This is a genomic window from Streptococcus sanguinis SK1 = NCTC 7863 (assembly GCF_000194945.1).
Classification (GTDB): Bacteria; Bacillota; Bacilli; order Lactobacillales; family Streptococcaceae; genus Streptococcus; species Streptococcus sanguinis.
Genome location: NZ_GL878508.1, coordinates 1 through 115,146 on the forward strand (window position 1 = coordinate 1; position 115,146 = coordinate 115,146).

At 41.5% G+C, this 115,146-nt stretch carries 109 protein-coding genes, 5 tRNA genes and 1 pseudogene; 76 read left to right on the forward strand and 39 right to left on the reverse strand.

Going from position 1 to position 115,146, the window contains the following annotated elements:
* Positions 1–86: 86 nt before the first annotated feature.
* From HMPREF9378_RS04520 to ychF, 13 genes are all read right to left on the reverse strand, one after another.
* Positions 87–572, reverse strand: coding sequence for a transcriptional regulator (locus HMPREF9378_RS04520; RefSeq protein ID WP_002899502.1), 486 nt, complete (start codon positions 570–572; stop codon positions 87–89).
* 210 nt (positions 573–782) lie between these two features.
* Positions 783–856: transfer RNA gene (locus HMPREF9378_RS04515), tRNA-Asn, on the reverse strand.
* A 5-nt stretch (positions 857–861) separates the two neighbouring features.
* Positions 862–933: transfer RNA gene (locus HMPREF9378_RS04510), tRNA-Glu, on the reverse strand.
* Between the two features lie 105 nt (positions 934–1,038).
* Positions 1,039–3,018, reverse strand: a complete 1,980-nt coding sequence (gene ftsH, locus HMPREF9378_RS04505; RefSeq protein WP_002894312.1) for an ATP-dependent zinc metalloprotease FtsH — start codon at positions 3,016–3,018, stop codon at positions 1,039–1,041.
* 17 nt (positions 3,019–3,035) lie between these two features.
* Entirely contained in the window at positions 3,036–3,578 is a 543-nt protein-coding gene (gene hpt, locus HMPREF9378_RS04500) for a hypoxanthine phosphoribosyltransferase (protein WP_032909165.1), read from the reverse strand.
* A 4-nt stretch (positions 3,579–3,582) separates the two neighbouring features.
* On the reverse strand, positions 3,583–4,860 hold the full coding sequence (tilS, locus tag HMPREF9378_RS04495) for a tRNA lysidine(34) synthetase TilS (protein WP_002899506.1): 1,278 nt from the start codon (positions 4,858–4,860) through the stop codon (positions 3,583–3,585).
* Entirely contained in the window at positions 4,857–6,140 is a 1,284-nt protein-coding gene (locus tag HMPREF9378_RS04490; protein WP_002899508.1) for a serine hydrolase, read from the reverse strand. Before HMPREF9378_RS04490 ends, tilS begins: the two co-directional genes overlap by 4 nt.
* Entirely contained in the window at positions 6,133–6,261 is a 129-nt protein-coding gene (locus tag HMPREF9378_RS11815; protein WP_002899509.1) for an SP_0009 family protein, read from the reverse strand. The genes HMPREF9378_RS04490 and HMPREF9378_RS11815 overlap by 8 nt, the downstream gene beginning before the upstream one ends.
* Positions 6,262–6,263: 2 nt before the next feature.
* Positions 6,264–6,632: a septum formation initiator family protein gene (locus HMPREF9378_RS04485; protein ID WP_002899511.1), complete on the reverse strand. Its 369-nt coding sequence runs from the start codon at positions 6,630–6,632 to the stop codon at positions 6,264–6,266.
* On the reverse strand, positions 6,625–6,891 hold the full coding sequence (locus tag HMPREF9378_RS04480) for an RNA-binding S4 domain-containing protein (RefSeq protein WP_002894302.1): 267 nt from the start codon (positions 6,889–6,891) through the stop codon (positions 6,625–6,627). The genes HMPREF9378_RS04485 and HMPREF9378_RS04480 overlap by 8 nt, the downstream gene beginning before the upstream one ends.
* Positions 6,892–6,981: 90 nt before the next feature.
* A complete protein-coding gene (mfd, locus tag HMPREF9378_RS04475) occupies positions 6,982–10,485 on the reverse strand; it encodes a transcription-repair coupling factor (RefSeq protein WP_002899513.1) in 3,504 nt (1,167 codons plus the stop codon).
* The gene (pth, locus tag HMPREF9378_RS04470; protein WP_002899515.1) at positions 10,478–11,047 is read right to left on the reverse strand and encodes an aminoacyl-tRNA hydrolase; all 570 of its coding nucleotides are present in this window, start codon (positions 11,045–11,047) and stop codon (positions 10,478–10,480) included. The genes mfd and pth overlap by 8 nt, the downstream gene beginning before the upstream one ends.
* Positions 11,048–11,120: 73 nt before the next feature.
* The gene (ychF, locus tag HMPREF9378_RS04465) at positions 11,121–12,236 is read right to left on the reverse strand and encodes a redox-regulated ATPase YchF (protein WP_032909460.1); all 1,116 of its coding nucleotides are present in this window, start codon (positions 12,234–12,236) and stop codon (positions 11,121–11,123) included.
* Between the two features lie 166 nt (positions 12,237–12,402).
* Here ychF and HMPREF9378_RS04460 point away from each other — a divergent pair, with 166 nt between their 5' ends.
* On the forward strand, positions 12,403–12,894 hold the full coding sequence (locus HMPREF9378_RS04460; protein WP_002894297.1) for a DUF1307 domain-containing protein: 492 nt from the start codon (positions 12,403–12,405) through the stop codon (positions 12,892–12,894).
* Between the two features lie 126 nt (positions 12,895–13,020).
* Here the strand turns inward: HMPREF9378_RS04460 and HMPREF9378_RS04455 are convergent, their stop codons facing one another.
* The 5 genes from HMPREF9378_RS04455 to HMPREF9378_RS04435 form a co-directional block, all read right to left on the reverse strand.
* On the reverse strand, positions 13,021–13,215 hold the full coding sequence (locus HMPREF9378_RS04455; protein WP_002894296.1) for a DUF951 domain-containing protein: 195 nt from the start codon (positions 13,213–13,215) through the stop codon (positions 13,021–13,023).
* Positions 13,216–13,342: 127 nt separating this feature from the next.
* The gene (gene dnaN / locus HMPREF9378_RS04450; RefSeq protein WP_002899519.1) at positions 13,343–14,479 is read right to left on the reverse strand and encodes a DNA polymerase III subunit beta; all 1,137 of its coding nucleotides are present in this window, start codon (positions 14,477–14,479) and stop codon (positions 13,343–13,345) included.
* A gap of 158 nt (positions 14,480–14,637) precedes the next feature.
* Positions 14,638–15,990, reverse strand: a complete 1,353-nt coding sequence (gene dnaA, locus HMPREF9378_RS04445; RefSeq protein ID WP_002899521.1) for a chromosomal replication initiator protein DnaA — start codon at positions 15,988–15,990, stop codon at positions 14,638–14,640.
* A gap of 213 nt (positions 15,991–16,203) precedes the next feature.
* Complete coding sequence (locus HMPREF9378_RS04440) at positions 16,204–16,965, reverse strand: ParB/RepB/Spo0J family partition protein (protein WP_002899523.1); 762 nt, start codon at positions 16,963–16,965, stop codon at positions 16,204–16,206.
* Between the two features lie 63 nt (positions 16,966–17,028).
* Entirely contained in the window at positions 17,029–18,201 is a 1,173-nt protein-coding gene (locus HMPREF9378_RS04435) for a S1C family serine protease (RefSeq protein ID WP_002899524.1), read from the reverse strand.
* 203 nt (positions 18,202–18,404) lie between these two features.
* Between HMPREF9378_RS04435 and rlmH the strand changes: the two genes are divergently transcribed.
* From rlmH to HMPREF9378_RS04405, 7 genes are all read left to right on the forward strand, one after another.
* Complete coding sequence (gene rlmH / locus HMPREF9378_RS04430) at positions 18,405–18,884, forward strand: 23S rRNA (pseudouridine(1915)-N(3))-methyltransferase RlmH (RefSeq protein ID WP_002899526.1); 480 nt, start codon at positions 18,405–18,407, stop codon at positions 18,882–18,884.
* A 42-nt stretch (positions 18,885–18,926) separates the two neighbouring features.
* Positions 18,927–19,000, forward strand: a tRNA-Arg gene (locus tag HMPREF9378_RS04425).
* Positions 19,001–19,180: 180 nt separating this feature from the next.
* Positions 19,181–19,288, forward strand: a complete 108-nt coding sequence (locus HMPREF9378_RS0110945) for a hypothetical protein (RefSeq protein WP_002894290.1) — start codon at positions 19,181–19,183, stop codon at positions 19,286–19,288.
* A 27-nt stretch (positions 19,289–19,315) separates the two neighbouring features.
* Positions 19,316–20,650 carry a competence system sensor histidine kinase ComD gene (gene comD, locus HMPREF9378_RS04420; RefSeq protein WP_002899527.1) on the forward strand — a complete coding sequence of 445 codons (1,335 nt, stop codon included), beginning with the start codon at positions 19,316–19,318 and terminating at the stop codon, positions 20,648–20,650.
* A 5-nt stretch (positions 20,651–20,655) separates the two neighbouring features.
* Positions 20,656–21,420, forward strand: coding sequence for a competence system response regulator transcription factor ComE (comE, locus tag HMPREF9378_RS04415; protein WP_002899529.1), 765 nt, complete (start codon positions 20,656–20,658; stop codon positions 21,418–21,420).
* Between the two features lie 45 nt (positions 21,421–21,465).
* A tRNA-Glu gene (locus HMPREF9378_RS04410) sits at positions 21,466–21,537 on the forward strand.
* A gap of 5 nt (positions 21,538–21,542) precedes the next feature.
* Positions 21,543–21,616: transfer RNA gene (locus HMPREF9378_RS04405), tRNA-Asn, on the forward strand.
* Positions 21,617–21,728: 112 nt separating this feature from the next.
* On the opposite strand, the gene HMPREF9378_RS04400 is transcribed toward HMPREF9378_RS04405, so the two are convergent.
* Together HMPREF9378_RS04400 and HMPREF9378_RS04395 are read right to left on the reverse strand one after the other, a co-directional pair.
* A complete protein-coding gene (locus tag HMPREF9378_RS04400) occupies positions 21,729–24,314 on the reverse strand; it encodes a YfhO family protein (RefSeq protein ID WP_002899530.1) in 2,586 nt (861 codons plus the stop codon).
* 75 nt (positions 24,315–24,389) lie between these two features.
* Positions 24,390–26,012 (reverse strand): ATP-binding cassette domain-containing protein, encoded by a 1,623-nt coding sequence (locus tag HMPREF9378_RS04395; protein ID WP_002899531.1) that lies wholly within the window; start codon positions 26,010–26,012, stop codon positions 24,390–24,392.
* 289 nt (positions 26,013–26,301) lie between these two features.
* On the opposite strand from HMPREF9378_RS04395, the gene trpS reads away from it, so the two are divergent.
* Together trpS and guaB are read left to right on the forward strand one after the other, a co-directional pair.
* Positions 26,302–27,327, forward strand: a complete 1,026-nt coding sequence (gene trpS / locus HMPREF9378_RS04390; protein ID WP_002899532.1) for a tryptophan--tRNA ligase — start codon at positions 26,302–26,304, stop codon at positions 27,325–27,327.
* Between the two features lie 205 nt (positions 27,328–27,532).
* The gene (guaB, locus tag HMPREF9378_RS04385) at positions 27,533–29,014 is read left to right on the forward strand and encodes an IMP dehydrogenase (protein WP_002910933.1); all 1,482 of its coding nucleotides are present in this window, start codon (positions 27,533–27,535) and stop codon (positions 29,012–29,014) included.
* 180 nt (positions 29,015–29,194) lie between these two features.
* Here the strand turns inward: guaB and recF are convergent, their stop codons facing one another.
* Positions 29,195–30,289: a DNA replication/repair protein RecF gene (gene recF, locus HMPREF9378_RS04380; RefSeq protein WP_002899534.1), complete on the reverse strand. Its 1,095-nt coding sequence runs from the start codon at positions 30,287–30,289 to the stop codon at positions 29,195–29,197.
* Between the two features lie 2 nt (positions 30,290–30,291).
* The gene (gene yaaA / locus HMPREF9378_RS04375; protein ID WP_002894275.1) at positions 30,292–30,690 is read right to left on the reverse strand and encodes a S4 domain-containing protein YaaA; all 399 of its coding nucleotides are present in this window, start codon (positions 30,688–30,690) and stop codon (positions 30,292–30,294) included.
* 187 nt (positions 30,691–30,877) lie between these two features.
* On the opposite strand from yaaA, the gene yfmF reads away from it, so the two are divergent.
* From yfmF to HMPREF9378_RS04335, 8 genes are all read left to right on the forward strand, one after another.
* Positions 30,878–32,125, forward strand: coding sequence for an EF-P 5-aminopentanol modification-associated protein YfmF (gene yfmF / locus HMPREF9378_RS04370; RefSeq protein ID WP_023917148.1), 1,248 nt, complete (start codon positions 30,878–30,880; stop codon positions 32,123–32,125).
* Positions 32,125–33,420, forward strand: coding sequence for an EF-P 5-aminopentanol modification-associated protein YfmH (gene yfmH, locus HMPREF9378_RS04365; protein ID WP_002899536.1), 1,296 nt, complete (start codon positions 32,125–32,127; stop codon positions 33,418–33,420). Before yfmF ends, yfmH begins: the two co-directional genes overlap by 1 nt.
* A gap of 33 nt (positions 33,421–33,453) precedes the next feature.
* Positions 33,454–34,308: a cytoskeleton protein RodZ gene (gene rodZ, locus HMPREF9378_RS04360; protein WP_002899537.1), complete on the forward strand. Its 855-nt coding sequence runs from the start codon at positions 33,454–33,456 to the stop codon at positions 34,306–34,308.
* Between the two features lie 16 nt (positions 34,309–34,324).
* Positions 34,325–34,864, forward strand: a complete 540-nt coding sequence (gene pgsA / locus HMPREF9378_RS04355) for a CDP-diacylglycerol--glycerol-3-phosphate 3-phosphatidyltransferase (RefSeq protein WP_002899412.1) — start codon at positions 34,325–34,327, stop codon at positions 34,862–34,864.
* Position 34,865: 1 nt separating this feature from the next.
* Positions 34,866–35,702 carry an energy-coupling factor ABC transporter ATP-binding protein gene (locus tag HMPREF9378_RS04350; RefSeq protein ID WP_002913897.1) on the forward strand — a complete coding sequence of 279 codons (837 nt, stop codon included), beginning with the start codon at positions 34,866–34,868 and terminating at the stop codon, positions 35,700–35,702.
* On the forward strand, positions 35,678–36,517 hold the full coding sequence (locus HMPREF9378_RS04345) for an energy-coupling factor ABC transporter ATP-binding protein (RefSeq protein ID WP_002899539.1): 840 nt from the start codon (positions 35,678–35,680) through the stop codon (positions 36,515–36,517). The genes HMPREF9378_RS04350 and HMPREF9378_RS04345 overlap by 25 nt, the downstream gene beginning before the upstream one ends.
* Positions 36,510–37,304, forward strand: coding sequence for an energy-coupling factor transporter transmembrane component T family protein (locus HMPREF9378_RS04340; RefSeq protein ID WP_002899540.1), 795 nt, complete (start codon positions 36,510–36,512; stop codon positions 37,302–37,304). Before HMPREF9378_RS04345 ends, HMPREF9378_RS04340 begins: the two co-directional genes overlap by 8 nt.
* A gap of 210 nt (positions 37,305–37,514) precedes the next feature.
* Entirely contained in the window at positions 37,515–38,105 is a 591-nt protein-coding gene (locus HMPREF9378_RS04335) for a LysM peptidoglycan-binding domain-containing protein (protein WP_002894257.1), read from the forward strand.
* Between the two features lie 133 nt (positions 38,106–38,238).
* Here HMPREF9378_RS04335 and HMPREF9378_RS04330 read toward each other — a convergent pair whose 3' ends face one another.
* From HMPREF9378_RS04330 to sdaAB, 3 genes are read right to left on the reverse strand one after another with little or no spacing between them, the layout of a single operon-like run.
* On the reverse strand, positions 38,239–38,886 hold the full coding sequence (locus HMPREF9378_RS04330; protein ID WP_002899541.1) for an HAD family hydrolase: 648 nt from the start codon (positions 38,884–38,886) through the stop codon (positions 38,239–38,241).
* Between the two features lie 51 nt (positions 38,887–38,937).
* Entirely contained in the window at positions 38,938–39,810 is an 873-nt protein-coding gene (sdaAA, locus tag HMPREF9378_RS04325; protein WP_002899542.1) for an L-serine ammonia-lyase, iron-sulfur-dependent, subunit alpha, read from the reverse strand.
* A gap of 8 nt (positions 39,811–39,818) precedes the next feature.
* Positions 39,819–40,490, reverse strand: coding sequence for an L-serine ammonia-lyase, iron-sulfur-dependent subunit beta (gene sdaAB / locus HMPREF9378_RS04320; RefSeq protein WP_002899544.1), 672 nt, complete (start codon positions 40,488–40,490; stop codon positions 39,819–39,821).
* Between the two features lie 274 nt (positions 40,491–40,764).
* On the opposite strand from sdaAB, the gene mnmA reads away from it, so the two are divergent.
* The 15 genes and pseudogenes from mnmA to HMPREF9378_RS04250 all read left to right on the forward strand — a co-directional run bounded on the left by mnmA (position 40,765) and on the right by HMPREF9378_RS04250 (position 56,961).
* The gene (gene mnmA / locus HMPREF9378_RS04315; protein WP_223330917.1) at positions 40,765–41,910 is read left to right on the forward strand and encodes a tRNA 2-thiouridine(34) synthase MnmA; all 1,146 of its coding nucleotides are present in this window, start codon (positions 40,765–40,767) and stop codon (positions 41,908–41,910) included.
* Between the two features lie 137 nt (positions 41,911–42,047).
* Positions 42,048–43,955, forward strand: a complete 1,908-nt coding sequence (gene mnmG / locus HMPREF9378_RS04310; RefSeq protein WP_032909609.1) for a tRNA uridine-5-carboxymethylaminomethyl(34) synthesis enzyme MnmG — start codon at positions 42,048–42,050, stop codon at positions 43,953–43,955.
* 187 nt (positions 43,956–44,142) lie between these two features.
* Positions 44,143–46,134 (forward strand): DHH family phosphoesterase, encoded by a 1,992-nt coding sequence (locus HMPREF9378_RS04305; RefSeq protein WP_023917142.1) that lies wholly within the window; start codon positions 44,143–44,145, stop codon positions 46,132–46,134.
* Positions 46,131–46,583: a 50S ribosomal protein L9 gene (rplI, locus tag HMPREF9378_RS04300; protein WP_002899550.1), complete on the forward strand. Its 453-nt coding sequence runs from the start codon at positions 46,131–46,133 to the stop codon at positions 46,581–46,583. Before HMPREF9378_RS04305 ends, rplI begins: the two co-directional genes overlap by 4 nt.
* 26 nt (positions 46,584–46,609) lie before the next feature.
* A complete protein-coding gene (gene dnaB, locus HMPREF9378_RS04295; RefSeq protein ID WP_002894241.1) occupies positions 46,610–47,965 on the forward strand; it encodes a replicative DNA helicase in 1,356 nt (451 codons plus the stop codon).
* Between the two features lie 2 nt (positions 47,966–47,967).
* Entirely contained in the window at positions 47,968–48,243 is a 276-nt protein-coding gene (locus HMPREF9378_RS04290; protein WP_002894239.1) for a Veg family protein, read from the forward strand.
* Between the two features lie 96 nt (positions 48,244–48,339).
* Positions 48,340–48,969 (forward strand): annotated as a pseudogene (locus HMPREF9378_RS0110950) (HAD family hydrolase).
* A 268-nt stretch (positions 48,970–49,237) separates the two neighbouring features.
* Positions 49,238–50,017, forward strand: coding sequence for an ABC transporter permease (locus tag HMPREF9378_RS04285; RefSeq protein WP_169449403.1), 780 nt, complete (start codon positions 49,238–49,240; stop codon positions 50,015–50,017).
* Between the two features lie 44 nt (positions 50,018–50,061).
* Positions 50,062–51,060, forward strand: coding sequence for an ABC transporter substrate-binding protein (locus HMPREF9378_RS04280; protein ID WP_032909456.1), 999 nt, complete (start codon positions 50,062–50,064; stop codon positions 51,058–51,060).
* Positions 51,060–51,782 (forward strand): ABC transporter ATP-binding protein, encoded by a 723-nt coding sequence (locus HMPREF9378_RS04275; RefSeq protein WP_002899560.1) that lies wholly within the window; start codon positions 51,060–51,062, stop codon positions 51,780–51,782. Before HMPREF9378_RS04280 ends, HMPREF9378_RS04275 begins: the two co-directional genes overlap by 1 nt.
* A 261-nt stretch (positions 51,783–52,043) precedes the next feature.
* A complete protein-coding gene (gene rpsD / locus HMPREF9378_RS04270; protein ID WP_002899562.1) occupies positions 52,044–52,655 on the forward strand; it encodes a 30S ribosomal protein S4 in 612 nt (203 codons plus the stop codon).
* Positions 52,656–52,854: 199 nt separating this feature from the next.
* The gene (locus tag HMPREF9378_RS04265) at positions 52,855–53,886 is read left to right on the forward strand and encodes an NAD-dependent epimerase/dehydratase family protein (RefSeq protein WP_002899564.1); all 1,032 of its coding nucleotides are present in this window, start codon (positions 52,855–52,857) and stop codon (positions 53,884–53,886) included.
* On the forward strand, positions 53,861–54,688 hold the full coding sequence (locus HMPREF9378_RS04260; protein ID WP_002899565.1) for an MBL fold metallo-hydrolase: 828 nt from the start codon (positions 53,861–53,863) through the stop codon (positions 54,686–54,688). Before HMPREF9378_RS04265 ends, HMPREF9378_RS04260 begins: the two co-directional genes overlap by 26 nt.
* Positions 54,657–55,916, forward strand: coding sequence for a F390 synthetase-related protein (locus tag HMPREF9378_RS04255; protein WP_002899567.1), 1,260 nt, complete (start codon positions 54,657–54,659; stop codon positions 55,914–55,916). The genes HMPREF9378_RS04260 and HMPREF9378_RS04255 overlap by 32 nt, the downstream gene beginning before the upstream one ends.
* A gap of 100 nt (positions 55,917–56,016) precedes the next feature.
* Positions 56,017–56,961 carry a 3-oxoacyl-[acyl-carrier-protein] synthase III C-terminal domain-containing protein gene (locus HMPREF9378_RS04250; RefSeq protein ID WP_002899569.1) on the forward strand — a complete coding sequence of 315 codons (945 nt, stop codon included), beginning with the start codon at positions 56,017–56,019 and terminating at the stop codon, positions 56,959–56,961.
* Positions 56,962–57,064: 103 nt separating this feature from the next.
* On the opposite strand, the gene HMPREF9378_RS04245 is transcribed toward HMPREF9378_RS04250, so the two are convergent.
* Together HMPREF9378_RS04245 and HMPREF9378_RS04240 are read right to left on the reverse strand one after the other, a co-directional pair.
* Positions 57,065–57,595, reverse strand: coding sequence for a TetR/AcrR family transcriptional regulator (locus tag HMPREF9378_RS04245; protein ID WP_002899570.1), 531 nt, complete (start codon positions 57,593–57,595; stop codon positions 57,065–57,067).
* Positions 57,596–57,809: 214 nt separating this feature from the next.
* The gene (locus tag HMPREF9378_RS04240) at positions 57,810–58,136 is read right to left on the reverse strand and encodes a DUF4947 domain-containing protein (RefSeq protein ID WP_080555343.1); all 327 of its coding nucleotides are present in this window, start codon (positions 58,134–58,136) and stop codon (positions 57,810–57,812) included.
* A gap of 307 nt (positions 58,137–58,443) precedes the next feature.
* On the opposite strand from HMPREF9378_RS04240, the gene HMPREF9378_RS04235 reads away from it, so the two are divergent.
* The 3 genes from HMPREF9378_RS04235 to HMPREF9378_RS04225 all read left to right on the forward strand — a co-directional run bounded on the left by HMPREF9378_RS04235 (position 58,444) and on the right by HMPREF9378_RS04225 (position 63,049).
* Positions 58,444–60,867: a YhgE/Pip domain-containing protein gene (locus HMPREF9378_RS04235; RefSeq protein WP_002913900.1), complete on the forward strand. Its 2,424-nt coding sequence runs from the start codon at positions 58,444–58,446 to the stop codon at positions 60,865–60,867.
* A gap of 189 nt (positions 60,868–61,056) precedes the next feature.
* Positions 61,057–61,770, forward strand: coding sequence for a polyphosphate polymerase domain-containing protein (locus HMPREF9378_RS04230; protein ID WP_002913901.1), 714 nt, complete (start codon positions 61,057–61,059; stop codon positions 61,768–61,770).
* A gap of 19 nt (positions 61,771–61,789) precedes the next feature.
* Positions 61,790–63,049, forward strand: a complete 1,260-nt coding sequence (locus tag HMPREF9378_RS04225; protein ID WP_002913902.1) for a carbohydrate-binding domain-containing protein — start codon at positions 61,790–61,792, stop codon at positions 63,047–63,049.
* 79 nt (positions 63,050–63,128) lie between these two features.
* On the opposite strand, the gene HMPREF9378_RS04220 is transcribed toward HMPREF9378_RS04225, so the two are convergent.
* The 4 genes from HMPREF9378_RS04220 to HMPREF9378_RS04205 form a co-directional block, all read right to left on the reverse strand.
* On the reverse strand, positions 63,129–64,082 hold the full coding sequence (locus HMPREF9378_RS04220) for a S66 family peptidase (RefSeq protein ID WP_002913903.1): 954 nt from the start codon (positions 64,080–64,082) through the stop codon (positions 63,129–63,131).
* A 145-nt stretch (positions 64,083–64,227) separates the two neighbouring features.
* Positions 64,228–65,268, reverse strand: coding sequence for a DUF4097 family beta strand repeat-containing protein (locus HMPREF9378_RS04215; RefSeq protein WP_002913904.1), 1,041 nt, complete (start codon positions 65,266–65,268; stop codon positions 64,228–64,230).
* Positions 65,261–65,860 (reverse strand): DUF1700 domain-containing protein, encoded by a 600-nt coding sequence (locus tag HMPREF9378_RS04210; protein ID WP_002913905.1) that lies wholly within the window; start codon positions 65,858–65,860, stop codon positions 65,261–65,263. Before HMPREF9378_RS04210 ends, HMPREF9378_RS04215 begins: the two co-directional genes overlap by 8 nt.
* The gene (locus HMPREF9378_RS04205) at positions 65,835–66,173 is read right to left on the reverse strand and encodes a PadR family transcriptional regulator (protein ID WP_002913906.1); all 339 of its coding nucleotides are present in this window, start codon (positions 66,171–66,173) and stop codon (positions 65,835–65,837) included. The genes HMPREF9378_RS04210 and HMPREF9378_RS04205 overlap by 26 nt, the downstream gene beginning before the upstream one ends.
* A gap of 258 nt (positions 66,174–66,431) precedes the next feature.
* On the opposite strand from HMPREF9378_RS04205, the gene HMPREF9378_RS04200 reads away from it, so the two are divergent.
* From HMPREF9378_RS04200 to HMPREF9378_RS04175, 6 genes are read left to right on the forward strand one after another with little or no spacing between them, the layout of a single operon-like run.
* Positions 66,432–66,563, forward strand: a complete 132-nt coding sequence (locus HMPREF9378_RS04200; RefSeq protein WP_002894209.1) for a teichoic acid D-Ala incorporation-associated protein DltX — start codon at positions 66,432–66,434, stop codon at positions 66,561–66,563.
* Between the two features lie 19 nt (positions 66,564–66,582).
* A complete protein-coding gene (gene dltA / locus HMPREF9378_RS04195; RefSeq protein ID WP_002913907.1) occupies positions 66,583–68,133 on the forward strand; it encodes a D-alanine--poly(phosphoribitol) ligase subunit DltA in 1,551 nt (516 codons plus the stop codon).
* Positions 68,130–69,374 (forward strand): D-alanyl-lipoteichoic acid biosynthesis protein DltB, encoded by a 1,245-nt coding sequence (gene dltB / locus HMPREF9378_RS04190; RefSeq protein WP_002899375.1) that lies wholly within the window; start codon positions 68,130–68,132, stop codon positions 69,372–69,374. Before dltA ends, dltB begins: the two co-directional genes overlap by 4 nt.
* A 19-nt stretch (positions 69,375–69,393) precedes the next feature.
* Complete coding sequence (gene dltC / locus HMPREF9378_RS04185) at positions 69,394–69,633, forward strand: D-alanine--poly(phosphoribitol) ligase subunit DltC (RefSeq protein ID WP_002894204.1); 240 nt, start codon at positions 69,394–69,396, stop codon at positions 69,631–69,633.
* Positions 69,626–70,894, forward strand: coding sequence for a D-alanyl-lipoteichoic acid biosynthesis protein DltD (gene dltD, locus HMPREF9378_RS04180; RefSeq protein WP_002899582.1), 1,269 nt, complete (start codon positions 69,626–69,628; stop codon positions 70,892–70,894). Before dltC ends, dltD begins: the two co-directional genes overlap by 8 nt.
* A 40-nt stretch (positions 70,895–70,934) precedes the next feature.
* Positions 70,935–71,420 carry a GNAT family N-acetyltransferase gene (locus HMPREF9378_RS04175; protein WP_002899583.1) on the forward strand — a complete coding sequence of 162 codons (486 nt, stop codon included), beginning with the start codon at positions 70,935–70,937 and terminating at the stop codon, positions 71,418–71,420.
* 30 nt (positions 71,421–71,450) lie between these two features.
* On the opposite strand, the gene HMPREF9378_RS04170 is transcribed toward HMPREF9378_RS04175, so the two are convergent.
* The 3 genes from HMPREF9378_RS04170 to HMPREF9378_RS04160 form a co-directional block, all read right to left on the reverse strand.
* Positions 71,451–72,278, reverse strand: coding sequence for a Cof-type HAD-IIB family hydrolase (locus tag HMPREF9378_RS04170; protein ID WP_002899584.1), 828 nt, complete (start codon positions 72,276–72,278; stop codon positions 71,451–71,453).
* A 32-nt stretch (positions 72,279–72,310) separates the two neighbouring features.
* Positions 72,311–73,057: a DeoR/GlpR family DNA-binding transcription regulator gene (locus HMPREF9378_RS04165; RefSeq protein WP_002899585.1), complete on the reverse strand. Its 747-nt coding sequence runs from the start codon at positions 73,055–73,057 to the stop codon at positions 72,311–72,313.
* Positions 73,058–73,219: 162 nt separating this feature from the next.
* Positions 73,220–73,615, reverse strand: a complete 396-nt coding sequence (locus tag HMPREF9378_RS04160) for a hypothetical protein (RefSeq protein ID WP_002913908.1) — start codon at positions 73,613–73,615, stop codon at positions 73,220–73,222.
* Between the two features lie 280 nt (positions 73,616–73,895).
* Here HMPREF9378_RS04160 and HMPREF9378_RS04155 point away from each other — a divergent pair, with 280 nt between their 5' ends.
* Together HMPREF9378_RS04155 and HMPREF9378_RS04150 are read left to right on the forward strand one after the other, a co-directional pair.
* Positions 73,896–74,477, forward strand: coding sequence for a DNA-3-methyladenine glycosylase (locus HMPREF9378_RS04155; protein ID WP_032911273.1), 582 nt, complete (start codon positions 73,896–73,898; stop codon positions 74,475–74,477).
* A gap of 3 nt (positions 74,478–74,480) precedes the next feature.
* Positions 74,481–75,743 (forward strand): S41 family peptidase, encoded by a 1,263-nt coding sequence (locus tag HMPREF9378_RS04150; protein WP_002913910.1) that lies wholly within the window; start codon positions 74,481–74,483, stop codon positions 75,741–75,743.
* Between the two features lie 26 nt (positions 75,744–75,769).
* Here the strand turns inward: HMPREF9378_RS04150 and HMPREF9378_RS04145 are convergent, their stop codons facing one another.
* Both HMPREF9378_RS04145 and HMPREF9378_RS04140 read right to left on the reverse strand, forming a co-directional pair.
* Positions 75,770–76,936 (reverse strand): CynX/NimT family MFS transporter, encoded by a 1,167-nt coding sequence (locus HMPREF9378_RS04145; RefSeq protein WP_002913911.1) that lies wholly within the window; start codon positions 76,934–76,936, stop codon positions 75,770–75,772.
* 38 nt (positions 76,937–76,974) lie between these two features.
* Positions 76,975–77,496, reverse strand: a complete 522-nt coding sequence (locus tag HMPREF9378_RS04140; protein ID WP_002910979.1) for a TetR/AcrR family transcriptional regulator — start codon at positions 77,494–77,496, stop codon at positions 76,975–76,977.
* Positions 77,497–77,665: 169 nt separating this feature from the next.
* Between HMPREF9378_RS04140 and HMPREF9378_RS04135 the strand changes: the two genes are divergently transcribed.
* From HMPREF9378_RS04135 to HMPREF9378_RS04030, 23 genes are all read left to right on the forward strand, one after another.
* Positions 77,666–78,553 (forward strand): cation diffusion facilitator family transporter, encoded by an 888-nt coding sequence (locus HMPREF9378_RS04135; protein WP_002913912.1) that lies wholly within the window; start codon positions 77,666–77,668, stop codon positions 78,551–78,553.
* 1,123 nt (positions 78,554–79,676) lie between these two features.
* Complete coding sequence (locus HMPREF9378_RS04130; protein ID WP_002901897.1) at positions 79,677–81,359, forward strand: GspE/PulE family protein; 1,683 nt, start codon at positions 79,677–79,679, stop codon at positions 81,357–81,359.
* 1 nt (position 81,360) lies between these two features.
* The gene (locus HMPREF9378_RS04125) at positions 81,361–82,425 is read left to right on the forward strand and encodes a type IV pilus twitching motility protein PilT (RefSeq protein ID WP_002899359.1); all 1,065 of its coding nucleotides are present in this window, start codon (positions 81,361–81,363) and stop codon (positions 82,423–82,425) included.
* Between the two features lie 3 nt (positions 82,426–82,428).
* Positions 82,429–83,655 (forward strand): type II secretion system F family protein, encoded by a 1,227-nt coding sequence (locus tag HMPREF9378_RS04120; protein WP_002913914.1) that lies wholly within the window; start codon positions 82,429–82,431, stop codon positions 83,653–83,655.
* 121 nt (positions 83,656–83,776) lie between these two features.
* Entirely contained in the window at positions 83,777–84,283 is a 507-nt protein-coding gene (locus tag HMPREF9378_RS04115; protein ID WP_002913916.1) for a prepilin-type N-terminal cleavage/methylation domain-containing protein, read from the forward strand.
* Positions 84,284–84,424: 141 nt separating this feature from the next.
* Positions 84,425–84,883 carry a type II secretion system protein gene (locus HMPREF9378_RS04110; protein WP_002913917.1) on the forward strand — a complete coding sequence of 153 codons (459 nt, stop codon included), beginning with the start codon at positions 84,425–84,427 and terminating at the stop codon, positions 84,881–84,883.
* Between the two features lie 72 nt (positions 84,884–84,955).
* Positions 84,956–85,411, forward strand: coding sequence for a prepilin-type N-terminal cleavage/methylation domain-containing protein (locus tag HMPREF9378_RS04105; RefSeq protein WP_002913918.1), 456 nt, complete (start codon positions 84,956–84,958; stop codon positions 85,409–85,411).
* A 113-nt stretch (positions 85,412–85,524) separates the two neighbouring features.
* Entirely contained in the window at positions 85,525–86,019 is a 495-nt protein-coding gene (locus tag HMPREF9378_RS04100) for a hypothetical protein (protein ID WP_002913919.1), read from the forward strand.
* A gap of 17 nt (positions 86,020–86,036) precedes the next feature.
* Positions 86,037–87,428 carry a VWA domain-containing protein gene (locus HMPREF9378_RS04095; protein WP_002913920.1) on the forward strand — a complete coding sequence of 464 codons (1,392 nt, stop codon included), beginning with the start codon at positions 86,037–86,039 and terminating at the stop codon, positions 87,426–87,428.
* 12 nt (positions 87,429–87,440) lie between these two features.
* Positions 87,441–88,904: a type II secretion system protein gene (locus HMPREF9378_RS04090; RefSeq protein ID WP_002913922.1), complete on the forward strand. Its 1,464-nt coding sequence runs from the start codon at positions 87,441–87,443 to the stop codon at positions 88,902–88,904.
* 40 nt (positions 88,905–88,944) lie between these two features.
* A complete protein-coding gene (pilM, locus tag HMPREF9378_RS04085) occupies positions 88,945–90,357 on the forward strand; it encodes a pilus assembly protein PilM (RefSeq protein WP_002913923.1) in 1,413 nt (470 codons plus the stop codon).
* Positions 90,357–90,938 carry a PilN domain-containing protein gene (locus HMPREF9378_RS04080; protein WP_002913924.1) on the forward strand — a complete coding sequence of 194 codons (582 nt, stop codon included), beginning with the start codon at positions 90,357–90,359 and terminating at the stop codon, positions 90,936–90,938. The genes pilM and HMPREF9378_RS04080 overlap by 1 nt, the downstream gene beginning before the upstream one ends.
* Positions 90,922–92,508 (forward strand): hypothetical protein, encoded by a 1,587-nt coding sequence (locus tag HMPREF9378_RS04075; RefSeq protein ID WP_002899351.1) that lies wholly within the window; start codon positions 90,922–90,924, stop codon positions 92,506–92,508. Before HMPREF9378_RS04080 ends, HMPREF9378_RS04075 begins: the two co-directional genes overlap by 17 nt.
* Positions 92,509–92,797: 289 nt before the next feature.
* Positions 92,798–94,504, forward strand: a complete 1,707-nt coding sequence (locus tag HMPREF9378_RS04070; protein ID WP_263281107.1) for an SSA_2305 family type IV pilus system protein — start codon at positions 92,798–92,800, stop codon at positions 94,502–94,504.
* Between the two features lie 55 nt (positions 94,505–94,559).
* The gene (locus HMPREF9378_RS0110955) at positions 94,560–95,648 is read left to right on the forward strand and encodes a PRC-barrel domain-containing protein (protein WP_032911275.1); all 1,089 of its coding nucleotides are present in this window, start codon (positions 94,560–94,562) and stop codon (positions 95,646–95,648) included.
* Positions 95,649–95,655: 7 nt separating this feature from the next.
* Entirely contained in the window at positions 95,656–96,720 is a 1,065-nt protein-coding gene (locus HMPREF9378_RS04065; protein ID WP_032911276.1) for a VanW family protein, read from the forward strand.
* Positions 96,717–97,529, forward strand: a complete 813-nt coding sequence (locus HMPREF9378_RS04060) for a prepilin peptidase (RefSeq protein WP_002913927.1) — start codon at positions 96,717–96,719, stop codon at positions 97,527–97,529. The genes HMPREF9378_RS04065 and HMPREF9378_RS04060 overlap by 4 nt, the downstream gene beginning before the upstream one ends.
* Before the next feature lie 35 nt (positions 97,530–97,564).
* On the forward strand, positions 97,565–98,164 hold the full coding sequence (locus tag HMPREF9378_RS04055; protein ID WP_002894168.1) for a glucosaminidase domain-containing protein: 600 nt from the start codon (positions 97,565–97,567) through the stop codon (positions 98,162–98,164).
* A 190-nt stretch (positions 98,165–98,354) separates the two neighbouring features.
* Positions 98,355–99,239, forward strand: coding sequence for a hypothetical protein (locus tag HMPREF9378_RS04050; RefSeq protein WP_032911277.1), 885 nt, complete (start codon positions 98,355–98,357; stop codon positions 99,237–99,239).
* Positions 99,240–99,288: 49 nt separating this feature from the next.
* Complete coding sequence (locus HMPREF9378_RS04045) at positions 99,289–100,179, forward strand: hypothetical protein (RefSeq protein ID WP_002913929.1); 891 nt, start codon at positions 99,289–99,291, stop codon at positions 100,177–100,179.
* Between the two features lie 51 nt (positions 100,180–100,230).
* Positions 100,231–101,265, forward strand: coding sequence for a SepM family pheromone-processing serine protease (locus HMPREF9378_RS04040; protein WP_002894161.1), 1,035 nt, complete (start codon positions 100,231–100,233; stop codon positions 101,263–101,265).
* Positions 101,266–101,461: 196 nt separating this feature from the next.
* Positions 101,462–102,058 carry a hypothetical protein gene (locus tag HMPREF9378_RS04035; protein WP_002901874.1) on the forward strand — a complete coding sequence of 199 codons (597 nt, stop codon included), beginning with the start codon at positions 101,462–101,464 and terminating at the stop codon, positions 102,056–102,058.
* Positions 102,059–102,060: 2 nt separating this feature from the next.
* Complete coding sequence (locus HMPREF9378_RS04030; protein ID WP_002901873.1) at positions 102,061–102,285, forward strand: helix-turn-helix transcriptional regulator; 225 nt, start codon at positions 102,061–102,063, stop codon at positions 102,283–102,285.
* 103 nt (positions 102,286–102,388) lie between these two features.
* Here the strand turns inward: HMPREF9378_RS04030 and rpmG are convergent, their stop codons facing one another.
* Together rpmG and rpmF are read right to left on the reverse strand one after the other, a co-directional pair.
* Positions 102,389–102,538 (reverse strand): 50S ribosomal protein L33, encoded by a 150-nt coding sequence (gene rpmG / locus HMPREF9378_RS11265; protein WP_001265622.1) that lies wholly within the window; start codon positions 102,536–102,538, stop codon positions 102,389–102,391.
* 15 nt (positions 102,539–102,553) lie between these two features.
* The gene (gene rpmF, locus HMPREF9378_RS04025; protein ID WP_002894148.1) at positions 102,554–102,736 is read right to left on the reverse strand and encodes a 50S ribosomal protein L32; all 183 of its coding nucleotides are present in this window, start codon (positions 102,734–102,736) and stop codon (positions 102,554–102,556) included.
* Between the two features lie 186 nt (positions 102,737–102,922).
* Here rpmF and HMPREF9378_RS04020 point away from each other — a divergent pair, with 186 nt between their 5' ends.
* Together HMPREF9378_RS04020 and ilvD are read left to right on the forward strand one after the other, a co-directional pair.
* The gene (locus HMPREF9378_RS04020; protein ID WP_002899615.1) at positions 102,923–103,789 is read left to right on the forward strand and encodes a hypothetical protein; all 867 of its coding nucleotides are present in this window, start codon (positions 102,923–102,925) and stop codon (positions 103,787–103,789) included.
* Positions 103,790–103,977: 188 nt separating this feature from the next.
* Positions 103,978–105,681, forward strand: coding sequence for a dihydroxy-acid dehydratase (ilvD, locus tag HMPREF9378_RS04015; RefSeq protein WP_023917059.1), 1,704 nt, complete (start codon positions 103,978–103,980; stop codon positions 105,679–105,681).
* Between the two features lie 82 nt (positions 105,682–105,763).
* Here ilvD and HMPREF9378_RS04010 read toward each other — a convergent pair whose 3' ends face one another.
* Entirely contained in the window at positions 105,764–106,105 is a 342-nt protein-coding gene (locus HMPREF9378_RS04010; RefSeq protein WP_002899327.1) for a metal-sulfur cluster assembly factor, read from the reverse strand.
* Between the two features lie 180 nt (positions 106,106–106,285).
* On the opposite strand from HMPREF9378_RS04010, the gene hisS reads away from it, so the two are divergent.
* The 7 genes from hisS to HMPREF9378_RS03975 form a co-directional block, all read left to right on the forward strand.
* The gene (gene hisS, locus HMPREF9378_RS04005) at positions 106,286–107,566 is read left to right on the forward strand and encodes a histidine--tRNA ligase (RefSeq protein WP_002913930.1); all 1,281 of its coding nucleotides are present in this window, start codon (positions 106,286–106,288) and stop codon (positions 107,564–107,566) included.
* 128 nt (positions 107,567–107,694) lie between these two features.
* Positions 107,695–108,021, forward strand: a complete 327-nt coding sequence (locus tag HMPREF9378_RS04000) for a WXG100 family type VII secretion target (RefSeq protein WP_002913931.1) — start codon at positions 107,695–107,697, stop codon at positions 108,019–108,021.
* 233 nt (positions 108,022–108,254) lie between these two features.
* Entirely contained in the window at positions 108,255–111,155 is a 2,901-nt protein-coding gene (esaA, locus tag HMPREF9378_RS03995; RefSeq protein ID WP_002911011.1) for a type VII secretion protein EsaA, read from the forward strand.
* A gap of 6 nt (positions 111,156–111,161) precedes the next feature.
* Positions 111,162–111,620 carry a type VII secretion protein EssA gene (gene essA, locus HMPREF9378_RS03990; RefSeq protein WP_002911012.1) on the forward strand — a complete coding sequence of 153 codons (459 nt, stop codon included), beginning with the start codon at positions 111,162–111,164 and terminating at the stop codon, positions 111,618–111,620.
* 1 nt (position 111,621) lies between these two features.
* Entirely contained in the window at positions 111,622–111,861 is a 240-nt protein-coding gene (locus tag HMPREF9378_RS03985) for an EsaB/YukD family protein (protein ID WP_002894139.1), read from the forward strand.
* A gap of 1 nt (position 111,862) precedes the next feature.
* On the forward strand, positions 111,863–113,122 hold the full coding sequence (gene essB / locus HMPREF9378_RS03980; RefSeq protein ID WP_080557356.1) for a type VII secretion protein EssB: 1,260 nt from the start codon (positions 111,863–111,865) through the stop codon (positions 113,120–113,122).
* Positions 113,123–113,124: 2 nt separating this feature from the next.
* A partial coding sequence (locus HMPREF9378_RS03975; protein WP_002913933.1) for an FtsK/SpoIIIE domain-containing protein occupies positions 113,125–115,146 on the forward strand: 2,022 nt, incomplete at its 3' end.

Here is a 115,146-nt window from a genome sequence, read left to right on the forward strand (position 1 = left end):
CCAATTTTTTTATTTTTTCTTGATAAAAAAACTTGATAGTCGAACCCATTCTATTAAAACAGATAGCGACTCATCAAGCTTGATTATTATAAAATCGTATTATCTTGAAAATCTTTTAAGTGATTTTTTAAATCTTTAAGCATGGCTCTTCTTCCTTTAAAGCGCTCGTTGCTCATCAACCTCTGATAATTATCCAATCCAACATCATCAAGAGTTCTTTTATAATTGTCAATCGCTTCTCTGAAGGCAACTAACTCATCTAGAAACAACTCTTTTGACTTCAAACGATGACCAATCTCACTCACTTCTTCATAAGGCTGGCGGTCCAATTTGCGCTTTTGGCTTTCTTGTTTACGAATTTTATCATGTATATGATTTCTGAATTTTGTTTTGAAATAACGATAGAGTTTTTCCTCATCGTTTTCAATTCCTTTTTCTTTAAGTAGAAGTTCGTATAAAACTAACATTCCTTCTTGATCCCAATCACTATGTTCCCACAAGTGTATATAGTAATCTTTCTTACACTTCCAAACTATCCATTTCACCTTCTCATAAGTAGTTCTAAAATCCATAGTTCCTCCTTAAAATTTACTTGACTTAATTCTACTGTAAATAGAAAGCAAGGTGGACTCTTTCTTCTAAAAAGCATCTTTCAGGAGCTCTTCTGACTCGAATAACTATTTTTAAGTCATTTCAGGCACATATTTAGTCATTTGGGAGGATTGTGCGAAGTCTGAAAGCAAAAAAATCAAATGCTTACACATTTGATTTTTTAAACCTAGCTCCGCCAGTAGGACTCGAACCTACGACATCATGATTAACAGTCATGCGCTACTACCAACTGAGCTATGGCGGATTATATAGTCCGTACGGGATTCGAACCCGTGTTACCGCCGTGAAAAGGCGGTGTCTTAACCCCTTGACCAACGGACCATTTCTTGTCCTTATGCAGAACATATTCCATTATATCAGCTTTTCTTCCTTTGTCAATAATTATTTCAGAAAAAGAGAAAAAAGTTGGAATTTCTCCAACTTCTTCTACTCGGAACTTTTTTCTTCCATTTTCGTTTTAATTTCATCATAAGAAAGCGCATGAGCTTCTTTGTCTAATTCAAGTTCAGACTCTTCTGGCATTTTGCCAGTTTCATACAATGATTTAATCTGATTGCTATCCAAAGTTTCATATTTAAGAAGCGCTTCAGCAATCAATTTATGAGTTTCGCGATGGGACTGGATAATCTCTGCAGCTTTGTTACGAGCTTCATTAAGAAGTTCTCTTACTTCTTCGTCAATCTCATATGCAGTCTGTTCTGATATTGATTTTTGAGGACTGGCTGCACCAAACATAGCATGATTGCCTTCGTATTGAACCGGACCAAGTTTTTCGCTCATTCCATATTCTGTTACCATACTGCGGGCCATCTGAGTTGCCTGTTCAAAGTCATTAGAAGCACCCGTTGTTTGAACATTAAAGATAATCTCTTCAGCTACACGGCCACCCATAAGACCAGCTAATTGCTCTTTCATATCTTCTTTAGATAGAAGCATTTGGTCTTCTTTAGGCAAGGCAATCATATATCCGCCAGCGCGTCCACGAGGGACGATGGTTACTTTATGTACGACACGCGCATTTGATAATACCAAACCAACAATAGTATGTCCAGCTTCATGATAAGCAACCATTTGACGATCGCGTTCAGACACCATCTTATCTTTCTTAGAAGGTCCTGCGATTACCCGGTCTTCTGCTTCATCAATATCATCTGCATCAATGACTTTCTTGTTACGACGAGCAGCAACCAAAGCAGCTTCATTCAAAACATTTTCCAAATCAGCACCAACAAAACCTGGTGTCTGCTGAGCAACTAGTTTCAAATCAACATTTTTAGCCAGCGGCTTATTCTTAGCATGAACACGAAGAATGGCTTCCCGACCTTTAACATCAGGACGACCGACCAACACTTTTCTGTCAAAACGGCCAGCACGCAGCAAGGCTGGATCCAATACATCCGAACGGTTAGTAGCCGCAATGATAATGATTCCTTCATTGCCTTCAAAACCATCCATTTCAATCAAGAGCTGATTAAGGGTTTGCTCCCGCTCATCGTTACCACCGCCAAGGCCAACACCACGCTGACGACCGACTGCATCGATTTCATCGATGAAGATAATGGCAGGAGCTGCTTTTTTCGCATCTTCGAACAAAGAACGAACCCGGCTTGCTCCGACCCCAACAAACATTTCTACAAAGTCGGAACCTGAGATACTGAAGAAAGGAACACCTGCTTCTCCAGCAACTGCCTTAGCAAGCAAGGTTTTACCAGTTCCTGGAGGGCCTTCTAGAAGAACACCAGCAGGAATACGAGCACCTAATTTGGTGTAACGTTTCCGATCTTTCAAAAACTCAACAACTTCTACTAGCTCTTGCTTTTCTTCCTCAGCACCAGCTACATCCGAGAAACGAACCTTGATATCTTCTTTGTTAGCAGCACGCGCCTTATTGCGCCCGAAATTCATGGCACCGCGAGCACCGCCGCCACCACCTTGATTCATCATGGACATAAAGAAGAAGATGACAATCACAAAAGGAACGATGGAAGTGAGGATTGTAATCCACATTCCGCTTGAACTTTCGCGCTTTATGCTGATTTCAGTGTTATGCTCAGAGGCTAATTTTTGTAAATCAGAAATTGTAATATCTGACGGTAAAATAATACTTGTGAATTTTTCTACTTTAGAAATGTTTGGAGTGAAAAATAAAATCCCTGTATCTTCTTTCGATTCCTGAGGTGTTTTGTAAGTACCTGAAATCTCGACGACACTGCCATTTGGCTGGTAGCTCATCTCTGTGACATTATTTTCCTTAATTTCCTTCACTAATTCTGTGTAATTGATTTGCTGACTGCGACCGCCAGTATCTCCTGAGAAGAAATACTGAAACCCTGTCACTAGGACAACAATAATCAGAATATAGAGAAATGGATTTTTTATAAAACCATTGTTTTGCTTATTTTTCATCTATTAATAGTAAACCTTTATTTTGTATAAACTTCTTCTTTCAAAATACCAATATATGGAATATTACGATAGTTCTCATTGTAATCTAATCCATATCCAACAACAAATTCATTTGGAATTGTGAAACATGTATAATCAGCATCGATTTCAACAATACGCCCTTCTGGCTTATCCAAAAGTGTAGCAATTTTTACTGATGCAGCATTTCTTTCCTTAAACAAATTGCACAGATTTTTTAAAGTCTGACCAGTATCAATAATATCCTCAACAAATAAAATATCACGTCCTGTGATATCTTGATCAATGTCTTTAATAACATTAATGACACCTGAGCTAGCAGTACCACCATGGTAGCTGGAGACCAACATAAAATCAAGCTCAATATGTGTATCAATATGCTTGATTAGCTCAGCCATAAAAGGCACGGAACCTTTTAAAATTCCAACAAAAATTGGATTTTTACCTTGGTAGTCTTTGGTTAATTGCTGACCAAGCTTTTTTGCAGCATCCACGATTTCATCATGGGAAATCAATATTTTTTTGATATCTTGTTCTAGCATAATTTTACCCATCTATTTTCTGAATATAAAGTACAGTACTCATTATATCACTTTTTAATGCCTTACTCAAATCACTGACAGCAATATTTAAGATTGCTAAAATTTGATGATTTTGTTCCACTATTACAGATGAATTCCGTTCTTCAAAGGAAACCTTCTTATCAATAAAAAGACGACGAAGCTTTTTGTGATGACCATTCAGCAAAATACTGTCTCCTTCTTTTCGGAAACGGAGTGTCAGCGAAGTTTCACGCGAAACAAAAATTTTCTGGATATTTTCACCGCTCAAAGGAATCCCAAATGAAAATCGATAATGCCCAAACTCAATCAGATTCTCAAATTCTAACAAAATTGAATCCATTTTTAAATCGGGCTTACGACTGATTTTTTTAATTTCAAAACGCTGGTAATCCTTAACAAGCTCATAGTCTTTTTTCAAAGTGTGCTGATAATTGGCCTTAGTCCGCAGGATGTTCAAAACCTCCTCAAACTGCTGCTTGCTCAGATTCAGCCCAGGAAAATTTTCGAGATAGTTCTGCAATAGAAAACGTTGAACCTGGGGGATTTGCTGATGAAAGACTTGGACATTTTCTATATCTAAATCTCTGGTCAAGTGAGACAAAGCGGTCTGCCAATCTTCAATTTCCTTTCCCAGATACCGCAAAGAATCCTTAAATTGTGGGTTTTCTTTTTCTAGATCCGGCAGATAAAGATTGCGAATTCGATTTCTGAGATAATCATTTTGAAAATTACTGCTATCTTCAAAATACTGAATATCCGGAAAGTCTGACTTATGAAAAGTAAGCAAAGGACGAATCAGCTCCCCACAAGCAAAAGGCTGGACAGCTTTCATGCCGGACAGATGACGAAGTCTAGCTCCACGCAGCAGCCGCATAAAAACAGTCTCAGCTTGATCATCTGCGTGGTGGGCAGTTACCAGAGCTGTATAGTGCCCCTCCTGCATCACTTTCCCGAAAAAATCATAACGAAACTGCCGAGCAGCATTTTCTGAAAAATTACCAGAAAAACTTGATGTAAAAATCTTTACACCAAGCTGTTCCGCAATCTTTACCAATGCCTTTTCTTCTTGATCTGACTCTGGCCGCTGTTTGTGATTGACATGAGCAATCGCAAGCTCGATAGCCAGTTCTTTTTGAGAAACAATCAACAGCTGCAGCAGTGTCATAGAATCCAGTCCACCTGATACAGCAATCAAAACTTTTCGATGGTCTTGGAAATACTTTTTCTCCTGCATTTTTTTAAGAAATTCTTGCTTAATCATTTCAGGACTCCATAGACATCGTCTGCTATCTGAGAAATATTATCGTAGGTTGCATTATTAGTAAAAATGACAATGATAAAAGGAGAATCTGTATAGACAATCGCAGCATCATGCTTGAAATCATAGGCATCACCAATTTTATGAGCCACTTTAACATCTATATTTTTAGAAATCCGCTGATTATCATAATTTGTCTGAGACAAGGCATCGATAATCATGCCATTTTGCTCATAGATAGCTTCCAAAACATTCCCAGCCATACGTGAAGATGCTTGTCTTTCTTCCACATCCCATTTCTTTCCAGCTATTTTGTTGATCGTCTGCTGAAAATTTTTATCAGATTGATTGGTCGCATAATAGCCTAAAATATTGTGGGCGACATTATCTGATTCTTTGGCCACTCGATTAATCAAATCCTGAACTGAATATTCCTTGTCATCAGCTGACTTAGCAATGCTGCCACTTCCTTCTGGTTCGTAAGCACCTGCAAAATCATTGACTGCTCCAATATACTTGAACTTCTGATCTAACGAAAGTTTTTTCTGATCCAGCTGTTCCTGCACATAGTAAAGATAAGGCAGTTTGGTCACACTGGCCGAATACATCTCTTGATCTTGATTGATACCTGCTTCTTTGCCTGTGTCCAGCTGTTTCACATAGATAGAATAGTCCGCCTTGTTGTACTTACTGCTCAAAATTTCTTGAACTTTGTCCATTCGATTATCAGTCTCATCCAGAAATTCCATAGAAACCCAGCCCTGTCCTTCAATCTGGGCATAAGTTCCTTTGACTGTCTGGACAATTTGAACAATGTTTACTTTTGTATATGGAGCTACTGTTGCATTGATTTTTTTAACTCCGTTGATATTGGCTTTATCATAAAGAGTAAAACCGGGTTTCAGCCACATTTCTTGATGGATATCTTCGATTGACTGGACAGTATCTTCGTAAATTGTATTTTTATCCGCTATCACAAACTGCCCATTTTTCAGTTTGAAAATCGGGACTTCTTCTTCATTTACATAAAATCCAGTTATCTGGATAGGCTGGTCTGGAACTAGCTTTCCAGCAGTCTTACTCAGAGTAGAATCTGTAAATGTAGGAGTTTCTTCATAAACATTAGGATTTGTCGGGATGCTTTCATAATAGCGTCCATACGCAGTGCTTGTAAAATGATATTTTTCTTCCTCGTCTAATACGAAATCTTTTTCGGTACTAATAACTGTGATACTGCTAAATAAAGCTGGCAGCAAAAATATCAGTAACAAAAACTTACGCATGTTTTCCCCTTTCCTCTTGATTTTTTTGAAGTTTCAAAGCTTGATTTTTTTCAGACAGTTCTTCCAATTTCTCATCTGAAAATTCCAAGAACTGCTCAATTGTTTTTAGTAAATCTTCCATAACTACTGTGGTAATAAATCTGGGATAGTATAAATGTACTCACCCTCTTTTGAAAAAGAGTATTTAGCGCGTGCATACTTAGCAGCATAGCTGTCATCTTTTAACTTTGTTGCTATATCAGATTGATAGACCTTTTCTTCGCTGAGCGTCTGATATTTCTCCTGCAGTTTAGAATACTGTTCACGACGCTGCAGCAAGGTTTGATAACTCTGGTACAAATTATAGGTAGGTAGAATAAATAAGAGAATCACCAAAATCAGAACCCAGCCCATAAAACGGTTACGTTTCCGCCGTTCCTGATCCACATATCTGCGGCGTTGATTTTCATCTTGAATAAAACGATTATTGAGTTGGACGATATTTTTAGGCATCTTCTTCTATCCTTGTTTCACTGACGATTTCGTACATTTTAGCTGCATCTTCTTTTTTGGTACTGTCTTTCATCTCCAGAACCTTTACAGTCAAGAGTTTATTACCAAAGCGTACTTCAACCAAGTCATCCACTTTCAAATCTGTTGAGCTCTTGGCCAAGATACCGTTCACTTTTATCCGACCCTTGTCAGCTACTTCTTTAGCCACTGGACGTCGCTTGATAATCCGTGACACTTTCAAATATTTATCTAATCTCATCCTATTACCTCATTTTCTCTTAATTTATTATTCTACCATTTTTTGAGAAAAATAGAGCTTAAAAAGCCAAACTTCACTGAATTGTAACCTTTATTCTGCCTTGCGCTGTTTAATTTCCAGCATCTTTTCTCCAAAATTAACCAGACCTTCTAAAATCTCATAATCTTTTTTGTTCCTCACATCAAAAATTACTTCAATCAAGCCATTTTTTTCACCAATTCGAGCCTTTAAATTCGTCATCGAAAGTGCTTCAAAATAGTCCTGCGTCAGATAAAGCTGCTGCGAAATCTTCTCAAAATGAATACTTACTGCATTCTGCTGGCGTTCCACTGACTTTACAAAAGCCTGATCTAAATAAGACTTAGCAAGTCCAATCTCCAATAAATAGGCTACAACATCAGGATATTCCCCAAAGCGATCAATCAATTCATCTTGTAGATTCTCATAGTTTACACGACTGTCAATCTCACGAATTCTTTTGTAAATTTCAATTTTCTGTCTTTCATCAGAAATATAGTCACTAGGCAGATAAGCATCAATCTGTAGATTAATCTCTGCATTGCTTTTTTGACGCTTGTTTTCTCTACCTTGCTTTTTAGCAATAGCTTCTTCTAGAAGCTGTGAGTACATCTCAAAACCAACAGAATCAATAAAGCCAGATTGCATACTTCCTAGGATATTTCCAGCCCCCCGAATAGACAAATCTCGCATGGCTATCTTAAATCCAGAACCTAACTCTGTAAATCCCTTGATAGCCTCTAGACGCTTTTCAGAAACTTCTGTTAAGATCTTATCTGGTCTGTACATCAGATAAGCGTAGGCAATCCGATTACTGCGTCCAACCCGTCCACGAAGTTGATACAAGGTTGACAGCCCCATGTGGTCAGCATTTTCTACAAACAAAGTATTGGCATTTGGGATATCAACTCCAGTTTCAATAATGGTTGTGGTCACCAAAATATCGTATTCTCCATTGATGAAATCCAGTAAAGTATTTTCTAAACGAATCTCACTCATTTGACCATGAACATAGCCTATAGAAACTTCTGGGATTAACTCTCTTAATTCCGAAACTTTCTGTTCAATTGTGTCAACCTTGTTGTAAAGGTAGTAAACCTGTCCACCTCGGTCTATTTCACGTAATACAGCCTCTCGAATCACTGTAGGATTGCTTTCTAAAACATAAGTCTGAACAGGATAGCGATTGGTTGGCGGGGTCTCAATGACTGACAAATCGCGAATCCCCAGCATAGACATATGAAGAGTTCGAGGAATAGGAGTTGCTGTCAAGGTTAGGACATCAACTTTCTTTTTCAATTCCTTTAATGTTTCCTTATGCTTAACTCCAAAACGCTGCTCCTCATCAATGATGATCAAACCTAAATCCGCAAATTCTACATCTTTGGATAAGAGTCGATGGGTTCCAATGATAATATCAACTTGTCCCTTCTGCAGCTTCTCCAGAGTCTGTTTTTGTTCTGCCTTACTCCTGAAACGGCTGAGTACCTCAACATTGACCGCAAAATCATTAAAGCGTTCTTTAAAGTTAGTATAGTGCTGCTGGGCTAAAACCGTTGTTGGTACTAATACAGCCACCTGTTTATGATCGTTGACAGCCTTAAAAGCAGCCCGCATGGCTACTTCTGTTTTTCCAAAGCCTACATCACCAACTAAGAGCCGGTCCATTGGACGACTGCTTTCCATATCCTTCTTCACTTCCTGAATACTTCTTAGCTGGTCCTCTGTTTCAACATAAGGAAAATCATTATCAAATTCCTCTTGATTAGAATCATCCGCTGAGAAAGCAAAACCTTTTAGCTGGCTGCGTTCAGCATATAGTTTAATCAAATCATCTGCAATATCCTGAACCTGATGCTGAACTTTTTGCTTACTCTTCTGGAAACGACCGTCATTTAGCTTATTTACCTTAGGTGTTTTTCCATCGCTGGCAACAAACTTTGATAGGAGATCAATCTGGTCAACTGGAATCGAAATACGATCAGAATTTTGATATTGAATCGTTAGATAATCACGGTGGACACCAGAGATTTCAATCGTTTCTATTCCCAGATAACGTCCTATCCCATGAATATTATGGACAACATAATCCCCTTTTTCTAGCTCATTATAATCTTTCAGTCGTTCAGCATTGGAGATATTCTGACGCCGAATTTTTCGTTTTATTTTCTTATGAATAATTTCGTACTCTGTAATAAGAACAATTTTCTCATCTACAAAATTAAAGCCCTGAACAAGATTTCCTTCTATAAGCTGAACTGCATTTTTGTGAATCTCAGCCTCTTTTATATAGTCTAAATGAATATCATATTCCTGTAAATTTTTATGTAAACTTTGTAAACTTGTTGAAGAATTTGCTTGTAAGATGATTGTATAACCAGATTTTCTATAGCGATTAATTTCTTCCTTGAGCAAGGGAAACTGACTGAAAAATTCTTGCATTGGGTACTGATTGAATTGATACAAAGTATCAAATTTCAGATTTCTCAAACCTTTTTGAAAGCTTGAAAAGAAGGTTGCTGGTTTATATTGACGATAATCTTGGTACTTATCTGCAAAATATTTTTGACTTGACAAAGCTTTACACTTTTGTAAATCATCTGTCAATAAGCCAGCTGTTTCCAATTCAAATTGAGCATGCCGATCCACAATTTTTTGAAAATCATCAAAAAATACAGGACTATGAACAGGCAAATAGTCTAAAATAGTCCATTCTTTCTGATAAAAATAAGAAAGGAATTTACGAATATCTGCATGATAGAACTCCTCTTTGGCACTTATTAGTAGCTCTTCTAAGTAAGATTTCAAAGCAGGATCAACAGCTTTTTCTAAAATAGCTTCCAGATTTTCCCGTCCTCGAGCATAATCTTTCTCAGAAAGCAGGATATCAGAAGCAGGTTTAATCAAAATACTTTCTATGTTATCAATTGAAGTTTGATTTTCTGGATTGAAAATCCGAATACCATCAATTTCATCGCCAAAAAACTCCAGGCGATAAGGTGCCTCTGCTGAGCGCTCAAAAATGTCTAAGATGTCTCCTCTTAGACTATATTCTCCCTGACTTAAAACTTGAGACACCTTCTTGTATCCTGATCTTGACAACATCTTTACAAGATTATTTAGGTCATATTCTTGTCCAACTGTCAAATTTATATTGGTATTTTTAAAATCAATAGAATCAGGCAAGAGTAATTTGCTGGCTGCGACATTAGTAACTAGAATTCCAGACTTTTGATGGTCTATTAAAAAGTTTAGAGCATCTAATCTAGAAAATATTTTTTCCTGTGAAGCAAAAACAAATTCTGCTATAGGAGTATCATCTGCTAAGAAAGTATAGACCTTGTCTTCTCCCAACAAAGAAATCAAATCACTAGCCAAACGATCTGCTTCATTTTGACTAGAAGTCAGCACAAGGATTTTCTCTGATTCTTCTAATCCAGCTGCTATAGTAATTGCTTTTGTTGATGCAGACAATCCCATTATCAACTGTCTGCTGTTTTTATGGAGATTTTTCTTCCAATCTGAAATTTGCTGGTTTTGACAAAATAAGTCAATCAGGTTCATTTTATTATCCATTGTATTTCTGCATTGTTTGTTCAAAATTGCCTGACTGTAAATAATAATTTACAGCATTGTCAACCTTATCAAGAGTATTCAGAATCATTATATAATCATCTTTATCAAATTTTCCTAGAACATGGTGAACCACTGTCGTGCCTTCTTTTGGACGGCCAATACCTATCTTTATCCGTTTAAACTCTTGACTTCCAATGTGTTTGATAATAGATTTAATACCGTTATGGCCACCAGCTGAACCCTTGCTGCGCAAACGAATCTTACCAACTTCCATATCCAAATCATCATAGATGACCAATAAATCCTCTATATCTAAACCATAATATGCTAGTAAAGCTTGAACGGCCTTTCCGCTCTCATTCATAAATGTAGTTGGTTTGACAAAATAAACTTTTTCACCATTTAGAAAAGTAGAGGCGATATCTGCTTGAAAGATTTTATCAGCTGTAAACTTTAAATCAAGATCTTTACAAATCTTGTCAACTAACATAAAACCAACATTATGTTTAGTTTCAATGTATTTTTCTCCTGGATTTCCCAGACCGACTATTAACTTTACCATTTTTCTCCTTTATAAAAGCCAAAAGGGCTGGAAAAAATTTTCCAACCTAGAATTTTTAAACTTTACAAATACTTTACACATTAAATCTAAATTCCATGATATCGCCATCCTGAACGATATATTCTTTTCCTTCTTCGCGCAAACGTCCAGCTTCTTTAACTGCTTTTTCACTGCCATAGTGCACTAAGTCATCATAAGACATAGTCACTGCTCGAATAAAGCCTTTTTCAAAGTCTGAGTGAATAATACCAGCCGCTTGCGGAGCTTTCATTCCACGCTTAAAGGTCCAAGCACGCACTTCCTTTTCACCAGCTGTAAAGTAGGTTCCAAGTCCCAACAGATGATAAGCTGCTCTGGTCAGTTTATCCACACCTGATTCTGTCAAGCCGATAGCTTCCAGAAATTCTGACTTATCTTCATCATCCAATTCAGAAATCTCTTCCTCTGCACGCGCTGAAATGACAACAACTTCAGCATTTTCTGTAGCTGCAAATTCACGAATCTGCTTCACATAGTCAATATTATCTGGATCAGCTACCTCATCTTCACTGACATTGGCCACATAGAGAACTGGCTTAGTCGTTAAGAGAAAGAGCCCTTTGACGATTTTTTGCTCTTCTTCTGTGAATTCAATTGTGCGAGCTGACAGACCATCTTCCAGGACAGGCTTAATTTTCTGTAAAACATTAAATTCTGCCACTGAATCCTTATCTTTTTGAGTACGAGCCATCTTCTCTACGCGCGCATAACGTTTATTGATACTTTCTAGGTCTGCTAAAATCAATTCTAGATTAATGGTCTCAATATCAGCCATTGGATCTACAAATTCAGACTCACGGCCCTGTTCCCGCATGACATTTTCATCATCAAAGGCACGTACTACGTGGACGATAGCATCTACTTCACGGATATTGGCCAAGAATTTATTTCCTAGTCCTTCTCCTTTTGAAGCACCTTTCACAATTCCAGCAATGTCAGTAAATTCGAAGGTTGTTGGAACTTTCTTCTGTGGTTTGATGAGTTCTGTTAATTTATCCAAACGAACATCCGGAACTTCTACCCGCCCGACATTTGGATCAATTGTCGCAAAAGGGTAATTAGCTGCTTCTGCACCTGCTTTTGTAATTGCATTAAATAAAGTTGACTTACCGACATTGGGTAAACCAACGATTCCTGCTGTCAAAGCCATTCTTATCTTCTCCATTCATCTTTTCAATCCAAACCATTATACCATAAATCCTTATCCTAAACAGCGGATTTAAGTTATTTTTTCTAGCTTTCTTTACAAAAATGTAAAATAAATTGAAGAAAAAAATGGTATAATATAGCTAATATTCTTATTAAAGGAGTCCCTAATGAAAAAGAATACTTTCAAAACACTTTTTCTTTCCTTCCTTGCGGTTTCCGCTTTGTTTGTTTTAGCTGCCTGCAGCAGTCCTAAAAAAGCTTATTTCCAGCTGATTGACCAAAATACTAAGCAAGATAGCCGCATCACTGTTGAATATAAAGGTGATGAGCTTCTTATAAACGAAACAAACAACACCTTCTACTATAAACCAGTTGGCTTGACAAAAGACACTGCTAAAGAGCAGACAGAAGCCTATGCTAAATCTATTGAGGGTATCAAAGGATTAACTCATAAAATCGAGTACAAAGATGATTATTTAACTGAAAAACTGACAATTGATTTCAGTAAAGCTGATATTGAAGAACTACAAAGTAAACAGCTTCTTCAAACATCTGGTAATCAAAAAGCGGATTATATCAGTTACAAAGAAACTGCTAAATTACTTGAAAAAGCAGGTTATAAAGAAGTTAAAGACGGTAAATTTGAAGATCTTAAATAAAAGCAAAATGGATAGGACTTTTTAAGTCCTATCCATTTTTGATTGAAAAATCAGAAAAAAATCTAAATCTAATCTTCAGCAATGCAAATTAGTTTTCTACAATAGCATTTACGATGATTTTTTAGTTCAATCTATTATTTTCTTCATTTTTCTTTCAAAATCGTGACGACTCATCATTACAAGATGTTCACAATTGGTGCAACGGATTTTGATATCTGCACCAACCCTTGTGATTTCCCAACGATTCGCCTTTTTCCCAGTCGCTTTAATGGTGCAGGCATGTGGCTTTTTCATTTCTACAAAATGACCAATTTCATACATTTTCTTTCTCCTTTCAAGGAACTATCATAGTCCAGGAAGAAATATTAAGCATCTATCATACTTTGTAAATGAAAAGACCTTAGGACCAAGAAGTAAAAATCTTTAACTTGGCCCACTGCTTTTCATCTTAATTAGTTCTGACAGGTGTAATTAGCTGAATAAAGTTTTCTGTGTCTTCACTCGGTACCAAGGTGAAAGGACGAACGGATGAGATAAAACTAATCGTTACTTTTTCACTGTCAATGGCCTTCAAAGCATCGATCAGATAAGTTGGATTAAAGCTAATGGTCAAATCTTCGCCAGTTACACTTTCTGTATCAATTTCTTCGTTAACACGGCCGACCTCTGGTGAATTTACATGGGCACTGACAACACCGCCTGCAATCTCCAGTTTAACTGTTCCATTCTGTGTGGCATTAGACAAGAGACGAGCGCGTTCCATAGCTGCACGTAAATCAGAAGTATTGAAAGTAAGGACACTTGTAAATTCAGTCGGAATCAAACGATCTGTATCTGGATAATTTCCTTCCAAGAGGCGGGTGTAGAAGCTGATATTTTCGCTTCTGAAAAGAATTTGATTGTTAGCAAAGAAAACCTCTACCGTTTCAATTTCATCGGTAAAAACAGCCGTAAATTCACGTAAAGAGCGACTTGGAATGACTACGTCAAAATTATCTCCGTTTTTCTCCAGAGTAATTTTCTTTTGACTCATTCTGTGGGAGTCTGTCGCAACTGTCTTCAAAGAACGGTTATCTGTCAAAACAAAGTGAACCCCTGTTAAAATTGGACGGCTTTCCTGAACACTGGCTGCAAAAGCTGTTTCGTTAATGACATCTTTGAGAATTTTTGTTTCAAGAACCAAGGGATTGCTGGCAGAAATTTCCTGGATTCGTGGATACTGGTCAGCGTCTTTTCCTTTCAGGGTAATCTCTGATTTGCCGCTAGTCAAGACGATTTGTTTTTGTTCAATTTCTTTAAAATCCAAAATAATATCTGGCAAGCTAGAAACAACATTAATAAAGAAAGTCGCTTCTAATAAAATTGAACCTGTTGAGTTGACAAGCAAGCCTGCATTTTCATTTTGAGTAGAAATAAAGTTTTCAATCGACACTTGGCCATTTGAGCCGATTAAGGTGATTCCTTCTTTGGTAACATCGATTTTTACATTAGAAAGAATAGGAATTGCATTTTTATGGCTGATAGCCCTTTTAGTAGTATTTAAAGCTTGCAAGAAGAGATTTTTATTAATAGAAAAATGAATCATGGGATCTCCTTTTTATTTATTTATGATTATAAGATTAATAGTAATAGTAGTTTGTGTGAATTATGTGGAAAAATAGCTTCGTTCTTATTCTAACAAGTTTTGAGACTTGTTCACAAAGTGTGGATAAGTTTTGAAAAAAATCTGTAGTTTTCCACACGCTATTTAATTTTATTCTTGATGCTTTCAATTTCTAAACGTAAATTGTCGTCTGATTCAATCATGGTTTTGATTTTTCCGTGTGCATGGATAACAGTCGTATGATCTTTCCCGCCAAACTCACGACCAATTTTAGGTAGACTGTTGTCAGTCAGCTCACGAGTCAGATACATAGCTACCTGTCTAGCTAAAACGATATTTTGCACTCGACGGCTGCCTTTCATCTCTTTGACACTAACACCATAGAATTTCCCAACTTCAGACTGAATCTTATCAATCGGGATAACTGTTACCTGGCTTGAATCCTGCTTGCGTGCTCGAATGGCTTCCGCAGCGATATCAATAGTAATTTCCTTCAGATGACGAACTCTAGCGATGAGGCTGATGTCATTCAAAGCACCTTCCAAGTCGCGGACATTGGAGTCGAACTGTCCTGCAAGATATTCCAAAGTATCATTCGGGAAAATATAATCCAAATCTTCAATTTTGTTTCGCAGAATTGCAATTCGTGTTTCAAAATCTGGCGGTGTAATATTCTGAGTTAATCCCCATTTGAAACGTGTTACCAAGCGTTCTTCCAAATTATCCAGATGATCAGGACTGCGGTCGCTGGTTAAAACAATCTGTTTATTTTCACCATGAAGAGCATTGAAAGTGTTGAAAAATTCTTCCTGAGTTGAAACCTTTTTTCCTCCCAAAGATTGAATGTCATCAATTAGCAGAAGATCCAGACTACGATAGATTTTTTTAAAGCTATCCATCTCTCCCAATCTTAAATGTTCAAGGAAGTCGTTAATAAAGGTTTCAGCCGGTATATACTTGACACGCGCATCTGGAATATTTTCTAAAATTTGATTGCCAATAGCATTTAATAAATGAGTTTTGCCCAGGCCAGGTCCTCCGTAGATAAAAAGAGGATTATAGGTTGTGGCCAGATTCTCAGATACCGCTAAGGCAGCAGCTTTAGCCCAGATATTTCCGTCTCCCTGAACAAAATTATCAAAGGTATATTTTGACTTTAAGCCAGTATCAATAGGTGGCAAGCTTGGCTGAACAGTGCTGATTTGAGGACTGGTTACTACAGATTTCGGAGTTTCAGTGTTAGTTTCTTCTTCAAAAATATATTTTCCAGCAATCTGATCATTAAAAATCTCAAATCCTGCAGTAAGAATAACTCCTACTAAGTTTTGCTCCCAAAATAGTTGTTTTACTGGACTATCCAGGAAAATAACAGCTTGTTTTTCTTCAACTTTGACAAGCTTGGCTTCAGCAACAAAGAAATCATAAGTTGTCTGTTTTAGCTGAGCATGAGCCAATTCTAAAATACGATTCCAAAAGTCCTGTTCTTTGGTCATAACTTCCCTCCTTTTCTATAATTTTCTGATTCATACGCATCTTATTTTATCATAAAGGTTCAAAGTTTTCCACAAGAACTGGAAAAGAATTCACATTGTTAGCTAAAGTTATCCACAGAATGTGAATAAAGCTAAAATTTCTTATTCTAATAGGCTTCCTAATTGATTTAACAGTGGATAATTTTGTTATTTTAAAAAAAGAAAATAACAGTTTTATTTAAAACTGTTTATAATTCTTTGATATTCTTCTTCGCTTTCAAAAGGAATAATCAGCTTTCCTTTACTCTGGCTTTTTAACTGAATAGAAACTTCCAGACCGAGAATTTTTTTAATTTTTTCCTCTTCAGATTTAGCAAACAGTTCTTTATTAGATTTCTTTTTGATGCTCTTTTTTTTCTGGAGAAGCTTTTCAACTGCTCGAACCGATAAATCTTCTCGACAGATCTTTTCCAGCCATAGTAACTGTTCCTCTTCTTTCAAGGGAACCAGCAGGCGAGCATGTCCTTGAGAAATCTCTTCTTCCTTGATAGCTTGGCGAACTTCTTTAGACAGCTGTAAAAGTCTGACAATATTGCTGATATAGGGTCTAGATTTTCCCATGATTTTAGCAATTTCATCATGTGTCAAGCCTTTGTCAATCAAACTTTGATAAGACTCAGCTTCTTCTATAGGATTCAAGTCTTCTCTTTGAAGATTTTCGATAATAGCCTGTTTCAGCATTTCATCATCAGATAATTCTTTGACGACAGCTGGGATCGTTTCTAAGCCAAGAAAAGAGGCAGCTCTAAATCTCCGTTCTCCTGCTAAAATTTCATAGCCAAAAAGTGAAGATTTCCGAAGAATGATTGGTTGAATGAGACCATTTTCTTTGATTGATGCCGCTAATTCTTCAATCTTTTTTTGTGAGAACTCTTTACGAGGCTGATAAGGATTGGTTCGAATATCTTTAAGTGCAATATATTGAAAGTTTTCCATTTGTATATAGAATAACACACCTTTACGATTGTGTAAAGGTGTGTTGACAATCTTGTAAATAGGTTAATTTGAGCTTAACTCTTTTGTTGATTTAGTGAGTTTGATTTTGACTGTTTGAGATTTACCATCTCGATAATAAGTAATTTCTACTTCATCTCCAATACTATGCTTGTAGAGAGCAGATTGTAAATCACTAGTGGATTCCACATCTGTGTTATCTACTTTTGTAATGACATCATTTTTTTGAAGCTTGCCATCAGCAGGCATTCCTTGCTGAACAGAGCGAACAAGAATACCTGATTTCACTGAAGAAGGAAGATTTAATTTAGAAAAATCAGAAGTTGTCAGATTAGATAAATCCATCATTTGAATTCCTAAAGCAGGACGTGTGACTGTTCCGTTTTTCTCAAGTTGATTGATAATATTTACGACATCATTAGACGGAATCGCAAATCCCATCCCTTCAACAGAGGTTTGCCCATTTGTTGAAATCTTACTTGAAGTAATCCCAATAACTTGTCCTTGGATGTTAATCAATGGGCCGCCAGAGTTACCAGGATTAATTGCAGCATCTGTTTGCAGTGCAGTTGTTGAAATATTTTCACCATTTTCAGATTGTAACGTAACGTTTCTACCTAAACTAGAAATAATTCCTTGTGTGACAGAGTTAGCATATTCTGTTCCAAGAGGACTTCCGATAGCGATAGCTGTCTCACCAACTGTCAGAGAACCAGAATCTCCAAATTCAGCGACATCAGTTACTTTTTCAGAACTAATTTTAACGACAGAAATATCTGAATAAACATCTGATCCAACTACTTCACCTGGAACCTTGTTTCCGTCAGCTAGCAAGATATCTACATTGGTTGATCCGTTAAGAACGTGGGTGTTGGTTACCAGATAGGCTGACTTTCCGTCTTTTTTATAAATTACACCAGAACCTTCACTGGAAATTTGTGATTCATCGTTGGAAGATTCATCATTAATAACGCTACTAGAAGATTCAGCATAAGTAATTACTGAAACAACCGCATTTTGAACCTTTTTCACAGCTTCCGAAATGTCTGTAGAGTTTTTATATGAAGTAGCTACACTAGTTGTTGAATTTCCATTCATTTTTACACGTGAAGTTACTAATGTAGTAACATAATTCCCTAAACTTCCGCCGATAAAACCTACAATTAACACTGCAAAAAGCAATAAAGCCTTTTTGATGGCATTTGAAGAGTTTTTCATGTTTTCCTCCTTGAATTACAATTGATGAAATTATAGTTAGCTAAACTTAATTATAACTTAAATCTTCTAAGTTTTCCACACCTTGTGGAAAACTTAGAAAAACTGTTGATAGGCATTAGAAAATACACAGATTAGCCGATTCCCAGATAAATTTTACTTGTTAATAAAGTGTGAAGTATAGATGAATATGATAGAATAAACTTATGAAAATAAAACTTGTAACAGTTGGAAAACTGAAAGAAAAATATTTAAAGGATGGAATTGCTGAATACATGAAGCGTCTCAATCGATTCTGCAAGGTGGAAATGATTGAGCTAGCGGATGAAAAAACACCTGATAAAGCTAGTGATTTAGAAAATCAGCAGATTCTTAAAAAAGAAGGAAATAAAATTCTGGCTAAAATCAATGAGCGTGAATTTGTTATTGCTTTGGCAATTGAAGGAAAGCAATTTCCGTCAGAAAAGTTTAGTCAGATCATGATGGATACTACAGTGCGTGGCTTTTCTGATATCACTTTTGTTATCGGCGGAAGTTTAGGTTTATCTCCTGCAGTAAAAAAACGGGCAAATCTTCTAATGAGTTTTGGCAAATTAACGCTACCTCATCAACTGATGCGTCTTGTTTTAATAGAGCAAATCTATCGAGCTTTTATGATTCAGCAGGGGAGTCCTTATCATAAGTAATCTTGACGGCAATCCTATTTTCTGATAGAATGAGATAGTATTGGTCTCATAGCTCAGCTGGATAGAGCATTCGCCTTCTAAGCGAACGGTCGCAGGTTCGAATCCTGCTGAGATCAGAAATGTAAAAAATGCGAAATATTTTACAATATTTCGTGTTTTTTTCTTCTATTTTTTTGGTATAATGTCATTTTGGGGATAAAAAATGACATTTCAGGGAAAATTGTCACTAACTCTTTCTATTTTTCTATAATGATAAATGTAAGGTGACTTACAAGATAAAAAGATAGGAGATAGTTATGAAAATCTATTCTTTTCAAATTGCTGCAAATAGCAATTCACTTGTTCAAACCTTTTGGGATTTAAGAGGTGTTCCAAATCCATGGGGTTGGATTTTTGGAAGATAAGAATTTTAAAGTTTAGGGGAGAAATTTATGTCACTTGAAATAATTGGATTAATTATTCATCCTTTTATTAATGTAGCTGCATTTTTAGTGATTTTATCAAAAATCACTAAAATTAAGCATACTCGCTTTTTTGTAGCTGTTTGCTTTGGTCTTGAGATTATAGTTCCGTTTATAATTGCTTTTTTAGGACACATATTTTCATTTTCTAGCACAATTCCATCATATACACTGTCATTTTTTCTCCCTCTATTTTTAGTTTGGTATTTTTGTAGAGTTGAAAAAATTAAAAAATATCAATCTTTCTTACTTTCCTTCTTTTTATGTCTGTCAATTGATAGTTCTACTACTTTCTTTTCTGTTATTATTTCATCTGTTTTAGGAGATGATTTTGTAGCTCAGTACATGGGCTTGTTTCTGACATGTATCAACTTAATATCCTTGTTCTTTATGGTAAAGGTTATTGATATTTTTGATTTCAGAATAGATTATCTTAAAAGAAGTTTCTTTAAATCTCAGATTCTGATGATTAGTAGTTTATATGCAATGAATTGGCTGATTTTAAATCTCTCTCACTGGATTAGTAATATAAAGCATTTCAACAGTTTTAGCAGTATGATTGCTACTATTTGTTTCTTGGCCTTTCTTTCTACCTTGGTGACATTCAAGGACAGCCGTGAGAAATACGAGAAAGAAGAGCGTTTGCGTCAAAAAGAATCTGAACAGCTTCGACTTCAGGAATATACTGATGAAATTGTGAGATTGTACTATGAAATCAAAGGATTTCGTCATGATTATGCTAGCATGTTGACGAGTATGCAAGTGGCTATTCAAACTGGAGATATCAAGGAAATTGAGCACATTTATCAAGAGGTCTTGGCTGATGCAAATTTGAACCTGCGTTCAGATAAATATACAGTTTTTGATTTGAATAATGTAGGAGATTCAGCTTTAAGGAGTGTCATGACTGAGACAATCTTTCAAGCGCGTGAACATCAGATTCAGCTGACTTTTGAAGTTAAGGATAAAGTGGAACGCCTTCCAATCAAGTTGTTAGATCTGGTCAGAATTGCTAGTATTTTATTAAATAATGCTATTGAGAGTGCCATTGACAGCCTGGAAAAAATTGTCCATGTTTCTCTGGTTCAACTGGATGATAGAACCATTTTTGTTGTTCAAAATTCTCGTAAAGAAGGAAAATTGGATTTGGAAGAACTATATCAGCCAGAGTTTTCAACTAAAGGAGAAAATAGAGGCTACGGATTGAATAACATCAAGGAAATTTTAGATAGATATGAATTTATCACTCTTGATACACAAATTGAGCCAAGCAATTTTACACAGATTTTAACAATTAGGAGATAGAATTTATGAAAGTGTTAGTTTTAGAGGATACCGTATCTCATCAAGTCAGGATGGAAACGACATTAGCAGAAATTGCTGAGGAACTTGGAATTGACATCCAGGTTCAGGTTACAGGAAAAATCAAAGAATTCAAAAAATATATTGAAAATGGAGACGTTAACCAGCTTTATTTTTTGGATATTGACATTAAGGGGGAGGAAACAAAAGGGCTGGAAGTAGCTCAATTTATCCGTCATCATAATCCTTATGCCATTATAGTTTTTGTAACCTCAAAATCTGAATTTGCTACTATGACTTTTAAATATAAAGTATCAGCACTTGATTTTATCGATAAAGATATCAACAATGATGCTTTTAAAAATAGAATCAAAGACAGTATTCTTTACACTAAGAGTACACTAATTGAAAATACCAATATGGTAGATTATTTTGAATATAGTTATCGTGGCAATGATGTTCGAATGCCTTATAACGATATTTTGTATATCGAAACGACAGGGAGCTCTCATAAACTTCGGATTGTCGGTAAAAATTTTCTCAAGGAGTTTTATGGAACGATAACAGATATTCAAGAAAAAGATCAGCAATCTAAACGATTTTTTTCACCCCATAAATCTTATTTGGTTAATATTGGCAACATTGTTGATTATGACAAGAAAAATCGAGAAATTATTTTTTACGAAAATCATCGCTGTCCGGTCACTCGTTTAAGAGTGAAATATCTGAAAGATATTTTCGAAAATAGAGGGAAAAGAGTTGACAAAGCTTAAAAACCTGATATAATGGAATATGTTCTGAAAGAGAGCATACCATATGGTCCGTTGGTCAAGGGGTTAAGACACCGCCTTTTCACGGCGGTAACACGGGTTCGAATCCCGTACGGACTATATTATCCGGCATAGCTCAGTTGGTAGTAGCGCATGACTGTTAATCATGATGTCGTAGGTTCGAGTCCTACTGCCGGAGCTAGAGACACTCCTAGTGGGTGTTTTTTTATTGTTCAAGAAAAGGCCTTCACTAGCATTTTAATGAAGAGCCTTATTTTTTTATATTGGTAAGGATCTGTTTTTTGATATATTTATATTCTCTGTCGTTTCCTACGTAGAAAATTATAGCAAACAAATAAGATTATGCCAGATATGAAGGCAATGCCACCTTCTTTCAGTCCATTAGGAATGAAAGTGAGGACAACATTTCCTTCTCCTTTTTTCACATCTAATTTCATAAAGCCATTTTGAGCTCGTTTTAGCGTGACAGGCTTCCCGTTCAGAGTGGCTGACCATCCCTTATCATAAGGAATGGTAAAGAATAATGAAGTATCCTTTTCCGCTCTATAGTTTGTTTTTACTGTGTTTAAATCAGTAATTGTGGAAACGGGCTGCTCTTTTAATTTTTGAATGACATTTTGATATTGCTCAGTATTAACGGCAAAAAATTCTGGCGTATCAAAAGAAACTGTCGAATTGTCTGGGAATGTAAAGCGAATAGATACTGTTTGACTTTGACTGAAATAGCCAGCATTAAAGAAAGGAAAAACATTATTAGTTGTATAACGTTCTGTAAAGTTGTTGACAGTAATGTCAATATCTGTCTGTTCATCATTACTAAAATCAATCCCAGCAACATTAACATATAGTTGACTGTTAGCAGGTACATTGACAGTATAGATTACACTAGCAAAGCTTGTATTGTTTTCTCTGTCAACATCCACAGTCACTCTGTTACCAATTTGCTTGACATTTTCATTAGTAGTTATAGCATCTACTTTATCATAATATTTAAAATCAAAGCCAGTTAATTGATTCAAAAATTCTGTTTGATTATCTAGGGTCAAATTTGTAAACTTGACATCCTGATAAACATCATTGGTCAGAAAAGCTAAACCAAGTGCAGCATCATTTTGGTAGAGAGACATTTCTTTTTCAGTTTTCTCAGGAAGAAAACCAAATTTTTGAGGATCTGTTTCAGATAGATTGTAGCGAACACCAAAAATACTGTCCATTAAAATACTGTTGTTTTGATAACGGAGATTCAGATTTGTTCCTGCTGATTTAAAACCAAGTTTATCTAAAGTAGAACTTGCCTGAGTATTTCGAACAGATGAGAATTGGGAAATTCCATTGTAGTTGAATTTCATACTGTCATTTCCCGTTTGTGGATTCAATCTTTCAGTTCTAAAAAAGTCAATATTTTCCTTTTTGGAATAATTGACAAGCTTGTCAATCTCGTCAAGGTGACTGGCATATGAAGAACGAGTGGCAAATACCCATTCTTTAGCAATTCCTCCAACTTGATAATAGGAATTAAGCGACAATTCAAAAGTAACAAAGAAAAGCAAGACAGGGAGAATGATTTTTGTTTGAATCGAAGATTTTGCTAAGACAAAGCTAATCAAGAGATAAGCCAGCAGAAATTCTAATGTTAGAATATAATTCTCAGGACCCAAAAAGTCATACTGTTTTCTCTGAATAAACGTCATAATGAATCCGAGGCTGAGCAAAGTGAAACTAATGGCAACATTCATTACTTTCACATCTTTCCAACGATTTAAAGTTTCAGCAGCCATATAGATAACTACCAGAGAAAATAACCAAGAATAACGGTGAAGAAACATGTTCGGAGCATGCATTCCCTGCCAAAGTAAGTCTAAATATTGAAGATAAAAACTAGCTATGAAAACTGCAATGAGTAAAAAGTAGAAAAGTTTCACGTGAAACTTAACAGATTTTAAGGTGAAAAATAAGATAGCCAGAATCAATGGGAAGGTGCCGACATAAATCATAGGGATAGAACCATACTTGGTTGTATCAAAACTGCCAATAAAATTTTTAGCAAACACATCTAAGAACCAACTTTTTTCTGTCAGCAAAGAAGAAACTTTTGTCAAGGTTTCACCATGAGTACTTATGTCTAGGTAAGTTGGCAGAATCATGATTAGGCTAGTCAGACCTGCTAAAGCAGATACGATTGTAAAGTCAAGTAAACTTTTAATTCTATTTTTGAAATCCCAAGATAATTGAAGAAGGTACCAAAAGACCAAAAAGATTGCCATCATATATCCAAAATAATAATTTTGGATGAAGAGAATTGACAGTGTTGTAAAGTATAGTACGCTTCCTTTTCCAGTTATCAACCTATGTAAACCTAGAATAATTAAAGGTGCAAGGATAAATACATCCAGCCAGGTTTTAATTTCCAATTGACTGACTGAAAAACTCATTAAAGAAAATGAGGTCGAAAGAGTGATGATGAGTAAAGCTGGAATCTTTTTAAATATTCCTTTGACACTGATAAAGGCAGAGAGTCCAATTAATCCAAACTTGATTAAGGTAAATAGATAGACGGCATCTGGCATTGATTTCAAATCAAAGAAATAAACCAAGGGAGATAAGAAGCTACCTAAATAATAACTGGATAAAGCATAGAAATTCTGCCCAAGTCCACTGGAGAAAGTATAGAAAATACTATCTGTGCCATGAAGGATATTTCTTAGGTTGGTGTCAAAAATGACATACTGATGAAAACCATCACCAAGCAAGGGAGACGTTTCGCTATTCCAGTAAATTCCGTACATCAAGTAGACAAAGAACATGATGAAAAATGGAAGAAAGAAGGCACAAAAATAAGGCCAATTTTTTTTAAAATATTCTTTAATGTGATTCATATTTCTTATATAGAAAGAGGCAGAAACGTTGTTTCATGCCTCTGTAAAGCTTTGTAAATATAAATTGACAAGGAATTAATCTTTCCAAAGTTCCTTGACTTTTGCCTGAACTTCCTGATTTTCCAAGAATTCATCATAGGTTTCGTCAATGCGGTCAATCACACCATTTTTAGACAGGACAATGATATGGTTGGCTAAGGTTTGAATAAATTCATGGTCGTGACTGGCAAAAATAATGGATCCTTTGAAGTTTTTTAAGCCATCATTTAAGCTGGAGATTGATTCCAAATCTAAGTGATTGGTTGGATCGTCCAAGACTAAAACGTTGGATTTAAGCAACATCAACTTAGATAGCATAACCCGAACTTTTTCTCCTCCTGACAAGACATTGACAGACTTGTTAACCTCATCTCCAGAGAAAAGCATGCGTCCAAGGAAACCTCGAAGGAAGGTGTTGTCATCCTCTTCTTTGCTAGCAAATTGACGCAGCCAGTCAAGGATTGATTCACCACTAGCGAAGTCCCGAGAATTATCTTTTGGCAGGTAAGATTGACTGGTTGTGACACCCCACTTGACAGTTCCTTCATACTCAATATCACCCATCAAAGCACGAATCAAAGCTGTTGTTTGGATATCGTTTTGGCCAATCAAAGCTGTTTTATCGCCAGGACGTAAAATGAAGTTGATATTATCAAGAATAGTTTCTCCATCTATCTTGACAGAAAGGTTTTCCACCGTCAAGAGATCATTACCTATCTCACGTTCTGCTTTGAAGCTAATAAATGGGTATTTACGGCTAGATGGAACAATTTCTTCTAACTCAATCTTGTCAAGCATCTTTTTACGGGAAGTTGCTTGTTTTGATTTTGAAGCATTGGCAGAAAAGCGAGCAACAAACTCTTGAAGTTGCTTGATTTTTTCTTCTGCTTTGGCATTTCGGTCAGCTAGAAGCTTAGCCGCTAGTTCACTTGATTCTTTCCAGAAATCATAGTTTCCGACATAGAGCTTGATTTTTCCAAAGTCAAGGTCGGCCATATGAGTACAGACTTTATTCAAAAAGTGACGGTCGTGAGATACAACAATAACTGTATTGTCAAAATCGATAAGAAAGTCTTCCAACCAAGTAATAGACTGGATATCCAAACCGTTAGTTGGCTCGTCCAGAAGTAAGACATCAGGTTTACCAAAAAGGGCTTTAGCTAAGAGTACTTTAACCTTGTCTCCGTTAGAGAGCTCGCTCATATTTTGGTAGTGAAGATCTTCAGGGATATTGAGATTTTGCAATAATTGTGAGGCTTCACTTTCAGCTTCCCAGCCACCTAGTTCAGCAAACTCTCCCTCAAGTTCAGCCGCACGTACACCATCTTCATCAGAAAAATCAGGCTTCATATAAATAGCATCTTTTTCTTTCATGATGTTGTAGAGATGTTCATTTCCCATAATTACGACATCAATAGCCCGTTCTTCTTCATAGTCAAAGTGGTTCTGGCGAAGGACTGAAAGACGTTCATTTGGTCCTAGAGAAATGTGGCCTGTTGTTGGCTCGATATCGCCAGCTAAAATTTTTAAAAAGGTTGATTTTCCAGCACCGTTAGCTCCAATCAATCCATAAGTATTTCCTTCTGTAAATTTGATGTTGACTTCATCAAACAATTTTCGGTCACTGAAACGCAGTGATACGTCTGATACTGTAAGCAATGTCTTTCTCCTATATATATAATCTTCTTCATTTTACTAGAAAACAGAACTTTTTTCAAATAATTCTGAGATAAAAACTAAAAACCTGAGCAAAAAGAAAAAAGAGAATAGAATGAACTAAGATTTTTAGGTTTTACAGCCAGAATAGTTTGTCAATTAAGTTTACAAATATTGTAAAGGGATGTCAATTAAGCTATAAAAACTGGAATTTTCGCTTTTTTCTAGAAACTTCTTTCTCATTTTCATTGAAAATGATATAATGAACTCATTATAAATTGAGGAGTAATAAATGACTAAACCAATTATTTTAACAGGAGATCGTCCGACAGGAAAATTGCATATTGGTCATTATGTAGGAAGTTTACGGAACCGCGTGCTTTTGCAGGATCAGGGTAAATATGAGATGTTCGTATTTTTGGCTGATCAGCAAGCTTTGACAGATCATGCAAAGGATCCTCAGAAAATTGTTGAGTCTATTGGTAATGTAGCTTTAGATTATCTAGCAGCTGGATTGGATCCTAAAAAAGTAACTATTTTTATTCAAAGTCAGATTCCTGAGTTGGCAGAGTTGTCAATGTATTATATGAATTTGGTGTCATTGGCTCGTCTTGAACGCAATCCTACTGTCAAGACAGAAATTGCGCAAAAAGGATTTGGGGAAAGTTTACCGACTGGATTTTTAGTTTATCCAATTTCTCAAGCAGCGGATATTACTGCTTTTAAAGCTAATTTTGTACCAGTAGGACATGATCAAAAGCCTATGATTGAGCAGACTCGGGAGATTGTTCGATCCTTTAACAATGCTTATCAGACAGATGTTTTGGTAGAACCGGAAGGGATTTATCCTGAAAATGAAGCAGCTGGACGTTTGCCTGGTTTGGATGGCAATGCTAAGATGTCTAAGTCTCTCAATAACGGTATTTATCTGGCAGATGATATGGATATTCTGCAAAAGAAAGTTATGAGCATGTATACAGATCCTAATCATATCAGAGTGGAAGATCCTGGAAAAGTTGAGGGAAATATGGTCTTTCACTATCTGGATGTTTTTGGCCGCCCAGAAGATGCTGCTGATATTGCTGCAATGAAAGAGCATTATCAAAGAGGTGGTCTGGGAGATGTCAAAACCAAACGCTATCTGTTAGAAATTTTAGAGCGAGAGTTAGGTCCGATTCGTGAGCGTCGTGTGGAGTTTGCTAAAGATATGGGACAGGTCTATCAGATGCTGCAAGAAGGATGTGATAAGGCTCGTCAAACTGCCTCTCAGACTCTTTCAGAAGTGAAGTCTGCGATGGGGATTAATTACTTTAAATAACGAACATTATTGATTATAAATTACAAAAACTATCGTTTTTAGTTTTAAAAATGATGGTTTTTATTTTTTGTATAATAATGATTGACAATTTCCTATAGAATGGTATGATATTAACAACAAAAAAACCAGCTCTTATTCAAAGAAAACTGAACTTCAATTTTCTTTGGGTATTAGTTCAAATAAGAAGGAAAAGAGGAAACTGTGGATGTCTAACTGGGACACTAAATTTTTGAAAAAAGGTTTTACCTTTGATGATGTGCTTCTGATTCCAGCTGAAAGCCATGTACTTCCCAATGATGCTGATTTGAGTACCAAGCTTGCTGAGAATTTGACCTTGAATATCCCAATCATTACTGCCGCTATGGACACTGTTACAGAGAGTCAGATGGCTATCGCTATTGCCCGTGCCGGCGGTCTTGGAGTTATCCACAAAAATATGTCTATTGAGCAACAGGCTGATGAAGTTCGAAAGGTTAAACGTTCTGAGAATGGCGTTATTATTGATCCTTTTTTCCTAACGCCAGAGCATACGATTGCTGAAGCAGATGAGTTGATGGGACGTTACCGTATCAGTGGTGTTCCTGTTGTAGAAACTCTTGAAAATCGTAAGTTAGTAGGGATTCTAACTAATCGTGATTTGCGTTTTATTTCTGACTATGATCAACCTATTTCTCGTCATATGACCAGTGAGAATCTTGTAACGGCGCCTGTTGGAACAGATTTGGGAACTGCAGAGCGTATTTTGCAAGAACACCGGATCGAAAAGTTGCCTTTGGTTGATGATAAGGGCTGTCTTTCGGGTTTGATTACCATTAAAGATATTGAAAAGGTTATTGAGTTTCCAAATGCTGCTAAAGATGAGTTTGGTCGTCTTTTGGTAGCTGGTGCTGTTGGTGTTACTTCAGATACTTTCGAACGTGCGGAAGCTCTCTTTGAAGCGGGTGCAGATGCGATTGTTATTGATACTGCTCATGGCCACTCAGCTGGAGTTTTGCGTAAGATTGCAGAGATTCGTGCTCATTTCCCTGATCGCACCTTGATTGCTGGAAATATTGCAACTGCTGAAGGTGCACGCGCTCTTTATGAAGCAGGCGTGGATGTTGTTAAGGTCGGAATTGGTCCTGGTTCTATCTGTACAACCCGTGTCATTGCTGGTGTTGGCGTTCCTCAAGTAACTGCTATTTATGATGCAGCAGCTGTGGCGCGTGAATACGGAAAAACCATCATTGCTGATGGTGGAATTAAGTATTCTGGAGATATTGTTAAGGCCTTGGCTGCAGGTGGAAATGCTGTTATGCTGGGTTCAATGTTTGCTGGTACAGACGAAGCGCCAGGCGAGACGGAAATCTTCCAAGGTCGGAAATTTAAGACTTACCGTGGTATGGGATCTATCGCAGCTATGAAGAAGGGCTCTAGTGACCGTTACTTCCAAGGTTCTGTCAATGAAGCGAATAAGCTAGTTCCAGAAGGAATTGAAGGCCGTGTGGCATACAAGGGAGCAGCTGCAGACATTGTTTTCCAGATGCTGGGTGGTATCCGCTCTGGAATGGGCTATGTTGGTGCTGCAAATCTGCAAGAACTTCACGATAATGCTCAGTTTATTGAGATGAGTGGCGCTGGATTAAAGGAAAGCCACCCTCATGATGTACAAATCACAAATGAAGCCCCTAACTATTCAGTTCAATAAAAAATAAAACGAGGTCGGGAATTTTTCCTAACCTCGTTTTAAATTTACGATTTAAATTGACATATGTTTACAATTTAAAAGACTATAAAAGCTGTTCTAATAACAATTCGATATAATTCGTTTACACTATAAGCAATATTTTGTAAATGAAATTTACAAAAACGTAAATCTCATGTAATGCTAGGATTGAGACATAATTTGTCCTTGCTGGATAGTGAAAATTTTAATATCTTGTGGAAGATTTTTTAAATGTTCTAAAGTTGTTGTAGTAATGAAAGTTTGAATATCCTGAGAGATAGTTTCTAATAATTTTAGTTGACGGTTATTGTCAAGTTCGCTCATTACATCGTCAAGCAACAAAATAGGTGTTTCCTTTGTAATGCTTTCTATTAACTTGATTTCGGCTAGTTTCAGTGATAAAACAAGACTGCGATGCTGACCTTGGCTACCAAAGTTGGCATCCATCTGGTTGATAAAAAAAGCAATATCGTCACGATGAGGACCAACACCTGTATTTTTTTTGAATAGATCACGTTTACGGCTGCTTATTAAGGAAGAGCGGTAAGTTTCTTCTAAATTGTCAATTTTTTGTAAAGGAATAGATGACAGATACTTGATAGTCAACTTTTCCAGATTCTGAGAAATGTCCCAGTGCTTGTCCTGAGCAAAGCTTTCTAATTTTTGCAAAAAATCTAACCGATGCCTGATTACACGACAGCCGTAGTCAACCAGTTGCTCATCAAGGACAGTCAAGAAGGTTTCATCAACTTTATCATTAGCTTTCAGATAGGCATTGCGTTGTTTGAGGACATGGTTGTAATTGGATAAATCTGATAGATAGACTGGCTTGATTTGTCCGAGTTCAATGTCTATAAATTTACGGCGTAGACTGGGAGAACCTTTAATCAGCTGTAAATCTTCAGGAGCAAACAGGACAACATTCATAGTTCCAATGTAGTCTGATAATTTACTTTGTTTCAAGTGGTTGACTTTTGTGATGCGACCTTTTGGTGTCAAGTTAATGTCAAGGGGAACTTTACCAGTCTTTTTTTCTAAGATACCAGAAACAAGGAGGTCATTTTCTGTAAAATGAATCAGATCCTTATCTGAGCGTGTACGGTGGCTTCTTGTCAAGGCTAGGAAATAAATAGCTTCTAAAATATTGGTTTTACCTTGTGCGTTCTGGCCTAGAAAGACATTTAAGCCAGGATGGAAGTCAATATCAGCTTCCTGATAATTTCGGAAATGCTTGATTTTTAATGATTGCAGCCACATGATTAGATACCAGGGAAGCGAACAGGGCTTTTAGTAGTTTTCTGCTTTTTAGGTATCCCTGTATTCTTACGCTTTTCTTTTTTAGAAGTCTGAGATTTTTTTAAATCCTTATTCATGGCTTTGACAAGTTCAGCAACTCGTTTTTTTTCTGCGATTTCTTTCTGGTGTTGCAGAATTTCTTCTTGACTAGGAGCTGTCAGATTAATTTCAATTCCTTGCTCAGGAAGGGAAATCCTATCATTGACACGGAGTTTTTTCCCCCGGCGGTTTTCTGGCTCACCGTTAAAAAGGACTGGATACTCACTTAGAAATGTTTTAATTGCTCCGCCGCTTTGGATAATTCCTGTTTCTTTTAAAAGGGCTTGTAGCGTGATGTAGTCATCAAATAATTTATATTCCATATTTCACCTCAACCCTGTCATTATACCATATTTGTTAGTAAAAAGTGCTGAGGTGCTTTGGATAAAAGTGGAAATTTTCTCCTGTTATCAGAAAACGTTTTAATCAGCAAAAAGCTTGGTAGAACAAACAAATCAGAGGCATTTCATGATATAATAGTAGTCTATATTATTCAGTATGAGGGGCGTCATGGAAATCACTAAAGGAGTTCGTCTCCATTTTATTCAATCAGAAAAATTTAAAACAAACAAAATTAAGGTTCGTTTTTCAGCGCCTATGTCCAAAGAAACAGTAGCTGGTCGGGTTTTAACAGCCAGTATGCTGGAGACTGTCAATGCTGTTTATCCTACTTCGCAGGCCTTCAGAGAACGTTTGGCCAATTTGTATGGTGCTGATTATTCAACGAGTCTTTCAAGGAGAGGATTGGTCCATTATTTAGATATCAATCTTTCTTTTGTGCGGGATAAATTTTTGAGTCGCAAGAATGTCCTGACAGATGCCATGCTTGATTTTTTGAAAGCCAGCTTGTTTTCTCCATTGGTAAGTCAGGACGCTTTTGATGAATCTGCTTTTGAAATTGAGAAGAAAAATATCTTGAATGATTTGGAAGCAGAAATTGAGAATCATTTTTATCATGTTCATCGAGAATTAGACAAACTCTTTTATGAAGAAGAGGAAATGCAGATGCCTCGTGTTGGGACGATTGAATTAATCCAGAAAGAGACCGCTGTAAGCAGTTTTGCTGCTTTTCAGCAGATGCTTCAGGAAAATCAGATTGACTTTTTCTTTATTGGGGACTTTAATGAAGTGGCTGTTCGGGAGAAAATTCAATCTTTCAATTTTGCACCTCGTCAGCAAGAACTTCAGTTAGTTTATCAGCAAGAATATTCCAATGTTTTGCGAGAAGGATTGGAGCAGAAGGATGTGCATCAGTCAATTATTGAGTTGGCTTATCACTTCCCTATTCAGTACGGAGAGGGTGAGCACCTGCCTTTGGTCGTTTTAAATGCTTTGCTAGGTGGTTTTGCCCATTCGAAATTATTTGTCAATCTTCGTGAAAGGGAAGGGCTGGCTTATACAATTTCTAGCAATTTTGATATTTTTTCAGGAATGATGCGGATTTACGCTGGTATTGACCGCAGCAATCGGACCAGAACAGTTGCTTTAATCAACCGACAGATTCTTGATTTGAAGCGTGGGAATTTTAGTCAGGAAGAACTGAATCAAACCAAGAAAATGCTGAGAAATTCGGTATTGTTAGCTCAGGATCGACAGAATACAATCTTAGAGAGAGCTTATATGGCTTCTGTTTTAGGGAACAAATTCTTATCTCTTGAAGCTTGGCTGAAAGCTTTGGAACAGGTTCGTAAGGATGATATTATCAAGGCAGCTGGTCTCTTAAAATTACAAGCTATTTACTTTATGGAAGGAAAATAATGCAGGGAGAAGTGCTAGAAAAAATCAATTATTCAGCAGTAGGAGAAACTGTCTATCAGACAGTATTAGCAAACGGTTTGCGTGTTTTTCTTCTGCCTAAAAATGATTTTAATGAAACTTATGGGATTATCTCAACTAATTTTGGTTCAGTGGATACAGGGATTGTTTCACGTGAAACCAAGCAGGTCACTCAATATCCGGCTGGAATAGCTCATTTTTTGGAACATAAGCTTTTTGAAGGCCCGCAGGGAAAGGATCTGCTGCTGGAATTTACTAAGTTAGGGGCTGAGAGCAATGCCTTTACAAGCTTTACTCGGACCAGCTATCTGTTTTCTGCAACAGATAACATTTCAGAAAATCTACAGCTTTTGCAAGAACTGGTGCATCGGGCTGATTTCACAAAAGAATCCATTTTGCGGGAACAGGATATTATCGGCCAAGAAATCGAAATGTACCAAGATAATCCAGATTATCGTCTCTTTTTTGGAGCCTTGGCTAATCTCTATCCTCAAACATCTCTGGCAGAAGACATTGCAGGAACGAAAGAGTCCATCTCTGAGATTACCGTCGAAAATTTGAAGGAAAATTTCAAGAACTTTTATCATCCTTCTAATATGACTTTGTTTGTGATTGGTAATTTCGATTTGGAACAGATGGCTGCAGAGATTGCTGAACAGCAGGAAAAACTAGTTTTTGCTGGGAGTTTGGAACCTATTGAAAAAATTCCTGTTAGCCTTCACCCAGTGGTATCAACGGATACCTACCGAATGGAGGTGGCTAGTCCAAAACTGGCAGTTGGGATTCGAGGTACAGACTTTGTTGATGAATCGGAGTTGTATCGCTATAAAATCACTTTGAAACTCTTATTTGCCATGATGTTTGGCTGGACTTCCAAGCGTTTCCAGTCCCTCTATGAAAGTGGGAAAATGGATAATTCTTTAACGCTGGAAGTGGAAGTAGAAAAAGATTTTCACTTTGTCATGTTGACGATGGACACTCAGGAACCGGTGGGACTTTCTCATCAGTTTCGCTCAGCCATCAAGAATTTTGACAAGGATCCGGATGTGACAGAAGAGCACTTGGATACGATTAAAAGTGAGATGTTTGGTGATTTTCTGCACGGTTTAAACTCGCTTGAGTATATTGCAACCCAATATGAACCGCATTTGACGGGTGAGAATCTGTTTGATTTGCCAAAAATTTTACAGGACATCAGCCTGAATGATGTGATAAAACTAGGTCATCGTTTTATCGGTCAGTGTGATATGACAGATTTTACTATTTTTCCAAAATAATTCCAGAATCGTTTTTAAAATTTTGTTAAAATAGTGAAGAATAGAAAAAAGGGAAAAGTAAGTATGAGAAAAAAAACGATAGGAGAAGTGTTGAAGCTTGCCCGGACCAATCAAGGGCTGAGCTTAGAGGAATTGTCAAAAAAGACAGATATCCAGCAGGATTTGCTGGAAGCGCTGGAACGAAATGACTATGATTTGCTTCCTAGTCCTTTCTATGCCCGTAGCTTCTTGCGGAAATATGCTTGGGCTGTAGATTTGGATGAATCTATTATTCTGGAGGCTTACGAAGCTGGTGAGATGATAGTCTTTGATGAAGTGGCACTGGCAGCAGATGAGGAATTCAGGAGCAGAAAAAATAAAAATAAAAGCTCTTTTCTGCCCTTGTTCTATTTTCTCTTATTGGCTTTAGCTATTGCAGCTTTCGTGGCATACTATATCTGGAGCTATGCTCATACTAATTCGGTAAGTTTCAAAGCATCTGACAACAACTATAGCCTGGTTTCCTCTACAAGCACTAACAGTCAAAAGAGTTCCTTTTCTTCGGCTGAATCTAAGTCAGTTTCTTCCTCAGCTGGTAAATTGACAGTTAGTGGAAGCGGAGATAATTTGACTGCTGAGTACAGCGGAGCAAGTCAGCCTGTCAAAGTGACCGTTTCTGTGGAGCAAACAACCAATTTGGTAAGCATAAGCGATTCAGAACTAGCCGAAGGTATCACCTTATCTCCTGAAAAATCAAGCCAGACGGTTGCTCTTGAGCCAGGCAATAAGTATCTTATTACGTTAGCACCTGTTAAAGGAGCAACTGTGACGATAGAGGGACAAAAACTAGATACTTCGGCTTTGACTAGCGATAGTGGAACCATTAGTTTGAACATTACGAAAGGATAAAAACGAAGGGAATCCCATGAAAAAAGAAAATATTCCAAACGCCTTAACTCTTGTCAGGATTGCTTTAATCCCTGTATTTGTTGTGATTTTAACATTCGGTCATTCTTACACCATGCATATCTTGGCAGCTTTTATCTTTGCTTTTGCCAGTATAACTGATTATCTGGATGGTTATTTGGCTCGAAAGTGGGAAGTTGTAACAAATTTTGGTAAATTTGCTGATCCCATGGCTGATAAGCTTTTAGTGATGTCTGCTTTTATCATGTTGATCGAGATGAAAATGGCTCCTGCCTGGGTTGTGGCTATTATTATTTGCCGGGAATTGGCAGTAACAGGTCTACGCTTGCTTTTAGTGGAAACAGGCGGTACAGTCTTAGCGGCTGCTATGCCTGGTAAAATCAAGACCTTCACGCAGATGTTTGCTATTATTTTTCTACTGATTCATTGGACTCTCTTAGGGCAAATCCTTCTGTACATCGCTTTAATCTTTACGATTTATTCTGGATATGACTACTTCAAGGGAAGTGCCTATCTCTTTAAAGATACCTTTAAATAATATGGAAAATATCATCGAAGTAAGAAATCTTAAGTACAAATACGATAGTGAGTCTGAGAATTACACTTTAAACGATGTCTCCTTTCAGGTAAAAAAAGGGGAATGGCTGTCTATTGTCGGTCATAATGGCAGTGGAAAATCAACCACAGTTCGTTTGATTGACGGTCTTTTAGAAGCGGAAAGCGGAGATATTATTATCTCAGGCGATAAGCTGACAGCTGAAAACGTCTGGGAAAAGCGTCGACAGATTGGCATGGTATTCCAAAATCCAGATAATCAGTTTGTCGGTGCAACTGTAGAAGACGATGTAGCCTTTGGTTTGGAAAATCAAGGGCTGGACTATGATCTGATGGTAGAGCGAGTCCAGCAGGCATTAGAGTTTGTCGGCATGCAGGATTTTAAGGAGCGTGAACCAGCTCGTCTTTCTGGAGGCCAGAAACAGCGGGTAGCTGTTGCAGGTGTCGTAGCTCTAAGACCGGATATTATTATTTTGGATGAAGCAACTAGCATGTTGGATCCAGAGGGGCGTTTGGATCTTATCCAGACCGTGAAAAAAATTAAAGATGGTAATCAGCTGACCGTCATTTCTATCACTCATGACCTGGATGAAATAGCCTTAAGCGACCGTGTTTTGGTCATGAAAGAGGGTCAGGTTGAATCTACTGCTACCCCGAGAGAACTTTTTTCTCGAGAAGATTTGGAAGAGCTAGGATTGGATCAGCCATTTGTTAATCAGGTAAAGGCGGCTTTGCGTCAGTCAGGGCTTCCTCTGCCAGACTCTTACTTAACAGAAAAAGAATTGCAGGATCAACTATGGGTATTACTCTCAAAAATGTAAGTTATACTTATCAAGCTGGTACTCCTTTTGAGGGACCAGCGCTTTTTGGAGTGGATTTGGAGATAAAATCCGGCAGCTATACCGCTCTTATCGGTCATACAGGCAGTGGTAAGTCAACCATTCTCCAGCTTTTAAATGGCTTGCTGGTTCCCAATCAGGGCAGTGTTGAAGTAGGCAGTACAGTCATCACAGCTGATTCTGTCAATAAAGACATTAAACAGGTGCGCAAGAAGGTCGGTCTAGTCTTTCAATTTCCGGAAAGTCAAGTTTTTGATGAAACAGTTTTGAAAGATGTGGCTTTTGGTCCTCAGAATTTTGGTGTTTCTAAGGAAGAAGCGGAAGCTTTGGCGCGTAAAAAGCTACACTTGGTCGGGATTTCTGAGGATTTGTTCAATCGCAGTCCTTTCGAACTTTCTGGTGGCCAGATGCGTAGGGTAGCCATCGCTGGTATACTAGCCATGGAGCCCGATATCTTGGTTTTGGACGAGCCGACAGCAGGACTTGATCCATTTGGTCGAAAAGAACTGATGAGGCTCTTTGAAGAGCTGCATCGTGCCGGTATGACCATTGTTTTGGTAACACACCTAATGGATGATGTAGCCAACTTTGCTGATACAGTCTATGTTTTAGATAAGGGCAGAGTAGTCAAGAGCGGTCAGCCTGCTCAGGTCTTTCAAGATCTTGATTTTATGGAGAGTATTCAATTGGGTGTTCCTAAGATTACAAAATTTGCTCACGAATTGGCGGAGAAAGGGATGAATTTCTCGCATTATCCTATTACAATTGAAGAATTCAAGGAGATCTTGCATGGATAAGTTGATTTTAGGTCGCTATATTCCCGGAAATTCAATCATCCATCGTTTGGATCCGCGGAGCAAGTTGCTGGCGATGTTTCTTTTTATTCTATTAATTTTCTGGGCTAATAATCTTGTGACCAATCTGCTGTTGTTTGTTTTCGTTTTTAGTCTGGTCTTGCTGTCTAAGGTTCCTTTGAAGTTCTTTTTAAAGGGTATCCAGTCTATGGTGTTTATCATAGCTTTTACCACCTTGTTCCAGCTGTTTTTGACCTCGGGAGGGGCCACAATCTTCCGATTCGCTTTTATCAGAATTACAGAACTAGGACTGTCACAGGCTGGCATTATTTTTAGCCGCTTTATTCTGATTATTTTCTTTTCTACTCTTCTGACTCTGACAACGACACCCTTAAGCTTGTCTGATGCCGTGGAGTCTTTGCTGAAACCTCTAAAGGTTTTCAAGGTGCCAGCACATGAGATTGGCCTGATGCTTTCTATGAGCCTGCGCTTCGTTCCAACTTTGATGGATGATACTACTCGGATTATGAACGCCCAGAGGGCGCGTGGTGTTGACTTTGGCGAGGGAAAACTTGTTCAAAAGGTTAAATCTATTATTCCCATTCTAATCCCTTTATTTGCTTCCAGTTTTAAAAGGGCGGATGCTCTAGCTATTGCCATGGAAGCGCGCGGCTATAATGGAGGTGAAGGTCGGACACGTTTTCGCCGTTTGGCATGGAAAAGAAATGACAGCCTGGCTATTATTAGCTTACTTATATTTGGTATTCTACTTTATATATTGAAAAACTGACCTGCTGTTTAAAGTGTTTTTAGAGAATAGTATAAGTTAAACTTGTCTATTTTTTACTTGGTCAAAGAAAATATTTGGCAAAAAAGCTCTAAAAGTCTGTTTTTAACGTCTAAACTAAATGTTCTTGTAACGTTTGACTTGGTAATGTAACTTTTTGGTAATATTTTATGTGTAAGATAGTATTATCACCGAAAGGAGAATTACTTTTTAATGAACAAAAAAACAGCAAAATGGACTTTAACAGGTGCAGTCGCTGCAGCGGCTTTCTTGGTTTCAGGTATTGCAAATGCTGAGACCTATACAGTTGAAGCCGGTGATACTTTATCAGCTATTGCTAACGAAAAAAATACAACTCTTGAGAAATTAGTAGAGTTAAACAAAATTGCAGATCCAAATCACATCCGTGTTGGTCAAATCTTGGAACTTGGAAATAGTGCCAAAACGTCTGAAACAAGCGTAGCAGCAACTGCAACTCCCGTAAATAATTATGCAGCACCTGCAGCAACAGCTAATTCAGCAGCAACTTCAGGAGGCCTTGTACTTAGCAATGGTAATACCGCTGGTGCAACTGGTTCTTATGCAGCATCACGTATGGCAGAAATGACTGGTGTTCCTGCATCAACTTGGGAAGCTATTATTGCCCGTGAATCAAATGGTCAAGTAGATGCTTACAACCCTTCAGGTGCTAGTGGTCTTTTCCAAACGATGCCAGGTTGGGGATCAACAGCTACTGTTGATGATCAAATTCAATCAGCATATAGTGCCTACAGTGCTCAAGGACTTTCAGCTTGGGGCTATTAAGATAGAAATAAAAAAACCACAGAAATCTGTGGTTTTTTAGTTTACATAAAATTGACAATTTATAAGCAGAAAATGATAGTGTAGATAAAGATTTAAAGGTAACAATCTTATCTATATTGACAGCTGTGTAAAGTTATGAAAAGTGTTCTTTCAATATTTTTAAAATGTAGTTAGGAGAATTAGCTAGCAAATCTGCTCCATTTTCTAGCAACTCTTTTTGGCTGCCAAAGCCCCAAAGGACTCCTAAAGTTGAGATTCCTACTTCTTTACCGCCAATCATATCAAACTTTGTATCACCTATGATTATGGTTTCTTCTGGATTTGCATCCAGTGTTCGCAGAGCTCGGCGCAGAACATCTGCTTTGTGGAACGAATCAGGAAGTGAGCCAAAAATATCATCAAATTGGTCAGAGATAGCTAGATTTGCTAATAAATCTTGTGCTGTGGGTTGATTTTTACTCGTTGTTACATAAATCTGATAGCCGGCTTCTTTTAACTGTGTCAGCAATTCTGGTATCCCTTCATAGAGGCGAACGCCCCAGATGCCTTTTTCCTTATAGAAGCTGCGATAATAGTTAATTGCTTCTGGGACTTGGCTTTCTTCAAGAACAGAAGCGAAGCTTACTTCCAGAGGCGGCCCCATAAAACTTTTGATAATACTTTCTTCAGGGCACTCTTTTCCAAGTTGTTTAAAACTGTATTCAAAGGATTTTTGGATGCCCTTTGAACTGTCAACTAAAGTTCCATCCAAATCAAAGAAGATATATTTCAAATGGCTCATTTTGTCTCCTTGTTTACTATCTAGTAAATCTACTTGACAAATTTGTCAAGGTTATTCTCCAAAGATTTCTTTTGAAAGTCTGCGGCCTGTAGGTGTTGTAGCTAGACCGCCTTCAGCTGTTTCTCTGAAAGCAGTAGGCAGACTTGACCCAACTTGATACATGGCGTCAATGACTTCGTCAACAGGAATTTTAGACTCGATTCCTGCAAGGGCCATATCGGCTGCAATAAAGGCATAACTGGCTCCCATAGCATTTCGCTTGACACAAGGTACTTCCACCAGTCCAGCTACTGGATCGCAAATTAAACCCAACATGTTTTTGATGACAAAACAAATAGCTTGACTAGCTTGAAAAGGTGAGCCTCCAGCAGCCAGAACTAAAGCAGCTGCACTCATAGCTGAAGCGGAGCCGACCTCAGCTTGACAGCCACCTTCAGCACCCGAAATTGAGGCGTTATTGGCAATGACTAGGCCAAAAGCGCCTGCAGCTAATAGAAAGTTTAGCTGTTCTTCTTCTGAGAGTCCTAATTTTTCGATAGCTGATGTAAGGACAGCAGGCAGACAGCCAGCGCTACCGGCTGTTGGTGTAGCACAAACCAAGCCCATTTTAGCATTGTGCTCATTGACAGCAATAGCATTTTTTGCAGCAGTCAGCACAGTGTGGTCTGATAAAGCCTTTCCTGACTGGATATAATGGTCAAGTTTAGCTGCGTCTCCACCAGTCAATCCGCTGCGAGACTTGCTCTCATCGAGTCCAAGAAGGACAGAGGCTTTCATGACTTCCAGATTGCGATGCATTAGCCGCAGGACTTCATCTCTTTCACGACCAGTCAATTCATACTCGGTAGCAATCATCAATTCAGCAACATTTCCTTGGTAATCCAAGTCAGCTTGCTCTACCAATTCTTTGATGGAATAAAACATATTTTCTCCTATTTAAAGAAATTCACATTATGCAGATGAGGAATATTGCGAATTTCATCAATAGCTTCCTCACAGCTTCGGCTGTCAACTTCAATAATCATAATCGCTTTTTCCCCAGCCTTCTCACGGGTGACATTCATCTGAGCTATATTGATATTGTAGCGTGACAGAGCTTCGGTGACATGGGCAATCATACCTGGGACATCCTGGTGGACAATAATAATGGTCGGAGTATTCATACTCAGAGATACTGAAAAGCCATTCAACTCTGTTACTTGAATGTTGCCGCCACCGATAGAGACTCCAGTCACACTGATTGTTTTATGGTCATTTTTGATTGTAATCTTTGTCGTATTGGGGTGGGGAGCATTGCTATCCTTTTGAATGGTCCAGACAATCTTGATATCGCGTTTATGGGCGATTTCAAGACTGTTAGGAATCTCTGGATCATCTGTATCCATACCTAAAATCCCTGCTACAAGAGCCAAGTCAGTTCCGTGACCTCGGTAAGTTTTGGCAAAAGAGTTAAAGAGCTGGAATTCTACTTCTGTAGGCTCATCGTTAAAAATAGAGGAGACAATTTTTCCGATACGGACGGCACCTGCTGTATGACTGCTTGATGGGCCTATCATAACGGGTCCGATAATATCAAAAACAGATTGAAATCTTAGTGAAGTCATGATTTCTCCTTGCGGCTAATTTATTATTTTCATTATAACAAAGTTAAGGGCTTTCTGCTGATTTTTTAAATTAATTAAAAGTGGATATTATAAAATTTCGTTAGATAGGAAAGTAAACGAGAAAATCAATAACTTTACAACGTTGTAAATATTCTTTACAGATAATAAATTTAGTTGAATTTCTGATTTGTTTTCCTAGTCCTTTCGTGCTATAATAGGCCTTGCTCAAGCGACCTTCAATCGTTGAAAGCACAGCACGACCTTCAATCGTGAAATAACGAAAAGATGGGAGAACACAATGAGTGATAACTCTAAGACTCGTGTCGTTGTTGGTATGAGCGGAGGCGTCGATTCATCAGTAACTGCTTTGCTCTTGAAAGAGCAAGGTTACGATGTGATTGGCATCTTCATGAAAAACTGGGACGACACAGATGAATTTGGTGTCTGCACAGCCACAGAAGACTACAAGGATGTAGCAGCTGTTGCAGACCAGATTGGCATTCCTTACTACTCTGTCAACTTTGAGAAAGAGTACTGGGATCGCGTTTTTGAATACTTCTTGGCGGAATACCGAGCTGGTAGGACTCCAAATCCAGATGTCATGTGTAACAAGGAAATCAAGTTTAAAGCCTTCCTTGACTATGCCTTGACACTGGGTGCAGATTACGTTGCAACAGGTCACTATGCTCAGGTGAAGAGAGACAAAGATGGTCTTGTTCATATGTTGCGTGGCAAGGACAATAATAAGGATCAGACTTACTTCCTAAGCCAATTATCACAGGAACAACTGCAAAAGACTATGTTTCCTCTGGGTCATTTAGAAAAACCAGAAGTTCGAGCAATTGCTGAAAGAGCTGGTTTGGCTACAGCTAAGAAAAAAGACTCGACAGGTATTTGCTTCATTGGTGAGAAGAATTTTAAAGAATTTCTGAGTCAATATTTACCAGCCCAGCCTGGTCGCATGATGACTATGGAAGGCAGAGATATGGGCCAGCATGCTGGCTTGATGTATTATACCATTGGACAGCGAGGTGGTCTTGGAATTGGTGGTCAGCATGGTGGAGATAATGAGCCTTGGTTTGTGGTTGGAAAAGATCTCAGCCAAAATATTCTTTACGTAGGTCAGGGCTTTTATCATGACAATTTGATGTCAACCAGCCTTGACGCTAGTCAGGTTCATTTCACAAAAGAAATGCCAGAAGAATTTACTATGGAATGTACAGCTAAGTTCCGTTATCGTCAGCCAGATTCTAAGGTGACAGTTACTGTAAAGGGTGACAAGGCTGTTGTCAACTTCGATCAACCGCAAAGGGCTGTTACTCCAGGTCAAGCAGTTGTCTTCTATGATGGCGATGAGTGCCTGGGTGGAGGCTTGATTGACAGAGCTTATAAGAATGGTCAAGTCTTGCAGTACATTTAGATTGACAATTCAGCTCAATCTGCTAAAATAAGATAAGCAATACCTATGATGGTCAAAGCTCATGGATGTTGCAGGCTTTTTTGTCCTGCACTTCTAGAGACTTGGCCTTTTTTGGTGAAAAAATGAAGGAAAAAGAAATGTCACACAATTTTACTGAAAGTTATGATATTATCGTGATTGGAGCAGGACATGCTGGGGTTGAGGCATCGCTGGCTGCTAGTCGAATGGGTTGTAAGGTTCTTTTGGCAACCATCAATATTGAGATGCTGGCTTTTATGCCCTGCAATCCCTCTATAGGAGGCTCTGCGAAAGGCATTGTCGTCCGTGAAGTAGATGCTTTGGGCGGAGAGATGGCCAAGAATATTGACAAGAGCTATATCCAGATGAAGATGCTCAATACAGGCAAAGGACCTGCAGTTCGGGCTCTTAGGGCCCAGGCGGATAAGGAAGTCTACTCCAAAGAAATGCGGAAGACTGTCGAAAATCAAGAAAATCTGACCTTGCGGCAAACTATGATTAATGAAATCTTGGTAGAAGACGGTAAAGTAATTGGAGTTAAGACAGCGACCCATCAGGAGTATGCAGCTAAAGCCGTCATTGTTACGACTGGAACAGCCTTGCGGGGAGAAATTATCATTGGTGATCTCAAGTATTCATCTGGTCCTAACCATAGTCTAGCAGCCATTCCTTTAGCAGATAATCTGAGGGATCTAGGTTTTGAAATTGGTCGTTTTAAAACCGGAACGCCTCCGCGTGTCAAGGCGTCATCTATCAATTATGATGTGACCGAGATTCAGCCAGGTGATGAAAAGGCCAATCATTTCTCTTACACGTCTCGTGATGAGGACTATGTGAAAGATCAAGTGCCTTGCTGGTTGACTTATACCAATGCAGAAAGTCACGAAATTATCCAAAACAACTTGCATCGGGCTCCTATGTTTTCAGGTATCGTTAAGGGTGTGGGCCCTCGCTATTGCCCGTCAATCGAGGATAAGATTGTCCGTTTTGCGGATAAGGAACGCCACCAGCTTTTCTTAGAACCTGAGGGTCGTGATACAGAAGAAGTTTATGTGCAGGGGCTGTCAACTAGTCTGCCAGAAGATGTACAAAAGGACTTGGTTCACTCTATCAAAGGTTTAGAAAATGCTGAGATGATGCGGACAGGCTATGCCATTGAGTACGATATGATTATGCCTCATCAGTTACGGGCAACCTTGGAAACTAAGAAAATTTCAGGGCTCTTTACAGCAGGTCAGACCAATGGGACTTCTGGTTACGAAGAAGCTGCTGGTCAAGGAATTATCGCTGGGATTAATGCGGCATTGAAAATCCAAGGTAAGCCAGAGTTGATTTTGAAGCGTAGTGATGGTTATATTGGAGTCATGATTGATGATTTGGTGACTAAGGGGACGGTAGAACCTTACCGACTCTTGACCAGTCGAGCTGAGTACCGTCTGATTCTCCGTCATGACAATGCAGATATGCGTTTGACAGAGATGGGACGGGAAATTGGTCTGGTAGATGATGAGCGCTGGGCTCGTTTCGAGATTAAAAAGAATCAATTTGACAATGAAATGAAGCGTTTGGAATCGATCAAACTAAAGCCTGTTAAGGAAACAAACGCTAAGGTAGAAGCGCTTGGCTTTAAGCCTCTGACGGATGCAGTGACTGCCAAAGAATTTATGAGACGTCCAGAAGTGTATTATCAAGATGTGGTTCAGTTCATTGGTCCGGCTGCAGAGGAGCTTGATGAAAAGATTATTGAGCTAATTGAGACAGAGATTAAGTATGAAGGCTATATTTCCAAAGCTCTTGATCAGGTTGAAAAGATGAAGCGCATGGAAGAGAAGCGCATTCCAGCTAATATTGACTGGGATGATATTGACTCGATTGCGACAGAAGCACGACAGAAGTTCAAGAAAATCAATCCAGAAACAATTGGTCAGGCTAGTCGTATTTCTGGTGTCAATCCAGCAGATATTTCTATTTTGATGGTTTACCTAGAAGGCAAGTCCAGAAGCATTTCTAAAAATCAAGCGAAGTAACTCTTGTAAAAGGCTTAGTTTCCTTTGGGAAGCAGCCTTTTTGTGTAAGTTTACAAGGGGTTGACAAGATTGTAAACTTTGAAAGACTATTTTTCGCTTCCTTTACCATTGTTAAATGCTTTGATTATTGGGAGAAATTCGCTTTTTTCTAGGATTTATGGTAAAATGGCGGAATAAGAGGTCTATGATGAAAAAATTTCGTTTTGCCCCAATTCACTTGGCGATGGCGGGTCTAATTTCCTTTATAATCTTAGCCATCTGTCTGAGGCTTTTTGGTGATAGTTTGGCCATGCTAGCTGCTCTCATGCTTGTGCTGGCTCTTTTGATTGTGCTTTTTATCCAGCAACAGAGAGTATCCGAGCTAGATGAGATTGAGCAGATTCATTATGTCAATCATCAAGCAGAAGGAAGCCTCGCTTCCTTGCTGGATAAGATGCCAGTTGGTGTCATTAAAATCAGTGAAGATAATGGTGATGTAGAGTGGTTTAATCCCTATGCTGAACTGATTTTTACAACCGAAGATGGTGATTTTGATGCAGATATGCTCAAGAATATCATGAAGGCTGCTTATTCAGACTCTGGTCATTATGCTACGGTTGGAGACAAGAAATATTCAGTTTACTTGGACCGTGCATCCAGTGTGTTTTATTTTTTTGATGCATCCAATGAATACGAAGCCACTGTTGGTCTGGTAACAACGCGCCCTGTGATCGGAATTATCTCGGTGGATAATTATGATGATTTGGAAGATGTCGTTTCAGACACGGATATCAGTCATATCAATAGCTTTGTGGCTAACTTCGTAGCAGAATTTTCTGAGCAGTTTCATATGTTTTACCGTCGGGTTGGCATGGATCGGTTCTATCTTTTTACGGATTACACAGTGCTGGAACAGCTGATGGAAAATAAATTTTCTATCATTGATCAATTCCGGACGGAAGCTAAAAATCGAGAGCTGTCACTGACACTCAGTATGGGCTTTTCTTATGGTGATGGTAATCATGATGAAATCGGTCGGGTTGCCCTGCTTAACCTCAACTTGGCTGAAGTTCGGGGTGGGGATCAAGCTGTCGTCAAAGAAAATAATGACAACATGAACCCAATCTTCTTTGGTGGAGGAACGGCGTCAGCTGTTAAGCGCACGCGTACCCGTACTCGGGCTATGATGACTGCAATCTCTGATAAGATTAAGAGTGTGGATCAGGTCTTTATAGTCGGACATAAAAATCTGGATATGGATGCCTTGGGTTCTTCTCTTGGTATGCAGCTTTTTGCCAGTAATATCATTGAGAAAGCTTATGTGGTTTATGATTCGTCCCAAATGGCTTCTGACATTGAGCGCTCCATTACAAAGCTCCAGCAGGAAGGGGCTGACTATCTGGTGCCGCTTTCTGAAGCAGTAAATATGGTGACCAATCGTTCGCTCTTGATTATGGTTGATCACTCCAAGATTTCTCTGACGCTGTCTAAGGATTTCTTTGATCAATTCAGTCAGATTATCGTAGTGGACCACCATCGCCGTGATGAAGACTTTCCGGAAAATGCTGTGATTGCCTATATCGAAAGTGGGGCTAGCAGTGCCAGTGAGTTGGTAACGGAGCTGATTCAGTTCCAGAATTCTAAAAAGAACCGTCTCAGTAAGATGCAAGCCAGCATTCTCATGGCGGGGATTATGCTTGATACCAAAGGATTTTCATCTCGAGTCACCAGTCGGACCTTTGATGTGGCCAGCTATCTACGAACTCGGGGCAGTGACAGTGTTGTGATCCAGGACATTTCAGCTACGAATTTTGAGGAATATCGTGCGATTAATGAGCTGATTTTAAATGGCAAGAAGATATTGCCTAATGTCATTGTAGCAGCTGGTCCAGAGGAGAACACTTATGATACGGTTGTCATCAGTAAGGCAGCTGATACCATGCTCTCCATGTCAGGAATTGAAGCTACTTTTGTCGTGAGCAAGAATACCAAAGGCTATGTGTCTATTTCGGCTCGCAGTCGTAGCAAGATCAATGTTCAGCGAATTATGGAAAAGCTGGGCGGTGGCGGCCATTTCAATCTGGCTGCAGCTCAAATTGAAGGTAAAACAGTTTCTGAGGTCCTTCAGTCGCTGAATCAAGAAATTATGGACCAAGTCATTAAAGAGGAAGTAATAATAGACGAGGAGAAAAAAGGATGAAAGTAATTTTTTTAGCAGATGTAAAAGGCAAGGGCAAAAAAGGCGAAATCAAGGAAATGCCGACTGGCTATGCTCAAAATTTTCTGATTAAGAAAAATTTAGCCAAGGAAGCAACAGCGCAGGCTATCGGTGAACTGCGCGGCAAGCAAAAGTCCGAAGAAAAAGCCCACGCGGAACTAGTGGCAGAAGCTCAAACTATTAAAGCTAAGTTAGCAGAAGAAGCTACTCTTGTTGAATTTACTGAAAAAGTTGGTCCGGACGGCCGCACCTTTGGCTCTATTACCAGTAAGAAAATAGCAGAAGAGCTGCAGAAGCAGTTTGGCATCAAAATTGACAAACGTCACATTAAGGTGGACTCACCGATTCGTTCCATTGGTCTGATAGATGTTCCAGTGAAAATTTATCAGGATATAACTGGGGTGATTCGTTTGCGGGTTAAAGAAGGATAATAGTGATTTGAAGGAAGGATTTACCGATGGCAGAGATTGATGAACTCCGAGCTCAGCCTCAGGATATTTTAGCGGAGCAGTCCGTCTTAGGAGCCATTTTCATTGATGAGAGCAAACTGGTCTTTGTTCGTGAGTATATCGAGCCTGCTGACTTCTTTAAGTATGCCAATCGCTTGATTTTCAAGGCTATGATTGACTTGGCTGACCGCGGGGATGCCATTGATGCAACGACGGTTCGTAACATTTTAGACAGTCAGGGTGATTTGCAGAATATCGGCGGTCTCAGCTACTTGGTGGAAGTGGTCAATTCTGTTCCAACCTCTGCCAATGCTGAATACTATGCTAAAATCGTTGCAGAGAAGGCCATTCTAAGGCGGCTGATTTCGCGTCTGACAGAGTCTATCAATCAAGCCTACGATGGCGACCGGCTGTCAGAGGAAATTATCGCCGGAGCTGAAAAAGCCCTGATTGATGTCAGTGAGACGGCCAATCGCAGTGGCTTTAAAAATATCCGTGATGTGCTGAATCTTAACTTTGGCAATCTGGAGGCTCGGTCTCTGCAGACATCAGATATCACTGGAATTGCGACTGGCTACCGTGAGCTGGACAAGATGACGACTGGTCTGCATGAGGAAGAATTAATCATTTTGGCGGCCCGGCCAGCGGTCGGAAAGACGGCCTTTGCCCTTAATATCGCTCAGAATATCGGAACCAAGCTAGATAAGACTGTAGCTATTTTCTCTCTGGAAATGGGGGCGGAGAGCTTGGTGGACCGGATGCTGGCTTCAGAAGGGGTGATTAATTCTCATTCCATTCGTACGGGGCAACTGACAGATGAAGAGTGGCAAAAATATACCATTGCGACAGCTAATCTGGCTAACGCTAGTATCTATATTGATGATACACCAGGGATTCGGATTACAGAGATTCGCTCGCGGGCTCGAAAACTGGCTCAGGAAACGGGCAATCTAGGGTTGGTCTTGATTGACTATCTGCAGCTGATTACAGGAACTGGCCGCGAAAACCGTCAACAAGAAGTTTCGGAAATTTCCCGGCAGTTGAAAATCTTGGCGAAGGAGCTCAAGGTGCCGGTCATTGCGTTGAGTCAGCTCTCGCGTGGCGTGGAGCAGCGGCAGGATAAGCGACCGGTGCTGTCTGATATTCGGGAATCAGGTTCCATTGAGCAGGATGCGGATATCGTTGCTTTCCTTTACCGAGATGATTATTATGATCGAGCCGGTGAGGAGGAAGAAGGCATTCCCAACAACAAGGTTGAAGTCATTATTGAGAAAAACCGGAGTGGAGCGCGTGGTACAGTAGAGTTAATTTTCCAGAAAGAGTATAATAAATTCTCAAGTATTTCCAAAAGAGAGGACGAATAAAGATGAGTGATGCATTTACAGATGTGGCAAAAATGAAAAAAATCAAAGAAGATATCAAGGCGCATGAAGGACAAATCGTTGAGATGACGCTGGAAAACGGTCGTAAGCGCCAAAAAAGCAAGCAAGGCCGTCTGATTGAAGTCTATCCGTCTTTGTTTATCGTGGAATATTCCAATGAAGGCGGTCAGCCAGGGGAAATCTCCAATACCTATGTGGAGTCTTATACTTATTCTGACATTTTGACAGAAAAGAACCTCATCCGTTATTTTGATGAATAGAAAGGTCCAGTGGGCCTTTTTACTTATATTTGAAGCAATTCCTCAGTCAAATCGACTTATATAGAGGATGATAAGCAAAGAAAACAGGTGGTCATCATGATTAAAAATTTGGTTTTTGATTTGGGCAATGTTCTGATTGAATGGAATTCTGAGAAAATCTTGACATATTTTGAACCTGAGAAAGAGCGGCGGCAGGTTCTTAGACAGGCCATTTTTGAGTCAGGTGTCTGGCATCAGACGGACAAGGGAGAGCTGAGTTTGAAAGAAGCTTGTGAGGGAGTCCAGACTCAGTTAGATGCTTCCTATCATTCTGCCGTTAAGAATATCTTTTATCATTGGTATGAGGTTGTGCATGTTTACAGTGGTTTACAGGAAAGGATTCGGCTATGGTCTGATCAAGGTTATTGAATCTATATCTTGTCAACCACTTGTGAGATTTTTTATCATATTGAAAAAGCTGGTTTGTTGCCCATTTACCCACTGCTGTCGGGCTATATCCTTTCCTCAGAGGTTGGGGTCGTCAAGCCAGAAGCAGAGATTTACCAAAAGCTGTTGAAAAAATATAATCTGAATCCAGTGGAATCCGTCTTCATTGATGATATTCAGGCTAACTTAGATACGGCAGCTGAATTGGGTTTTGAAACCATCTTATCCACAAGCGAGACAGAGAATATCAGTGCTATGGAGGATTTGCTGGCTGTGAAAGGGAATTTGACTGAGCCATGATTATTTGCTTCACTTATCGTTGAAAAGTAGTGAGTCTGAGCTCCAACCTTGACATTTGCTGATGATTGCGCTATCATAGTCCTATATATGGGAGTCTGTGTACAGTCTGAGAGGAAGTGTAAGCTTCGACCGCACCTGATCTGGGTAATGCCAGCGTAGGAATCATACCGAAAATAGTGGTATTTGTGCGCCTTTTCCATATATGGAAAAGGCCTTTTCTTTTATCATCTTTATCGATGGTAATATCTTGAAGAATTGCAGCACCAAAATGCAGGAAGGGAGGAAAATAGTTCTAATGAAAGCACTACAAAGGCTGATGCGACAGCAAATCGGTCTCTTAGGTATGCTGGGTGTACTTGTCATCTGGCAGGTCATGGGCTGGCTCAAGCTCTTGCCCAAGTTTATCCTGCCGACACCTCTGGAAATCGGTCAGGCCTTTATCAGAGATGCTGGCTTTCTAGCAAGTCATAGCTGGGCGACCTTAAGAGTAGCCTTACTGGGTTTAGTCTTGGGTGTCATCTTGGCCTGTATACTAGCTATACTCATGGACAGCATGAGCTGGCTCAATGATCTGATTTATCCCATGATGGTCGTGGTGCAGACGATTCCGACCATTGCTTTGGCGCCAATCCTGGTTCTTTGGCTGGGTTATGGGATTTTGCCCAAGATTGTGCTGATTATTCTGACGACGACCTTTCCAATTATCGTCAGTATTCTGGATGGTTTTCGGCATTGTGATCGGGATACTCTAACTCTCTTTGAGCTAATGCAGGCCAATCGCTGGCAGATTCTCTGGCATTTTAAGATTCCAGCTAGTCTGCCCTATTTCTATGCGGGCTTGCGCGTCAGTGTTTCCTATGCCTTTATCACGACTGTGGTTTCCGAATGGCTGGGCGGTTTCGAAGGCTTGGGTGTCTATATGATCCAGTCTAAGAAACTTTTCCAGTACGACACCATGTTTGCCATTATTATATTGGTTTCGGTCATCAGTCTTCTGGGGATGAAGCTGGTGGCTGTCAGTGAAAAATATGTCATCAAGTGGAAATAGGAGCTCATCTCTGCTATTTCCCAAAGAAAGAAAAGAGGATAATGATGAAAAAAAGTTATAAAGTGTTGCTGGCAGGCTTGGCTGCCGTGTCAATCATCGGCCTAGCGGCCTGCGGTCAGTCGAAATCTACGTCTGAAAGCAAGGATAAAAAGATTGATTTTATCCTAGACTGGTCACCTAACACCAACCATACCGGCCTCTATGTAGCTCAGGAAAAGGGCTACTTCAAGGAAGCAGGCGTGGATGTGGATATCAAGTTGCCGCCGGAAGATAGCAGTTCGGATCTGATTATCAATGGCAAGGCACCTTTTGGTATTTATTTCCAAGATTCTATGGCTAAAAAACTGGATAAGGGCGCAGAAATCACAGCTGTCGCGGCTATTGTAGAGCATAATACTTCGGGCATTATTTCCAAGAAGTCTGCAGGGATTACAAGTCCTAAGGATCTGGCTGGGAAGAAATATGGTACCTGGAATGATCCAGTGGAGCTAGGCATGCTCAAAACTTTGGTTGAAAGCCAAGGCGGCCAGTTTGATGAGGTAGAAAAGGTTCCCAACAACGATTCCAACTCCATTACGCCGATTGAAAATGGCTTGTTTGATGCTGCGTGGATTTATCATGGCTGGGACGGTATCATGGCTCAAACTCAGGGCATGGACACTAATTTCTTTTACATGAAGGACTATGTCAAGGAGTTTGACTATTATTCTCCAGTCATCATTGCCAATAATGACTATCTGAAGAAGAATCCGGACGAGGCGAAAAAGGTCTTGCAGGCCATCAAAAAGGGCTATCAATATGCCATGGAGCACCCTGAAGAAGCAGCGGATATTTTAATCAAGCATGCGCCAGAGCTGAAAAATAAGCGTAACTTTGTCTTGGCTTCTCAAAAATATTTGTCCGAGCAATATGCATCGGATAAGGACAAGTGGGGTCAGTTTGAGGCTAGCCGCTGGAATGCCTTTTATAAATGGGCCAAGGATAAGGGTATCGTGGACAATGATTTGAGTGACAAGGGATTTAGCAACGATTATATAAAATAATGACAGAAATTAAACTTGAAAATGTAAGCTATGCTTATGATGAGCAGCAGATTTTGAAAGATATCAGCCTACAAGTAGAAGCAGGCCAGGTCGTAGCGATTTTGGGATCAAGCGGAGTCGGGAAAACGACCCTCTTTAACCTCATTGCTGGGATTTTGGAGGTCCAGTCGGGCAGGATTATCCTAGATGGCCAGGAAAATCCCAAGGGCCGGGTGAGTTATATGCTGCAGAAAGACTTGCTGCTGGAGCACAAGACGGTGCTGGGCAATGTCATCTTGCCCCTGCTAATCCGAAAGGTATCCAAAAAGGAAGCAACGGAGCAGGCAACCCAGATTTTGAAGGAGTTCGGGCTCTTTGATGTGGCAGAAAAGTATCCACATGAGCTGAGCGGGGGGATGCGGCAGCGCGTGGCACTGCTACGGACCTATATGTTCGGCCACAAGCTATTTCTTCTAGACGAGGCCTTTAGTGCTTTGGATGAGCTGACCAAGATGGAGCTGCACGCTTGGTATCTGGATATTCACCGTAGGCTAGGTCTGACGACTCTTCTCATTACTCATAGCATCGAGGAAGCTCTGGCTCTCAGTGACCGTATTTATATTCTGAAAAATCGGCCTGGGCAAATTGTTGCAGATCTCCAACTGACTTGGTCAGACAGCGAGGATAAGGAACTGCAGAAGCTGCGATATAAGCAGGAGATTTTAAAGATTTTGGGAGTGTGAAGTAACTGCCTGAATTCCTTTGCTTTCAAGAAACAACTTCAATCAAGCCTTTTGGCTTGATTTTTTGTATGAGCCCCTTTACTTTTGACTTTATTCATGGTACAATAGCCTTTGTGTGAAATAGCAGCAGGAAAGCATGGAGCTCGTCAACAGAACATCAGCTATAAAAGTAGCCTTAGCTGTTTGGGCGAAAATGTTCTGCACGAATCAGGGCTTTCTAAGTGACTATTTCCTCAAAAAATTTTACAGGAGGACATTTTTATGTCACGTTATACAGGACCATCTTGGAAACAAGCTCGTCGTTTGGGTCTTTCTCTTACTGGTACAGGTAAAGAATTGGCTCGCCGTAACTATGTACCTGGTCAACATGGACCAAACAACCGTAGCAAATTGTCAGAATACGGTTTACAATTGGCTGAAAAACAAAAACTTCGTTTCACTTACGGTGTAGGTGAAAAACAATTCCGTAACTTGTTTGTTCAAGCTTCAAAAATCAAAGAAGGAATCCTTGGTTTCAACTTCATGCTTCTCTTGGAGCGTCGCTTGGATAACGTTGTTTACCGTCTTGGTCTTGCGACTACTCGTCGTCAAGCTCGTCAATTCGTAAACCATGGTCACATCCTTGTTGACGGAAAACGCGTTGATATCCCATCATACCGCGTAACTCCAGGTCAAGTGATCTCAGTTCGTGAGAAATCATTGAAAGTGCCTGCAATCCTTGAAGCTGTTGAAGCAACTCTTGGACGTCCAGCATTCGTATCATTCGATGCTGAAAAATTAGAAGGTTCATTGACTCGCCTTCCAGAGCGCGATGAAATCAACCCAGAAATCAACGAAGCACTTATCGTTGAATTCTACAACAAAATGCTTTAATTTGTATTTGTTCAGAGGTCGGTTTCCCGGCTTCTTTTTTATATTCTCAATGAACTAATAGAGCTATTTCCAAGTAAAAAATGTCAGTGGATTGAGACAGCTGTTTTGGGATATTATTTGATTTCTTTCTGCTCCTATCCAATCAGGTGAGACACTCTGTAAAGATTTTTTCCAGCTTTTTTACGGAAGATTTGCTGAAATGGTGTATAATGGGGACAAGACAGAAACAGAAAATTGTATGAAAGGAGTAGCGATGAAGGTTCTAGTGACAGGAGCGACTGGCTTTCTAGGAAAGTATGTTGTTGAAGAGCTGGCTGAACAAGGCTATCAGGTGCGGGCTTTTGGTCGTAATCTGAAGGCTGGTCGGCAGTTAGAAGGTCCTTTAGTAGAGTTTTTTGCTGGGGATTTTACCAGAGAAGAAGAAATTTTTGCAGCCTGCGAAGGAGTGGATGCAGTGGTGCACGCTGGTGCTCTCTCAACGATTTGGGGACCCTGGGAGCAGTTTTATCAGACTAATGTAGTAGGAACCAAGCTGGTTATGGAAGCTTGCCGACATTTTGGAGTGCAAAGACTGGTCTATATTTCCTCCCCAAGTGTTTATGCTGCGGCGCGTGATCAACTCGCTATCAAAGAAGAGGCTACTCCTCAGGAGAATGAGCTGAATTTCTATATCAAAAGCAAGCTCATGGCTGAGCGGATTGTCGGAAGTTATCCTCAAGTTCCATCGGTTATCTTGCGTCCTAGAGGGCTTTTTGGTATTGGAGATACCAGTATCTTTCCTAGGATTCTGCGCTTGAGCCAAAAATTGGCGATTCCACTCATCAGAAATGGCCAGCAAATGATGGATATGACCTGTGTGGAAAATGTGGCCTTTGCTGTTCGACTGGCTTTGGAAATTCCAGAAGCGCAAGGACAAGTTTACAATATTACCAACGGAGAATCCCGTAGTTTCAAGGATATGCTGGATGAAGCTTTAGATGGTTTACAGGTTCGTAAACGTTATGTTAAGTTGCCTGCTGCTTTTCTAGGTATTCTGGCACAGGGATTTGAAAGCTTTTATCGCTTCTTTCATATTGAAAAAGAGCCACCGCTGACTCTTTACACCTATTACTTAATGCGTTATAGTCAAACGCTGGATATATCAGCAGCAGTAAGGGATTTGGGCTATCAACCCAAGTTGACAATCAGTGAAGGGATTGCAAAATATGTCCAACATTACCGAGAAAATTGAGTATCTTCAGCCTGGACGCTGCAGCAGTCACTTGCAGCAAATGTTTAAGGGAGTTGCTAAGAAAAAAATGATTTTTCCAGCTGGTGTTTTCCTCTTGAAGCATCGTGAGAAAGGCTATATTCTCTACGACACTGGCTATTCTCCAGCTATTCTGAAGCCCAATTTTAAATACTGGCTTTATGGTCTGGGAACGCCTGTTGATATGTCAGAAGAGGAGCGTGTAGATCGTCTGCTTGAGCAAAAAGGAATTGCGCCAGAAGATATTTCTTATGTCATCTTGTCGCACTTGCATCCAGATCACATCGGCGGAGCCGCTTTCTTTCCCAAGGCTCGCTTCATTCTGACCAAGACCGTCTTCAAAACGTATCAACATGCCAAGCTTAAGGATTTGATTTTCAAGGAATTTCTTCCGCAGGATTTTGAGAGTCGGTTGGAAGTGGTGGAACCTCAGCAGGTCCAAGCAGCATTCCTCTATCGCAAGACAGTCGACTTGTTTGGGGATGGCAGTATATATCTGGCCTCAGTTGATGGCCATGCCGCTGGTCAAGCTTGTCTCTTTTTGCCAGATTATCATCTGTTTATCGGAGCTGATTTGTGCTGGGGCGTGGATCTGTTGCCGTACACGGAGCAGATGCGTTTCTTGCCGTCACTGATCCAAGATAGCAAGGAAGAATACATAGCCGGTGTGGCACTGCTTCGGCAGTTACTTGCTGTTGGCTATCAGGTGCTAGTCAGTCATGATCCGGCTGAGAGAGCGGAGCAGATTTTGTATGAAACTAGGAACATTTCTAAAAACCTTTAGCGTCATGCGCTGGGGGCATCGATTTAAAGATCGACAGGCATTGGAACGCTATCAAGTCAAGGCTTTAGCAGCTTATCGGGAATTTTTACAGCAGGAATCGCCTTATTTTAAATCAGGCATTCCAGCAGATTTTAAGATGAGTAAGGCCTTTATGATGGAGCATTTCAATGAGCTCAATACTCAGGGACTGGATCGAGATGAGTTGCTAGCCTTGGCACTGGAGAGCGAGAGGACACGTGATTTCAGTCCCATGATAGGAGAAATTGCTGTCGGCTTGTCTTCGGGGACATCCGGTCACCGAGGCTTGTTTTTCACCACTGAAAAGGAGCGCAGTATGTGGGCGGCAGCCATCTTGGGCAAGATGCTGCCTAAAGGCAAACTCTTTGGGCACAAAATTGCCTTCTTTCTTCGGGCAGATAACCAACTCTATCAGACTGTCAATTCAGGCTTGATTTCTCTGGAGTATTTTGATACTTTTCAGGGAGCCGAAGAGCATGTAGAGCGCTTGAATGCTTACCAGCCAACAATTTTGGTAGCGCCAGCGTCAATGCTCTTGGAGTTGGCTAAACAAGTTCAGGCTGGAAATTTACAGATTGCCCCTAGCAAAGTCGTATCAGTGGCAGAAATTTTGGAAGAGCCGGATCGGCAGAGGATTCAAGCAGGATTTGGTCTGAAAAAGGTGGACCAGGTCTACCAAGCGACCGAGGGCTTTCTAGCTTGCACTTGTGTCCATGGGAATCTTCATCTAAACGAAGATATTGTCCATGTAAATAAGTGCTACTTGGACGATAGACGCTTTTATCCAATAATTACGGATTTCAAGCGGACTTCTCAGCCAATTTTTCAATATGAGCTGAATGATATCTTGGTGGAAAATCCTGAACCTTGCCCCTGCGGTTCGGTCTTTACACGGATTGATAGGATTGAGGGGCGCTCGGATGATATTTTCATTTTTGAAAATGCCGCAGGTCAGTCGGTAGAGGTCTTTCCAGACTTTATCCGCCGTTGTCTGCTCTTAGTTGATGGGATTGGAGAATATCAAGTCGCTCAGAAAAAGGACTATTCGCTGACCATTGCTATTGAACATCGCAGTCAGCAGCGAGAAGACGAGATTGTCCAGCAGTTTCAGAACTTAGCGAATGCTAAAGACTTTCTTATGCCGGCTGTTTCTTTTGAAAATTATCAGCGGGACAGAAGCCGTAAGTTGAAACGTATCTATCGGGCTTAAGAATGCTCCAAGTGGAAAAACATATGAATCAGAGGCTGAAGCGCTTTGGCAGTTTACCTAGCTATTGAGCGGCCCCAAGTCTGACAAGAAGGAGTTTAATATGACAGCAGTAAAGAATCATATAAAGATTGTTGGTTATGGTACGCATCTACCTAGAAATACTGTGACTTTTAAGGATCAGACCCGTTATCGAGTGGTGGAAAATGAAGAAACCCAGCTTTCCATGGCTGTTAAGGCGATTGAAAAAGCCCTAGAGCAAGCCGGTTTGACAATCAAAGACATCGATTGTATCGTGTCAGCCAGTGCGGTGGGCGTTCAGCCTATTCCCTGCACTGCGGCCCTGATTCATGAGTTGGTAGCCAAGGGCTTGTCCATTCCAGCCATGGATATCAATACGACTTGCACCAGCTTTATCTCGGCTTTGAGTCTCATGTCTCATTTGTTGGAGGCTGGTGAGTATCATAGGATCCTCATCGTATCTAGTGAGGTTGGAAGTTTAGGGCTTAATCCTAATCAGAAGGAAAGTTTTGAGTTGTTCAGTGACGGTGCGGCTGCTTTGATTTTTGAATCAACAGAGGAAGAGAGAGGGGTCATCTCCAGCCTGCAGCGGACCTGGTCCGAGGGAGCTCATGATACAGAGATTCGCGGTGGTTTGACATCGTTTCAGCCTAAGGAGTATTCGGATGCTACCAAGACTCACTACATGTTTGACATGAATGGCAAGAAGATTCTCTTGCTCTCTGCCAGAAAAATTCCAGAAATGTTTAAAGAATTTAAAGAAAAGAGTGGTCTCAGCCTGTCTGACTTGGATTATATCATTCCGCATCAGGCTAGTCGTGCCCTGCCAATGGTCATGCGCAGCTTGGGTATTCCTGATGATAAATACCTTAATATTGTGCAAGACTATGGGAATATGGTGTCAGTGGCAGTGCCTTTTTCTCTCTGCTATGCTCTGGAGCGCAATCTAGTCAAGGAAGGGGACACCATCGCTCTGATGGGAACAGCAGCTGGAATGACAGTCAATATGCTGGCTATGAAATTATAATATAATAAAAACAGGGTGTACAGAACCAAAAGAGGTTTTGTACATCCTGTTTAATTTTTCAAAATATCAGAAGAGCCAGGACCCATTGGGTTCCAACAGCTTCTTACAGCATTTTCAAAAGAAATTCTGCTATTTGTTCAGGACTTTCTTTTTTTCCTCTGGCAATCCACATTTGGCAGACACCAAAGAAGGCGTTGGCGAGAAAAACCCTGCTGTATTCTTTTTCAAAATGATTGTAAACACGTCTACTAAAACGGTCCTGCAGACTATCCGCCAGCATCACCTGCAGCTTATGGCGCAGGAAATTTTGGATCTCTTTCGTGCCGTTTTCTGTCAAAAGAGCAGCCAAGAGTGGCTCTAGCTGAAGGAACTGAAAGACCTCTGTAATCGCAGTTTGAATATCTTCTTGATTATTCTCAAAAATATATCCTAACTGATGAAAGAGGTTTTGCTGATAACGTTCAATCATATCGTACTTGTCCTTGTAGTGAGTATAAAAACTACTACGGCTGATGCCAGCAGCTTGAGCTAGCTGGACAGTAGTGATATGGTCGAAGGACTGCTTATGCAGTAGTGAAACCATGGCTCTTTCAATAATAGCCTTGGTTTTTCGGCGTTTATTGCTTTCTAACATAAAATCTCCCTTTGAGGCTAAGCCTCAGTCTGCTCTTCAAGCTAATAACTATCATAGCAAACTACTTTTTCTTTTTCTCCGTGTACTATTATATCAAATGTTTTTCCAGTGGAAAAGAGTTAAATTCCGGAATTAAGCATAGATAGTCAAAATTTTATCTGATTAGGCTTAGTCGACTGGTAAAATAATAAAGCCGAGGCTTTTGTTATGAACATTATTTGAAGTAGAGGTAGTCAGGGTCAGGAGTGACATAAAGTAGCTCGCCTTCCTGTGAGAAGATAATAGAAATCTGTTCATTTTTATAAGAGTATAGAATGTATTTGTTTTGTAGCCTAGATGCTTGAGAAATATCAACTGCACCTGCTAAAAAGGCACGCGCTTGTTCGGTGCTTATTTTTTGCTCCTGAACCAGCCTTTTAAGATTTTCCAATTCTTTTTCTTCAAGTGCTTTGCTTTCAGATGCGAGATCAGTGCTTACTTTCTCTGGTTCTCCCAAAATACTTTTGACTTTTTCTTGGGTATATCCTTTAAATTCAGGAATTTGAGCTTCAAAACCGCCAGATTCCTAGGATTAGTAATAAACCTTGGCATTGCTAGTCGCATAAATCTTATCATTCTAATATAATGCTGATTTTCTGTGTACCTACCTATGGGAAAATACCTTTTGTTTACAGATTATTCAGGGATTAAAGACATTAGGACTAACTTATTCCGCTTCCTTGCAATCTTTTTAAACAAAATTAGACACGGTGTCCAATTTTTAAAGAATAAACTTGTAATAATTTTCGATTGGTGTATAATCAATTTTATCGAAATTTGGACACTGTGTATAATTTTAGGAGGTAGATATGTTAAAAGAGTGGAAAGCTATTTTAAAAAAGCCGACTTTTATCATTGTGATGTTAGGAGTCTCTATGATTCCAGCCTTGTATAACGTTATTTTCTTGAGCTCCATGTGGGATCCGTATGGAAAGGTATCGGACTTGCCAGTGGCGGTCGTCAATCAGGATAAAGCTGTAACGGCTAGTGGTAAGACCTTGTCTATAGGCGAGGATGTTGTTTCCAGCCTCAAGGAAAATAAAAATCTGGATTTTCACTTCGTCAGTAAAGAAGATGCTCAAAATGGTCTGGTAAAGGGTGATTACTACATGGTTGTGACGCTTCCAAGTGATTTATCTGAACGTGCAGCCAGTATTTTGAGCGATAATCCTCAGCAAATGAAGATTGACTATCAAACGTCTAGCGGCCACAGTTTTATTGCTGGTAAGATGAGTGATTCAGCCATGGCTTCTTTGAAGCAGACGGTGGCGCAAAATGTGACGGATACTTATACAAGCGCCTTATTTAAGAATATGGGAGACCTAAAAACTGGCTTGGTGAAGGCATCCGATGGTGCTCAGCAATTAGCATCTGGCAGCCAACAACTAGGCTCAGGCGGTCAGACAATTGCAGATAATTTAAGAACTCTGAATCAAGCTACGAGCAAATTATCGTCCGGTGCAGCTCAATTTAACACAGGACTACAGACTTATACTGGGAGTGTTGCACAAGTATCGTCTGGGCTGGGTAGTTTGTCAAATGGGATAAACACTTATGCAAATGGTGTAAGTACTGTGGCCACAGGTGCAAATCAGCTGTCGGGTCGATCAGCAGATTTATTGGGAGGAGTCCAACAGCTCACCCAGTCAGGAGATGGAGTTCAGGCCTTATCGACAGGTGTGACAAATCTGAATACTGGCTTGGCCACATTAAAGTCCTCGGTAGATACCACCTTAGCTAACAACCAGCAAAACGTCAATGATTTAGCAAACGGTTTGACACAGTTGAATGCTAGTATTCAAGCTGCAGCAAGTGACTCAGCAGTGTCGACAGACAGCATTGAAGCTTCACTGACTAGCATAGCAGCATCCGCTCAGGCCATTATCAATAATAATCAAGACGCCAAGGCCGCAGCTTTGGCAAGTGTCCAAGGGACCAGTGCTTATCAAGGCATTTCTAGTGAAGCTAAGGCTGAGATTGACGCAGCAGTCAGTGCTAGTCAAGCAGGAAGTGATCAATCTGCTCAGACGATTTTATCAGAAATCGATACGATGAGGGCTTCTCTTGAAACGATAAAAGGCGCTAGTCAAACAAAACTTAGTCAGTTAGAAGGTGCATCAAATCAAGTTCTTCCACAGGCAGCTAGCATGATCAATGGCCTTTATAATGGCTTATCAACGGTGAGTACAGGCCTCGGTTCAGCAAGCGGAGGAGCCAATCAACTAGTCGCAGGTGTAGATACCCTAAATGAAAAATTAACGACTGGCGCAACACAATTGGAACAAGGAGTGACAAGCTATACCAATGCAGTCGGTCAGCTATCTGAGGGGACATCAGCTTTAGCAAGTAAGAATCCTGCTTTGCTAGCAAATACCACAAAATTAGCAAACGGGGCAGCCCAATTAACAGATAAATCGCCAGAATTGACCTCTAATTTCGGGAAATTAGCGGATGGGACCAATCAATTAGCGAGCGGAACAGGGAAGCTAGCTGATGGCAGCAGTGCTTTAACAGATAATCTCTCCAAACTTACTGAGGGAACAAGTGATTTGTCCAATGGCCTCGCGGATGTAGGTGATAAATTGTCAACTGTTTCTACTAAGGAAGACAATGCAAAAACTCTAGCAGATCCTCTGACACTGAGCAAGACAGATGAGAATAAGGTAGAGAAAAACGGCATTGGGATGGCGCCTTATATGATTTCAGTAGCTTTATTTGTGGCGGCTATTTCAACCAATATCATCTTTAGCACACTTCCATCAGGGGAAGAACCTAAGACGAAACGAGATTGGCTGAAGGCCCGTATAGAGGTAAATGGAGTCATTTCTGTCGTGGCGGGTGTTTTGGTCTATGGTGCTGTGCACTTGATAGGCTTATCTGCTAACCATGAGTGGGCAACCCTTGGTTTGATTGTCCTGGCCAGCATGACCTTTATGGCTCTTGTAACGGCTTTGGTTACTTGGGATAGCAAGCTCGGTGCCTTTGCTTCTCTGATTCTCTTGCTTTTACAGCTAGCTTCTAGTGCAGGAACCTATCCGCTGGAGCTGACTAGTAAGATTTTCCAAGTTATCAACCCTTGGCTGCCAATGAGCTATTCTGTATCGGGCTTACGCCAAACGATTTCTATGAACGGCCAAATTGGTAGTCAGGTACTCTTCCTTGCTTTTGTTTTAGTTCTTTTCATGACACTTGGTACTCTGGTCTATCGAACAGATAAAAAACAGCTAGCTTAGGGTTCTTAATCTTATGAATCTGTAAAAATGTAGATGAAAAGTCTATCTGTAATTCTTTTACTTTTTATCTAATCAACATCTCCTGAAAAGGGAGATGTTTTGTTTTCTTTAAGTTTTCTTTATCTTTCTTTTAAGTTTTCATCTTTAAAATTGCATTACATTCAAGAAAGATAGAGAGGTGAGAAGCCCATGGCAGAAAAATTTTTTCAACATCATTTTCAGCGCTTTGAAACCAAATACATCATTTCCAAGGAAACCTTGCTGGATCTATTGCTAGAGTTTGAAGGTTATTTGGTGGAGGATGAGCGAGCTTATTCGACCATTAACAATCTCTACTACGATACGCCATCTTATCAGCTTATTCGTGAGTCCTTGGAAAATCCTTGCTTTGATGAGAAGGTGCGTTTGCGGACTTATCAAGAGCATCCGATCAAGGATAGTCAAGTCTTTTTGGAAATCAAGAAAAAGACTGAGAATCTGGTCACCAAACGTCGGATTGCAGCAGATTTGCTGACAGCGGAAACCTATCTGGACGGTGATTACAGTCAGCTGACTGACCTTCAGATAGATAAGGAAATGGCCTGGTTGACCCAGCATTTTGGCAATATTCAGCCTATGATGTATATCGGCTACAATCGTTATTCGATGAAAGGGATTGAGGATGAGCGGATTCGGATTACCTTTGATCACGACCTGACCTACCGTCCTTATGATCTGAGTCTCTTAGCCGGTCGCCATGGAGATCATCTCCTGCCAGCCAATCATGTCATTATGGAAGTTAAGATTCCAGAAACCTGCCCGCTATGGCTGAGCGAGATCATGGATCGCTACCAACTGTCTCCAAGCTCTTTCTCCAAATATGGCTTTGCCTATAAAAGGGCAAACTGTATCAGCAGTAAATAAGATAGATAGGAAAAGAAAAATGAAACAATCAAAATCAACCCTTAAAAAAATTAAATTGATGATTCCACTGGTCTTGATGACAGCAGTACTGGGAGCATGCAGCTCAAATGCCAGCAGCTCTACAGCTTCAAGCAGCACTCAGACTGCTAATGCTACCAACACCAGTCAGACCAAGACCAATACTTCTGATTACTTTGCCTCAGAGGACTCAGACGCTTCTTATGATGAGTCTAAGGCGACAACCATCAGCCTGAGTGGCTCTAGTGCTAAGGCCTCTGGTGACGGGGCTAGTGTCTCCGGCTCGACTGTGACAATCTCAAAGGCTGGAACTTATGTCGTTTCCGGAACGAGTGAAAATGTGCAGATTGTTGTCAAAGCAGGTGATAGCGACAAGGTTCAAATTGTCCTAAATGGCGTAACCATGAGCGGGACAGACGCAGCTATTCTGGTAGAAAATGCGGGTAAAACAAGCCTGACTTTGGCTGACGGCAGCCAAAACACCATCTCAGACTCATCTAATCACAGTAATACGGATGCAGATGCAGCTATCTATAGTAACTCTGACCTGACTCTCAATGGCTCTGGAAGTCTGACAGTTGACGGCAAGTATGAAACAGCGATTAAGTCTGAGCAGACCTTGCGGGTGACAGGTGGCACTTATACGCTCAAGGCAGCTAAGAATGGTCTGTCTGCAGCTTCAGCCATTAATATCAAGGACGCTACTATCGATATCACAGCGACAGAAGATGCCATCCATGCAGACAATGATGAAGACACTTCTCTGGGGAATCTCTATATCCAATCAGGCACCATCACGATTAATGCTGGTGATGATGGTCTACACGCTAGCAATATTGCTTTGATTGATGGTGGGACGATTACAGTTTCCAAGAGTGTAGAAGCTCTGGAGGGAACGAATGTCACCATTAACGGCGGTAAGCTGGACCTTTATGCGACAGATGATGGTATCAATGCCGCTAGTGACGTAACTGGCGCTGATATCTTTATCAAGATTACCGGTGGCGATATCAAGGTCGAGGTCGGTGAAGGCGATACCGATGCTATCGATTCCAACGGCGATGTCATTATGTCAGGAGGAAACTTAGATATTACTTCTACGGTATCTGCCTTTGACTTTGATGGAACGGCTACCTACACTGGCGGCACCATCACGGTCAATGGTGAGAGCCGAACAGAAATTACAGCAGACGGACCTGGCGCTGGTGGACCCGGTGGCGGCGGTGCCCCGGGCGGCCAAGGCGGTTTTGGTGGACGATAAGAAAGCCAGCAAGATAACAATGAAATAGTGCCTAATGAAAAAGAAGAATCCTCATTCCAGCTGGAATGAGGATTTCTTGCTATTCATCAATTCTGATAGATAATTTTTCCGTATCCACGGTCACTTGAGCACCGATGGTAATGGTAAAGAGTGGCTGAGTATGAGCAAAGTCCAAGTCATAGAGGACAGGAATTGTCTTTAGAATAGGATGTTTGTCCAAGATATAGAGGAGCAGCTCCTCTGTCATCTGACATTCTTTTGGAAAGCGGCCGATGAGAAGGGCCTGCGGGTTGGGATAGGCCTGAAGCAGGGCAGCTAGATTGCGGTCAAACTCCACATAATCATCTTCCTCCGCCTCTTCAACAAAGAGGACATAGTTTTCATCTGTCGGGGCATAGGGTGTTCCACGCAGAAGCGAGAAGGTGGAAAGATTGCCGCCGATAGCAGTGGCTTGGGTTTGCCCGTGGTGATAAACTTTCCACTCCGTCTCATGGAAGGTCAGTGGGGCATCAGGCAGATACCAAGCATTGTCGCCCCATTTTTCACTAGGAGTCAATTCATAAGAAGTCTGGCTGACGGCCTTGAGCCAGCTCTCGGTCTGATAGTCCTGCAGGGCATCCATTTTAAAGCTGGAGTAGGACGGTCCCATGTAGGTTTTCATGCCGGTCTTGCTATAGATAGCGTTGAGCAAGGCTGTTGTGTCTGAGTAGCCGCAGAAAATCTTAGGATTTCTAGCAATCAATTCAAAGTCCAGATAGGGCAGGAGCTCATTGCAGTTGAAACCGCCGATGGTGGCCAGAATAGCATCAACGGAGTCATCCGAAAAGGCAGCATGAATGTCTGCCACCCTGCTTTCGATGGAGGCAGAGTCTAGAATATCATTTTCCAGATAATGCTCCGAAAAAGACACGATAAAACCCAGCTTTTCCAAGCGCTCCTTGGCGGCTAGATTGGCCTCAAAGCCACCGATGTGTTCGATTGATGCCGAAGGGCTGACGACCCGAATGTGCATACCAGGTGCGAGTTTTTTCATAGGAACCTCCTTGGGATAAATTTTTATAGAATATCATAGCACAAAGGCCAAGACCTGTAAAGCAAACTTAGGTCAGTGCGGGAATTTTTATCAAAAAAAGGGAGCCGCTGAAGACTCCCTGATTGTATATATTCTTTTCTATGATTTATTCGCTGAGCTTAATGCTACCGCTTTCGACGCTGGCAGTAAGTGTAGTTGTCGGATTTTCGACTTTACGGATGGCAGAGCCGCCAAGTTCATGGCCTTTGGAGTGCTCTACACTTATACTACTAGGGATGTCAATTTCACCTAGATCCGTTTTCAGATCAAAGGATAGCTGCGACAAACTGCCAGAAACCAGATGCAGATTAATATCGCCCAGTTGGTTAGTGATAGAGATTGTACCAGCTAATTCCAACTGTTCAGAGTTCAGTGAGCCGCTTGAGATTTTCAGAGTGCTGTCGGAGATTTTGCTCGAGTTTAGATTGACCTCTCCCAGAGAGTTTGATATTTCGCCAGATGCGAACTGGCTGTTGCTCAGAGTGATGGTACCCGAAGAATCAATGATTTTTCCAGAGCTAATCTGACTGTTATTGATGGTAATCTCTCCCAGAGAGTTCTTAAATTTACCAGATGCGAATTGGCCATCATTCACAGTCAACGAGCCCTGAGATAGAGAGAAGTCAGCATTTTTGGCTGATAGATTGGACAGCGTAACATCTCCTAATGACGAACTGCCGCTGAATGTCTCAAGCTTGGTCCCCTTGGGCAGGGAAAGCTCCACAGTACGCTTCTCCTGAGATTCTTGGTCAAATAAGCTGAGTAAGGAGCGGATGCCAGTGCTTATGTGGAAGGAGTCTGCACCATCTTCCTTGATGTTTAAGTTTCCATTTTCAGAACTTGTTGTTATTTTTCCAAGCATGCTGCCGCCAATCTGATAGTTGCCGTCTCTTTGGTAATAGGTCAAGTGAGCCTTGTCATCAGGAGATTCGCTGATGACGAGGTTTCTAGCTGCTAAGTTGATATTTAGGGAAGAAAGATCAGAGAAACTTTCTTCTTTTTTCGTTAGTTTTACCTTGCTTTTGGTAGAATTGACCAAGTCATTGACACCGCCTGTAATGGAGCCGATAGTTGTCAGGGCTCCACCAAAGAGGCAGGCTAAAATAGCTGCAGATAAAAGAGGTTTTTTCAATTTGATGTTAGCCATGACGTGTTCCTTTCTTTGCGAAAAGTTGAGCTAGTTTGACAAAGCCAGCCTTGCCAAACTGAGTAACAGGAGAAATGCCTGCGTAGAAGATGCCGGACAGTCCCAGAACTAGAACACTGAGCCCCAGAGTGAACAGGAAGGCCGGGATCGATGTCGTCAGTCCCACTGTCAAAGTGTCCCAGATCAGGCTGATACCAAAGATAAAGAAGGCAAAGGCACCTATAGCCATGACGAGAGCAAAGATAAAGACTAAGAGGAAGAAAACAAAAGTCAAAAGGGCTGCTACTATAAAGAGCGGAATAGCCAAGGGTGCTGCCAAAATGGATAGGATAGCAATCTGGACGATGTTCTTAGTGTTTTTTGATGAACTGCTGTCTTGATTATCTTCCTCGACTTTTTTGTCCAAAAGATTCAACATAATCTCGTGGGCCGCTTCCTTAGGGCTGCCCAAATCAGCAATAGCGGCTGCCTCGCCCTCTGGGCCTACCTCGTCGAAGTACTCAGTGAAGTAATCCATAGTTTCTTCATAGTCCTTGCGTGGCAGTTTTTTTAGATATTTTTCTAGCTCAGCTAGATACTCGGTTCTTGTCATGACGGATGCTCCCTTCTATGATACCGCTGATGGTCGTGGTATAAGTTTGCCACTCTTCTTTGAGAGTGAGTAGATGTTCATGCCCGTAGGCAGTGAGTGAATAGTATTTTCGTTTTCGTCCTTGGTACTCTTGCGAATAAGTCGTGAGGCAGTCATTTTGCTCCAGCTTCTTCAGAATAGGGTAAAGTGTTGATTCTTTGATATTGGCAATCAGCTTAATCGTCTGGCTGATTTCATAACCGTAGGAATCGTCTTTTTCAAGGATGGCTAAGATGAGAAACTCAATCAAAGCCGATGATGTGGGGAAAGACATAGGACCACCTCCTTGTGTAAAATATTTATATATAATCTTTCTATATATAGTCTACAACCTCTTAGTGAAAAAGTCAAGCAAAATATATAAAATTTTTATATATTTTTTGAAAAAGTCTTTTAATGGCTGTTTATAAGGCACATCAAAGTACCTTTCTTCCTTACAAGAACTTTACATCTTCCTTAGCTTTTGTGTTGAAAACATCTTCCATAAAATGGTAAAATGGTGTAAGTCTAACTAAAAATATAAGAGAGATCAATGAAAAAACATCAAACCCTATATAAGTTTTTGGGCCAAACCCTACTATATTTTGTTATCTTTCTGGCCTTGCTTTATTTCTTTAGCTATCTGGGTCAGGGTCAGGGCGGCTTTATCTATAATGAATTTTAATGTGAGAGAGTAGGAAACAATGTCAAATAAAGTGATACAAGATATGATTGAAGCGATTGAGCATTTTGCTCAGGTGCAGCCGGATTTTCCGGTCTATGATATTTTAGGTCAAGTTCATACTTATGGCGATTTAAAGAAGGATTCCGATTCGTTGGCGGCTCATATTGACCGTTTGGAACTTCCTGACAAGTCTCCGGTTGTGGTCTTTGGCGGTCAGGAATACGAAATGCTGGCTACTTTTGTGGCCTTGACCAAGTCTGGTCATGCCTACATTCCTATCGACAGCCACTCAGCCTTGGAGCGCGTGGCAGCGATTGTAGAAGTTGCTGAGCCAAGCTTGATTATTGCCATCAATGATTTTCCGCTGGCAGATGTAGCTGCTCCTATTTTCAGTGCGGAGCAAGTTCAGACAGCCTTCAGAGAGGGAGCGTCCTATGAGCTTAGCCATCCGGTGCAGGGAGATGACAACTATTACATCATTTTCACATCGGGAACGACTGGCAAACCTAAGGGAGTGCAGATTTCCCACAATAATTTGCTCAGCTTTACGAATTGGATGATTACGGATAAGGAGTTTGAGACTCCGGAGCGTCCTCAAATGTTGGCTCAGCCTCCATATTCTTTTGACTTGTCAGTCATGTATTGGGCGCCGACTTTGGCCTTGGGAGGGACTCTTTTTGCCCTGCCTTCGGCTGTGACTCAGGATTTCAAGCAGCTGTTTGAGACGATTCTTAGTCTGCCTATTGCTATCTGGACTTCGACGCCTTCCTTCGCGGATATGGCCTTGCTGTCGGATGACTTTAACAGCCAGAAGCTGCCTCAGCTGACGCATTTCTACTTTGACGGCGAGGAGTTGACGGTCAAGACAGCTCAGAAGCTTCGCGATCGCTTCCCTCAAGCTCGCATTATCAATGCTTACGGTCCGACTGAGGCAACAGTGGCCCTGTCTGCGGTAGCAGTGACAGACGAGATGCTGCAAAATTGCAAGCGCCTGCCGATTGGCTATACCAAGGCGGACTCTCCGACCTTTGTCATTGACGAAGAAGGACAGAAAGTACCGAATGGCCAGCAAGGAGAAATCATCGTCTGCGGTCCAGCCGTATCCAAGGGCTATCTGAATAATCCTGAGAAGACAGCGGAGGCCTTCTTTGAATTTGAAGGTCTGCCAGCCTATCATACAGGAGATGTCGGCTCAATGACAGATGAAGGCCTGCTGCTTTACGGCGGCCGGATGGATTTCCAGATCAAGTTTAATGGTTTCCGTATTGAGCTGGAGGATGTGTCTCAGAATCTGAACAAATCGAAATACATTGATTCTGCAGTGGCTGTGCCCCGCTACAATAAGGACCACAAGGTCCAAAATCTGCTAGCCTATGTCATTCTCAAAGACGGTGTGGCTGAGCAGTTTGAGCGGGAAATCGATATTACCAAGGCAATCAAGGAAGATCTGCAGGATATTATGATGTCCTATATGATGCCGTCCAAGTTCCTCTATCGAGAGACCCTGCCTCTGACTCCAAATGGCAAGATTGACATCAAGGGGCTGATTAGCGAGGTCAATAAACGATGATGGATTTCTTGAAACAGCTGCCTCACTTGGAACCCTACGGCAATCCAGTTTACTTTGTCTATATCGTTCTGGCAGTTCTGCCAATCTTTGTCGGACTTTTCTTTAAGAAACGCTTCCCCCTTTATGAAGCCTTGGTCAGCTTGGTCTTTATCGTCCTGATGCTGACAGGTCCTAGTCTGGCGCAGCTTTGTGCTTTGTTAGGCTATGTCATCTGGCAGATAGTTTGGGTTTACTCATACAAGCTCTATCGCCGGTCGCGGGACAGCAAGTGGATCTTTTATCTGCATACCTTGCTGGCGGTTCTGCCGCTTGTGCTTGTTAAGGTAGAGCCCGCAATCAGCGGTCATCAGTCTCTCTTTGGCTTTTTGGGAATTTCCTATCTGACCTTTCGCTCGGTAGGGATGATGATTGAGATGCGCGATGGGGTTCTGACAGAGTTCACGCTCTGGGAGTTCTTGCGTTTCCTGCTCTTCATGCCGACTTTTTCAAGCGGTCCTATTGATCGTTTCAAGCGTTTTAATGAGGACTATTTGAACATTCCTGAGCGCGATGAGCTGCTGGATATGCTAGAGCAGTCTGTCAAGTATATCATGCTAGGCTTCCTTTATAAGTTTATCCTAGCCCATATCTTTGGACATCTCTTGCTGGGGCATGTCAAGACCTACGCTCTCTACACCGGCGGTTTCTTTAATCTAGGAACTCTGGGCGTTATGTATGTCTTTGGTCTGGATCTCTTCTTTGACTTTGCCGGTTATTCGATGTTTGCGCTAGCTATTTCCAATCTTATGGGAATCAAGAGCCCTATCAACTTTGATAAGCCTTTTCTCTCACGCGATTTGAAAGAATTTTGGAATCGCTGGCACATGAGTCTGTCCTTTTGGTTCCGTGATTTTGTCTTTATGCGGCTGGTCATGGTCCTGATGCGCAATAAGGTCTTTAAAAACCGCAACACGACCTCTAGTGTGGCCTATCTGATTAACATGCTGATTATGGGCTTCTGGCATGGTGTGACTTGGTACTATATCGCCTACGGTCTCTTCCATGGAGCTGGGCTAGTCGTCAATGATGCCTGGCTGCGCAAGAAGAAAACGCTAAACAAAGAGCGCAAGGCTAAGGGGCTTCCGCCTCTGCCAGACAATAAATGGACTCAAGCTTTGGGGATTGTGGTGACCTTTCACGCGGTTATGTTCTCATTTTTAATCTTTTCTGGATTTTTAAATGAGCTTTGGTTTAAAAAATAAAAATGAATGAGGAAGAAAAATGGATATAAAAGCAGAAGTAATTGAAATTATTGAAGAACTATTTATGGAAGATGTGTCAGATATGATGGACGAGGATTTGTTTGATGCTGGTGTCCTAGACAGCATGGGAACGGTCGAACTGATTGTTGAGCTGGAAAACCGTTTTGATATCCGCGTGCCAGTGTCAGAGTTTGGCCGCGATGACTGGAACACAGCCAATAAAATCGTTGAAGGCGTAACGGAGCTTCGCAATGCTTAAACGACTCTGGCTGATTCTGGGGCCAGTTTTCTGCGCTATAGTCATGGTTGCCCTGCTCTTTTTCTTCTATCCGCTTGATAAAAAGCATGATATAGAAGCAGAGAAGCGCTCGGCAGTGACCCTGACAGCAGAAAACTTCAAGAGCCGCAGCAAGAAGGTGACAGCCTTGACCGATAAGAAGATGCGCTTTGTTCCCTTCTTTGGCTCTAGTGAATGGCTGCGCTTTGATAGCATGCATCCGGCAGTGCTGGCTGAGAAATACAACCGCTCCTATCGGCCTTATTTTCTAGGCCAGCGCGGGGCAGCATCATTTAATCAGTACTTTGGTATGCAGCAGATGTCCTCTGAGTTGGAGGGGCAAACGGCGGTCTATGTAGTGTCGCCCCAGTGGTTTACCAAGACTGGCTATGATGCTTCGGCCTTTCAGCAGTACTTCAACAGTGATCAGCTGACGGCTTATCTGTCTCAGCAGCAAGGAGATGCGGCGGCACAATACGCAGCCCAGCGACTCCTGCAGCTCTATCCAGATGTCGCTATGGCAGAGAGCGTGCAGAAGCTATCTGAAGGTAAAAAGCTGAGCAGCTTTGAAGAGCGTCATATTGAGATGATGGCTCATCTTAATGAGCGTCAAGATGCTTTTTTTAGCAACTTTGCTGCCCTTAATAATGAAAATTATGACCAGCGAATTTTGCCTTATATGGCTGATTTGCCAGACACCTTCTCCTATCAGGCTTTGGAAGAGATTGCTACAGCAGAGGCCAAGAAGAAGACCAATAACAATCAATTCGGCATAGACAATCAATTTTACAAGACCCGTCTGGCCGGCAAGGTTGCCAAGCTCAGAGGTTTTCAAACCAAGCAATCTTATGAAAAATCTCCTGAGTACAACGACTTGCAGCTGGTTCTGGACCAGTTCGCCAAGTCAAAGACTAATGTCATCTTCATCATTCCACCGGTCAATTCTAAGTGGATGGAGTATACAGGACTCAGTCCTGAAATGTACCAGCGGACGGTTGCCAAGATTCGCTACCAGCTGGAAAGTCAGGGTTTTACCAACATCGCTGATTTTTCTAAGGACGGCGACAAGCCTTACTTCATGCAGGACACTATCCACATGGGCTGGAATGGCTGGCTGGCCTTTGACAAGGCTGTTGATCCTTTTGTAGCCAATCCACAGCCGGCGCCAAACTACCAGATCAATGACCGCTTCTTCACTAAGGAATGGTCTCAGTATACTGGCAAACCAGAAGAATTCAAATAAGGTTGGGACTTTCCAGCCTTATTTTTATAAAGGAGGAAAGATGAAGATTCGTTTGTCCCAAATAGAAGATATCCCAGCCATTATGGCGATTTATGATGTGGCTCGTCAGTTCATGAAAGACCAAGGCAATCCGACTCAGTGGGATGGAGGCTATCCCAGCGCGAGCTTGATTGAGGATGACATTGCGACTGGCCACTCCTTTGTTGTCGAGGAAGAAGGGCGGCCGGTTGGTACCTTTGCCTTTATCATTGGAGAAGACCCGACCTATCAGGTCATCGAAAAGGGAACCTGGCATTTTGCAGAGCCTTACGGCACCATTCATCGCATCGCTTCGAACGGGCAAGTCAGAGGCCTGTCCCGTCAGGTCTTTGATTTTTGCCACCAGCAGATTCCCTACTTGCGAATCGATACCCATGCGGACAATCAAGCTATGCAGGCTGCTGTTTTGAACTACGGCTTTAGGGAGTGTGGCATTATTTATGTGGCTGATGGCAGTCCTCGCCTGGCTTATGACTATCATCAATAAAAAAATCTGCTTAAGGGCAGATTTTTTGTGTTATATCAAAACATACTTTTCGACAGCTTCCGCGACCCCGTGCTCATTGTTACTTTTGGTCACGGCTTTTGCCTCGGTTTTGACTGCTTCAGGGGCATTGTCCATAGCAACTCCAAGTCCAGCCAGGCGCAGCATAGGAAGGTCATTGAAGTTGTCTCCGATTGTCATGACCTGCTCTAGAGGTACTTGGTAGTGCTGGGCAATTTCGTGCAAAGCTTGCTCCTTGGAGACATGCTTGGCCGTGACTTCCATGTAGTTGTCCTTAGAAAGGTAGAAGGCTGTCTTGGCAAAGTCTAAGGTCTGTAGGTAGTCATGGAGTTTCTGGATGATAGGCGCTTCATCAATGAGGAGTAACTTGTGAGCAGGCATTAGAACATCCAGCACCGGCATTAACACATTCTGAATTATCGGCTGCTCACCTGTAATCTCAGCCTCTATCTGCACCCATTTATCTAGATGATCAGCGATCCAATCCTTACCAGAGTAGAGATTGATGGACACGCTAGGAAATTCAGCCTTGACCAGTTCCAGAAAAGTGCGGATTTCTTCCTTATCCAGAGGGTGCTCGATAATGGTCTCATAAGCTTGCGGGTCGCCCTTGATGACCAGAGCGCCATTGTAGCAGGCTAACGGATTATCTCCCAGTCCCAGCTCACGGGCAATGGGCTCCATGCCTAGAGGAGAGCGAGCAGAAGCGAGGACGAAAGGGATTTTTTCTCGACTTAGCAGGGGAATGATATCCTTGAGCTTAGGATCCACTTGATGCTGGTCGTCCAAAATGGTGCCGTCAATGTCGCTGATAATCAGGCGAATCGGTTGGTTTGTCATAGCTCTTCCTCCTTTGTGTCTAAAAGATCGATTTAATAAATTATTTTAACCTTGTCTCCGATCAGTTCTTGGACTTTAGGGCTGGGCTCTTGGTCCGTAATCCAGTAGTCAAAGTCGCTGACAGGACCCAGGATGTACTTAGATTCTTTCTGCCACTTGTCTTGTTCGGCCAGCAGAATCTTAACCTTGGCGTGTTTCAAAGCCAGTTTTTTAAGGTGAGCATCAGCCTCGTCTTCAAAGCTGACTAGACCATCAGAGACACTGGCTGCCCCGATAAAGGCAATGTCAAAGGAAATTTGCTCCAGCAGCTCTGCTTCATTGAGCGCGTAGTAGAATCGGTTTTTGGGATAAAATTTCCCGCCTAAGAGGTGAAAGTCCACTTTGTCCTGACTGCTCAGCATGATTGCATTATCCAGAGAATGGGAGTAGATTGTCATAGGCTCCTTGATGCGCTGGGCCAGATGGAGAACGATGGTTGAGACATCAAAGAAAGCAATCTGCCCCGGCTTGAGAAAGTCATGGGCCTTCTGGGCAATAGCCTTTTTTTCTTGATTTAGTTGGTTGATGCGGTCGTTAAAGGACGGGATTTGCCGGCTAGTATCCAGCGGGATAATACCTCCGTGGGTGCGCTGCACAAGTCTACGCTCGCTCAAAATCGAAAAATCTCGCCGAATAGTATCTTTAGAAACCTGAAAATGCTCAATCATATCCTTGGCAGACAGCTGTTTTTTCTCAGCCAAGAGCTCTAAGATTTCAGCTAAGCGTTGTTCTTGGTACATACTTGGCCCTCCTTGCTTTTCTAAATAGAGTATAACATAGCAAATAAGTTTTTACAAGTCTTTTTAATGTTTTACAAGTTTTTTGAAATGCGCAGGAGAAAATCAAAAAACCGAGCAAATCTCGGTTTTCATGAATTATAATAATCGAAATATGTTTTTCAATTAAGGTGTTTGGATATTGACAGATCCATCGCTGCCGACCTTAACATCAACGCCGCCGCCTTGAACATGAACGCCATCTTCATTTACGCTAACACCAGCGTTGTCAGTTTGTACATTAGCACTACCGTCTCCGTTAGTTTCAACAGAAGCATTTCCGCTTTCGTCATCGCCATTTACATTAACGCTGGTATCACCGCCGTTTACGTTGACTTTGGCACTGCCGCTTTCTTCAGATGTGCTGCTAGAGCTTGTTTTAGCTTTAGATGAAGAAGATACGCTTGAGCTGGAACTTGAGCTTTCTTCAGTCTTCTTATCCGCAGAATTTCCGCAAGCTGCTAAAAAGAAAAGTGCAATTAGTGGTAATAAAAATAAAGAAATTTTAGATAATTTTTTCATCTTACCCCTCCTTCTAGTATAATATTAAACAAATATTTCATTTGAAGCAATGAAAAACTGGATTGATACATAAATAACATACTCTGTTAATAAAAATGTTACAAAATATATGCAAGGTAATTAGACAATACATGGATTTTATAAGCTTTACCACGATTTTTCGCTTATTTAGTGCGTAATTGTTTTGTAACAAAATTCTTGTCCATGAGAAGGAGAAAAATAACATTTTTGCAACATTTCTTTTCCTCTGTAAATGGAGAAATCATGCTATAATCAACCTATGTTATCAAGAGATTTTCAGAAACTAATCGAGACAGACACAGTTGCAGCAGCGCGAGCTTTGTTAGGTATGCAGCTGATTCTAAATGGCCAGAAGTTGGGCCGGATTGTCGAAACAGAAGCCTATCTAGGAAGTCAGGACAGTGCCTGTCATTCAGCTAGAGGGCGCCGCTCCCCTAAGAATGAATCTATGTATCTATCAGCTGGTCACTGGTATGTCTATCAGATTCATGGCCATCAGATGCTGAATCTGGTGACCAAGCCTGAAAATGTGGCCGAAGCCGTACTGATTCGAGCCTTGGAGCTGCCGGATGGCCGACTTATAGCTAATGGTCCTGGCAAGCTAACCAAGTATGCTGGGATTGATAAGCGCTTTGATGGACAGAGTTTAGCGACTTCCAGTCTGCAATTAGCCCATGACCTGACTCCCAATCAGATTGCCAGCCGTTCGCGGATTGGTGTGACCTGCACAGATGCCTGGCGGGAGGAGCCCTTAGGCTTTTATGTGGCTGGCAATCGTCATGTCTCAAAAGTGCCCAAGCGAGGCCTGCTGGATGATGAGGACACTTGGAAGAAGGAGTAAAGGATGAAGAAAACAGAGATTTTTGACCAAGTTGTAGAAATTATGCGAGAGGATTCTTCTACAAAGAAAGACATTCTGGGTGCAAATCCCGAAGAATATCGAGCGCGTATCACAGACCAGATGAGCCAAGAGGACTTTCTTTACCAGATGCATTGTTATATAGCTAGTTTTGGGATTTTGTCTCATGTTTGGTTTGGACTTAAGGAAACGCAACCGCCCGGCTTTAAACTGAGATACTACCAAGACTGCCTCTACGTCCTGCAGGCAAATAGCGACACGGGGCTGAAACGTGGAGACCAGATTCTAACCTTAGATGGGAAAGGCTTGCCTCATGTGTATCAAGATCACAAGGACTATTTTGTCAGTGCCACACCAGAGCGACAGCACAAGGAGTGGACTTACTTTGTGGAGCATGCCGGAGAAGTTACGGCGGTACGCAATGGCGAGGAAGAGCAACTGCATGTTCAGCCAACTGCCCACCCAAAGAAGCCGCCGCAGTTTAAATGGCGCAGCCTTTCTGAGGATGTCGTCTATCTTAAGTTAGAAGATTTTACGGATGAGGCAGCCATCACTCAGCTTTATGCTGACAGTCAAGCAGCTATTGAGCAGGCCAAGTATTTAATCATTGATGTCCGAGTCAATTATGGCGGGACGGACTCGCTTTATTATCCACTTTTCAAATATACTCTCCCTCAGGGAAAGGCCTTCAGTGACTTAGATTTGCTAAGCGATGATGGGATGGAGATTCTCTATACTGATAGAAATGTTGATTTGCGTCAGCAACTGATGCAAAATATCCTAGAAGATCCAAACTTGTCAGCAGAAACTCACCAAATCATCAAAGAATTTCTAAAAGAGCTAGAAGAAAATCGGGGGAAAGGTTATGTTCTCTATGGCGACGAGGACAGCAATCAAAACTTTTTGCCAGATGTCCTAGGTCTAGCTCGACCTGAAAAAGTCTTTGTACTAGCAGATGTTACCTGTGGGTCTTCAGGTGACAATTTTGTTGATACCATGAAAAAGATGCCTAAGGTTACGGTCCTAGGGCGTCCGACTATGGGAATTTTAGATTATTCCAATTGCTGCGTGAAGGATTTTGGTGACTATGAGCTCCTGTTCCCCACTTCACGTGACACTAGGATTGATCAAGGAAAAGGCATGAATGACAGGGGAGTTGAACCAGATATCTTGATTCCTTGGACACCAGAGCACTTAGAACGGGATGTGGACCTGGAAGAGTGCCTCAACTATTGCAAAAACGCTTAGGATTTCTAAGCGTTTTTTCGTCTTTATTATATCTTGTCAAACTTCTCAATGTAAAAGAGTGTTAGCGTCACAATGGCAGCCAGACCAATGAGAATGAGGATAGCTGGAGTCCAGGAATGGAATAAATCAAAGCTGTATCCAAAGAGGCTAGGTCCAAAGGCGGCCAGAATATAACCACCAGTCTGGGCCAAGCCAGATAGCTGAGCGGTTTGCTCAGGAGTACTGGTTTTGAGCGAGAAAGTAACCATGAGGTAGGGGAAGAGGGCGCTGACAGACATGCCGATTAGCAGATTGAGGATGAGCCAGTAGACAAAGGAATCTGTCTTGACCAGCAGCATACCCAGACCAACCATACCGGTTGCAGAAAAGAGAGCAATCATTCCTAAGCGTTTTTTAGCGGATAGACGCGTTGTCAGACTAGGTATCGTCATAGCCAGAGGAAGACTGATAAAGGAAAAGACAGAGGCCAAGAATCCAGTAGCATCATTGGAAAGTCCTGCCAACTGACCAAGAGTCGGCAGCCAAGTGATAGCCGTATAGAAGAGTAAAGACTGCAGACCACCGAAAACAATCAGAGCCCATACTCTAGGATTTTTTAGCAGGGAACCCATTTGCTGCTCGCGGTTTTTACTAGTCAGTTTGTGATTGTGCCGGCTGTTGGGAAGCCAAATCAAGCAGGCCAGTAAGCAGATGAGGGTCAGGACGAGAATCAATCCTTTCCAGCCAGCTGAGCGGACAATAGGCGCAGCCAAGGGAGACATGACTGAGATGGCCAGTCCCATAGAAGTGATATAAAGCGTGGTTAAAAATCCAATTTTCTCTGGCTGATTGGCCTGAATGACATTAGGCAGGAGCACATTTAAGACGGCGATGGCAGCCCCTAGCATGATTGTACCTGCATAGAGTAGAGGCAGGTTAAAGATACGAATAAAAGAGCCTAGAGTTAGCACAATCATGGCTAGGGTAAAGAGCTTTTCCAGACCGACCTTTTGAGCTAGGCGTGGGGAAAAGGCTGAGCAGAGGGCAAACATGATCAAGGGCAGGCTAGTCAGCAGTCCCAGTGAGTTGACGGGAACTTGCAGCCCCTTGGCAATATCGCCCAGAACAACGGGCAGCACTGCAAAAGGCGCCCGTAGGACAACCCCTACCATCAGAATGCCTGGAAGTAAAAATTTCGAATGTTGCTTTTTCATAAAGTTAAGTTTCCTCCTATATAAATATCAAAATAAAATCAGTCCATCAAATCCAGAAAATACTGGCTGATAACTGTTTCTGGCAATGTTTTCTTCTGCTGGAGCCACCAGCTGACCGTCTCCACAAAGGTAGAAGTCACATAATTTCTCAGAAAGGGCTCTGGCAGCTGAGATTTTTTCTGAAGGAGCTGTTCCTGAATCATCGGAAAGAGATAGTTTTCCAGCTCAATCTTTAAGCGATTGGTGAAATAGATATTTTTCGAAAGCAGTAAGGTTGCAATCTTGTCCTGATTCTTTTGGAAATGCTTGAAAATATGGGCGGTTGCTTCAAAGAGATCCTTGCCGTCGTCGCGTTCAAGAAAGGTATGCTGAAAGAGGTCTTGGCAAACCTCCTCCAGCAAGGCTTCCTTGGTATCGAAATGGGCATAAAAAGTCGACCGGCCAACGTCTGCCAGGTCGATGATTTCTTGCACTGTAATGCTTTCGTAGCTTTTTTGATGCAGCAGGCTGATAAAAGCTTGGTAAATAGCTGCGCGTGATTTCTTGACTCGTCTGTCCATAGCGTTTCGGAACAAAAGAGCAGGATTGTTCAGTAACAGACAAAGCCCCTCAATTGCTTCTTGTTTCCTTTCTGAGAATAAGGGATAATAAAGATGAGAAAAACTGAACAAGGTGTTCCGTTTTGATTACATTATACTATAAAATTTGCTAAACTGAAAGGAGGCTGCTGTGAAATCTAGTAAAAATATGACTATTGCCTTTCTGTTAAACTTTTCCTTTGCCATTCTTGAGTTTATCTTTGGCTTCATGTTCAATTCCAGCGCTGTACTAGCCGACGCTGTGCACGACACAGGAGACGCTATGGCCATCGGACTCTCCACCCTTTTTGAAAAAATTTCTAATAAAAAAGAAGACAAGAAATATACTCTGGGCTACAAGCGCTATAGCCTTTTAGGAGCCCTGCTGACCTCGGTCATCTTGCTGGTCGGCTCAACCTTGGTGATTATCGAAAATGTTCCCAAGATTTTTGCGCCTGAAAAGGTCAATTATGACGGCATGCTGGTGCTGGGTATCTTTGCCATTATAGTCAATCTAGCAGCCAGTAAGGTAGTCGGCCATGGTCATGGACACAGTCACAATGAGTCTATTCTCAGTCTCCATTTCTTAGAGGACATTCTGGGTTGGGTGGCTGTTATTCTGGTCTCTATCGTGTTGCGCTTTACTGACTGGTATTTTCTTGACCCACTGCTCTCCCTGCTTATTGCGGGCTTCATCCTCAGCAAGGCCCTGCCTAAGTTCTGGGAAAACATCAAGATTTTTCTGGATCACATCCCTAGCGATATTGATTTGAGCCAGCTTTATCAGGAAATTCTGGCGGTTGAAAACGTTCAGACTATTACCCAGCTCAATGTCTGGACCACAGACGGTTTGGAAAAATTTGCCATGATCCATATCTGTCTTGAAAACCCAGAGCTGCTGGCCGAGACCCAAACCACTCTGCGTCAAGAACTGCAAGCCTATGGTATCACCAAAATCACTATCCAGACGGATAGCAGCTTGGAAGAGCATGAAGAGTGGTGTTTAGGTGGGGAGAGTGATTTAAAACCTCATACTTAATAGTACTACGGTAAAACATATCTCTGCAGTCCGATATTTCGGGCTGTTTTTTGTTTTATAGTCTGATTGCCATCTTTTAAGTACTTCTAATTTTATGATTTTCTTCTTATTTAATTTCTCTATTTCTTTGTCTGAAAATTCTAGCCTTTTTGATTTTGTAGTTTTTCTATAAAAAAATAGACAAGCCGCGCACATTGTGCATTTTTAGATAGGTTTTACATCTAATAAAATGCAAATGCATTGACAATGCTTTTTCTTTAGCATATACTATTGGGTAGGAAGAAACAGGCAAAGCTTGCTAAGCCTTGTCCTGAAGCGCCTTTCCTAAGCATATCGACTACCGATCAGAAGAAGACAGATGCTGTCACACTGTCCATCTGAAGGTTGAAAAAGAAGCAGTAAAGGGGGAAATTCCTCAAAAAAATTTGCTGTTTTTAAATCCTCGAAGTAAAAAAACGCTTTAAAAAAAGCGTCAAAAAGCTTGATATAACAAGTTTTTATCAAAATTAAACATTTTTTTAAATGCAATCATTTTTTTCGAGGCAAACCTGTTGACAAGATGTCAATTATGTCATATACTGTGATAGGTAAATGTTTTTTAAAGCAAATAAAGCTTTTGTTCCTAGCATTTCCTACCAAAATATGCATATCGGTAAAAAGAAAAACCATAAGACAAGAATTCTTATCTTATGGCACTGGCTGCTTGATGATTCGGGTTAAACCAACTTCACACACACACGGTTTAACCTGCATCTAAAAGCATGAGAAATTTTGCAAGAGAACTTGCTTTGTATAGTATTTAAGAACGCAAGAACAAATGTTTTTGGCATCTGCTTTTTTGCGCCCCTTTTGACAAAATTAGAACGCCCCTTATCAATCCTAGGATTGTTTTAAGGACTGTTACTAGGTTTATCAAATGGAGATACTGCTCAAAGCATCTAACTTAAAACATTAAGTTTGGTTCTATTGGTAAATTTTCCATGTACTAGCCTAACTTAAAAAGCTTAAAGAAACCTTAAAGGAAACTTTAAGCGAGGGAGATTTTTTTAAGAAAGCTGTTATCTATTAACGCATAGAAAGAATTGAAGGATTTTTACAAAAAAATCACAGACAGGAGAAACAAATGGCACTAATCGCTATATTGGTTCAATTCAATCTGATAACGGCAGCTCAAAAAGAAGAAATTCTTCAAGATATGCCACAATCAAACATGCAGTTAGAGAGATATCTAATCAGCAAGGGCTATGTGACAGAAGAAGATATGCTGAAAGTCATGAGTTACTATTACCGTGTACCTCATGTCAATCTATCACAGTTTGTGATAGAAAAGGAAGCTGTCGAGAAGGTTTCAGAGAAAGTTGCTAAACGTCATGGATTGATTCCGATCTCTTTCACAGATGGGGAAGAGGGAGAAGAACCCAAGTTAGTAGTTGCGATGGCAGACCCAAGCAACTATATCGCCCTAGACGATGTTAAAATCGTCTCTAAGATGGCGGTAGAACCTTATGTAACTTTTCGGGATGATATTGAAAAGTATATCGATCAATACTATTCCAAAGGAGAAGAAGCCCAACAGGCAGCGACCGAAATCGAAGGTTTTAATGTGGATGAAGAGATCATCGAAGAGGATCTCGAAATCAAAAACGCTCCGGTTGTACGTTTGATTGACTCGATTATCAGTCAGGCAATCAAGACGCGGACCAGCGATATCCATATTGAGCCCTTTGAAAAAGTTGTTCGTGTTCGTTTCCGGGTTGACGGGACTTTGGTGGAAAACATGCAGTTGAAAGCCAATGCTCACTCAGCCATTGCGACACGGATTAAGATCATGAGTGGTCTGGACATCGCCGAGCGACGGATTCCTCAGGATGGACGGATTGAGACAACCATCGACGGCAAAGAAGTCGACATGCGGGTTTCAGTCTTGCCTACTGTATTCGGTGAAAAAATCGTTATTCGGATTTTGAGCCGGAATGCAACTCTCCTCAGTAAAGAGGAGCTGGGATTCTCGCCAACCAATCAGAAGCTCTTTGAAGATATTCTTAAGGCGCCAGAAGGCATTATCTTGCTGACTGGTCCTACAGGAAGCGGAAAGACAACCACTCTCTACACAGCGCTCCGTGAGCTCAATGATGTAGGAAAAAATATCATCACCGTTGAAGATCCGGTTGAGTACCGATTGGAAGGGGTCAACCAAGTTCAGGTAAATAATAAAGCTGGACTGACCTTCGCGAGTGGTTTGAGAAGTATCCTGCGTCAGGACCCGGACATCGTTCTCTTGGGGGAAATTCGGGACGAAGAGACAGCTAGTATCGCGGTTCGTGCCGCTATCACTGGTCACGTCGTTCTCTCGACTATCCACACCAATGACACAGCTAGTACAGTCAACCGTTTGGTCGATATGGGCATTAAGCCTTATCTGGTCTCAACGGCGACTGTCGGTATTATCGCACAGCGCTTGATTAAGCGCATCTGTCCTAAGTGTAAGACTGAGTATACTGTAGAAACAAATGAACATGCAGGTATCGGTATTCACAAGGGAGACACCTTGTATCGCGGACGCGGCTGTAACTACTGCAGCGGTACGGGATACTATGGACGTATTGCCATCCACGAAATCATGGCGGTGACACGGGAGATTAAGTCACTAATTAATGATGGTGGAACAACGGCGCAGCTTCGAGCAGAAGCTAAGAAAAATGGTATGCGAGACTTGGCGGAGGAGGCCATTGATATCGCAAAACAGGGGACTACAACGATTGAAGAAGCAATGAAGATTGCCTTTAGTCTAGAAGGGGAAGTTTAGGATGAATTTGGATGAGTTAATTAAGCAGGCGATTGAAGCGGGTGCATCAGATATCCACTTCACGGTTGGCGCTGAGCCAACCATGCGTCTGCACGGGAGGTTAACACAACTCAACAATACAATTTTGACCAACGAAGACACGGTTCGCTTCACCAAGCATATTTTAAATGAGAAGCAGATTGCTCATCTTTTAGAAGTCGGTGAAGTGGACTGTGCCTACGAGGTCGATAATGGCTATCGCTTGCGGGTCAATATCTTTAAGCAGAAAAACAACTGCGGGATTGCCTTGCGGGTTATTCCCAAGGATATTCCATCTATGGAATCTCTGGGATTGCCACCAGTTATCAAAAAGCTAGCTGAGAAACGCCGGGGGCTGATATTGGTTACCGGGCCAACAGGAAGCGGAAAGTCAACGACCCTGGCAACCATGATCAACTACATGAATAGCTTGCGGGACGAGCACATCATCACGATTGAAGATCCGATCGAGTACATGCATACGCATAATAAGTGCTTGGTCAACCAGCGTGAGCTAGGAGCAGATACACAAAGCTTCGGGAATGCCCTCCGCGGTGCACTTCGTCAGGACCCGGATGTCATCCTAGTCGGTGAGATGCGGGATAAGGAAACGATTGAAATCGCCCTGCGTGCGGCGGAAACAGGTCACTTAGTCCTGTCAACTCTCCACACGGTCGGTGCCGTAAACACCATGGACCGGATTATCGACGTATTTCCAGCCGAGCAGCAGGAGCAAATCCGTGTACAGCTTTCTGCCGTTATGGAAGGGGTTGTATCGCAGCAGCTCATGCGTACAGCGACCGGTAAAGGTCGTGTGGCTGCCTTTGAAATCATGCTGGGAACACCCGCTATTCGCAACCTCATTCGCGAAGGGAAGACCCACCAGCTGCTTACGCCAATCCAAACAGGGGCTCAGCTAGGCATGATTACTATGGATACTTCGCTCATGGGACTCTACCGTCGCAATGTCATCGATCAAAGAACGCTACTGTCCTACTCAGTGGATCGCGCTCAAGTTGAAAAATCCCTAGGAATAGTGGGGTACTAGAGCATGACAGTATATGTATGTAAATACTTAGACACTCGGCAAGGAGTCGTCACACTAGAGGTGGACGCTCCTAACCGGACGGACGCCGTCAATCGGATCCGTCTCAAAGGGAAACCAATCAGTGTCGAAGAAAAGGTCATGGGTTCTAAGGAGATTGTCCTTTTCCAAAGTAAGAAGATCAAGCTCAAGGACATATCGCTCTTCTGTAAGCAGATGTCAGTTATGCTGGAGTCAGGGATTCCCCTCAATAATGCAGTGGATATCCTAGAACAACAGGCTACTTCAAAGAATCTCAAGTCTAGCCTTAAAATCGTCAGCAAGAGCCTAAAAGAAGGTAGTCAGCTGTCCAAGGCCATGCTGGATCAGGAAGGGATGTTTCCCGATCTCTTGATTCGTATGGTGCAGGCCGGTGAAAAGACTGGTAAGCTGGACGAGGTGCTGGAAAAGATGTCTGAGCACTATACTAAAGAGCTCAAGACCAGCCGCCAGATTCAGGGAGCTATGATCTATCCCGCAGTCCTAGCCTTTCTGGCTGTGGCTGCAGTCTTGGCCCTGCTCTATGTCGTTATCCCAAGCTTCTCAGGAATCTTTGAGCAGAGTGGGATGGCTATGCCGCTGCCAACGCGTATAGTACTAGCAGCTAGTAACTTTGTCCGCTCTTCATGGTACATCCTCTTCGGTGTGACAGGGATTCTGGTCTTCCTCTTCCTGCGCTATCGCAGCACAGAGGCAGGTCGCTACCAACTGGATCGGCTCAAGCTTAATCTGCCGGTCATCAAAGGGCCAATGCAGAAGATTGTCACTGCTCGCTTTGCCAGCACCTTGGCTATCCTGACCAGTGCAGGTATCCCTCTGGTCGAGGCTATTGAGTCTGCTGCTGCAACGACCAACAACGCTGTCGTCATTGAAAAGATGAAGATCGCTAATGAAGGTCTGCAAAAAGGGGAACGTCTGACAGGGATGATTACCTCAACCGGTCTTTTCCCGCCTATGATGCTCTCGATGGTCAAGATCGGTGAGGAGTCCGGGTCTCTGGAGTCCATGCTGGTCAAGACATCAGATTATTATGAAGAAGAGCTTGAAACAGCAATCAAACAGCTGCTCTCACTCTTGGAGCCAGCCATGATCATCGTCATGGGGGTTATCATCGGAGGTATCGTTGCCTCTGTCATGCTGCCAATGTTTGAGCTTGCTCACGCTGTGGATGCGGGCTCTGGAGCTGACCAGTAGGAAGACGCTTCAGAAAAGTTTAGGAGATAGCAGGGCAACTGCTCTGCCTAAAAAGTTAGGAAATCGTTCTGATGCTGGGAGTTTGTAGGGTCTCCCAGCTAGGAACAAAACAAATGCCCCTGTGGGCGAAAATAGTAAAAATTGTGAAAAAATAGGAGATCTATTCAAAATGTTAAACAAATTGCAAAAGTTCCGTCAGGACTTGAAGAAAAAAGGTAAAGGTTTTACCTTGGTTGAGTTGATCGTGGTAATTATCATTATCGCTATCATTGCAGCTGTAGCTATTCCAGCTATCACTTCCTTCCAAGATAACGCTCGTAAGAGCCGTATCCAGTCAGAACACCGTGAGTTGGTATCAGCAATCCAGTCTTATATCGGAGCACAAGATGATCCATCTAATCCAGGTGAGATTACACTTGAAAAGCTTGCACCATATATTTCCAAAAATGCTACCAAGGATTCAACTAAGATTGCAGATGCCTTGGCTAAAAATGATAATGCTGCTGCCCATGTTATTTCTGGTACTAAGCTGACTTCAACCTTTATCCCGTCTGGTAAAACTGCTACTGATACTGGAACTAAAAAGTGGGAATACGACTGGTCATCAGCTGGTGTAAATGCTAACTAGAGAAGTAATCTCTAGTTAGGCTATTTCAGAAAGTGGTAATACTTATCAAATCATCTAAGAAAAGATGAATTAAAACCCTACATTTGAGAGATATTAAATGGCTGCTCAATAGCCCTTATGAAAAAGAATTAGGAGAAGTTAGTGCGAAACAAATTGCAAAAATTTCGTCGTAATTTGAAGAAAAAAAACAAAGGTTTCACCTTGGTTGAGTTGATTGTGGTGATTATCATCATCGCTATCATTGCAGCTGTAGCGGTTCCAGCCCTCACTTCCTTCCAAGATAACGCTCGTAAGAGCCGTATCCAGTCAGAACACCGTGAGTTGGCAACTGCTATTCAGTCTTATATTGGGTCACAGGATGATCCAGAAACTGTAAAGTCAATTACAATGGAGCAACTGGCGCCATACATTTCTAAAAATTCCAAGGGTGATTCAACTAAGATTATGGATGCCCTTGCTAAGAATGATAAGGAGCCAGCTCATAAAATTGATGGAACAACTTTGGTTTCGACCTTCCATCCCTCAGGAGCGGGAACTGATAAAACCAAGGACAAAACTTGGCTTTACGATTGGAGATATAGTGGTTCACATACCAACTAGCCCAATTAAATTTAAAACTAAGCTGGTATTCAGCGAAAAATAAAGATAAAAAGAAAATAGGAGATTACTTAAATGTTAAACAAATTGCAAAAATTCCGTCAGGACTTGAAGAAAAAAGGTAAAGGTTTCACCTTGGTTGAGTTGATCGTGGTTATTATCATTATCGCTATCATCGCAGCTGTAGCGATTCCAGCTATTACTTCATTCCAAGATAACGCTCGTAAGAGCCGTATTCAATCAGAACACCGTGAGCTGGTAACAGCTATCCAGTCTTATATCGGAGCACAAGATGATCCATCAGACGTTAAAGATATTACCCTCGAAAAACTGGCACCATATATTTCTAAAAATTCTACTAAAGATGCATCTACCATTGTAGAAACCTTAGCTAAGAATGGTACTGCATCTGCCCATGAGATTAAAGGTACACAGCTAATTTCTACCTTCAAGCCATCAGGTGCTAAAGATGCTTCAAAAGATAAAGTATGGAAGTACGACTGGTCATCAGCTGGTGTAAATGCTAACTAGAGATAGCTTCTCTACTCCGACTGCTTTAGCAGTCGGATATTACCAAAGTAGTTGTCAGACTGTGACAACTATTTTGGCAATATCAAAAGTAGAAATATTAGGAGAATACTATAATGAAAGGAAAAAAAAGACAGGGCTCTACTCTTCCCATGGTTATCGTAACCATTGTGATTCTGGTTGCTATGATTGGGATTTTGGCTTCTATCGTGGATACAGGGCAAAGCCAGACTCAACGGATGTATAACTATCTCAAAGCTAAGTACACAGCGACTTCTGGTACACAGTTGGCATGGGGTGCTTATCTAGACCCTGTGGACGGTAATCCGTCATCAGTTTATGAAGAGTTTGATAAACGAGCGCGTAGCATGGATCCTTCAACAGAGCCGATTAAGTCAACCCATACCTTTAAGGATGGCAGTGTAGCAGAAATCGAGATGAATGGACAGCTTGTAGATGGTTTGACTGGTCCTGAAAATTATAATATCACGATTAAATCGAAGTCAAAATTAGCTGGCAGTAATGACTATTACGAGCATATTGTAACCTTCAACTTTGACACAAAAGGAATTCGCTCGGAAGAAGGACATTTGAGATCGGCGCAGAAGTAAAAATAAATTAGGTAGGAATGATGAAACAAATACAAAAAGGTTTTACCCTAGTCGAGATGGTTATGGCTATTATGTTGATGAGCATGATAGCACTCATCATTGGTGTTATATTTAACACCATGTTTTCCAGCCGAGAATTGATCGAGCGTGAAGCGAGTATTCAAGCGGAAATGCGAACCTCTATGCAGTATGTGGATCGAACCGTTGGTAAGGCAACCTCAATCTTTGTCTTGGATGACAGCAAGTTCAAAGGTTCCAAGCAAGGACTAAGCAGAGAATGGAGCTATATTGGCCTATCTGCGGATGGCAAGAAGGTTCTAAACTATGTTTGGAACAAGAAAAAACAGGACTGGGATGTCAGCGAGTTGGGAACCAAATCTCTCTATAATATGAAGTTGGACTTGGAATTTAAGACAGAGGGCGCTTATCAGGACAATCGCTTGATTAGTTATAACCTGTCTGGTAAATATCCAGATACTAACAATAAGTTGTCTATTGATACAGCTATATCAGCTCTCAATACTAAGCAGGTCTTCTCTAAAGTTGCTAAAGGCAAGAAAGGGATTGCTATTGCTTATCGAACTGACCCTATTCAAGGGCAGATGAATATTGCTGTTTCTTTTGTATTTGATACATCTGGTTCTATGGATTGGGATCTGCAAGGAAGAAATGTTAATCCAAATAGTGGTACTGAGAGTCGTATGACTATCCTTCGGAAAAAGGCTGAAATAATGATTAAGGACCTTAAGGGAATTGGGAATATTAGTGTTAACTTAGTAGGCTTCTCTAGTTCAGGTAAATATATTCAAAAAGAATTTTCTAATTTAGATAATGGTGCAGATACTATTATAGGTACCATAAAGGATCCTAAAAAATTAGTGCCAGATGGTGTTACTAATCCAGGTGATGGGCTTCGCTATGGACTGATTAGTTTGCAGTCACAACCGGCTCAGCTTAAGTATGTAGTTTTATTAACAGATGGTATACCTAATACTTATATAGTAGATCCTAGTGCGCTGTATGCTGGGAATAGGGTAGACCATGGGAATGCAGTTGGTCGTGTAACTTTTAACAATCCTATTTATGATGTATCGACAAATTTAGGATATGAATACCGTCGTCTTGGATATGATTTATATTCTAGAGATTCCGTAACTCGTGAAAATGCTATTACTTATGCGGGAGAGGTGTCTAAAAAATTTGGCGTCGGTGTTAAACGGGTAAATGTCATTGGTTTTTCTGGGGTAGACAAAGAAATTGCTTACGGGAAAGATTTGACAAATAGTATTGGAAAAGGTGGCATGGAAACCAGCTATGAATCTGCTACCAATGAGGCAGCCTTGCAAAAAACATTCTCTGATATTAAAAAGCAGATTCAGCAGGATTTGTGGTTTGTATCAGGGCCTTAGAAAGGATAAGGGATGAAAAGATTAAAAAGACGCAGAGGAATTACACTGGTCGAAGTCTTAGTTTCTCTGATTCTGATTGGAGTTATTGCTGCAGGGTTCTTGACCTTCTTTTCTGGGAGTTTTAATAATATTCTCCGTCAGCGAAGTCAGAATGCTATCAACTTTGATATTCAGGAGTCTTTCGAGAAACAACTGACTGAAAGTAAGAAACGTGAGGGTACAGGAACAGATATTGAAACCTTCACCTACCAAATTGGTAATGGGACCAAGCAGAGTATTGATGTAAAAGGTACAAATCTGTCTTATAATGATAAAATCAAAAAAATTCATCTTTTTGCAGCGAATGCAGTCGAAGTTCCGCTTGATATTCCAGATTTGAAAGTAAGTATTCCTACTGGGAAAAGATATTATTATACCGGCAAGGGGATAACTACTCCTGGCGGTAAAGTGGACACAGCTGATATTCAGAAAAAAAGCAAAACTAGAATTTACACAGAATCTGGTTGGTTTCTCAGCGACCGTAGTATAGGCACGGGAGTATCTGACATTGTCCCAGTGGGAACGATTGGTAAAAAAGGTGATGGCACTATTTCTCAAACACTTTTTCCAGAAATGCCGACCGACTTCCGTCAGCTATCAAAATCAGAGACGGGTGTCTATATTACAGATGATATGAGGGGGAAGTACTTGACTTTTGCTGCCCGAGCTATTAACTCTTATGGACGGGTAGGAAATTATCATGAAGCTGACCGTATCTGGGTTATGGGCCTGCCAGTTACACAGAATGTGCGTCTTCATACGGATGCTGACTTGGCTCTGTTAAAGAATGGAAATACCACCTCGCTTATACCAACTGACAATCAGTTACATACTAATACAGAAGTAAGAGATTATTTTAATGATGTTGTTTATGGTGCTACTATCCCTGTTCTGAATTATAAAGAGCCTGCAATTAACCAGACTCGACAGTTAATAGCACTTGATGGTCGTACGATGCAGTTTAGTAATCATAACTTTAACAATGGCTATACGACTTCTGTATTGATTGGGAATCGTCAGCAGACCGGACCACTTCTAACCTATAAACTAGATGATACTCTAACTTGGGGGATTAATCTGGAAAACGATGGTAGAATTGCTATTAAAACAGTCGATACAACTACAGCTAATAACGGTGGTCAGGAATATATACAAAATGTTAAATTAGACTATAGTAATGATAATTCTATACAAGTGCGTAGTGCTGCGAAGAATGACTCTTTAGGGATTGAAATTTTTATCAATGGACAATCAGTCTATAATAAAACAGTTTCGCTGACCAGAAACAGAACGACGCATAATATTAGTAGTGGTCAGATTATCTTTGGTGGCAATACTTACATTAATGAGTTTGCAGTTTATACTGAAAGTCTGAATAACAGCAATATACAAAAACTTGCTGAATACTTCCGCGATAAGTATAAGGCGAGCCAATAGGGAAATAGTTTTTAGGAAAAATAAGGGAGATTAGGAGATTATGGCAAAAAATATGTTTTCGTCCAAGGGGCGCAGAAGAGCTCTGGACGAAGAAGACAATGAGAAAAAAGGCTCATTTTTAGGAAAATTAAATAAACCGCTCTTCTCATCAAAAGGGAAACATAAAGAACACTTATCTATTCAAGGAGTTCAGATCAAGTCAGATCGTCAAGAAGACTTTGACGATGAGGAAAAGTCAACGGCAAAAGGGAGCTTCTTAACTAAGCTCAACAAGCCGCTCTTTTCTAAGAATAGTGGCAGTGATGACATGCCTGCTAAGTCTGGTAATCGTTCGCTCTTTTCTAAGAAAGGCAGTGGTGCGGCGAGCCAACCGGTCACTAGAATGCATGCACCTTACACTATGTTTGGCAAGCCAATCAAGGGCAATCTGATGGCCATTGACTTCACTGACGAATCAGTCTATCTGGTTGTTGCTAGACAGAAGCGCAATGAGCTGGAGATTATCAAGATGGCATCTGCTAATCTGCCAGAAGGTGTTGTACTGAATAGTGAGATTATCGACCCGATTACTCTCAAAAATATTATCAGTGACCTGATGGAGCAGCATGCTATCACTGCTAAGTACGCTTTCTTTGCACTTGGCAATACCAATATCATCGCCCGTTCGGTTGATGTAGCAGCTAGTGTGCAGAATGATGAGGATATTGAGGGCTTGGTATCTTACGAGCTCCAGCAATATCTGGATATTGATCCGACTTCTTATGTCATCCAGTTCCAAGAGCAAGAGTCTAATTCAGCTTTTCCGCTTGATGAAGATACTCGCTCACTCATGGTCTATGCTGTGCCAAAAGGCGTGGTAGAGCAATATCTGGGCTTGGCTGAGAATTTGAAGTTGACACCTTATGTCTTTGACCTTCAGTCTAATACCTTTGAAAAATGGCTGGAACGCGTTCAGGCGGTTAACAATCGTGCCAAGAAGCTGACCAAGGAAAATGTCGGCATGGTACATCTGAGCAAGAGCTTCATTGGTGTTTATCTCTACTCAGAAGGCAAGTTTGTGACCAGCAACTATCTCAACCGTGGCTACAAGGACATCCTGAGCTATGCAGACGACGCTAGTCTATTGCAGAAGCTTCCAGCAGTGGCTTCAGATGATCTGGATACAGGTCTCTTGAAGAGGGCCTTGGATGAGTGGGTGGCTGATGCTAAGAACCACATTCTCAATACTGAAAACTTCTTTAGCGGATCAACCGGTCTCAACATTGACAGTTTCTACGTCTTTGGTGATCAGGACATTTGCTGGCAGTTGGCAGCTATTCTGAAGCAGAGCATGAATCGGGAATTCATCTCAATTGATAATGTAGATTATGAGAATGTACTGTGGGAAGGTTCTGCCGAGTTTAATGCGGAGTTCATTCCGGCCACAGCCATGTTGATTAGGAGAGCGAACTAATGCGGAGAGATTTAAACTACTTTTCAAAATATCATGTGGCACCGGCTAAAGCTAGTCCACTAAAACTTGCTGCTATTTCCGCTTTTGCTGGGATTGTAGCGATTATGATTGTGCTGATTGGTTTCTTCCAGTTTAGCGCTATGCACCTCCAAGGCGAGATTGACCGAGCGGAGCAGACACTCAAGAGTCCAGAGATGGCTCAAGAGCTGAAGGCAGTCTCTGAGACTGAAGATAAGATTGTTACGGTCAAGAATGACGAATTTCTCTTTACAAGTCTGGAAGGCGACTTCCGCCGCCTGCACCGAGTAAACAAAGCCTTTATGGACTTTCTTAATAAAAACGTGACGCGAAACCTAGTCTTTGACGATATCAAGATTAATAACGACAATGTTGAAATCAATGGTTCGTCTCAAGAGCATCTTTCCATCGCTAAGTTTGAGGAAGAGCTTCGTAAGTCTGAGAAGTTTAACCATATTTTTGTGGATAACATTACTCGCGAGGAAAAGGATAACAATACAGTGTACAAGTTTAACATTAAAATTTTGACGAAGGATGTAGATTTCAATGAAGAGCAAAAATGAGAAAGAAAAGAAAAAAATCCTGAGTAATTTAAATGAGCGTGACAAGAAATTGTTGGCCTGTGTTGGAGGAGTAGCGGTACTTGCTGGTGGTGGGTATCTGGTAACAAATTCTTATACACGGATGGCGCAGTTAGCTGAAGAGCATGCAACTATCTCGACAGAGTTGGAAGGCAAGAATGCCAAGATTAGTCAGAGGAAGTCTCTTACCAAACAGCTCCAAACATTGAATGCTAAGACTCTGGATCAGGCTAAGAAATACTATGGTACGACCAATCAAGGGGAGTTCATCTTCTTGATTGACAAGTTAGTCAACGAAAGCGGTATTAAATTCAAGTCTGTCAACTACACTGAGAGCACAGAGTTGGAACTCCAGCAGGAGGGATTGGCTGCTACTTCGTCCAAGGGTCAAAACTCCAACTCTTCTGGTACGACTAGCAGTTCAAGCTCGAGTGAGACGTCTTCTTCATCCAGTACGACCTCTAGCTCGTCTGGTACATCGTCCTCGTCTTCATCTAGCAGTAGCTCTTCATCAGATGCGAATACTGCAACAACAACTGCAGCTAATACAGCGACACCAGGGAACGGAACGACCAATAATACCAACATCACGCAGATGACAGCGGACATTGAGTTCGAAGGAACTTATACACAGGTTCTGAAATTGCTGGAATTGATTGATGGCAATCAACAAAAAATCGTTTCCAGCGAACTTGAATTGGGCGGAAAGAAAAGCCTATCTAGCACAGAGGAAAACAAAAACCCTGATCTAACCAGTGGTAAAATCAAGTTGCGTTTCTATCAGGTTAAAGACGTCGAGCGCTATGTGACTCTGGAGAGTAATGTCGATAAGACGCCTATTCAATTTGCCAATTGGGAGTCTCCATTTGCGATTCCGACTTGGCAGGCAGGCTCTATATCTGTAACAACAGCTGGTGGCGGCACAGATGCAACTGGCAATAAGGGCAGTTTGGGGGCTGCAACAACCAATACAACTAGCAGCGCGAATGCTAACAGCAGTACCAATCTGGCTCCGTCTTATCTGGAGCAGCTTAGCACTCAGTCTAGTCGGAACGATGGTCTGTCAGCTTATTACAATTCATCAACTATCTACCGCTTCGAGTCACCTCTTAAGCTGACTCAGTCAGGCGGCAGCAATCAGTATGATGTGACGGTTGACAATACGGACTTCCTTGAGGGTTCAGGTTCCAATGTAGTTAAGATTCCAGCAACCAAGTCTTCTACCATGTATGAAATGGAATTTGCAGCACCGTATGTATCCTTGAACAATAAGCCGGATGCTATCAGCTTCTCTCTATCTCTGTCTAATCAATGGCAGGGCAAGATTGGCTTGATTGTCAAGAATGCCAGTGGGCAGAAGATTTACCTTCACGTTATTCGTCCTAACAGCTGGACTGGCTGGCGCGAAGTTAGCTTCGATCCTGAAAATATTCCAGGATTCAGCTATCCAATGACTATTGTGGGTTACTACTTCGAAACTCCGAGCGGAGAAAGCCCTGAAACGACTATGAAGCTGGATAACCTATCTGTGAATAACTTGGTAGTTAGCTAAAACACTTTGAAAAAATACCAAATAAGTCTATGGTTTAAAATTTCAAGAGCATGACTAAATTTTTTCTTAAAAAAATGCTAAAAACCAAGTTATTAGACTAGTATTCACGGTGCATTTATAGTAAACTAAAACATAGAGATATTTGAAGTATAATACAAGCAAACTCAGAATAGACGCCCGAGTCTATTTTGGGTTTTAATGGAGTTTATGGAAAAACAAAATCAAGACTGGTTTTGCATTGAAAAAGTTTAATATCATTTAGAAAGTGGGGGGTGTCGAAAATATTCAAATGGCATATTTTTTACCTTTTGGAGCAGGGCTCATAGCGCTGCATACGATTAGCATTTTATTTGTTTCTAGGATTTCATTAATAAAGCGCCTTTTTCTCGTAGTATGGGTCATGCTATTTGCGATTGGTGCTCCATTCCTCTTTCAACAAGTTCCCGGCATAGCCTTTGTTGGGCTCTGTGCCTTGGCTTTGGCTGTCTATATGGTGCTGCTCTTTTCACAGGAGCTAGCTCCAGTCAAGAAGAGAGCAACTGCTTCTGCGCGAAGCAGAAGCCAGAAGCATGCTAAGAGCTCGCGGAAGGAAGCTAAGGAAGCAAGCTTGTCATCTGCTAGGGATTTGAACTTCTCCAATGCTTCAACCGGTAAGATGAGAAAGGAAAGTAAAGAAAGGGTTCAGGCTGAGGAAAGTCCGGCAAGGCAGAGGGTATCTGCTTCTGGTCGCACCCTAGCAGACCGTTCTATCAAAAAGGATATGACAAGATTTGAGAAAGTAAAACCTCTCTACCCTGTTGATAACTTGGCTACAGCTCCTGCCTTTGGAGAATATGAGCCAAACAGTCAGCTAGCGGCAGCTGAGGTCGGTATGGTGGGTATGGACCACAGCGCACAAAAGGCCAATGATGAATTTTTGCAGTCCCTGCTTCATCACCGCAAGGGTTCTACTAAGATTAAGGTGGCCAACTCTCTGATTCAGCCTACGGAAGCAAATGCAGCCAGCAATCAAGGCTATACAGATATAGATGATCCAGCCTTTGAGACTGCTGTTCTGTCTAAGATTAGACCGATGTCCTATACGGAGTCTAGCTATGGCAACTTCAGACCGCAGGCGGTTGAGGTGACAGGTGTTGTTTCTCAAGATGAGGAAGAATACTTCACTGAGCAAGAACAAGCTCAGCAGCCAGTGGCAGAAGAAGTAGGCAACAGCCTGGAAGATGTTTTTGCTGCTACGGGAGATATCAAGCCAGTTAGAGCAGAAGAGTCAAGAGCAGCAAACAGCTTAGAATCTCTCTTCTTTGCTAACTCAGACACTGAGCCACAAGCTAAGATGGATTCCACCTTCAGTCAAGCAGCTGCAGAGCCAGAGTTTTCTGCTTCTGAAGAGTCTATGGTTAGCCGTGATCGCGCTGATATTCAGGGTTATCAAGATATTCTCAGCCAGATTCAGCATGATTTGCTGGGATCTGAAGAGGAAGATTTAACTGCTGAAGTGGCAGAGACTTGGGAGGAAGAAAGTAACTTCGCACCTGCAGCAGAAACGTTTGAGTTTGAAGCAGCTGCTGAACCAACAGTTGTTCAATCAGTTTCTGAAGACGCTCTTTGGACACAGGCTGAGCCTGTTCAAGAAGCAGTTGCAGATGAGACAGAAGAAGACTTGCTTAAGGGAATTGCTGATATCCTCAAAGCTGAGGAAGCACAAGTCAAGGCAGCTCCAGTCGTTCCGGCTGTAGATGAAACAGAAGAAGATTTGCTTCAGAAAATCACTGACATCCTCAAGGCTGAGGAAGCGGCAGAAGCAAGACCAGCTGCAGCAACAGCGGGAGATAAAGAAGTCTATTTCCAATTCCTCCTACTGGAAAGTCAGGAATTATTGGCTTCAAATGCAGTTCAAGAAGCTGAGAGCTATCTGAAAGAAATTGTCCAAGGCAGTTCAGATCAAAATCTTCGTCAAGAAGCGTTCAACATGCTGGACAAAATCGTGAAAAATTAATACTATATAAACATACAATTGATTGTAATCAATTAGAAGGGTTTTAGGGGAAATTATGAAAAGTTGTAAAACAATCACAGGGACCGTTGTCATTGAGATTGAAAAAGGGATGGGACTGGGTGAAGTCCATGAAGTCTTTGTTGACGAGGGGGTCAATCTGACTTTTGTTATTAAGTCAAAGCAGTCTGAACAGCCTTTTGCCTTGCTGTCTAGCAAGAACATCCAAGGCATCGGTGACTTTGCGGTCATGGTAGAAAACAGCTCAGCCTTTCAAGAGCTGGAAGAGGCTGATCTGAAGGTCTTGAACGACAAGCAGGGTAGCGTCTTTGACGAAATTGTCATCACAATTGATGGAAACAAGGTGGGAACTGTTGTTGACTATCATATTGATGAAAAGAATGAAATTGGTTACTTGGTGGTTAATTCTGAAGATGCCAGCGAGGAAATTCAGATTCCTAAATCACGCATCTTGATGATTGGTAAAGAGTATATCATCCTCAATGATGAAAAAAAGACAGCTCCTCATCTTGAAGCAGATGTAGAGATGGGCCGTCTGGCTGCAGCAGATCTGCTTCATGAAACTGAAGCTGCAAAACCTGCCGAAAAAATTGAGGAAGTAGTTGCTGAAGCGCCTGTATTTGAGCCAGTTGTAGATGAAAAAGCAGATGTAAAAGAAGAAGCTGCAACAGATTTGACAGAGGCCTTGGCTGCTGTAGGTCTGGGAGCTGCTGCTCCTGAGTTGGAGTTTTCTGAAGCAGTCGTAGAGACAGCGGAAGAGCCAGAAGTCCAAGACTTGGTACAAGAAGCAACAGCTCCAGCTGAAGAAGAAGTTGAAGAAACAGATGCAGCGCTGAGTCTGGATGCTGCTTTGGAAGAAGTATTGGCAGTCCCTGCTGAGGAAGTAGAAACAACTATCAGCACAGCGCCAGTTGCTGAAGAAGAGTCAGGAGCAAAGAAAGCTGTTAACGACTTTATCGATCGGCAAAAACGTCTTCTAGTGGGCAAAACACTGCAAAAAGATCTTGTTAATGCAGATGGAGGAGTTATCCTGAATGCCGGAGATACTGTTTCAGATGACATCATTGATTTTCTTCGCCGTATCGACCGTAAATTCCTTATCCGCTTAGCTGAATGCGTAGTATAAGGTTGGGATGAGATTCATGTCAAGAAGAAAAAGAAAGGTTTCATCAAAATATCAAAAACTACTTCCAGCAGCGACACTTGCTGCCTTTCTGCTGGGTAGTTTATTTTATGTCATTTTTGTCTTTAATCCAACGATTGACCTGAGTATCAATGGCCGCCCCTCTATGAAGGTTCGCTCTCGGAGCGAAGCTGAGATTGAAGTTTACAGAGAACTGCCCTATAAGGCTACATTTCAGCTGTCTACAGGGCAACACTTCTCTGTAGATATGCGCTTTTTAGGACTGAGCTATTTCACAGAAGAAGAGCTCAAGCGGCTGGATAATATCTCAGCCAAGACAGTTTGGGATAAGTTTACACCGTTTTTCGATACCAAGGAAAACCTGCAGATTTCCATCTATCCCAATCGACTCTTTTGGCTCAGACCTTTAAATGATGTCTTGGCTGCCCATCCTGATGTTCTCAGTCAGCTTCCAACGACCAATCATCTGGTCATGGACGGCGAGTCTAACGTAAAGGTGGGAGACAAGTCTAATGGCTATAAGATTGACCCTGCTGCTTTTATCCAAGCATCTGAGGAGATTGCCAAGACTGGTAAATTTGATGATGTCAAGGTTGAGAGTACGCCTGTCGAAGCAGAAGATCAAAGTGAGCTTCTGAGCCAATATACGCACTTTATAGAGCGTAAGGAAGTACCACTGCCGACCAACGCTGCCCAAGCTCAAAACATGAAGACAGCCTTTTACAAGCTGCAGAATGTTTACTTGGCTCCTGGTGAGACCAAGTCTATCTCAGAATTACTGGGCGCTTTGAATGCAGAGTCTGGATATCTGCCAGTCAAGGGCAAGGATAATAAAGAAGTTTACGGTCAGGGTGCTGAGCAGATTATAGATGCCATTCAGCAGCTCGCCTTTTCACGGACCAATGTTATTTCCTATCAAGGACAGTATTTCAACGTCGGAACGCCGGCTGAAGGTTTGACCGAATTGACCATTCAAAACAATACAGAAACAGATATGGTATTTTCATTAAGTTTGGAGGAGGGGCAAGTATCCATCATTCTGGCATCTAAGTGATACTCAAGGGAAGTCGAAGTTTGACATCGTCACCTGAGATTTTCAAAGAGTATAAAAAGGGAAAAATTATGATTGCAAGTTTAGTATTTATATTAGGTGTCGTATTTGGGAGCTTTTTCAATGTCGTCATCTACCGTGTGCCACTGGAAAAGAGCATTGCCAAAGGTCGGTCTATGTGTCCGTCCTGCGGCCATGTCTTGACTTCGGTGGAGCTGATTCCGGTTGTGTCGATTATCATGCAGGGCTTTAAATGTAAGCACTGCAAGGAGCCGATTTCACCGCGCTATCTCATTGTGGAGCTCCTGACGGGTATGCTCTGGCTGGCCTCTTATCTGATCTTTCAAGATCAGGGACCATGGATGGTTGTTTCAGCCTGTCTTTTGGTGTCGCTTTGCCTCATTATCGGTTATATTGATTTTGATACTCAGTACATCTCGGACTCGGTTCTGCTGGTTTTCTGGCTGGGCCGCATGGCTGTTACGTTTTTTACCAATGAGTTTAATTGGGACCTGCTCCTTTCGCTGCTAGTCGGCGCTGGTCTCTACTCTCTCATTTATTTTGGGGCCAAGGCTTATTACAAGAAAGAGGCTTTCGGGATGGGAGACATCCTTTACTTAGCTGCCCTGAGCAGTTGGTTTAGCCCTTTGAATACGCTGATTTTGGGATATGGTTCTTTCTTTGTGGCTGGAGCTATTCTCTTAATCGCAACCATCTTTAAGAAATTCAAATTTAAGTTGAAAGAAGAAGTCCCTTTTGGTCCTGCTATGAGTATCATGGCGGTCATCCTATATTTCTGGGGAGGAATCTAGGAAACCAAAAGCGACAATAGAAATGGATAGAAAAAATGTTTAGGAAGAAAAAAGTTATCATAGCATTAGCGACAGCTACTGTCCTTTCAGGCAGTGTGTTGCCTGTCAGCCGCCTAGCGGCAAATGAAAAGGCCAGTTTGGATCCGTCTTTAGTGCAGGTGTCAGATCAGTTTCAGGCCAAGAAGACAGGAGCAGTCGTCTTTTCAGAAGATGTAACAGTGCCAAGCACAGTGTCAGCCGATTTCATTGATAGTCGTCTGGCTGGCACACCGATGGCTGGATTGGGAAAAGCTTTCAAAAAAGCAGAGAAAGATCATGGAGTTAATGCAATTTTTCTCGTAGGGCTGGCTATTCACGAATCGGATTACGGCCGCAGTCAGATTGCTCAAGCCAAGCACAACCTGTTTGGTTTTATGGCTTATGACTCCAGTCCTTTTTCCAGTGCAGGAAATTTCGCAACATTTGATGATGGTATAGATACCGTTGCCCGCTATCTCAGCGAACACTATCTCAAGCCTGGCGGTCAGTTCTACAATGGTAAGAGCATGGCTGCTATCAATGTAAGATACGCATCTGACAAAACTTGGTCAAGCAAGATTATGATTCGTATTCGAAATTTTTTGAAAAAAGGTTAAGGAGGCTGGGACAATCGTGTCTCAGCTTGCTTTATTATAGAAAGAATTTCTTTTGGTGAGGTTATTGACGGGGTTTTTCTTGTTCTATGGGGCTCTAAAAATTCTTAATCGTCTTCACGGGACTGGAAACAAAAAATTGCTTCTGCGACATCGTCTTTTATGGCGAAAAAATGACTTAATTAGGGGATTTATGAAAAGAAAGTTTGATGTAAGCGATGTTTTAAAGGAAGCCTGGGGACTGACTGTTGATTACTTTTTTGTATGGACAGCAGGGCTTGCTATCATTCAACTGCCATTTTTTATTCTGGGGCTGTTAATTCTATTTTTTTCTCCATTGACTTCTACATTTCTTCCAAGAATAATTCTGCTGGGATTTCTATGTTCTTTTGTAATTGCTTATATCCATAAGTTTTCCTTGACCATGGTTCGTAATCCGCAGATGGTGCGAAGAAACTTCTGGAGAGCTGTTGGCTATAGTATTTCTGATGGCTTTTTTGGGCGTTTGCTTTCTATGTCTATTTACGTCTTTATATTTTTCTTGGCTATATTACTTCTTTTAGTATACTTCTATAATGCCTTGATGTCAGATGCAAATTTTCAAGAGATTATGAGAACTGGGCTTATTTGGGTTGCAAAAAATCAAGAGAAGATAGCTAGCATGCTCTTCCTGCTTTTTTTGATAGCACCAATGTTTAACTTGGTATTCCATTTGTTTTACAGCTATTTTATCGTCTCTCACTTCTTCTTGTTGCCCTATATTATTCAAGATACCAACTCCTCTGATAACCTCTTGCGTCCTCTGTCAGCCTTTGGCAGCTTGGGCAAGTCCTTTTCTCGTATGAATGGTCAGAGGGGGCGTTACTTACTGGTAGAGCTTGTCTTAAAGCTTATTCCTGTAGTATTGGGTCTAATAGAAGTTTTGAGTTTGCTTTTTGGTGCTGGTGTGTCTAATATTGTGGGAATGATTGTTAGTATGATAAATGGCTTTTTGCTGATTTATGCCTTGGCAGCCCGCTCGGTTATGGCCGACATCCTGATGTCTTATGATCGGGAAATAGTTAATTTTGGGGATTAATATTTATGAAAAAAATTAGAAAGGGTTTTAGGATTTAGGATAATGAACGATGAATGATGTAAAAGTAACAAGGGTTTTCAGAGAAGCTTGGATTTTTGTTACAGAATACTATTTTGTCTGGCTGAAAGGCCTTTTGCTGGTCGGAATCCCGCTTGCAGTGCTGGGCTGGTTTCTTTTTCCGCTGGTTTCGAGTTGGTCTTACCGGTCCATCTTAGTCTTGACTTGTTTAGCTTTTATAATTGCCTTCGGTTTTGCTTATGTCAATAAATTTGCCTTGACAATGATACGAAATCCGCAGATGGTTAAGCTCTATTTTGGCTATGCGGTTTGGTACAGTATCTCAGATGGCTTGCTTACTCGCCTCTTTTATTCCTTTATTGTCAGTGCAGTCCAGGTTCTGATTCTGTACATGGGTTGGTCGGCAATCGGCATCAATCTTGGGGTGGCTAGTCTCTTTGCCTTTTATCGGAGAGCAGTAAGTCCAGAGGCCATTGTAATTTTCCAGTTTCTTTTTCCTTTCTTGTTCATGGTCTTTTACCTGCTCTTCACTTATCTGGTTGATTCGCACTTCTTTTTGCTGTCTTATATCATTCAGGATACTAGCTCCAGAGACAATCTGGCCAAGCCGCTTTCCTTTTATGGCTGTTTGAGAAAGTCAGTCTTGCTGATGAAGGAGCGCAGGGGGCGTTATGTTCTGCTCAGCTTTTTTCTAGCTTCTTTTGGTGGGCTGATTGGCTTGGGTACTCATCTCCTGATGGATCTGATAAGGCAGTATATTGGTCCCTTGCTGGGGGAACTGGATGATTTACTTGGCCTGATTCAGATGATTCCTGTCCTAGTTTTCAGTAGCTTTTACTGTGTATTTGTTCTGGTTGTTCGGACAGTTTTTGCTGATACTCTGATGGAAAATGATGCAGAAGTGGTGGATTTTGGTGATTAATTTAGGAAGTAGCAAGACCAGACAATACTTGATAGAAACAAGAGGAAGGGTATGAAATCAGTAACAAGAATCTTAATAACAGCTTTGGTGCTAACTGGGATTGGCTTTATTCCTCTCCCTTATGAATTAGAGACCGTGAGGCCGGCTTTGAATGCCAAAGACTTTGTCCAAGTTCAAGGAGGAACTGATAAAGGAAAAGGTAAAATCTATGTCATGGCTGTTGGTGTTTCCAAGGCCCGAGTGTTCAGTCTCTTTTTGACTCTGCTGCCTAATTACAGGCTGGAAACAGAGTATGTCTCTGTTCCTGAAAACTATTTCGATAAGGAAAAGGGACGGGAAGAGCGAGAGAACAGCACTATGGGATCTTCCCATCTCAATGCCTTGCAGGTGGCTTATCAGGCTGCTGGTCGTACAGTTGAGATTAGGCATAAAGAGATTTACGTAGGTGGCATCAGCAGCGAGACGCCTCTGTCAAAGGAGTTGCAGCGAGGCGATGTGATTTTAAAGATTGACAATCAGACTTACACTAGCCCATACGACATCGTTGATCAGATGGAACAGCGGACAGTCGGCGATGTGGTATCAATTGAGTACAGTCGAAATGGTGTAATCGGCTTGGCTAGCGGTCCTGTGATTGTGGATGAGACAACTGGTAAGCCTGGTTTGGGAATCGAATTGGGTTCTAAAGCCAGTGTTGCCATGAATCCTCTGACGGAGTTTAAGAGCAACGGTGTAGCAGGTCCTTCTGGTGGACTCATGTTCAGTTTGGAGCTTTATAACCAGCTCGTGTCTGAAGACATTACTAAAGGAAAAACTATTGCTGGTACTGGAACGATTGACCACAAGGGAAATGTTGGCCGGATTGGCGGGATAGAGATGAAGGTCATGGCTGCAGATAAGGCAGGCGCTGAGATTTTCTTTGTTCCTGATGACACCATTGATGCCGATATTGCCCAGTACAATCCCAAGCTGCGCTCTAACTACCATGAGGCACTTCGTGCTTCTATCAAAATCAAGAGTAAAATGAAAATCGTCCCTGTCAAAACCTTCAATGAAGCTTTGAACTATCTCAGAGAGATGGAATAAGGGAGTCTGCTACTCTTGAATAATCAAAAGAAACACAAGCTCTTGCTGGTTATTTATCTGGCGAGGGCTTTTATTATAGAATTTTTTCAAATAATTGCCACCTTGGCACATAAATACTTGATTTCCAAATCGCTGTGTGATATATTTATAACATAAAGAATGTTAAATATTTCTAACACAAGGAAAGGAGTCTATCATGAAAAAAAGTCAAAAAACGGGTGGCCTCATTGCGATGATTGCCGCAGCTCTCTTTATTGATTTTACTGTTTTATTTGGTTCTAATCTTAGTTGGGGACCCAAGTTGATTATTGTTGGTATTTCAGTATTAGGTCAGATTGTAGCTATTTGGGGCTGGCTACACATGAAACCATGGCCACCTAAGAGTCAGAAAGGAAAGGAAAAGAATATTTTTGACTTGTCTGCTAAGCTGTACACGATGCTTTTGTTTGCAGCAACTATTTTTTATACAGTAGGGATTTGGGTTGCGACCCCAAGCGAAGGATCCAGCATTAAGGAATGGATTTTGGGAGTTGGCCTCGTTATTGAAGTGATTGTATTTGGTTTTTTCTCTTTGAAAAATGTCAAGGAAACTCCAGACGAACGCTTCTATGCTAATCTAGCTAAGGCAGCTAGCTTAATGTTTGTCTTTATACTAGGCGTACTGATGATCCTAGCAGTTATCATTGGGTACATGGGTTCTTTCACTCTTTACATGGGTCAGATTTTTATTAGCATAGCTGCCTTGATTTGCATCTTTGCAGTTGTCTATCTTATCTTGGAACGGAGAGGATAACTATGGCCAAAGAAAGCAAGATTATCACTAATCTCAAATCCGTTCGTGAGTCCAAGGGCATGACCCAGCAGGAGCTAGCCGACCGCATCGGCATGAGGCGCGAGACAATTCTGCACTTGGAAAATAACCGCTATAATCCTTCGCTGGAAATGGCTCTCAAAATTGCTCAAGTTTTTAATCTGAAAGTAGAAGATCTCTTTGAACTCAGACAGAAAGGGGAGGCATAATTCTTTTCGAGACCTGCTATTAAGTGTGTTGATTAATTATGGCTTGCCGCCAAAAGAAAAAAGCCTTTGAAATGTTGATTTCATAGGCTTTTCTTTATCTCAATTATTTAACTTCTGTAAATACAACGTGCTTGCGAAGTTTTGGTGAGTATTTCTTCAATTGAAGACGGTCTGGAGTGTTACGTTTGTTTTTAGAAGTAAGGTACAAGCGTTCACCAGATTCTTTGTGTTCAAGTGTGATATTTACGCGCATGGTAGCTCCCTTCTATTATTCTGCTGCAGCAGCTTTGGCGATCTTACGGCCCTTGTAGTATCCTTTAAGGGATACACGGTGAGAGCGTGAGTAGTCACCAGTAGTTTCGTCAAAAGTTACAGTTGGAGCTGTCACTTTGTAGTGAGTGCGGCGTTTGTTTTTCTTCGCTTTGGAAGTGCGACGTGCAGGTACTGCCATTGTTTGTTTCTCCTTTTAGTTTGTGAATTCGATTCAATTTGATGATTTTCATCAACTTTAACAGTATAACAAAACTTTTTTGTAAAGTAAAGTTACTTGACAGATTTTTTTAAAATCTTTTCTGCTTAGGTTTTTAAAAGAAACCGGTTTTTCCGTATGCTATAATAAGAACAAAGGAGGCGGACTATGAAAGCAGCATTAAAATTACTTAGTCTATTCTGGCTGGGAATCATGTGTATTGTTTTAATCTTTTGGGGAGTGAAAAGTTTTCGTGATTATCAAATTATGAAAGATGTAGAAAATCATTTGACTGTGGATTTCAAAAGCATGGGATACAAGGGGAAAGTGACGGTAAAAAACTACGATAGGCCTGCCGGCTATGGGGAGACCATGGACTTTAGCTATGAAGAAAAGATTGATGGAAGACTTTTGACCTTCTCGGATAGCTTGGATTATGATCCGACAACCAAGCAATACGAAGCTTCAAGATTAAGTCCCGTGCCTGAGGAAACTGAAACTGGCTTAGATGATATTATTCAGCTAGAAGCCATGTGGCAGCAGCCTTATGTTCAGAAGCAGTTTAAGAAAATGAAGTCGGTCTTCAAAAAGCTAGAAGATGAGGATCTGACTTTAAAAGAAATTTCAGGTGAAACAATGGAAGTGCTTCATCAGGATGATAATCAAATAACCTCAGAAATGCTGGATGCTGGGCAAGCAGAGCTAGTTCAGGATTTCCAAAAGAACAGGCAGAAAGGCCTACCTCTCAATGGTTATTATAATGTTGATGTCGAGTCTTATCTGCAAAAACATACTCTGCAGCTTCGAGTGAACTATGAGCTATTAGTTGATGATTTGTATGATGATGAGAAAGCTAGAGATAAGTACCCCGGAGTCTTTTTTCAAAAGCTTAAAAAGTTAGACTACAGTCAATTTTGGGATGGTTATTACATAGTAGGCTATGATTTGAGAGAGAGTTCTGGTAGCGGTATAGGCGGGAATTCTGAGGTGATTGTGTTGGATATTCGTGGAGGTAAATTAGTTCGCACTTTTTAGAGTTTTACTATATTTTAAGGAGAACTTGATTATTTCAGGGATTAAGCTGATAGGTTTTAATTGCTTAGGGTTTTTGAGGAAAATTCATTTTTGAAAAAATTCTGAAAATTTAAAAATTTTCCTCTGTAAAATACAGCCTAAGTGTGGTATAATAAAGCACAAAGATTACTGCAATGAAAGGGAAAGCTATGACAGATAAGGATATTCGTCACAGAAGTAAGATTTATGACAGTATGGTTAAATCTCCTAACCGTGCCATGCTTCGCGCGACGGGGATGACTGATAAAGATTTTGAAACGCCTATTGTTGGGGTGATTTCTACTTGGGCGGAAAATACACCCTGTAACATCCATTTGCATGACTTGGGCAAGCTAGCCAAGGAAGGTATCAAAGCAGAGGGCGCTTGGCCTGTTCAGTACGGGACTATTACGGTTGCGGACGGGATTGCCATGGGAACGCCAGGCATGCGCTTCTCTCTGACCTCACGCGACATCATCGCAGACTCCATCGAGGCTGCCATGGGCGGGCATAATGTGGATGCCTTTGTAGCTATCGGGGGCTGTGATAAAAATATGCCGGGCTCTATGATTGCTATTGCTAACATGGATATTCCTGCTGTCTTTGCCTACGGCGGAACGATTGCGCCAGGGAATCTGGACGGCAAGGACATTGACTTGGTTTCTGTCTTTGAAGGAATCGGGAAATGGAACCATGGTGACTTGACAGCTGAGGAAGTGCGCCGCATTGAGTGTAATGCCTGTCCTGGCCCTGGTGGCTGTGGCGGTATGTACACGGCCAATACTATGGCGACGGCTATTGAAGTTCTGGGCATGAGTCTGCCAGGCTCCTCTTCTCACCCTGCTGAGTCGAAAGACAAGCAAGAGGATATCGAAGCAGCTGGCCGTGCTGTTGTAAAAATGCTGAAAATGGGGCTGAAGCCGTCTGACATCTTGACACGTGAAGCCTTTGAAGATGCAATCACGGTGACCATGGCTCTGGGTGGTTCTACAAATGCTACCCTGCACTTGCTGGCCATGGCTCATGCAGCCAATGTTGAATTGACGCTTGATGACTTTAATGTCATTCAAGAGAAGGTACCGCATTTGGCTGACTTGAAACCATCTGGTCAGTATGTTTTCCAAGACCTTTATGAGGTTGGTGGGGTGCCGGCTGTGATGAAATATCTCTTGGCAAACGGCTTCCTGCACGGTGATCGCATCACTTGTACAGGTAAGACGGTGGCAGAGAATCTAGCAGAATTTGCTGATCTGACACCAGGTCAAAAGGTCATTATGCCGCTTGAAAATCCAAAACGTGCAGACGGTCCGCTTATCATCTTGCATGGTAATCTAGCTCCAGACGGCGCTGTTGCTAAGGTTTCTGGTGTTAAAGTACGCCGTCACGTCGGACCGGCCAAGGTCTTTGACTCAGAAGAAGCCGCTATTGATGCGGTACTGGCCGATGAAGTGGTCGATGGCGATGTGGTTGTAGTTCGCTACGTTGGACCAAAGGGTGGCCCTGGTATGCCAGAGATGCTGTCACTTTCGTCTATTATCGTAGGGAAGGGGCAAGGAGACAAGGTGGCTCTTCTAACAGATGGTCGCTTCTCAGGTGGTACTTACGGCCTGGTTGTCGGACACATTGCTCCGGAAGCTCAGGATGGTGGCCCGATTGCCTATCTTCGTACAGGCGATATGGTCACGGTTGACCAAGATACCAAGGAAATTTCCATGGCAGTATCTGACGAAGAGTTGGCGAAACGCAAGGCAGAAACGACCATCCCACCGCTTTATAGTCGCGGGGTACTTGGTAAATATGCTCACATGGTATCCTCTGCCGCTAAAGGTGCTGTTACAGACTTCTGGAAACCAGAAGAAACTGGTAAAAAATAGCTTATATATGATAAAAGAACCCGCTAGTTTTTCTAGCGGGTTTGATATTTTTACTTTAAATGTAGATGAACTAGTCATCTTCTTATCTAGGACTGATTCCCAGAGCAATGCGGCCGAAACGGCTGATACGGGTGATTTTCCAAGCAGGAGACCAAGTAACTTCGACAGAGGCACTTTCAATCTCATCAATTTTTTTAAGAGAGTCCATAATGGCGATGGGTAGACTCTCAGCACAATCACAGGCTGTATCGGTAAAGGTCATAACAACCTTGCAGTGGCCGTTTTCGTCTAAGTTAATTTCATAAATCAACCCTAAGTTATAGACATCCAGCTCTACATCCGGATCGTAAATACGCTCGAGCTTCTCCACCAATTTATCCTGAATTGCAGCTGCTCGGTCATTGATTTTGATATCGTCTCTCATGGCTATCCCCTTCTATCTGAGTTGAATTGTTTTTATTTTCTCACAATTCAGACTTATTTTCAAGTTATTTTGGAACATGAAAACGTATTTAGTTCTTCCAAATGAAAAATCCCTTTCAGACTCCTCAAAATGGCGGACTTATGATAGAATATAAGTACTAAAGAAGGCGGAGGTCAGAAGATGAAATTACAAAAACCTAAAGGAACTCAGGACATTCTTCCTCAAGAATCAGCCAAGTGGCAGTATGTAGAAGACTTTGCCCGCAAGACATTTAGAAAATACAATTACGGCGAAATCCGCACACCGATTTTTGAGCACTATGAAGTCATTAGCCGCTCGGTCGGGGATACGACAGACATCGTGACTAAGGAAATGTATGACTTCTATGACAAGGGCGACCGCCATATCACGCTACGTCCAGAGGGGACAGCGCCCGTGGTACGTTCTTATGTAGAGAATAAGCTTTTTGCTCCTGAAGTTCAAAAGCCTGTCAAAGTCTACTATATGGGCTCTATGTTCCGCTATGAGCGACCTCAGGCCGGCCGTTTGCGGGAGTTTCACCAGATTGGAGCAGAGTGTTTTGGCTCTAGTAATCCTGCTACAGATGTAGAAATGATTACTATGGCAGCTCAATTTTTCAACGATATTGGTATTACCAATGTCAGCTTGGAGCTCAACTCGCTGGGTAATCCTGAGAGCAGAGCTGCTTACCGTCAGGCCTTGATTGATTATCTGACTCCACTGAAGGCTAGCCTTTCAGCAGATAGCCAACGTCGCTTGGAGGAGAATCCGCTGCGCGTGCTGGATTCTAAAGAGCCCGAGGACAAGGCGGCTGTAGAAGGCGCTCCGTCTGTTCTGGACTATCTGGATGAGGAGAGCAGTATCTACTTTGCGGCTGTTCGCTCCATGCTAGAGACCTTACAGATTCCTTATGTCATCAATACCAACATGGTCCGTGGCTTGGATTATTATAATCATACGATTTTCGAATTTACAACAGAGGTGGCTGGCAGTCAACTGACCATTTGTGCTGGCGGCCGTTATGATGGTCTGGTTGCTTACTTTGGTGGCCCTGAAACCCCAGGTGTTGGCTTTGGTATGGGCTTAGAACGCCTACTTCTCGTTCTTGACAAGCAAGGAGTAGATCTGCCGATTGAAACCGCTCTGGATGTTTATGTAGCTGTTTTAGGAGCTGGTGCCAATAGCAGAGCTTTGGAGTTAGTGCAGGCTCTCCGCGCACAAGGATTTGCGGCAGAGAGGGATTATCTCGACCGCAAGCTCAAGGCTCAGTTTAAGTCGGCTGATATCTTTAAATCCAAAACTCTTATCACCTTGGGCGAAAGCGAAGTGGAAAATGGTCAGGTAACTGTTAAGAACAACCATAATCGTGAAGAGATTACTGTTAGCCTAGACCAAATCCAAGAAAACTATCAGCTTATTTTTGAAAAATTGGGGTTTTAAAGGTTTTAACCTAACAGTCAGAAACGCTATAGTATCAGATATTTGAACGGGTTTAGTTGACACAATGTCAATATATTTTCTAAAAAAATATCTTTAAAAACTTGAAACATAAAGTGATTATTGATATAATGTATCCGTTATATAAATTTGCTAAAGGAGAAACAACTATAGCACAAATTAAATTGACTCCAGAAGAACTTCGTACATCTGCAAACAGATACACTGAAGGTTCTGAAAATGTAACTCAAGTTTTGACTACATTGACTAATGAACAAGCAATTATTGCTGATAACTGGGATGGTTCTGCATTTGATAGCTTTGAAGCACAATTCAACGAATTGTCTCCAAAAATCAAAGAATTTGCACAATTGCTCCAAGATATCAATGCACAGTTGGTTAAAGTTGCTGACATCGTTGAGCAAACTGACCAAGATATCGCTGCACAAATTCACTAATTTTGTTATAACGGCTTTAGGAAGGCAAGAGCCTTCCTATTTTTGTAAAGATTTAAAATGAAAAAAAGCAGTTTCTTTCATATTTGATAAGAAAATCACTGCAATGTAAAGGCAAGCTCTGACAATCTGAATCAACATCTGAATTAGACTGTTAGAGCTGTTTGTGTCTTTCTGTGCGCTTTTTTATGTAACAGTAAACTAAAAAATTTAAAAAGAAAAAGAAATTTGCATCCATGGGAAATAAAAAATTACTTAAGTATATAGGAAACGTTGTTTTAGTCATCGCCTTGCTGGCTGCAGTAGTGACGCTGAATGTCGCAGTGCAGAAGAATACAAGCAGCGCTAGAGACAGCAAAATCAAAACAGATCAAAAGACTAAACTGAATGTTGCGGTCGTCAATGAAGACCGGGCTGTTAAGGTTGACAAGAAAGAGTATAATCTTGGAGCTAGCTATGTCAAAAATCTAGAACGGGATGACTCTCAAAACTGGTACATCGTGACGCGTGGAGCTGCAGATGCTGGCCTGGAAAATGGGAAATACCAACTGGTCGTGACGATTCCAAGTGACTTTTCAGAGAAAGTGCTAGATGTCAATGCTATCAGTGCAGATCGGACAATCGTTACTTATAAAGTTAACGCTGCAGGAAATCAGCAGATTGAAAATGAGGCCAACAGTCTGGCTAAGGATATTATCGCAGATCTGAATAGCCAGTTGGTTGATATGTATATGGCAAGCATCTTGAGCAATCTATATACAGCTCAGCAAAATGTGCAGGCTAGTTCAGAGGTGCAAGTTACCAATATTGGCAATTATCGAACCAACTTGTTGGAGTCTGCCATTGGCTCTAAGAATATCTTCCCAACATTAGTCAGTATGTCTGCTTCATCTGTTGAAGCCAATAACTCTCTGAAGACGACTCTGGAAACTTATGCTAAGGCTTTTGATGACTTGGATAACTCTCAGGCCACTTATGGCAAGAATTTTGATAGTCTTCTCAAACAGCGAGCGGATGACCAAGTTAACTATGCCGCATTTATGAAGCAACTGATGGAAATGGACGAAAAAGTTGTCCATGATGATACTCAAAAACTCTACGCTAAGTTAGAAGAAACACAAAAAGATTTCACTAAACAGCTTGGCTCAACAGATGATGTGAAAGATGTGGATGTTGATAATGTCAGTCAGCAATTACAGGATTTGGAAACTGCTTTGGAAACTGAACGTGGTCAATTAGATGTCCATAAACAGCAGATTAAGGACTTTGTTGATAATAAATTAAGAACTTACTATGGTGTTGAAGAAGGCAAGCCTATTACTCTTAGCGCAGTGTTAGGAGATGCCATAACAAGCTACGATGCTTCTTTGAAGGCACAAATAGCTGAAGCAGTAAAAGCTTTGCCAGCTTCTCAACCAACAGAGGTGAAATTCGGATTGCCTGTTCCTGCTCTTGATTATTCAACCATTTCGCAATTTGGAACACCACAAGGAAATGGAAGTGCTGAGTTAGACAATCTGGCAGCAGCTGCAGAGAAAGCGGCTAGCTCTACAGCCAGCCCAGTTAATAGCCAGGTTGGAAAGGCTACTTTGTCAGTCACTCCACCAACAGGTGTAACAATTAGAACTATTACATACAATGGCGAAACAGTAACAAATGGGCAAGAAATTAATTTGGCTGAAGGCGCTAATTTTAATGTGCAGTTCAATGTGGCTAATGAGGCTGCAGCCACTTCAGTTGACAGCTCAATTGATATTTCTCTGAATGGTATTAAGGTTGCAAGTGCGCCAGTGAATGTAGAGGATGCACAAAAAGCGGCAGCGGCATATGGAGCTAAAGTACAAGAGATTTCTTCTGCCTACCAACACGTTATGTCTTTAATCCAAGCTTATAATTCTTTTGATGAGTTAAAAAATAAAGATATGTCTGAATCTTTATCTACCCTTTTGATAAATGCTATTAATTCGAATCTAGATAGTTATCAAAATAGCTTGTCTAAAAGTAACGATGGTAAGAGTCAAGGGGTTAAAGAAACCTTAGATGAAACGATTAGTAACTTGAAAAACAAGATTGAAGACGTCAAAGGAACGAACGCTAAACTCGCAGAAGAGATTGGAGAACAGCTCAAACTTTATGAAAATCTACAAACTAGAATGTCAGATATTTCAAAAGCTCAGGCTTCTTCTACAGATGCATTGGCTAAAACAGACACCGATTTGTCATCTCTGAATTCAGAATTCTCATCCTTGTTGTCTTCGACTTCTGGTGTTAAGTCCTCTTCACAGACCAATGTGCAGGCAGCTGATAGTGTCAACCAGATCTTCAGCAGTTTCAATCGTGAGCTGGAAAATGCGCAAGGAACGACAGAGAAACTGTCTGCGAATGCTGAAAGCTTGATGGGGCAATTCAATAAGGAATTGGAAGATAATGGCAACTTTGTGGAGTCCTTTGTCAAGGTTCTTAATAATGCCTATGAGAACGGTGTTCCTAATGAAGTGTTACTGGACTTCCTGTCTAATCCAGTTGCTCAGTCTTCTTCATCTGTCAAAGCGACTGTCAATGTTTACCGTCCATTTACTTGGATTCTCTTGTTGGAGGTTGTTAGTCTCTTTACGGCCTATCTCTTTGCAACGCAAAATATTGTGCGCAAGGTTAAAGACCGCTTTAAGCTTAATAAACTACAAGATACAGATATTATGACTGTGGGCATTCTAGGCTTCCTTTCTCTGACGATTGGTCTGGTTATTGGGATTGTCTCCAGCATGCAGCTTCATATCGGCAAGGAATATGTTCCATCTTGGGTCTTGTTGATTGTGGTTGCTAGCTTTGTCTTGATTCAGGGACAGTATTTGTTCCTCAAGCATCTGCGCGTGATGGGCATGGGCTTGGCTTTCTTCATGATTATCAGCTTTGTCTACCTATCTAATGCTATTGGTACGACAGCAAGCTTGACTGGCTTCCCAGCCTTTATCAAGAGCTTGAATGCCTTGTCTGTGCTAGAAGGCATGCTGTCAGGTTACTTTGACGGCAAGACCGCTGGCTTCTTTGCCATCTTTGGTCTGATTGTCCTACTGGCTCTGCTAGTTGCAGCTAATATCTTTATCAAGACTAGAACATTAAAAACTGAGGAAGTTTAAAAGAGTATGAAAAGAATTCTGTTTTTATTCCTACTCCTAAGTTCGTTTGCGGTGACGGCTGTCGCCGCAGATGAGCTAAAGGATAATCGTCTGCAGATAGATAATTCGCGGATTGAAAAAGAGCAAGAACTGAACTTTGGTGCACAATCGGAAGGCACCAAGTCTCTTTTCGTTGCTGAGAATCAGGAAAAAATTCAGGAAATGAAGCAGTATCAAAATAAACAGTTGGCCACAGAAGCGGGACAACTGTTTTCTGCTATACAGGGGCCGACGGATATTTACCATTCCAAGGAGCTTTTTCAGCCGGGAACGGAAAAATTGTCCAAGTTGCAGACGAGTTTGAAAAGTGATGATGAAAGCAGCTGGGATGATTTTCTGCCAGGAGTAGTCTACTTTGTAGCAGCCATACTCTTGGTCAGTATGACTGTCTTTGTCAGCTATCGTATCAGTAAGGGAGAAGTATAACATGGAAGGACATATCAATATCACTCTCCGTTTGCGTGATAAGGACGTGGATATTCGCATTCCTAAGCGGATTGAGGTCCGTCGCTTCATTCGGGAGATTGATCAGATTTTCAATATCGAAGGAAAGCGCCATAAGTATCAGCTGCGGATTATTAACAAGGGGTTGATACTGGATGAGGGCAAGGTTTTGGCTGATTATCCAGTCACAACGGGAGATTTAGTAGAGATTGAGGAGATTTAAGGTGACTGAGGAAAAATTTGTATTTGCTGAACAAGAGTTTATCTATGAAAAAAATGACAAGAATTGGAGCCTAACACTGAAGCGTTCGGATGTAGCAACGCAGGATTTGCGGGAGCTCTTGCTTTTGGACCTGCACCATCCGCTTTTCTTGGAACAGGAGACTAAGGCCGACCACGATAGTGTCTACTTCACCTATCAGATTGAGCCTTTAGGGCTTTCTAAAGAAGAGATTGAAAAGCGCACGATTTCTGAGCGGATTCGTCTGGCTCTCAATGTGTTTGCCCTAGAAGCGGCACTGGAATTGCCGGTTACTTTTTTGCTGCATCCTAGCAATCTCTTTATTACCAAGGATGCGCAGGCTAAGATTGCTTATCGCGGAGTTCCCAGCATCATGACACCTCAGGCTATTTCTCGGGAGGACTTTTTGCGCCAGGCCAAGTGCTTTGCGGTGACGCTCTTTGCAGATCTGGACTTTATGGAGCTTTACAAGGGCTCGTTGGAGCTAGAAACTCTGCCAGATTTCCTAGTGGAACTGCGTGAGGCTGACAGTCTGGAAGATGCGGTTGCTGTTTTGGAGAAATCTTATCAGGAAAAGGCTGCAGAAGAAGCAGAGAAGCAGACACTAGTCTCCAAGCGCCAGCATAAGATTTTCAAACTGGCGACCATCTGGCTGACAGCAGCTGTTGTGATTTTGACCATTCCTTTGATTTATCTGATTTTCATACAGAATCCTTTCAAGGAAAAGCTGTTACAGGCGGATACTGCCTTTATCAAAGTGGACTATAGCAAGGTCATCGATGAACTGGAGGGAATTTCTCCTAAGAGCCTGCCGAATACACAGAAATATGAACTAGCCTACTCTTATATCCAGGGCTTGGAATTTTCTGATGATCAGCGTAAGGTCATCCTGAACAATGTCACACTAAAATCAGATGATTTGTATCTCAATTACTGGATTCAAGTTGGACGTAATGATTTTGAAGATGCTTTAGACACAGCCAAACGGATTAATGACTCAGATCTGATCATCTATGCCTTGACGCAGGAGATGAAAAAGGTGCGTGAGGACGATAGTTTGTCTGGTAAGGATCGGGAGACTAAGCTTGAGTCCTTGGAAGGCGAGTATAAGAAATACTGGGATAGCCGCAAGGAGCTTTTGACTGGTGATTCTAGCTCAAGCGCTTCTGGCGAGGAAGGTTCTTCAGGAGCAATTTCTTCCTCCAGCAGTGAAGCGTCATCTAGCAGTAGCGCGAAGGAGTAAGTATGAGCAAGACAATCATCATCTATACAGACCATCTGCGCTATGAGCTGCAGCTGACAGAGGACAAGAAAGTTCTCTTGGCAGCGAGCGAGAAGGCTCAGCTTTACCTGCCCCATCAGGAGACTCCTATCCAGCTTCAGCTAGCTAAAGGGCAAGTCTTTTATCAGATGGGGGAAGAAACGGGTGTCGTAACTGACGGTATGGCCTTGGATAATCTGACCTTGTATCAATCTGATTCTGAACCGGCTGTTTATGACCTACTGGACAGAAAAGAGTTACTCATCAGCGACCAGAAAGGAGCAGCTATCAGTCTGGAAGCGCCTTTGGAGTTGCTCTTGAAGCGAACAAATGATTCTTGGATTTTGACCAAGATGCGAGGTCAAGTCTACCTCAATCACGTTGAGTGGACGGGAGACCAAATCCAGCTGGAAGCCGGCGACGAGCTAAGCTTGGAGGGTATCTGCCTCAAGGTCTATCCAGAAGAAATCTGGGTGACTGGTCCAGCTACGGTCAGATCTAACCTGACCTTGCGGGGGGCTTCTCGCCATGGTTTTTATCCAGACTATCCAGACTATCACCGTTCACCGCGGATTATCTATCGGAGTTCAGAGGACAAGATTCAGATTGCTCCGCCAAGCAAGGAGCCTCAAAAGCCCAATGATGAGCTCTTGAGACTGATTGTGCCGCCGCTCCTTATGGTTGGGGTGACGGTACTGATTACACTGGTTCAGCCGCGGGGGATTTATATCCTCGTTACAGTTACTATGTCAATCGCCAGTGCTATCTTCTCGGTTCGTGGTTTCTTCAAAAATCGCAAGAAGTTCAAGGAAGACAAGAAAGAGCGCATCGATCTTTATCACCTCTATCTAAAAGACAAGGCTATTGAGCTGAACAAGCTGGAACGTGAGCAGCGTGATGGCATGCTCTATCATTTCCCAAACATTAACGAATTGACGGGTCTGGTGACAGACTACAGCCACCGCATCTACGAGAAGACACCGCTGCACTTTGACTTTCTTTACTATCGCTTGGGGCTTGGACAGGTGCCAACCTCTTATAAGCTGACCTATGGTCAAGAAGAGCGAAGCGGAAAGAAAGATGCGCTGGAAGAGGAGGGCTATGCTCTCTACACTAGACATAAGAAAATTCCCGATCTTCCTATCGTGGCTAATCTCAGTCATGGACCGGTCGGCTATATCGGTCCGCGCAATTTGGTCTTGGAACAGCTCCAGCTCTTGGTCATGCAGCTGGCGGTCTTTCACTCCTACCACGATGTGCAGGTAATTACCATCATGCCAGAGGAGGAGCGCGACCAGTGGGATTGGCTGCGCTGGCTGCCGCATGCGACTCTACAAGAGCTGAATGTCCGTGGATTTGTATATAATCAACGGACGCACGATCAGGTCCTAAACAGCCTCAACCAAATCCTTAAACTGCGCAAGGCGCAAAAGGAAGAAGCGACCCGGCAGGAGACGACACTCTACAGTCCTCACTATGTGGTATTGGTCACAGATGAAAAGCTGATTCTCGACCATATCATCATGGAGTTCTTCACAGAGGATCCGACTGACCTGGGCTGCTCACTGATCTTCGTACAGGATGTGATGAGCTCGCTGTCTGAGAATATCAAGACGGTTGTCAATATCAAGGACCGTAACACTGGTCAGTTAGTCATGGAAGAGGGAATCCTCAGAGAAATTGACTTCCGCTTGGATCATTTCCCAGAAGGCTATGACAAGGAGCGAATCGCTCGGACCTTGGCGCCGCTCAATCACCTGCAGAATCTCAAGAGCTCGATCCCTGATACTGTGACCTTTATGGAGATGTATGGGGCAGAGACCTTCTCGGACCTGCAAGTCTTGCAAAAGTGGCAACAGAATGCGCCTTATAAGAGTTTGGCGGTGCCTATCGGCCTGCGGGGCAAGGAAGACCTGGTCTACCTCAACCTGCATGAAAAGGCTCACGGACCGCATGGGCTGATTGCTGGGACAACCGGATCTGGGAAGTCAGAGACTATCCAATCC

Bases quoted from the DNA above. Each gene is read 5' to 3' on its own strand.
- essA (WP_002911012.1), top strand. From the start codon at position 111,162: ATGAAAAGAATTCTGTTTTTATTCCTACTCCTAAGTTCGTTTGCGGTG.
- HMPREF9378_RS04435 (WP_002899524.1), bottom strand. From the start codon at position 18,201: ATGAAAAACTCTTCAAATGCCATCAAAAAGGCTTTATTGCTTTTTGCA.
- HMPREF9378_RS04340 (WP_002899540.1), top strand. From the start codon at position 36,510: ATGGATAAGTTGATTTTAGGTCGCTATATTCCCGGAAATTCAATCATC.
- HMPREF9378_RS04170 (WP_002899584.1), bottom strand. From the start codon at position 72,278: ATGACAAACCAACCGATTCGCCTGATTATCAGCGACATTGACGGCACC.
- yfmF (WP_023917148.1), top strand. From the start codon at position 30,878: ATGGAAATCACTAAAGGAGTTCGTCTCCATTTTATTCAATCAGAAAAA.
- HMPREF9378_RS04055 (WP_002894168.1), top strand. From the start codon at position 97,565: ATGTTTAGGAAGAAAAAAGTTATCATAGCATTAGCGACAGCTACTGTC.
- HMPREF9378_RS04485 (WP_002899511.1), bottom strand. From the start codon at position 6,632: ATGCCTAAAAATATCGTCCAACTCAATAATCGTTTTATTCAAGATGAA.
- HMPREF9378_RS04150 (WP_002913910.1), top strand. From the start codon at position 74,481: ATGAAGAAAACAGAGATTTTTGACCAAGTTGTAGAAATTATGCGAGAG.
- HMPREF9378_RS04280 (WP_032909456.1), top strand. From the start codon at position 50,062: ATGAAAAAAAGTTATAAAGTGTTGCTGGCAGGCTTGGCTGCCGTGTCA.
- hisS (WP_002913930.1), top strand. From the start codon at position 106,286: ATGAAATTACAAAAACCTAAAGGAACTCAGGACATTCTTCCTCAAGAA.
- rlmH (WP_002899526.1), top strand. From the start codon at position 18,405: ATGAAAATAAAACTTGTAACAGTTGGAAAACTGAAAGAAAAATATTTA.
- HMPREF9378_RS04245 (WP_002899570.1), bottom strand. From the start codon at position 57,595: ATGTTAGAAAGCAATAAACGCCGAAAAACCAAGGCTATTATTGAAAGA.
- HMPREF9378_RS04290 (WP_002894239.1), top strand. From the start codon at position 47,968: ATGAGTGATGCATTTACAGATGTGGCAAAAATGAAAAAAATCAAAGAA.
- HMPREF9378_RS04100 (WP_002913919.1), top strand. From the start codon at position 85,525: ATGAAAGGAAAAAAAAGACAGGGCTCTACTCTTCCCATGGTTATCGTA.
- rpmG (WP_001265622.1), bottom strand. From the start codon at position 102,538: ATGCGCGTAAATATCACACTTGAACACAAAGAATCTGGTGAACGCTTG.
- HMPREF9378_RS04125 (WP_002899359.1), top strand. From the start codon at position 81,361: ATGAATTTGGATGAGTTAATTAAGCAGGCGATTGAAGCGGGTGCATCA.
- rpmF (WP_002894148.1), bottom strand. From the start codon at position 102,736: ATGGCAGTACCTGCACGTCGCACTTCCAAAGCGAAGAAAAACAAACGC.
- HMPREF9378_RS04235 (WP_002913900.1), top strand. From the start codon at position 58,444: ATGTTAAAAGAGTGGAAAGCTATTTTAAAAAAGCCGACTTTTATCATT.
- HMPREF9378_RS04160 (WP_002913908.1), bottom strand. From the start codon at position 73,615: ATGAAAAAATTATCTAAAATTTCTTTATTTTTATTACCACTAATTGCA.
- dltD (WP_002899582.1), top strand. From the start codon at position 69,626: ATGCTTAAACGACTCTGGCTGATTCTGGGGCCAGTTTTCTGCGCTATA.
- hpt (WP_032909165.1), bottom strand. From the start codon at position 3,578: ATGCTAGAACAAGATATCAAAAAAATATTGATTTCCCATGATGAAATC.
- HMPREF9378_RS04255 (WP_002899567.1), top strand. From the start codon at position 54,657: ATGAAACTAGGAACATTTCTAAAAACCTTTAGCGTCATGCGCTGGGGG.
- HMPREF9378_RS04275 (WP_002899560.1), top strand. From the start codon at position 51,060: ATGACAGAAATTAAACTTGAAAATGTAAGCTATGCTTATGATGAGCAG.
- mnmG (WP_032909609.1), top strand. From the start codon at position 42,048: ATGTCACACAATTTTACTGAAAGTTATGATATTATCGTGATTGGAGCA.
- mfd (WP_002899513.1), bottom strand. From the start codon at position 10,485: ATGGATAATAAAATGAACCTGATTGACTTATTTTGTCAAAACCAGCAA.
- HMPREF9378_RS04440 (WP_002899523.1), bottom strand. From the start codon at position 16,965: ATGGAAAACTTTCAATATATTGCACTTAAAGATATTCGAACCAATCCT.
- HMPREF9378_RS04090 (WP_002913922.1), top strand. From the start codon at position 87,441: ATGAAAAGATTAAAAAGACGCAGAGGAATTACACTGGTCGAAGTCTTA.
- ychF (WP_032909460.1), bottom strand. From the start codon at position 12,236: ATGGCTTTGACAGCAGGAATCGTTGGTTTACCCAATGTCGGTAAGTCA.
- dltA (WP_002913907.1), top strand. From the start codon at position 66,583: ATGTCAAATAAAGTGATACAAGATATGATTGAAGCGATTGAGCATTTT.
- ilvD (WP_023917059.1), top strand. From the start codon at position 103,978: ATGACAGATAAGGATATTCGTCACAGAAGTAAGATTTATGACAGTATG.
- tilS (WP_002899506.1), bottom strand. From the start codon at position 4,860: ATGATTAAGCAAGAATTTCTTAAAAAAATGCAGGAGAAAAAGTATTTC.
- HMPREF9378_RS04230 (WP_002913901.1), top strand. From the start codon at position 61,057: ATGGCAGAAAAATTTTTTCAACATCATTTTCAGCGCTTTGAAACCAAA.
- HMPREF9378_RS04225 (WP_002913902.1), top strand. From the start codon at position 61,790: ATGAAACAATCAAAATCAACCCTTAAAAAAATTAAATTGATGATTCCA.
- HMPREF9378_RS04065 (WP_032911276.1), top strand. From the start codon at position 95,656: ATGAGATTCATGTCAAGAAGAAAAAGAAAGGTTTCATCAAAATATCAA.
- HMPREF9378_RS04140 (WP_002910979.1), bottom strand. From the start codon at position 77,496: ATGGACAGACGAGTCAAGAAATCACGCGCAGCTATTTACCAAGCTTTT.
- trpS (WP_002899532.1), top strand. From the start codon at position 26,302: ATGACTAAACCAATTATTTTAACAGGAGATCGTCCGACAGGAAAATTG.
- HMPREF9378_RS04490 (WP_002899508.1), bottom strand. From the start codon at position 6,140: ATGCGTAAGTTTTTGTTACTGATATTTTTGCTGCCAGCTTTATTTAGC.
- comE (WP_002899529.1), top strand. From the start codon at position 20,656: ATGAAAGTGTTAGTTTTAGAGGATACCGTATCTCATCAAGTCAGGATG.
- pth (WP_002899515.1), bottom strand. From the start codon at position 11,047: ATGGTAAAGTTAATAGTCGGTCTGGGAAATCCAGGAGAAAAATACATT.
- HMPREF9378_RS04045 (WP_002913929.1), top strand. From the start codon at position 99,289: ATGAATGATGTAAAAGTAACAAGGGTTTTCAGAGAAGCTTGGATTTTT.
- HMPREF9378_RS04020 (WP_002899615.1), top strand. From the start codon at position 102,923: ATGAAAGCAGCATTAAAATTACTTAGTCTATTCTGGCTGGGAATCATG.
- HMPREF9378_RS04035 (WP_002901874.1), top strand. From the start codon at position 101,462: ATGAAAAAAAGTCAAAAAACGGGTGGCCTCATTGCGATGATTGCCGCA.
- HMPREF9378_RS04260 (WP_002899565.1), top strand. From the start codon at position 53,861: ATGTCCAACATTACCGAGAAAATTGAGTATCTTCAGCCTGGACGCTGC.
- HMPREF9378_RS04480 (WP_002894302.1), bottom strand. From the start codon at position 6,891: ATGAGATTAGATAAATATTTGAAAGTGTCACGGATTATCAAGCGACGT.
- HMPREF9378_RS04305 (WP_023917142.1), top strand. From the start codon at position 44,143: ATGAAAAAATTTCGTTTTGCCCCAATTCACTTGGCGATGGCGGGTCTA.
- HMPREF9378_RS04155 (WP_032911273.1), top strand. From the start codon at position 73,896: ATGTTATCAAGAGATTTTCAGAAACTAATCGAGACAGACACAGTTGCA.
- HMPREF9378_RS04175 (WP_002899583.1), top strand. From the start codon at position 70,935: ATGAAGATTCGTTTGTCCCAAATAGAAGATATCCCAGCCATTATGGCG.
- HMPREF9378_RS04010 (WP_002899327.1), bottom strand. From the start codon at position 106,105: ATGAGAGACGATATCAAAATCAATGACCGAGCAGCTGCAATTCAGGAT.
- HMPREF9378_RS04455 (WP_002894296.1), bottom strand. From the start codon at position 13,215: ATGTATGAAATTGGTCATTTTGTAGAAATGAAAAAGCCACATGCCTGC.
- dnaN (WP_002899519.1), bottom strand. From the start codon at position 14,479: ATGATTCATTTTTCTATTAATAAAAATCTCTTCTTGCAAGCTTTAAAT.
- pgsA (WP_002899412.1), top strand. From the start codon at position 34,325: ATGAAAAAAGAAAATATTCCAAACGCCTTAACTCTTGTCAGGATTGCT.
- sdaAB (WP_002899544.1), bottom strand. From the start codon at position 40,490: ATGACTTCACTAAGATTTCAATCTGTTTTTGATATTATCGGACCCGTT.
- HMPREF9378_RS04030 (WP_002901873.1), top strand. From the start codon at position 102,061: ATGGCCAAAGAAAGCAAGATTATCACTAATCTCAAATCCGTTCGTGAG.
- ftsH (WP_002894312.1), bottom strand. From the start codon at position 3,018: ATGAAAAATAAGCAAAACAATGGTTTTATAAAAAATCCATTTCTCTAT.
- HMPREF9378_RS0110945 (WP_002894290.1), top strand. From the start codon at position 19,181: ATGAAAATCTATTCTTTTCAAATTGCTGCAAATAGCAATTCACTTGTT.
- guaB (WP_002910933.1), top strand. From the start codon at position 27,533: ATGTCTAACTGGGACACTAAATTTTTGAAAAAAGGTTTTACCTTTGAT.
- sdaAA (WP_002899542.1), bottom strand. From the start codon at position 39,810: ATGTTTTATTCCATCAAAGAATTGGTAGAGCAAGCTGACTTGGATTAC.
- HMPREF9378_RS04215 (WP_002913904.1), bottom strand. From the start codon at position 65,268: ATGGCTAACATCAAATTGAAAAAACCTCTTTTATCTGCAGCTATTTTA.
- dltB (WP_002899375.1), top strand. From the start codon at position 68,130: ATGATGGATTTCTTGAAACAGCTGCCTCACTTGGAACCCTACGGCAAT.
- rpsD (WP_002899562.1), top strand. From the start codon at position 52,044: ATGTCACGTTATACAGGACCATCTTGGAAACAAGCTCGTCGTTTGGGT.
- HMPREF9378_RS04120 (WP_002913914.1), top strand. From the start codon at position 82,429: ATGACAGTATATGTATGTAAATACTTAGACACTCGGCAAGGAGTCGTC.
- rplI (WP_002899550.1), top strand. From the start codon at position 46,131: ATGAAAGTAATTTTTTTAGCAGATGTAAAAGGCAAGGGCAAAAAAGGC.
- HMPREF9378_RS04210 (WP_002913905.1), bottom strand. From the start codon at position 65,860: ATGACAAGAACCGAGTATCTAGCTGAGCTAGAAAAATATCTAAAAAAA.
- HMPREF9378_RS04520 (WP_002899502.1), bottom strand. From the start codon at position 572: ATGGATTTTAGAACTACTTATGAGAAGGTGAAATGGATAGTTTGGAAG.
- HMPREF9378_RS03985 (WP_002894139.1), top strand. From the start codon at position 111,622: ATGGAAGGACATATCAATATCACTCTCCGTTTGCGTGATAAGGACGTG.
- HMPREF9378_RS04335 (WP_002894257.1), top strand. From the start codon at position 37,515: ATGAACAAAAAAACAGCAAAATGGACTTTAACAGGTGCAGTCGCTGCA.
- HMPREF9378_RS04250 (WP_002899569.1), top strand. From the start codon at position 56,017: ATGACAGCAGTAAAGAATCATATAAAGATTGTTGGTTATGGTACGCAT.
- HMPREF9378_RS11815 (WP_002899509.1), bottom strand. From the start codon at position 6,261: ATGGAAGATTTACTAAAAACAATTGAGCAGTTCTTGGAATTTTCAGAT.
- HMPREF9378_RS04285 (WP_169449403.1), top strand. From the start codon at position 49,238: ATGCAGGAAGGGAGGAAAATAGTTCTAATGAAAGCACTACAAAGGCTG.
- HMPREF9378_RS04265 (WP_002899564.1), top strand. From the start codon at position 52,855: ATGGTGTATAATGGGGACAAGACAGAAACAGAAAATTGTATGAAAGGA.
- HMPREF9378_RS04145 (WP_002913911.1), bottom strand. From the start codon at position 76,936: ATGAAAAAGCAACATTCGAAATTTTTACTTCCAGGCATTCTGATGGTA.
- HMPREF9378_RS04130 (WP_002901897.1), top strand. From the start codon at position 79,677: ATGGCACTAATCGCTATATTGGTTCAATTCAATCTGATAACGGCAGCT.
- dltC (WP_002894204.1), top strand. From the start codon at position 69,394: ATGGATATAAAAGCAGAAGTAATTGAAATTATTGAAGAACTATTTATG.
- HMPREF9378_RS04330 (WP_002899541.1), bottom strand. From the start codon at position 38,886: ATGAGCCATTTGAAATATATCTTCTTTGATTTGGATGGAACTTTAGTT.
- HMPREF9378_RS04105 (WP_002913918.1), top strand. From the start codon at position 84,956: ATGTTAAACAAATTGCAAAAATTCCGTCAGGACTTGAAGAAAAAAGGT.
- HMPREF9378_RS04220 (WP_002913903.1), bottom strand. From the start codon at position 64,082: ATGAAAAAACTCGCACCTGGTATGCACATTCGGGTCGTCAGCCCTTCG.
- HMPREF9378_RS04000 (WP_002913931.1), top strand. From the start codon at position 107,695: ATGTATCCGTTATATAAATTTGCTAAAGGAGAAACAACTATAGCACAA.
- HMPREF9378_RS04095 (WP_002913920.1), top strand. From the start codon at position 86,037: ATGATGAAACAAATACAAAAAGGTTTTACCCTAGTCGAGATGGTTATG.
- HMPREF9378_RS0110955 (WP_032911275.1), top strand. From the start codon at position 94,560: ATGAAAAGTTGTAAAACAATCACAGGGACCGTTGTCATTGAGATTGAA.
- esaA (WP_002911011.1), top strand. From the start codon at position 108,255: ATGGGAAATAAAAAATTACTTAAGTATATAGGAAACGTTGTTTTAGTC.
- HMPREF9378_RS04075 (WP_002899351.1), top strand. From the start codon at position 90,922: ATGAAGAGCAAAAATGAGAAAGAAAAGAAAAAAATCCTGAGTAATTTA.
- yfmH (WP_002899536.1), top strand. From the start codon at position 32,125: ATGCAGGGAGAAGTGCTAGAAAAAATCAATTATTCAGCAGTAGGAGAA.
- yaaA (WP_002894275.1), bottom strand. From the start codon at position 30,690: ATGGAATATAAATTATTTGATGACTACATCACGCTACAAGCCCTTTTA.
- dnaA (WP_002899521.1), bottom strand. From the start codon at position 15,990: ATGACCAAAGAACAGGACTTTTGGAATCGTATTTTAGAATTGGCTCAT.
- HMPREF9378_RS04080 (WP_002913924.1), top strand. From the start codon at position 90,357: ATGCGGAGAGATTTAAACTACTTTTCAAAATATCATGTGGCACCGGCT.
- HMPREF9378_RS04205 (WP_002913906.1), bottom strand. From the start codon at position 66,173: ATGTCTTTCCCCACATCATCGGCTTTGATTGAGTTTCTCATCTTAGCC.
- recF (WP_002899534.1), bottom strand. From the start codon at position 30,289: ATGTGGCTGCAATCATTAAAAATCAAGCATTTCCGAAATTATCAGGAA.
- pilM (WP_002913923.1), top strand. From the start codon at position 88,945: ATGGCAAAAAATATGTTTTCGTCCAAGGGGCGCAGAAGAGCTCTGGAC.
- HMPREF9378_RS04460 (WP_002894297.1), top strand. From the start codon at position 12,403: ATGAAAAAGAATACTTTCAAAACACTTTTTCTTTCCTTCCTTGCGGTT.
- HMPREF9378_RS04040 (WP_002894161.1), top strand. From the start codon at position 100,231: ATGAAATCAGTAACAAGAATCTTAATAACAGCTTTGGTGCTAACTGGG.
- HMPREF9378_RS04345 (WP_002899539.1), top strand. From the start codon at position 35,678: ATGGGTATTACTCTCAAAAATGTAAGTTATACTTATCAAGCTGGTACT.
- HMPREF9378_RS04400 (WP_002899530.1), bottom strand. From the start codon at position 24,314: ATGAATCACATTAAAGAATATTTTAAAAAAAATTGGCCTTATTTTTGT.
- comD (WP_002899527.1), top strand. From the start codon at position 19,316: ATGTCACTTGAAATAATTGGATTAATTATTCATCCTTTTATTAATGTA.
- HMPREF9378_RS04070 (WP_263281107.1), top strand. From the start codon at position 92,798: ATGGCATATTTTTTACCTTTTGGAGCAGGGCTCATAGCGCTGCATACG.
- HMPREF9378_RS04165 (WP_002899585.1), bottom strand. From the start codon at position 73,057: ATGTACCAAGAACAACGCTTAGCTGAAATCTTAGAGCTCTTGGCTGAG.
- HMPREF9378_RS04050 (WP_032911277.1), top strand. From the start codon at position 98,355: ATGAAAAGAAAGTTTGATGTAAGCGATGTTTTAAAGGAAGCCTGGGGA.
- HMPREF9378_RS04200 (WP_002894209.1), top strand. From the start codon at position 66,432: ATGAAAAAACATCAAACCCTATATAAGTTTTTGGGCCAAACCCTACTA.
- dnaB (WP_002894241.1), top strand. From the start codon at position 46,610: ATGGCAGAGATTGATGAACTCCGAGCTCAGCCTCAGGATATTTTAGCG.
- HMPREF9378_RS04350 (WP_002913897.1), top strand. From the start codon at position 34,866: ATGGAAAATATCATCGAAGTAAGAAATCTTAAGTACAAATACGATAGT.